This window comes from Streptosporangium sp. NPDC049376 (assembly GCF_044466505.1).
Taxonomy (GTDB): domain Bacteria; phylum Actinomycetota; class Actinomycetes; order Streptosporangiales; family Streptosporangiaceae; genus Streptosporangium.
This window is the reverse complement of the sequence record NZ_JBITMT010000024.1, coordinates 1-109,323: the sequence shown is the minus strand read 5'-3', so window position 1 is coordinate 109,323 and position 109,323 is coordinate 1. Positions and strand designations below refer to the sequence as shown.

100 protein-coding genes, 4 tRNA genes, 1 pseudogene and 1 riboswitch are annotated in these 109,323 nt (G+C 69.7%); of the genes and pseudogenes, 47 read left to right on the top strand and 58 right to left on the bottom strand.

Annotation, left to right across the window (positions count from 1 at the left end):
- Positions 1–278 precede the first annotated feature (278 nt).
- Complete coding sequence (locus tag ACIBVQ_RS35945) at positions 279–2,351, top strand: hypothetical protein (RefSeq protein ID WP_399183102.1); 2,073 nt, start codon at positions 279–281, stop codon at positions 2,349–2,351.
- Positions 2,352–2,577: 226 nt separating this feature from the next.
- Here the strand turns inward: ACIBVQ_RS35945 and ACIBVQ_RS35940 are convergent, their stop codons facing one another.
- Entirely contained in the window at positions 2,578–3,291 is a 714-nt protein-coding gene (locus ACIBVQ_RS35940) for a creatininase family protein (protein ID WP_399183100.1), read from the bottom strand.
- On the bottom strand, positions 3,288–4,619 hold the full coding sequence (locus tag ACIBVQ_RS35935; RefSeq protein WP_399183098.1) for a helix-turn-helix domain-containing protein: 1,332 nt from the start codon (positions 4,617–4,619) through the stop codon (positions 3,288–3,290). Before ACIBVQ_RS35935 ends, ACIBVQ_RS35940 begins: the two co-directional genes overlap by 4 nt.
- Before the next feature lie 313 nt (positions 4,620–4,932).
- Here ACIBVQ_RS35935 and ACIBVQ_RS35930 point away from each other — a divergent pair, with 313 nt between their 5' ends.
- From ACIBVQ_RS35930 to ACIBVQ_RS35890, 9 genes are all read left to right on the top strand, one after another.
- A complete protein-coding gene (locus ACIBVQ_RS35930; RefSeq protein ID WP_399183096.1) occupies positions 4,933–5,304 on the top strand; it encodes a hypothetical protein in 372 nt (123 codons plus the stop codon).
- A gap of 475 nt (positions 5,305–5,779) precedes the next feature.
- Positions 5,780–6,511 (top strand): GntR family transcriptional regulator, encoded by a 732-nt coding sequence (locus ACIBVQ_RS35925; RefSeq protein ID WP_399183094.1) that lies wholly within the window; start codon positions 5,780–5,782, stop codon positions 6,509–6,511.
- 146 nt (positions 6,512–6,657) lie between these two features.
- Positions 6,658–7,125, top strand: coding sequence for a plasmid replication, integration and excision activator (locus ACIBVQ_RS35920; protein ID WP_399183092.1), 468 nt, complete (start codon positions 6,658–6,660; stop codon positions 7,123–7,125).
- Entirely contained in the window at positions 7,122–7,454 is a 333-nt protein-coding gene (locus tag ACIBVQ_RS35915; RefSeq protein WP_399183090.1) for a hypothetical protein, read from the top strand. Before ACIBVQ_RS35920 ends, ACIBVQ_RS35915 begins: the two co-directional genes overlap by 4 nt.
- 87 nt (positions 7,455–7,541) lie before the next feature.
- Entirely contained in the window at positions 7,542–8,981 is a 1,440-nt protein-coding gene (locus tag ACIBVQ_RS35910) for an FtsK/SpoIIIE domain-containing protein (protein WP_399183088.1), read from the top strand.
- Positions 8,981–9,163 carry a hypothetical protein gene (locus ACIBVQ_RS35905; protein WP_399183086.1) on the top strand — a complete coding sequence of 61 codons (183 nt, stop codon included), beginning with the start codon at positions 8,981–8,983 and terminating at the stop codon, positions 9,161–9,163. Before ACIBVQ_RS35910 ends, ACIBVQ_RS35905 begins: the two co-directional genes overlap by 1 nt.
- A gap of 5 nt (positions 9,164–9,168) precedes the next feature.
- Positions 9,169–10,920, top strand: a complete 1,752-nt coding sequence (locus ACIBVQ_RS35900; protein ID WP_399183108.1) for a replication initiator — start codon at positions 9,169–9,171, stop codon at positions 10,918–10,920.
- A gap of 1 nt (position 10,921) precedes the next feature.
- Positions 10,922–11,122, top strand: a complete 201-nt coding sequence (locus ACIBVQ_RS35895; RefSeq protein WP_399183084.1) for a helix-turn-helix domain-containing protein — start codon at positions 10,922–10,924, stop codon at positions 11,120–11,122.
- Positions 11,122–12,477 (top strand): tyrosine-type recombinase/integrase, encoded by a 1,356-nt coding sequence (locus tag ACIBVQ_RS35890; protein ID WP_399183082.1) that lies wholly within the window; start codon positions 11,122–11,124, stop codon positions 12,475–12,477. Before ACIBVQ_RS35895 ends, ACIBVQ_RS35890 begins: the two co-directional genes overlap by 1 nt.
- Positions 12,478–12,553: 76 nt before the next feature.
- On the opposite strand, the gene ACIBVQ_RS35885 is transcribed toward ACIBVQ_RS35890, so the two are convergent.
- A tRNA-Lys gene (locus ACIBVQ_RS35885) sits at positions 12,554–12,626 on the bottom strand.
- Positions 12,627–12,742: 116 nt separating this feature from the next.
- Between ACIBVQ_RS35885 and ACIBVQ_RS35880 the strand changes: the two genes are divergently transcribed.
- On the top strand, positions 12,743–13,384 hold the full coding sequence (locus ACIBVQ_RS35880) for an exonuclease domain-containing protein (RefSeq protein ID WP_399183080.1): 642 nt from the start codon (positions 12,743–12,745) through the stop codon (positions 13,382–13,384).
- On the opposite strand, the gene ACIBVQ_RS35875 is transcribed toward ACIBVQ_RS35880, so the two are convergent.
- A complete protein-coding gene (locus tag ACIBVQ_RS35875) occupies positions 13,375–14,532 on the bottom strand; it encodes an acyl-CoA dehydrogenase family protein (RefSeq protein ID WP_352015303.1) in 1,158 nt (385 codons plus the stop codon). The two genes, ACIBVQ_RS35880 and ACIBVQ_RS35875, sit on opposite strands and share 10 nt — an antisense overlap.
- A 120-nt stretch (positions 14,533–14,652) precedes the next feature.
- Here ACIBVQ_RS35875 and ACIBVQ_RS35870 point away from each other — a divergent pair, with 120 nt between their 5' ends.
- Entirely contained in the window at positions 14,653–15,123 is a 471-nt protein-coding gene (locus ACIBVQ_RS35870; protein ID WP_352015302.1) for a PspC domain-containing protein, read from the top strand.
- A gap of 1 nt (position 15,124) precedes the next feature.
- Here ACIBVQ_RS35870 and ACIBVQ_RS35865 read toward each other — a convergent pair whose 3' ends face one another.
- Together ACIBVQ_RS35865 and ACIBVQ_RS35860 are read right to left on the bottom strand one after the other, a co-directional pair.
- On the bottom strand, positions 15,125–16,360 hold the full coding sequence (locus ACIBVQ_RS35865; RefSeq protein ID WP_352015301.1) for an MFS transporter: 1,236 nt from the start codon (positions 16,358–16,360) through the stop codon (positions 15,125–15,127).
- Between the two features lie 219 nt (positions 16,361–16,579).
- Complete coding sequence (locus ACIBVQ_RS35860) at positions 16,580–16,930, bottom strand: metallopeptidase family protein (RefSeq protein ID WP_386191984.1); 351 nt, start codon at positions 16,928–16,930, stop codon at positions 16,580–16,582.
- A gap of 34 nt (positions 16,931–16,964) precedes the next feature.
- Here ACIBVQ_RS35860 and ACIBVQ_RS35855 point away from each other — a divergent pair, with 34 nt between their 5' ends.
- The 5 genes from ACIBVQ_RS35855 to ACIBVQ_RS35835 all read left to right on the top strand — a co-directional run bounded on the left by ACIBVQ_RS35855 (position 16,965) and on the right by ACIBVQ_RS35835 (position 19,695).
- Positions 16,965–18,485 carry a metallophosphoesterase gene (locus ACIBVQ_RS35855; protein WP_386191778.1) on the top strand — a complete coding sequence of 507 codons (1,521 nt, stop codon included), beginning with the start codon at positions 16,965–16,967 and terminating at the stop codon, positions 18,483–18,485.
- A 92-nt stretch (positions 18,486–18,577) separates the two neighbouring features.
- Positions 18,578–18,650, top strand: a tRNA-Glu gene (locus ACIBVQ_RS35850).
- Between the two features lie 108 nt (positions 18,651–18,758).
- Positions 18,759–18,833, top strand: a tRNA-Asp gene (locus ACIBVQ_RS35845).
- Positions 18,834–18,861: 28 nt separating this feature from the next.
- Positions 18,862–18,935: transfer RNA gene (locus ACIBVQ_RS35840), tRNA-Phe, on the top strand.
- A gap of 385 nt (positions 18,936–19,320) precedes the next feature.
- A complete protein-coding gene (locus ACIBVQ_RS35835) occupies positions 19,321–19,695 on the top strand; it encodes a hypothetical protein (protein WP_399183076.1) in 375 nt (124 codons plus the stop codon).
- Positions 19,696–19,771: 76 nt separating this feature from the next.
- Here the strand turns inward: ACIBVQ_RS35835 and ACIBVQ_RS35830 are convergent, their stop codons facing one another.
- From ACIBVQ_RS35830 to ACIBVQ_RS35795, 8 genes and pseudogenes are all read right to left on the bottom strand, one after another.
- Entirely contained in the window at positions 19,772–20,935 is a 1,164-nt protein-coding gene (locus ACIBVQ_RS35830) for an acyltransferase (protein ID WP_399183074.1), read from the bottom strand.
- Complete coding sequence (locus ACIBVQ_RS35825) at positions 20,928–21,668, bottom strand: alpha/beta hydrolase (protein ID WP_362913788.1); 741 nt, start codon at positions 21,666–21,668, stop codon at positions 20,928–20,930. The genes ACIBVQ_RS35830 and ACIBVQ_RS35825 overlap by 8 nt, the downstream gene beginning before the upstream one ends.
- A 158-nt stretch (positions 21,669–21,826) precedes the next feature.
- A pseudogene (locus ACIBVQ_RS35820) lies at positions 21,827–22,027 on the bottom strand (response regulator transcription factor); the annotation flags it as partial.
- A 109-nt stretch (positions 22,028–22,136) separates the two neighbouring features.
- Positions 22,137–23,465 (bottom strand): sensor histidine kinase, encoded by a 1,329-nt coding sequence (locus ACIBVQ_RS35815; protein ID WP_399183072.1) that lies wholly within the window; start codon positions 23,463–23,465, stop codon positions 22,137–22,139.
- 409 nt (positions 23,466–23,874) lie between these two features.
- On the bottom strand, positions 23,875–24,687 hold the full coding sequence (locus tag ACIBVQ_RS35810; protein ID WP_399183070.1) for an SDR family NAD(P)-dependent oxidoreductase: 813 nt from the start codon (positions 24,685–24,687) through the stop codon (positions 23,875–23,877).
- Between the two features lie 127 nt (positions 24,688–24,814).
- Complete coding sequence (locus tag ACIBVQ_RS35805; protein WP_352015293.1) at positions 24,815–25,153, bottom strand: helix-turn-helix domain-containing protein; 339 nt, start codon at positions 25,151–25,153, stop codon at positions 24,815–24,817.
- Positions 25,150–25,599 carry an SRPBCC domain-containing protein gene (locus ACIBVQ_RS35800; RefSeq protein ID WP_362913798.1) on the bottom strand — a complete coding sequence of 150 codons (450 nt, stop codon included), beginning with the start codon at positions 25,597–25,599 and terminating at the stop codon, positions 25,150–25,152. Before ACIBVQ_RS35800 ends, ACIBVQ_RS35805 begins: the two co-directional genes overlap by 4 nt.
- A gap of 251 nt (positions 25,600–25,850) precedes the next feature.
- Positions 25,851–32,321 carry a metallophosphoesterase gene (locus tag ACIBVQ_RS35795; protein ID WP_399183067.1) on the bottom strand — a complete coding sequence of 2,157 codons (6,471 nt, stop codon included), beginning with the start codon at positions 32,319–32,321 and terminating at the stop codon, positions 25,851–25,853.
- 410 nt (positions 32,322–32,731) lie between these two features.
- Here ACIBVQ_RS35795 and ACIBVQ_RS35790 point away from each other — a divergent pair, with 410 nt between their 5' ends.
- A complete protein-coding gene (locus tag ACIBVQ_RS35790) occupies positions 32,732–33,337 on the top strand; it encodes a DUF1707 domain-containing protein (protein ID WP_399183065.1) in 606 nt (201 codons plus the stop codon).
- Positions 33,338–33,352: 15 nt separating this feature from the next.
- Here ACIBVQ_RS35790 and ACIBVQ_RS35785 read toward each other — a convergent pair whose 3' ends face one another.
- Both ACIBVQ_RS35785 and ACIBVQ_RS35780 read right to left on the bottom strand, forming a co-directional pair.
- The gene (locus ACIBVQ_RS35785) at positions 33,353–34,105 is read right to left on the bottom strand and encodes a glucose 1-dehydrogenase (RefSeq protein ID WP_399183063.1); all 753 of its coding nucleotides are present in this window, start codon (positions 34,103–34,105) and stop codon (positions 33,353–33,355) included.
- A gap of 69 nt (positions 34,106–34,174) precedes the next feature.
- Positions 34,175–35,011, bottom strand: coding sequence for a helix-turn-helix transcriptional regulator (locus ACIBVQ_RS35780; protein WP_399183061.1), 837 nt, complete (start codon positions 35,009–35,011; stop codon positions 34,175–34,177).
- Between the two features lie 40 nt (positions 35,012–35,051).
- Between ACIBVQ_RS35780 and ACIBVQ_RS35775 the strand changes: the two genes are divergently transcribed.
- Positions 35,052–35,693 carry a TetR/AcrR family transcriptional regulator gene (locus tag ACIBVQ_RS35775; protein ID WP_399183059.1) on the top strand — a complete coding sequence of 214 codons (642 nt, stop codon included), beginning with the start codon at positions 35,052–35,054 and terminating at the stop codon, positions 35,691–35,693.
- Here the strand turns inward: ACIBVQ_RS35775 and ACIBVQ_RS35770 are convergent.
- Genes ACIBVQ_RS35770 through ACIBVQ_RS35760 form a run of 3 tightly spaced genes read right to left on the bottom strand, consistent with a single transcriptional unit; the run spans position 35,634 to position 37,958 of the window.
- A complete protein-coding gene (locus tag ACIBVQ_RS35770) occupies positions 35,634–36,284 on the bottom strand; it encodes a response regulator transcription factor (protein WP_352015277.1) in 651 nt (216 codons plus the stop codon). The genes ACIBVQ_RS35775 and ACIBVQ_RS35770 overlap by 60 nt on opposite strands.
- A complete protein-coding gene (locus ACIBVQ_RS35765) occupies positions 36,275–37,357 on the bottom strand; it encodes a sensor histidine kinase (protein WP_399183057.1) in 1,083 nt (360 codons plus the stop codon). The genes ACIBVQ_RS35770 and ACIBVQ_RS35765 overlap by 10 nt, the downstream gene beginning before the upstream one ends.
- Entirely contained in the window at positions 37,341–37,958 is a 618-nt protein-coding gene (locus ACIBVQ_RS35760; protein ID WP_399183055.1) for a DedA family protein, read from the bottom strand. The genes ACIBVQ_RS35765 and ACIBVQ_RS35760 overlap by 17 nt, the downstream gene beginning before the upstream one ends.
- Before the next feature lie 150 nt (positions 37,959–38,108).
- On the opposite strand from ACIBVQ_RS35760, the gene ACIBVQ_RS35755 reads away from it, so the two are divergent.
- The gene (locus ACIBVQ_RS35755) at positions 38,109–40,430 is read left to right on the top strand and encodes a M28 family peptidase (protein ID WP_399183053.1); all 2,322 of its coding nucleotides are present in this window, start codon (positions 38,109–38,111) and stop codon (positions 40,428–40,430) included.
- Here the strand turns inward: ACIBVQ_RS35755 and ACIBVQ_RS35750 are convergent.
- A complete protein-coding gene (locus ACIBVQ_RS35750; protein WP_399183051.1) occupies positions 40,395–41,276 on the bottom strand; it encodes a LysR family transcriptional regulator in 882 nt (293 codons plus the stop codon). The two genes, ACIBVQ_RS35755 and ACIBVQ_RS35750, sit on opposite strands and share 36 nt — an antisense overlap.
- A gap of 101 nt (positions 41,277–41,377) precedes the next feature.
- Between ACIBVQ_RS35750 and ACIBVQ_RS35745 the strand changes: the two genes are divergently transcribed.
- Positions 41,378–42,607 carry an MFS transporter gene (locus tag ACIBVQ_RS35745; RefSeq protein ID WP_399183049.1) on the top strand — a complete coding sequence of 410 codons (1,230 nt, stop codon included), beginning with the start codon at positions 41,378–41,380 and terminating at the stop codon, positions 42,605–42,607.
- Here the strand turns inward: ACIBVQ_RS35745 and ACIBVQ_RS35740 are convergent.
- Positions 42,533–43,939, bottom strand: a complete 1,407-nt coding sequence (locus tag ACIBVQ_RS35740; protein ID WP_399183047.1) for an MFS transporter — start codon at positions 43,937–43,939, stop codon at positions 42,533–42,535. The genes ACIBVQ_RS35745 and ACIBVQ_RS35740 overlap by 75 nt on opposite strands.
- Positions 43,940–44,000: 61 nt before the next feature.
- On the opposite strand from ACIBVQ_RS35740, the gene ACIBVQ_RS35735 reads away from it, so the two are divergent.
- A complete protein-coding gene (locus tag ACIBVQ_RS35735) occupies positions 44,001–44,762 on the top strand; it encodes a helix-turn-helix domain-containing protein (RefSeq protein WP_362778189.1) in 762 nt (253 codons plus the stop codon).
- Positions 44,763–44,814: 52 nt separating this feature from the next.
- Here the strand turns inward: ACIBVQ_RS35735 and ACIBVQ_RS35730 are convergent, their stop codons facing one another.
- The gene (locus tag ACIBVQ_RS35730; protein WP_399183045.1) at positions 44,815–45,555 is read right to left on the bottom strand and encodes an HAD family hydrolase; all 741 of its coding nucleotides are present in this window, start codon (positions 45,553–45,555) and stop codon (positions 44,815–44,817) included.
- 291 nt (positions 45,556–45,846) lie between these two features.
- Between ACIBVQ_RS35730 and ACIBVQ_RS35725 the strand changes: the two genes are divergently transcribed.
- Both ACIBVQ_RS35725 and ACIBVQ_RS35720 read left to right on the top strand, forming a co-directional pair.
- Positions 45,847–46,872 carry a hypothetical protein gene (locus tag ACIBVQ_RS35725; RefSeq protein WP_352015268.1) on the top strand — a complete coding sequence of 342 codons (1,026 nt, stop codon included), beginning with the start codon at positions 45,847–45,849 and terminating at the stop codon, positions 46,870–46,872.
- 83 nt (positions 46,873–46,955) lie between these two features.
- Positions 46,956–48,875, top strand: a complete 1,920-nt coding sequence (locus ACIBVQ_RS35720; RefSeq protein ID WP_399183042.1) for a glycoside hydrolase family 15 protein — start codon at positions 46,956–46,958, stop codon at positions 48,873–48,875.
- Between the two features lie 55 nt (positions 48,876–48,930).
- Here ACIBVQ_RS35720 and ACIBVQ_RS35715 read toward each other — a convergent pair whose 3' ends face one another.
- From ACIBVQ_RS35715 to ACIBVQ_RS35695, 5 genes are all read right to left on the bottom strand, one after another.
- On the bottom strand, positions 48,931–49,776 hold the full coding sequence (locus ACIBVQ_RS35715) for a universal stress protein (RefSeq protein WP_352015266.1): 846 nt from the start codon (positions 49,774–49,776) through the stop codon (positions 48,931–48,933).
- 133 nt (positions 49,777–49,909) lie between these two features.
- A complete protein-coding gene (gene lepB / locus ACIBVQ_RS35710) occupies positions 49,910–50,722 on the bottom strand; it encodes a signal peptidase I (RefSeq protein WP_399183040.1) in 813 nt (270 codons plus the stop codon).
- Positions 50,723–51,107: 385 nt separating this feature from the next.
- Entirely contained in the window at positions 51,108–51,338 is a 231-nt protein-coding gene (locus tag ACIBVQ_RS35705; protein ID WP_352015264.1) for a hypothetical protein, read from the bottom strand.
- A 444-nt stretch (positions 51,339–51,782) separates the two neighbouring features.
- The gene (locus tag ACIBVQ_RS35700) at positions 51,783–52,544 is read right to left on the bottom strand and encodes a phosphatase PAP2 family protein (protein WP_362913823.1); all 762 of its coding nucleotides are present in this window, start codon (positions 52,542–52,544) and stop codon (positions 51,783–51,785) included.
- Between the two features lie 132 nt (positions 52,545–52,676).
- Positions 52,677–53,060, bottom strand: coding sequence for a hypothetical protein (locus ACIBVQ_RS35695; protein WP_352015262.1), 384 nt, complete (start codon positions 53,058–53,060; stop codon positions 52,677–52,679).
- 171 nt (positions 53,061–53,231) lie between these two features.
- On the opposite strand from ACIBVQ_RS35695, the gene ACIBVQ_RS35690 reads away from it, so the two are divergent.
- Positions 53,232–54,299, top strand: a complete 1,068-nt coding sequence (locus ACIBVQ_RS35690; protein WP_352015261.1) for a quinone-dependent dihydroorotate dehydrogenase — start codon at positions 53,232–53,234, stop codon at positions 54,297–54,299.
- Between the two features lie 42 nt (positions 54,300–54,341).
- Entirely contained in the window at positions 54,342–54,545 is a 204-nt protein-coding gene (locus ACIBVQ_RS35685) for a cation transporter (RefSeq protein WP_352015259.1), read from the top strand.
- A 221-nt stretch (positions 54,546–54,766) separates the two neighbouring features.
- Here the strand turns inward: ACIBVQ_RS35685 and ACIBVQ_RS35680 are convergent, their stop codons facing one another.
- The 4 genes from ACIBVQ_RS35680 to ACIBVQ_RS35665 all read right to left on the bottom strand — a co-directional run bounded on the left by ACIBVQ_RS35680 (position 54,767) and on the right by ACIBVQ_RS35665 (position 58,854).
- Positions 54,767–56,425 carry a beta-N-acetylhexosaminidase gene (locus tag ACIBVQ_RS35680; RefSeq protein WP_399183036.1) on the bottom strand — a complete coding sequence of 553 codons (1,659 nt, stop codon included), beginning with the start codon at positions 56,423–56,425 and terminating at the stop codon, positions 54,767–54,769.
- Positions 56,426–56,460: 35 nt separating this feature from the next.
- Entirely contained in the window at positions 56,461–57,324 is an 864-nt protein-coding gene (locus tag ACIBVQ_RS35675; protein WP_362778166.1) for an N-acetylmuramoyl-L-alanine amidase, read from the bottom strand.
- Between the two features lie 77 nt (positions 57,325–57,401).
- Positions 57,402–57,650 carry a hypothetical protein gene (locus ACIBVQ_RS35670; protein WP_352015256.1) on the bottom strand — a complete coding sequence of 83 codons (249 nt, stop codon included), beginning with the start codon at positions 57,648–57,650 and terminating at the stop codon, positions 57,402–57,404.
- A 118-nt stretch (positions 57,651–57,768) separates the two neighbouring features.
- Positions 57,769–58,854: a LacI family DNA-binding transcriptional regulator gene (locus ACIBVQ_RS35665; protein WP_352015255.1), complete on the bottom strand. Its 1,086-nt coding sequence runs from the start codon at positions 58,852–58,854 to the stop codon at positions 57,769–57,771.
- Between the two features lie 200 nt (positions 58,855–59,054).
- Between ACIBVQ_RS35665 and ACIBVQ_RS35660 the strand changes: the two genes are divergently transcribed.
- On the top strand, positions 59,055–59,750 hold the full coding sequence (locus ACIBVQ_RS35660) for a TetR/AcrR family transcriptional regulator (protein ID WP_362778162.1): 696 nt from the start codon (positions 59,055–59,057) through the stop codon (positions 59,748–59,750).
- Between the two features lie 230 nt (positions 59,751–59,980).
- Here the strand turns inward: ACIBVQ_RS35660 and bldC are convergent, their stop codons facing one another.
- Complete coding sequence (bldC, locus tag ACIBVQ_RS35655) at positions 59,981–60,184, bottom strand: developmental transcriptional regulator BldC (RefSeq protein WP_013133571.1); 204 nt, start codon at positions 60,182–60,184, stop codon at positions 59,981–59,983.
- A 322-nt stretch (positions 60,185–60,506) separates the two neighbouring features.
- The gene (locus ACIBVQ_RS35650) at positions 60,507–61,364 is read right to left on the bottom strand and encodes a hypothetical protein (protein ID WP_352015253.1); all 858 of its coding nucleotides are present in this window, start codon (positions 61,362–61,364) and stop codon (positions 60,507–60,509) included.
- A 186-nt stretch (positions 61,365–61,550) separates the two neighbouring features.
- Between ACIBVQ_RS35650 and ACIBVQ_RS35645 the strand changes: the two genes are divergently transcribed.
- Positions 61,551–62,654, top strand: a complete 1,104-nt coding sequence (locus tag ACIBVQ_RS35645) for a Glu/Leu/Phe/Val dehydrogenase dimerization domain-containing protein (RefSeq protein WP_362778160.1) — start codon at positions 61,551–61,553, stop codon at positions 62,652–62,654.
- Between the two features lie 150 nt (positions 62,655–62,804).
- Positions 62,805–63,038: a DUF3073 domain-containing protein gene (locus ACIBVQ_RS35640; protein ID WP_352015251.1), complete on the top strand. Its 234-nt coding sequence runs from the start codon at positions 62,805–62,807 to the stop codon at positions 63,036–63,038.
- Positions 63,039–63,220: 182 nt separating this feature from the next.
- On the opposite strand, the gene purM is transcribed toward ACIBVQ_RS35640, so the two are convergent.
- From purM to ACIBVQ_RS35625, 3 genes are all read right to left on the bottom strand, one after another.
- A complete protein-coding gene (gene purM, locus ACIBVQ_RS35635) occupies positions 63,221–64,246 on the bottom strand; it encodes a phosphoribosylformylglycinamidine cyclo-ligase (RefSeq protein ID WP_352015250.1) in 1,026 nt (341 codons plus the stop codon).
- A gap of 37 nt (positions 64,247–64,283) precedes the next feature.
- A complete protein-coding gene (gene purF / locus ACIBVQ_RS35630; protein ID WP_352015249.1) occupies positions 64,284–65,720 on the bottom strand; it encodes an amidophosphoribosyltransferase in 1,437 nt (478 codons plus the stop codon).
- A 644-nt stretch (positions 65,721–66,364) separates the two neighbouring features.
- Positions 66,365–66,895: a hypothetical protein gene (locus tag ACIBVQ_RS35625; RefSeq protein ID WP_399183032.1), complete on the bottom strand. Its 531-nt coding sequence runs from the start codon at positions 66,893–66,895 to the stop codon at positions 66,365–66,367.
- A gap of 159 nt (positions 66,896–67,054) precedes the next feature.
- On the opposite strand from ACIBVQ_RS35625, the gene ACIBVQ_RS35620 reads away from it, so the two are divergent.
- Entirely contained in the window at positions 67,055–67,345 is a 291-nt protein-coding gene (locus ACIBVQ_RS35620; protein WP_399183030.1) for a hypothetical protein, read from the top strand.
- A 355-nt stretch (positions 67,346–67,700) separates the two neighbouring features.
- Here the strand turns inward: ACIBVQ_RS35620 and ACIBVQ_RS35615 are convergent, their stop codons facing one another.
- Positions 67,701–68,147 carry a sterol carrier family protein gene (locus ACIBVQ_RS35615; RefSeq protein WP_399183028.1) on the bottom strand — a complete coding sequence of 149 codons (447 nt, stop codon included), beginning with the start codon at positions 68,145–68,147 and terminating at the stop codon, positions 67,701–67,703.
- Between the two features lie 136 nt (positions 68,148–68,283).
- Between ACIBVQ_RS35615 and ACIBVQ_RS35610 the strand changes: the two genes are divergently transcribed.
- Positions 68,284–70,389 carry a PhoX family protein gene (locus ACIBVQ_RS35610; protein WP_399183026.1) on the top strand — a complete coding sequence of 702 codons (2,106 nt, stop codon included), beginning with the start codon at positions 68,284–68,286 and terminating at the stop codon, positions 70,387–70,389.
- Between the two features lie 62 nt (positions 70,390–70,451).
- Here ACIBVQ_RS35610 and ACIBVQ_RS35605 read toward each other — a convergent pair whose 3' ends face one another.
- Positions 70,452–71,891: an MFS transporter gene (locus tag ACIBVQ_RS35605; protein ID WP_399183024.1), complete on the bottom strand. Its 1,440-nt coding sequence runs from the start codon at positions 71,889–71,891 to the stop codon at positions 70,452–70,454.
- Between the two features lie 82 nt (positions 71,892–71,973).
- Between ACIBVQ_RS35605 and ACIBVQ_RS35600 the strand changes: the two genes are divergently transcribed.
- On the top strand, positions 71,974–72,642 hold the full coding sequence (locus tag ACIBVQ_RS35600) for a TetR family transcriptional regulator (RefSeq protein WP_399183106.1): 669 nt from the start codon (positions 71,974–71,976) through the stop codon (positions 72,640–72,642).
- A 194-nt stretch (positions 72,643–72,836) separates the two neighbouring features.
- Positions 72,837–73,682: a hypothetical protein gene (locus ACIBVQ_RS35595; protein ID WP_399183021.1), complete on the top strand. Its 846-nt coding sequence runs from the start codon at positions 72,837–72,839 to the stop codon at positions 73,680–73,682.
- Positions 73,683–74,044: 362 nt separating this feature from the next.
- On the opposite strand, the gene ACIBVQ_RS35590 is transcribed toward ACIBVQ_RS35595, so the two are convergent.
- Entirely contained in the window at positions 74,045–74,203 is a 159-nt protein-coding gene (locus ACIBVQ_RS35590; protein ID WP_352015243.1) for a hypothetical protein, read from the bottom strand.
- On the bottom strand, positions 74,200–74,568 hold the full coding sequence (locus ACIBVQ_RS35585) for a hypothetical protein (protein ID WP_399183018.1): 369 nt from the start codon (positions 74,566–74,568) through the stop codon (positions 74,200–74,202). The genes ACIBVQ_RS35590 and ACIBVQ_RS35585 overlap by 4 nt, the downstream gene beginning before the upstream one ends.
- 66 nt (positions 74,569–74,634) lie before the next feature.
- Between ACIBVQ_RS35585 and ACIBVQ_RS35580 the strand changes: the two genes are divergently transcribed.
- Both ACIBVQ_RS35580 and ACIBVQ_RS35575 read left to right on the top strand, forming a co-directional pair.
- Positions 74,635–75,252 carry a TetR family transcriptional regulator C-terminal domain-containing protein gene (locus tag ACIBVQ_RS35580; protein ID WP_362778139.1) on the top strand — a complete coding sequence of 206 codons (618 nt, stop codon included), beginning with the start codon at positions 74,635–74,637 and terminating at the stop codon, positions 75,250–75,252.
- Between the two features lie 105 nt (positions 75,253–75,357).
- Positions 75,358–75,483 carry a hypothetical protein gene (locus ACIBVQ_RS35575; protein ID WP_352015240.1) on the top strand — a complete coding sequence of 42 codons (126 nt, stop codon included), beginning with the start codon at positions 75,358–75,360 and terminating at the stop codon, positions 75,481–75,483.
- 97 nt (positions 75,484–75,580) lie between these two features.
- Here ACIBVQ_RS35575 and purL read toward each other — a convergent pair whose 3' ends face one another.
- The 4 genes from purL to purS all read right to left on the bottom strand — a co-directional run bounded on the left by purL (position 75,581) and on the right by purS (position 80,090).
- A complete protein-coding gene (gene purL, locus ACIBVQ_RS35570; RefSeq protein ID WP_399183104.1) occupies positions 75,581–77,767 on the bottom strand; it encodes a phosphoribosylformylglycinamidine synthase subunit PurL in 2,187 nt (728 codons plus the stop codon).
- 95 nt (positions 77,768–77,862) lie between these two features.
- Positions 77,863–78,546 carry a phosphoribosylformylglycinamidine synthase subunit PurQ gene (gene purQ / locus ACIBVQ_RS35565; RefSeq protein WP_399183017.1) on the bottom strand — a complete coding sequence of 228 codons (684 nt, stop codon included), beginning with the start codon at positions 78,544–78,546 and terminating at the stop codon, positions 77,863–77,865.
- A gap of 173 nt (positions 78,547–78,719) precedes the next feature.
- Positions 78,720–79,238, bottom strand: coding sequence for an ATP-binding protein (locus ACIBVQ_RS35560; RefSeq protein ID WP_352015238.1), 519 nt, complete (start codon positions 79,236–79,238; stop codon positions 78,720–78,722).
- Between the two features lie 606 nt (positions 79,239–79,844).
- Positions 79,845–80,090, bottom strand: a complete 246-nt coding sequence (gene purS, locus ACIBVQ_RS35555; protein ID WP_352015237.1) for a phosphoribosylformylglycinamidine synthase subunit PurS — start codon at positions 80,088–80,090, stop codon at positions 79,845–79,847.
- A gap of 345 nt (positions 80,091–80,435) precedes the next feature.
- Between purS and pdhA the strand changes: the two genes are divergently transcribed.
- The 4 genes from pdhA (at position 80,436) to ACIBVQ_RS35535 (ending at position 86,262) form a co-directional block, all read left to right on the top strand.
- Entirely contained in the window at positions 80,436–81,527 is a 1,092-nt protein-coding gene (gene pdhA / locus ACIBVQ_RS35550) for a pyruvate dehydrogenase (acetyl-transferring) E1 component subunit alpha (RefSeq protein ID WP_399183015.1), read from the top strand.
- Entirely contained in the window at positions 81,524–82,507 is a 984-nt protein-coding gene (locus ACIBVQ_RS35545) for an alpha-ketoacid dehydrogenase subunit beta (RefSeq protein ID WP_352015235.1), read from the top strand. The genes pdhA and ACIBVQ_RS35545 overlap by 4 nt, the downstream gene beginning before the upstream one ends.
- Before the next feature lie 12 nt (positions 82,508–82,519).
- Positions 82,520–83,890, top strand: coding sequence for a dihydrolipoamide acetyltransferase family protein (locus tag ACIBVQ_RS35540; protein WP_399183013.1), 1,371 nt, complete (start codon positions 82,520–82,522; stop codon positions 83,888–83,890).
- Between the two features lie 464 nt (positions 83,891–84,354).
- Positions 84,355–86,262 carry an ABC transporter ATP-binding protein gene (locus ACIBVQ_RS35535; protein ID WP_399183011.1) on the top strand — a complete coding sequence of 636 codons (1,908 nt, stop codon included), beginning with the start codon at positions 84,355–84,357 and terminating at the stop codon, positions 86,260–86,262.
- 110 nt (positions 86,263–86,372) lie between these two features.
- Here the strand turns inward: ACIBVQ_RS35535 and ACIBVQ_RS35530 are convergent, their stop codons facing one another.
- Positions 86,373–86,660, bottom strand: a complete 288-nt coding sequence (locus ACIBVQ_RS35530) for a hypothetical protein (RefSeq protein ID WP_352015232.1) — start codon at positions 86,658–86,660, stop codon at positions 86,373–86,375.
- A gap of 267 nt (positions 86,661–86,927) precedes the next feature.
- Between ACIBVQ_RS35530 and ACIBVQ_RS35525 the strand changes: the two genes are divergently transcribed.
- Complete coding sequence (locus ACIBVQ_RS35525) at positions 86,928–87,221, top strand: Dabb family protein (RefSeq protein WP_362913941.1); 294 nt, start codon at positions 86,928–86,930, stop codon at positions 87,219–87,221.
- Here the strand turns inward: ACIBVQ_RS35525 and ACIBVQ_RS35520 are convergent.
- From ACIBVQ_RS35520 to ACIBVQ_RS35510, 3 genes are all read right to left on the bottom strand, one after another.
- Entirely contained in the window at positions 87,211–88,437 is a 1,227-nt protein-coding gene (locus tag ACIBVQ_RS35520; RefSeq protein ID WP_399183009.1) for an adenylosuccinate synthetase, read from the bottom strand. The genes ACIBVQ_RS35525 and ACIBVQ_RS35520 overlap by 11 nt on opposite strands.
- A gap of 11 nt (positions 88,438–88,448) precedes the next feature.
- The gene (locus ACIBVQ_RS35515; protein WP_399183007.1) at positions 88,449–89,396 is read right to left on the bottom strand and encodes a hypothetical protein; all 948 of its coding nucleotides are present in this window, start codon (positions 89,394–89,396) and stop codon (positions 88,449–88,451) included.
- A 91-nt stretch (positions 89,397–89,487) separates the two neighbouring features.
- Positions 89,488–90,021, bottom strand: a complete 534-nt coding sequence (locus ACIBVQ_RS35510) for a helix-turn-helix domain-containing protein (protein WP_352015228.1) — start codon at positions 90,019–90,021, stop codon at positions 89,488–89,490.
- A 94-nt stretch (positions 90,022–90,115) separates the two neighbouring features.
- On the opposite strand from ACIBVQ_RS35510, the gene ACIBVQ_RS35505 reads away from it, so the two are divergent.
- Positions 90,116–91,012, top strand: a complete 897-nt coding sequence (locus ACIBVQ_RS35505) for an LLM class F420-dependent oxidoreductase (protein ID WP_352015227.1) — start codon at positions 90,116–90,118, stop codon at positions 91,010–91,012.
- A gap of 6 nt (positions 91,013–91,018) precedes the next feature.
- Here the strand turns inward: ACIBVQ_RS35505 and ACIBVQ_RS35500 are convergent, their stop codons facing one another.
- The 3 genes from ACIBVQ_RS35500 to ACIBVQ_RS35490 form a co-directional block, all read right to left on the bottom strand.
- Positions 91,019–91,981: a lipopolysaccharide kinase InaA family protein gene (locus tag ACIBVQ_RS35500; RefSeq protein ID WP_399183004.1), complete on the bottom strand. Its 963-nt coding sequence runs from the start codon at positions 91,979–91,981 to the stop codon at positions 91,019–91,021.
- Complete coding sequence (locus tag ACIBVQ_RS35495; RefSeq protein ID WP_352015225.1) at positions 91,978–92,718, bottom strand: NUDIX domain-containing protein; 741 nt, start codon at positions 92,716–92,718, stop codon at positions 91,978–91,980. Before ACIBVQ_RS35495 ends, ACIBVQ_RS35500 begins: the two co-directional genes overlap by 4 nt.
- A gap of 116 nt (positions 92,719–92,834) precedes the next feature.
- A complete protein-coding gene (locus tag ACIBVQ_RS35490; RefSeq protein ID WP_399183002.1) occupies positions 92,835–94,658 on the bottom strand; it encodes an acyl-CoA dehydrogenase in 1,824 nt (607 codons plus the stop codon).
- Between the two features lie 225 nt (positions 94,659–94,883).
- On the opposite strand from ACIBVQ_RS35490, the gene ACIBVQ_RS35485 reads away from it, so the two are divergent.
- From ACIBVQ_RS35485 to ACIBVQ_RS35475, 3 genes are all read left to right on the top strand, one after another.
- The gene (locus ACIBVQ_RS35485) at positions 94,884–95,699 is read left to right on the top strand and encodes a methyltransferase domain-containing protein (protein WP_352015223.1); all 816 of its coding nucleotides are present in this window, start codon (positions 94,884–94,886) and stop codon (positions 95,697–95,699) included.
- A riboswitch (guanidine-III (ykkC-III) riboswitch) is annotated at positions 95,696–95,762 on the top strand. It overlaps the preceding gene by 4 nt.
- A gap of 11 nt (positions 95,763–95,773) precedes the next feature.
- Complete coding sequence (locus tag ACIBVQ_RS35480; RefSeq protein WP_362913953.1) at positions 95,774–96,097, top strand: multidrug efflux SMR transporter; 324 nt, start codon at positions 95,774–95,776, stop codon at positions 96,095–96,097.
- A 75-nt stretch (positions 96,098–96,172) separates the two neighbouring features.
- Positions 96,173–96,526: a VOC family protein gene (locus tag ACIBVQ_RS35475; protein WP_352015221.1), complete on the top strand. Its 354-nt coding sequence runs from the start codon at positions 96,173–96,175 to the stop codon at positions 96,524–96,526.
- Positions 96,527–96,595: 69 nt separating this feature from the next.
- Here ACIBVQ_RS35475 and ACIBVQ_RS35470 read toward each other — a convergent pair whose 3' ends face one another.
- Positions 96,596–97,066 (bottom strand): hypothetical protein, encoded by a 471-nt coding sequence (locus ACIBVQ_RS35470; protein WP_352015220.1) that lies wholly within the window; start codon positions 97,064–97,066, stop codon positions 96,596–96,598.
- A gap of 193 nt (positions 97,067–97,259) precedes the next feature.
- Here ACIBVQ_RS35470 and ACIBVQ_RS35465 point away from each other — a divergent pair, with 193 nt between their 5' ends.
- Positions 97,260–97,553 carry a hypothetical protein gene (locus ACIBVQ_RS35465; RefSeq protein ID WP_352015219.1) on the top strand — a complete coding sequence of 98 codons (294 nt, stop codon included), beginning with the start codon at positions 97,260–97,262 and terminating at the stop codon, positions 97,551–97,553.
- Positions 97,554–97,682: 129 nt separating this feature from the next.
- Positions 97,683–98,144 (top strand): GNAT family N-acetyltransferase, encoded by a 462-nt coding sequence (locus ACIBVQ_RS35460; RefSeq protein WP_352015218.1) that lies wholly within the window; start codon positions 97,683–97,685, stop codon positions 98,142–98,144.
- 20 nt (positions 98,145–98,164) lie between these two features.
- Here ACIBVQ_RS35460 and ACIBVQ_RS35455 read toward each other — a convergent pair whose 3' ends face one another.
- The 4 genes from ACIBVQ_RS35455 to ACIBVQ_RS35440 all read right to left on the bottom strand — a co-directional run bounded on the left by ACIBVQ_RS35455 (position 98,165) and on the right by ACIBVQ_RS35440 (position 103,376).
- A complete protein-coding gene (locus ACIBVQ_RS35455) occupies positions 98,165–98,887 on the bottom strand; it encodes a PadR family transcriptional regulator (protein WP_399182998.1) in 723 nt (240 codons plus the stop codon).
- 48 nt (positions 98,888–98,935) lie between these two features.
- The gene (locus tag ACIBVQ_RS35450) at positions 98,936–100,966 is read right to left on the bottom strand and encodes a molybdopterin-dependent oxidoreductase (protein WP_399182996.1); all 2,031 of its coding nucleotides are present in this window, start codon (positions 100,964–100,966) and stop codon (positions 98,936–98,938) included.
- A gap of 60 nt (positions 100,967–101,026) precedes the next feature.
- Entirely contained in the window at positions 101,027–102,586 is a 1,560-nt protein-coding gene (locus ACIBVQ_RS35445) for a M28 family peptidase (protein WP_399182994.1), read from the bottom strand.
- A gap of 352 nt (positions 102,587–102,938) precedes the next feature.
- Complete coding sequence (locus ACIBVQ_RS35440; protein WP_362778109.1) at positions 102,939–103,376, bottom strand: RpiB/LacA/LacB family sugar-phosphate isomerase; 438 nt, start codon at positions 103,374–103,376, stop codon at positions 102,939–102,941.
- 73 nt (positions 103,377–103,449) lie between these two features.
- Between ACIBVQ_RS35440 and ACIBVQ_RS35435 the strand changes: the two genes are divergently transcribed.
- Complete coding sequence (locus tag ACIBVQ_RS35435) at positions 103,450–105,876, top strand: lysylphosphatidylglycerol synthase transmembrane domain-containing protein (protein ID WP_362778107.1); 2,427 nt, start codon at positions 103,450–103,452, stop codon at positions 105,874–105,876.
- Positions 105,877–105,880: 4 nt separating this feature from the next.
- On the opposite strand, the gene mgrA is transcribed toward ACIBVQ_RS35435, so the two are convergent.
- A complete protein-coding gene (mgrA, locus tag ACIBVQ_RS35430) occupies positions 105,881–106,909 on the bottom strand; it encodes an L-glyceraldehyde 3-phosphate reductase (protein ID WP_352015212.1) in 1,029 nt (342 codons plus the stop codon).
- The gene (locus ACIBVQ_RS35425; protein WP_352015211.1) at positions 106,906–108,984 is read right to left on the bottom strand and encodes a S9 family peptidase; all 2,079 of its coding nucleotides are present in this window, start codon (positions 108,982–108,984) and stop codon (positions 106,906–106,908) included. Before ACIBVQ_RS35425 ends, mgrA begins: the two co-directional genes overlap by 4 nt.
- Positions 108,985–109,323: the final 339 nt, after the last annotated feature.

Here is a 109,323-nt window from a genome sequence, read left to right as displayed (position 1 = left end):
CCGGATATCTCATAATTCCGGCATACCGAACACGCGGTCATCTAAGGGTCATGAATCACACGCGATGACCTAACTTCCGAGCTTCAACCTCAGTAGCTCTCGTCACCCACACTTTCGCCGTACCCTCCAGTTCTCCGGCGTCCTGAAGGCGGATCCCGCTGACCGGAGGACCTCTAACTCAGGGCCTCCCCCAACGGATACTTGGCTTCGGTTGTGGTTTGAGAGAAGTGCTCCAGAACCTCTGAACAAGAACGCTGACGCTAGCTATGATCCTTCATGTGCTAGAAGAGAGCGTTGCTGAGGCACCTGATAGCGTGTTCCGACCGCTGCCTTGGATCACACGAGCCATGGGACTCCCCCTGTTCCCAGGCACGTATACAGAGTGGCCAGAACTTCTAAGGTCTTTGCTGAAAGCATTCACCCCAGAGACTCTTGCCTCCAATCGAATCATGTGGCCACAGGGCAGTGATTCCCTGACGGCTGGCGAAGCCGCCAAAACCATTCGACGCACCGGTCTGATCACTCTGGATGGGCCTCGTATCCTAGTTACGCCCCTAGGGAGGCGCTGGCAGGCTTCAGGCGACGACGAACTTCTCACCATAATATTTCACTGTAACATTCGATTTATAGGGGAGCTATTATTAGCACTTTCCCAGGAGGGTGCGCTTACCCATAACGAATTAATGGAAATGGCGGATACTCGATATGGTTTACACTGGAAATCGGACACCCAGATCCGTAATCGCACAAATTGGCTTCGAACTTTAGGAATCCTAGACTTCTACAATAAACGCCTACATCTCACAGAAGCGGGGCGTCGCGTTCTCGATAAGATAGAGGTCGCATCCCCACTAGCCGACGCCGAACTTCCTGCTTCGTCGATCAGCGATCCAGCCCCTGCGGTGGCGGAGCTACTTGGGACTTTGGACGCCGCTACGCTCGCCGATAGAGCCCGGGGTGGCATGCTCTATCTACCCAGGGGCAAAAAATACCCGGACAAACTAGAAATTTTGACTGCATTCGCCGAATTGGCAATACCAGCAATCAAAACGACTGATCTGAAAAGTTTCTGTGTCGGAGAGTTTAACATTCAGGACTCCTCGGCGGATTCTGTCATCGGCTCCCTTAAAGCATTGGGAATTATCGAACAAGTCTCATCGGACTCGTGGAGTACAACTGCGCTTGCTAAGTCATGGCTAGAAGGCGAGGATCCCCTAGATCTCGCTCGAATTGCGCATGCGAACGTATGGTATTTCGGCGAGATACTACATGATCTGGATGATCCCAGCATCAGCCACTACCCGAAAGCACTGGTGCAGCGCAGCGCCAACTACCACCCCGAAGGCCGTGGCCTTATAGACACGGCCATTAACAGTCGTGTGAGCATTCTAATAGCTTGCGGGCTGATTGAAAAATTGAGAACTACCGATTATCGCGTCACCTCCTTAGGTCGACTGTTTCGCAGCACAATTCTTTGTCAAGATATCGCCTACCCAAGCGAACCCGGCTCCGAAGTCGACGCTACGCCCCAGACTGCAGCAGATACATCGCCCGGCGCAGCAAGTGACGCTCAGACACTAGCCGACGAGATCGAGGCAGCTAGTATTGATAGCGCAAATCATCAGCGCCTTGAAAGAGCCGCTGTCGCGGCATTCAACTATCTCGGCATGCCCAGCAATCACATCGGAGGGTCCGGTCGGCCCGATGGAACAGTACGAACAGGAATCGGTGTACAGAGCCAACTGCTAACTCTTGAAACAAAGAGTTCTGCAACAGGACGGGTCTCTGAAGAGGCAGCAAACCTTCTTGGTCTACCTGAACATAGAGAAAAGGCTGGCGCAGCGCATACACTGCTAGTTGGACCAGGATTTGACCGGCGACTCCAGCAGGCAGCGGACAAAGACCCGAATATCGCCGTGATTCTTGCTTCGCTTCTTGCCGACACGGTACGCCGACAAGCTATAACTCCTCTCACGGTAATGCAACTAGCCCCTCTTGTGGATCCCGCCCTCAGTTGCGCACAACGCGATGCAACGCTCTCTGAGCTATGGCGCCGAGAGGAGCGCCGCTCCAAGGTGGAACATTCCGTGATAGAGGTTCTTGAGGAAGAAGCCCTCAACCCGCTCCAAGAGGGTGGATGGCTTGACCTTACGAGTATTCGTCGAGAACTTCGCCGCTATGACTTTCTCGCCAGCGAAGAAGAGGTACTAGAAGCATTGAGATTTCTGACCTCTCCAAGAATTGCAGTCGTAGAGGAATCTAAACACGGTTATCGTTCCTCGATGCCGAAAGCAGCGATAGCTCGAAGAATTCGAGCTATCGGCGAACAGTGGCAGCAGACCAGTGGCTAGCGACGAGTTTTCCTGGGCGCACACACTGACGTGAGGGCATCGTCCTGCGTTTCTACTTCACTGCGGGCCGAGCACGGCCGTGCGCGAGAACGGCCCCCAGGCCGCACGCGCAGCGTGCGGCCGAGCGCAGGGCCGCGTCGGCGGCGCGAAGCGCCGCCCTTGATACTCATAAGAACAATTCGGCAGTGTCGGCGCTATGTGATCGTGATCGCGCCACGCATGGTGCTCAGAGCTTGGTGAGCAGGGCTATGACGTCGGCGAAGCTGCTGGTCAAGGAGTCCAGGACGGCCTTGCCTTTTTCGGCAGTGGCCAAGGACGGACGCCCGATGACCCCGGTTTCGGTGTAGGCCCGCATGCCTTCGGTCAGCAGGTGACGGCGGTCATCGGCAATGTGGTCGGCGTCCTCATAGCCGGGGCGGATGACCTCGGGGCAGGCATGCAGCAGGATCGAGGTCTCGATCTCTCCGGCGTGCATGTCCTCGTGCATGGAGCTGACCAGTTCGGCAGCGGCCCGTGCCTCCTGCCAGTCCTCCCGGGTGGGGAACAGCGCCATCGCGCGGCCTGCGGCACTGGCCTCCTGGACGACGTTGCTGAGCACGTAGTTGCCGCCGTGGGCGTTGACCACCACCAGGGCCCGTGGACCGGTGCGGGTGACCGAGTCGTAGACGTCGGTGATGACGGCGTGCAGGGTGCGGGCGGAGATGCTGACGGTGGCGGGCCAGGCGCTGTGCTCGTGGGAGCAGGAGATCGTGATCGGGGGCAGCAGCAGGACGGGGTAGGCGTCGGCGATCTTTCGGCAGATCAGGGTGGCGATGATGGTGTCGGTGCTGAGCGGCAGGTGGTCGCCGTGCTGTTCGAAGCTGCCAACAGGCAGGATCGCGACGGGGGCGTTGCGGTGATGTTCCTCGGTGGTGGTCGCGGTGGGCAGCGCGTTGATCACCGTTCTCCTTCTGGTGGCCGGGGTGCTGGCAGAAAGAAGGACTCGGCGAGGAGGTCGAGTCTGGTGAGCAAGTCTGCCACGGGCCGATCCGTCGACCACCGGGCCAACTGAATTCGGAGGGTGGTGAGCTGGCCGGCTACCCGGCTGGAGCGCAACGCCTGGATGCGCGGGATGGCCTCCTCGGTCACGGTGCAGGCCTGGTCGCGCTCACCTGCCATGGCGTAGGCGGTGGCCATGCGGGTCAAAAACAGGGCGTGGTCGCGGGCCTGGCTGGAGGGTGACCACTGGGAGCGGCTGGCCTCGAAGATCGGAATCGCGGTGGTGGCCTGGCCGAGTAGGAGCCGGGTGGCTCCGGTCTCCATGGCGACGTAGGCGGGCGTGCAGTACGGCGCGCGGTCACTGTCGGTCTGGATCATCCCGGCGGTGGCCTCGATGAGGGCGGTTTCTGAGTCCCGGGCGGAATCCGCGGCCTCCCCGAGGTAGGCGTTGGCGATGGCTCTGGTGCGCAGGATGACGGCCCGCAGGCGGGAGGTGAGGGCGTCGGGGTTGGCCAGGGCGGCGTTGGCCAGGCCGAGGGCATGGCCGTGGTCGCCGGACTCGATGGCGATGGCGCTTTTGCGCATGAGGACGTAGGAGGTGACGCGCTGGTCCCTCAGCTCCATCGCGTAGTCGAGGGCTTTGTTGGTCCACATCGTGGCCTGGGTGAAGTCGCCAAGGTCTTGGTGGAGCCAGCCGCAGAATTCCAGGAGTTCGCTGGCGAAGCTGAGCGCCTCGGCGCGGTCGGCGCCTCGTGTCACCCGGCAGACGTGCCCGATCAGCGGAATCTGGCTGGTGACCGCGTTGATCAGCAGGGGTGGACCCATGATGGCCTCGGCCTGGATATGGCCGGTGAGGACGTGGCGCAGGCCGGAGATCACGGGGCGGCTGGATGCGCCGGTCAAATTGGTCAGATACTTCGTCGGCACATCTGGTTCTAGTGGCGCGAACTGGCCAGATGGTGAATATCCCGGCTCGGCTCTTGGTTTCGGAAACGGGTTTTTGGGGGCCAGGCCGAGGGTCATGCGGGCGGGGTCGGGCATGTTCAAGCCCTCTGCGATGCGTTCGATGACCTCGAACGAGGTGACCTGTACGGCCCCCTTCATGATCTCGCTGATCTTGCCCTGGCTGAGGTTCACCGCGACGCCGATGCGGGTCTGGCTGGCTCCGGTGTGCTGGCGGATGAGCCGGAAGAGTTGCCCGATGTTCCGACTTCGGAGGCTTTCCAGGATTTCGGGACGTTGCCATAGCTCCGGCAGGATAACGACCGGTTCAGTCGCATCTGCGGGCATATGGAATATCTCCTTGAAAGCTCGCCATTCGGGTATTCAACGGTTGCCGTTGGGCGGTTATCCCGTCAAGGGATACAGGTCATTCTGTCCGAGGATTCTGCGCCGGGATGGGAGACATCGGCGCAGGTGAAGACCCTTGACTCATGATTACCGAAGGGGAACCGACGAGCCGGGAGTGTCCGACCTGCCACGGGCGCGGCTGGCGATGGATTCGCCGTAATCGTGCCGAGGTGGCGCTTCAGCTGGACGGGCAGACCGTGAAGCTGGTCCGGGTCGCATGCCTGGACTGCTCGGCGGCGGATGAGGCGGCGTGATGGACATGCGCGATCAGCACGCCGGGCCGGATCATGCCGGGCCGGAGACGGTGGTCGGTGCGGTGGAGGCGGCCGAACGATTGCAGCGGGAGCTGGCCAGCCTGGGGATCGCCTGCGATGTGCACGCCGGGCACTGCTTGGCGTTGGTGTCGGTCTGGTCGGGGCTGGTGGTGTGGACCGACGGGCGGGTGTTCCGCTGGAGGTCCGGCCGGAACGCCTTGGGGCGAGCGGCGCAGGACAGGGCGGGCTGGGACTCCTACGGCCGCACCTGCGATCCGGCGGGGACGGCGCAGAAGGTGGCGGCCCGGTACGCCGAGCTACGCCGGATGACTGCCGCGCCGGTCGAGCCGAGGGGGTGTGCTCCGCAGTGATCGTGGTGGAGGGGTGTCTGAGCCCGCATGTGGCCAAGCCGCAGCCGGATCACATGAGGTTGGTGTGGCGGGCGCCGTGCCAGGCGGAGCGGGTGCGGGTGATCGAGTGGAGCTGTGAGTGTCGCTCCACGGTGTATGAGCTGTGCCATGCCGGTGGACAGGCGTTCATTCGCCGCACACACCGTTTCAACGGTGCCCGGCAGGTGCGTGAGACCTACCGCTGGCCGATCCGTCAGGGCAATGACGTCTGGAGGGCGTTGCTCTGCGGGGAGGCGCGGTAGGACGGCGCGGCGGGATGGGGTCCCCCGTTTCTGGAGGGGTCCGGGGAGTCTCACCTCCATCCCGCCGCGCCCCTTTCCCCGTTCGGCGGTTCGCGGCCGGGCGGTGATGGGTTTGTCTCGGGGAAGGGCTTCGCATCTTTAACCTGCACTGATAGCCTGCTTGGCTAGACAGGCATGTTGAATGCGAGGCTTTAATGTCGTTTGAGTACACGCCTCCCAAGTACGCGCAGTTGATCGCCGAACTGGAACGGCGCATCGACACCGGCGAGTACCCGGCGGGCTCCCTGCTGCCCAGCGAACACACCCTCATGGCCGAGTTCGGCATGGCCCGCCCCACCGTGGTCAAAGCCCTCGGCGTGCTACGCGACCAAGGCTGGATCGTCACCCACCAAGGCAAAGGCCGCTTCGTCCGCGGCCGCCCCGCCATCCCCACCAGCCGGCAACCCCGAACGGGCCGCGAACTCCTCGACCGGGCCGAATCCCAGGCCGCAAGCAAGCTGCTCGCCGCCGGGCCCGTCGAGGCACCCAACCGCATCGCCGCCTACCTCGGCATCGAACCGAACACCTCAGTCGTCGGCCGCAACGTCCTCATCGAACGCGACGGCGAACCGAGCGAGATCACCTCCACCTGGGTCCCGGCCGACGTCGGCACGGGTACGGCCCTGGCCGAGGAGGCCGATCTGCGTCAGGGGGTGCGGCGGTATGTGGAGAGCGCGGCCGACGTGTCGCTGGATCACATCATCGAGCACGTCACCGCCCGCAACCCCACCCCCGAAGAGCGTGACCTGCTCGGGGTGAAGAGCTCGGCCGCGCTGCTGAGTGTCTATGCCGTCGCCTGCGACGCCACGGGCAAGCCCTGGGTGGTCGTGGAGACCGTTCTTCCTGGTGATCGGCATGAACTGGAGGACGCCTACCCGATCCGGTAGCCCCGGTCGATAGGAATCGGTGGCTCCAACTTTTCTCTCGCAGCCCGCTTGGTGCACTTGACTATCCAAGCGGGCTTCGTGCTTAATGATGGAGCAACTTGGTTAGTCAAGGTGGCTGACCGCTCATGATGAGGAAGTGTTGCTCTATGGCCATCCAGGGCCCCATCGACATCGGCTTCGACCAGGTCTTCCCCCACGGCTGCTACCTGGTCGGCGAGGTGCAGCAAGTCAAGGACTTCGACGCATCCACCAATGGACGCACCGTCTACGCCAAGGACAAGACCACCGGCCTACCGGTCTGGCAGGTCTCCGTCGTCGACGCCGACCCCGACGCCAAGGCAAGTCAGAAGTCGGTCACCGTCAAGATCCTCACCGACGTCCAGCCCGTTCCCCCGCCCCCGCTGCCCGGCCTGCCCTTCACCCCGGTCGAGTTCGACGGCATGACCGTCACCCCCTACGTCGGACAGGACACCGGACGGCTGGCCTACTCGCTGCGGGCGCGGGCCATGCGCGCTCCCCGTACGACCATCCCGACCAAGCAGACCACCGCCCCGGCGTCGGCCTCAGCCAAGAACGCCACCACCACCGAAACCAGCAAGGAGATCGCAGCATGAGCGCCCGTAACGACTACCAGCCCTACACCCGCGTCGTCGCCTCCATCCACGACGGCGACACCCGACTCGACGTGGCCTTTCACACCGCTGAGCTGTCGGTCATGGCGATGACCATCCAGGGCATCCGCCCCTACCTGTGCGTCGGCAGCGCCGAAGGCCAGCTGGCGATCACCACCACGGGAGGTGGGCCGGTCACCTCCGCCGATGTGGACCTGGCCCGCGAGATCGCAGACGCCGCCATCCGCTACCGCGACGAGTGCGAGCGGCTCTACGCCGTGCAGGCCATCGTTCCGGCCCCCTCGCCCAACCGGGACGACAACACGGCCTGACACGCAAAACGGGGCCGCTGGAAGTTGCAGCTCCCGGCGGCCCCTCACATCTCCCCAGACTCCACATCAAGGAAGGCCTCTAGCCTAATGTTCAAAAAACTGCCCGGCGACGAGGCACAACGCCTCGTCTCCACCACCCCGGACACCGCCGTCGTCTTCCGGCCCGCCGTGGTCCGCACCCCGGTCATGGCCACCCTGATCGTCCACACCTGGCGCGTACTGGCCGCACTCGTGCGCCTGCTCTGGAACCACCCGATCGCCTCGGCCGTCGCCGCGCTGCCCGGGGTGATCTGGACCGTCTACGGCTGGCCGTACGCCCTCGGCGCCGTCGCCCTGATGCTGGTCGTTCCGTCGCTGTGGGCGTTGATCCACCGCGCCTCGTTCCTGCACTGGATCGGCTGGCGGCTGCTGGCCTTCGGTCGTCTGGTGTGGGTCTACCGGCGGCACTGGCACGCGGTGATGGCCATCTCCGGCCTGGCCCGCCACGTCGGTGGACGCGACTACCTGCCCAGCCTGCTCAGCGTGGCCTGCACCTCGTGGGCCGACCTGGTCACCGTCAAGATCCTCACTGGGCAGGCCGTCACCGACTGGGCCGACCGAACCGAACAACTCGCCCACGGGTTCGGCGCCGCCTCCTGCCGGGTCACCATCGCCCGGTCCGGCCGGCTGCTGCTGACCTTTCCCCGCCGTGACCCGCTGGCCGTTCCGCTGCCTGCCCTGCCGATCCCGTCGTCTGTGTCGGTGGGGCCGGTGGAGATCGGCCGCTGCGAGGACGGCACCCCGTGGCGCCTCAAGGTCCACGGCACTCACGTTCTGGTCGCGGGCGCCACCGGCGCGGGCAAGGGCTCGATCATCTGGTCGACGATCCGCGGGCTGCTGCCCGCCGTCCAGGCCGGACTAGCCGAGATCTGGGCACTGGACCCCAAGCTCATGGAACTGTCCTTCGGCCGCGACCTGTTCGGCGACCACTACGCCGCCAGCCCAGAGGCCTGCGTCGGCCTACTGGAAGCCGCAGTGAAGGTCATGCAAGAACGCGCTGGCCGGTTCGCCGGGGTCCGCCACAACCACATCCCCACGGTGGAGGATCCGTTCGTCCTGGTGGTGGTCGATGAGGTGGCGTTCCTGACCGCCTACCAGCCCGACAAGGGCCTGCGGATCCGCACCATCGCCGCCCTGGCCACCCTCACCACCCAGGGCCGCGCCGTCGGCGTCGGCGTCCTCGCAGCCCTTCAGGACCCGCGCAAGGACGTGCTGACCATCCGCAACCTGTTCCCCGACAAGATCGCCCTACGACTCGACGAATCCGAGCAGGTCGACATGGTGCTCGGCGACGGGGCTCGGGACCGGGGCGCGCTGGCCGACCTGATCTCCCCGCGACCAGAGCAGGGCGCGGGCATCGCCTACGTGCGATTGGAGACCTCACCCGACCCGATCCGGGCCCGCGCCGCCTACGTCTCCGACGACGATATCCGCGCCATGGTCGCGGTGTTCGGCGCCGACACCCTGCCGTTGCCGGAGGTGGCCTGATGAAAATCACCTTCCACGGCTCCTGGACCGAACTGAGCGCCTGCGGCCTGCTCGACCTCACCGACGCCGCCCTTCCGCCGCGCCTGGTGCTGGTCAACCTCCAGCTCTGCAAAGACCCCTACGGCGACGCCTACCGGCTGCACGCCGACGTTCTCGACCCGCACGGAAAGGAGGTCAGGTGACCCACATCGCCCACCCATCCGCCCCCACACCCCCCAACGGAGCCGACCGCACCCTTCCCCGCACCATCCGCGACACCCTGCCCCTGGCCCTGGACGTCGCCGTCGAGGTCGCCAAACTCAACGGCGTCTGCATCCGCCCCATCGAACTCCGCCGCTTCGACACCCACACCGGCCGTAGTGAACCCTTCGACATCCCGTGCGGCACCACCAGCGAGGCCAAGTGCCCGCCCTGCGCTCAGCGCAACAAGCAGCTGCGCAAGGCGCAGTGCCGGGAAGGCTGGCACCTGGACACCGAACCTGTCGCTCAGCCTCACCCCAGTACCGCCGATCAGCGGTGGCTGATCGAGTTCCGTGCCGACGTACAGGCCAGGCGGGATGCGGCCGAGCGTGACGGCCAGGACATCAGCGACTGGGATGAGGCGATCGCGGGTATCGACGCCGAGATCAATGCCGCCGGGATGCGCGGCAATGTCGTCGGTGGCCGGGCCGCGCCCCGCCGTTCTCGCTCCACCCGGCGCCGCCAGGATGCCCCGGACCTGCCTCGGCGGGCCAAGCAGAACACCACCCTCGGGCGGACCTTCGTTGCGCCGGACGGGAAGGTGTTCCGGCCTTCGCTGTTCGTCACCCTCACCCTGCCGTCCTACGGCAAGATCCGTCCCGGACAGGGCGTCCCCGTCGACCCGGCCACCTATGACTACGCCCGCGCCGCTCGCGACGCGCTGCACTTCTCCAAGCTGGTCGACCGGTTCGTGCAGAACCTGCGCCGGGTCGCGGGCTATGACGTGCAGTACTTCGCTACCGTGGAGCCGCAAAAGAGGTTCGCGCCTCACCTGCACATGGCGATCCGCGGGACCCTGCCCCGTGCGGAGATCAAGGCCATCGCGGCAGCCACTTACCACCAAGTGTGGTGGCCGTCCGTCGACGAGGTCCGGTTCCAGGCGGACCATCTGCCCGTCTGGGTGGAGCGGGATGAGCAGGCCGAACCGTACCCGGACGGACAGGCCGGCGACTACCTCGACCCCGCCACGGGGGAACTGCTGCCCACCTGGGAGCAGGCCCTTGACCAGCTCGACGCCGACGAGGAAGCCGAACCGCTGCACGTGATGCGCTTCGGTGCCCAGGTCGACGTGCAGGGCCTGCTGGCCGGGTCGCCAGACGCGCACAAGCGCATCGGGTACCTGACCAAGTACCTCACCAAGAGCCTCGGCGACACCCTCGACCTCGACGAAGACAACCAGGACGACGAGGAGGCGGCCGGTCCGGCGCGTGCGGTGATCAACCAGGCCCGCCGGGACCACGCCGCCCGCCTCGTGGAAGCGCTGCGCTACGAGCCGTGCTCTCCGGCCTGCGCCAACTGGCTCCGGTACGGCATCCAGCCCAAGGGAGCCAAGGCGGGCATGACGCCGGGCCGGTGCAAGAGCAAGGCGCACAAGGCCGAACACCTCGGCTATGCCGGACGCCGCGTCCTGGTCTCCCGCAAGTGGTCCGGCAAGACCCTGCGCGACCACAAGGCCGACCGCCGGGCCTGGGTCCTCGACATGCTCGACCTGCCCGCCGACGACACCACCGCCACCGATCCACACTGCTACGTCTGGCGACCGGTCTCCACCAAGGACCCCACCCGCACCCCACTACCGGTGCGGCTGCTGCGCGGCGTGGCCAACCGGCACCGCACCAAAGCGAGACTCGACGAGCTACGGGCCAGAGCTGACGGCAGACCCATCCCCGACCTTTCGGCAATCGGAGAGGCGGCCTGACATGGAACCCCTGTTCTACCGGCCCAAGGATGCCGCCGCGCTCCTCGGTATCAGCCGTACGGCCGTCTTCCGGTTGATCAAGACCGGCGAACTCAAGTCGATCAAAGACGAGGGATACCGGCTCGTCCCCCGATGGGCACTGCACGAGTTTGCCCGTGCCCTGGAGGCCAGAGCAGGCCTGACACGAGAGGAAGCGGCGTGATGGCCAAGAAACCGGACGGTCGTTCCTCCATCTTTCTCGGCAGTGACGGCCTGTGGCACGGCTGGGTGACCATGGGCGTCAAGGACGACGGCACCCCCGACCGGCGTCACCGCAAGGGCAAGACGGAAACGATCGTCACCGCGAAGGTGCGAGAGCTGGAGAAGAAGCGGGACTCGGGCCAGACCACCAAGCCGGGGAAGGTGCCCACGGTCCGCGAGTGGATGCGGACCTACCTCGACGAGATCGCGCCGATGCGGGTGAGTCAGCTCACCCTCGACAGCACGTACCGGCCGAAGGCGGAGCGGTGGATCATTCCCCGGCTCGGGGCGCATCGGCTCGACCGGCTGCGCCCGGAGCATCTGGACGCCTTCTACGCCGGGCTGGCGAAAGAAGACCTGGCTCCCAACACGATCTTGCAGGTTCACCGCATCCTGTCGCGGGCTCTCAAGATCGCGGTACGGCGTGAGCTGATCGGCCGCAACGTCTGCCAGATGATCGACGCTCCGACCGGCGAGGACGCCGAGATCGAGCCGCTGCTCAGGGAGGAGGCGCACGACATCCTCGACGTGGTCAAGGACCGGCGCAACGGCACGCGCTGGTCGGTGGCGCTGGCGCTGGGACTTCGGCAGTCGGAGTCGCTGGGCACCCGGTGGAAGTACGTGGACCTGGACAGAGGAGCGATCCGCGTCTTCTGGCAGATCAAGCGCATGCGCTACCGGCACGGCTGCCAGGACCCGCACGCCTGCGGTGCTCGCCTGCACCGCTACCCGTGCCCGAAGGACTGCCCCAAAGCCAGGCGCACCTCAGGACGTCGCCACATCTGCCTGAGCGCGTGCCGTAAGAACTGCGTAGAGCATGGGGGCGCGTGTCCGAAGTTCTGCCCTCCTGACTGCACCGGCCACGCGGTGACCTGCCCGGAACGCACCGGCGGCTGGACCTTCACCAAACCGAAGGGCAAGGGGAAGCGGACGATCGCCCTGCCGTCTCCTCTCGTGACCCTCCTGAAGCTCCACCGCGAGGCACAGCGGGCCGAACGCGAGGCGGCGGGGGAGAAGTGGCAGGACTGGGATCTCGTGTGGTGCACGCCTCAGGGCGGCCCGATCGACGCCGGGGACGACTGGGACGAGTGGAAGGAGATCCTGGCCCTGGCCGAGGTCGAGAAGGACGCCCGCGTTCACGACGCGCGTCACACCGCCGCGACTCTCCTGCTGGAACAGGGTGTGGACATCAGAGTTATTCAGGCGGTGCTCGGCCATTCCCAGCTGGCCACGACCAAGCGATATACGCACGTCACGGAGACGCTGGCGATCGAGGCGGCGGGCCGTATGGGGCGGGCGCTTTTCGATGGCCGATAGCGACCGTTGCAACCCCAGATGCAACCCTGGGCAGACTCCCGATCATGGAATAGGGAGTCTGCCCAGTTCGTTGAGGTAGGGCGCCTGGGACTCGAACCCAGAACCTACGGATTAAAAGTCCGCAGCTCTAACCATTGAGCTAACGCCCCGCTTGAGACAGCGTACCGAGGATAGTGTCCACCAACGTCCGTTGCCAGGCCCGGAAGGGGCGGTGGTTGGACGAACCGTGTGTGGACGGGGGTAGATGGATCATACAGTGGCACTCATGAAGAGCTCGGGGCTTGAGTCCGCCGGAGGGGTCCGCGTGTCCTCCCGGCAAGGGTATGTCGTGGTCGACGTGGAGACCACGGGGTTTTCCCCGGCGAAGGGCGACCAGATCTGTGAGATCGCCCTCGTCTCCCTGAGCACCGAGGGCGAGGTCCTCGACGAGTGGCACTCGCTGGTCAACCCACGCAGGACGACCGGGGCCGTGCACGTGCACGGGATCACCGAGGCGATGGTCGCGCGGGCGCCGGTGATCGAGGAGGTGCTCGACGACGTCTGGCAGCGGGTCGCCGGGCGTGTCCTGGTGGCTCACAACACCTCCTTCGACCTCCGGTTCCTCCGGGTTCTGCCGGAAAGTCACTGGCTGACCGAGACCCTGTGCACGCAGAAACTCGCCCCGGACTTCCTCTCCGAGGGGAAGTGGACCCTGGCCGCCTGCTGTGAACGGGCGGGCATACCGCTCTCCGGCGCCCACGCCGCGCTGGCCGACGCCAGGGCCACCGCCGAGCTGCTCCGCTTCTACATGCGCCAGGGCGTCTCCTGGCAGGAGAAACTGGCCAGGGCCGCACGGACTCCCCTCTGGCGCCCCAGCGGCAGGCCGCAACGCCCCGCACTCGGCCGACGACTCCAAGGTCAGCGGTAGGCGGGAATCCCGGTCAGGGCCTCGCCCAGGACGAGGGTGTGGATCTCCTGGGTGCCCTCGTAGGTCAGCACGCTCTCCAAGTTGTTCATGTGCCTGATCACGGGATACTCCAGCGTGATGCCGTTGCCGCCCAGGATCGAGCGCGCCTGACGGGCGATGTCCAGCGCGGCGCGGACGTTGGCGAGCTTGCCGAAGCTGACCTGCCGGGGGGTGAGGGTGCCCGCGTCCTTCAGCCGGCCCAGGTGGAGCGCGGTGAGCTGAGCCTGGCCGAGACCGACGTACATCCAGGCGAGCTTCTCCTGGGTCATCTGGAAGGCCCCGATGGGCTTGCCGAACTGGACACGGGTCTTCGAGTAGTCGACGGCGGCCTCCAGGCAGGCGCGGGCCGCTCCCACGACGCCCCACAGGATGCCGAAACGCGCCTCCGACAGGCACGAAAGCGGCCCCTTCAACCCCCGCACCCCGGGCAGTACGGCTGACGCGGGAAGACGGACGTCGTCGAGATACAGGGAGGAGGTCACCGAGGCCCTCAGGGACATCTTCCTGTGGATCTCAGGGGCGGAGAACCCGGGAGTGCCGGTGGGGACGACGAAGCCGCGGACGCCGTCCTCCGTCTGGGCCCAGACCACCGCGACGTCGGCGACGGAGCCGTTGGTGATCCACATCTTGGAGCCGTTGAGGACCCAGTCGCCCGAAGGGTCCTGCTTGGCATGGGTGCGCATCCCGGCGGGGTCGGAGCCGTGGTCGGGTTCGGTGAGGCCGAAGCAGCCGATCGCCTCGCCGGAGGCCATCCTGGGCAGCCACTCCTCCTTCTGCTCCGCGGAGCCGTACTTCCAGATGGGGAACATGGCCAGCGAGCCCTGCACGGAGACGAACGAGCGCAGCCCCGAGTCTCCCGCCTCAAGCTCCCGGCAGGCGACGCCGTAGGAGACGGCGTCCAGGCCCGCGCAGCCGTACCCGTCCAGGTGCATGCCGAGCAGGCCGAGCGAGCCGAGGAGCGGTGCCAGTTCGCGGGCGGGGAAGACCGCCTCCTCGAACCACTCGCCCACGTGGGGGAGCACCTTGTCCGCGACGAACTCACCGGTGGTGTCACGGATGAGCCGCTGTTCCTCGGAGAATGCGTCGTCGACGCGCAGGAGATCGTCCATGAGGTGTTCCTCTCTCGTCGGCCCCTGTCAGGGTATTGATGGCGTCTCAGGAAGGATGTCAGGGTCCTCCCAGGGGGAATCCCGATGTGAGCGATGTCCCTTCAGGGGCATTCTGAAGACATGAACGAAAACGAGTTCTCAAGCGTCAAGAAGCTCCGCAGGACCAGGAACGGGCGCGTCATCGCGGGTGTGGCCTCCGGGCTCGGACACTACGTCGGAGTCGACCCCAACATCATCCGCGCGGCCCTGGCCGTCGCCTCCTTCTTCGGTGGTCTCGGCGTCGGGATCTACGCGGTCGGCTGGCTGCTGCTGCCCGAGGAGGGCAAGGACTCCTCGATCCTGCAGGACCTGGTCGCCAAGAACAAGGACAACCCGGTGTGGCTGGACGCCAAGGCCAAGGCCGAGCAGGGGTGGGCGAAGGCCGAGAACTGGAGCAGGAACGCCGGTCACAACGGCTCCTACCAGGCTCCGCACCAGCAGGCCCCCTACCAGCAGGCCCCGCAGTACCCCACCCACCAGGACCCGGTCGCTCCCTACCCCACCCCCGGTACGGCCCAGCGAGACAACGGCGGCCCCGCCCCTCAGGCGTGAGTCAGGCGGACGTCTCCGTGCGAGCCATCTCGATGATCTCCTGGCGGGATCGGACCCAGAGCACGGCCAGCGCGGCCGCCAGAAGGAGACCGGCCGCGCCGGCCAGTGCCACCACGACCTCAGGGCCGAGTCTGTCGGCGGCGGCGCCGCCCACCAGGATGCCGACGCCCTGTGACGCGAGCAGGCCCGAGTGCACGAGCCCGAAGGCCAGAGCCCGCCGTTCGGCGGGGACACACTGCACGAACGCGGCGTTCGCCGCGAGCTGGTAGGCCCCGCCGACCCCCGACAGGAACCACAGGACCAGCACCACGACCAGCGGCGGCCGTACGGCACAGGCGATCAGTGGCGCACAGGTCAGCATCGCCAGCCAGCCCATCAGACGCAGCCGGCTCGACGGGGTGACGTATCGGCCGAAGAGGAAGGCGCCGACGACCGTCCCGGTGGGCATCGCGGCCATCAGCAGGCCCGCGACGAAGGAGATCCGTTCCGGATCGTCGGTCAGCGTCGCGGCGTAGGGGGTGGCGATCCCCTCAGGAAGCACGTAGAAGCCACACAACCAGGCGAACATGACGAGCGTACGCAGTCGTCCGTCACCGAAGACGAGTCGGGTGCCCGCACGGGTCATGGTCCACATCGAGGGCGAGGCCGTGTCGTCGCGGACGGGCGCGGGGCGGCGCCGTATGCCGGAGACCAGGATCAACGCCGAGGCCAGATAGGTCGCCGCGTCCAGAGCCAGCGCCCGGTACGGTCCCATACCCATGATCAGGGCGCCGCCGAGGGCGAAGCCCAGCATCTGGGCCCCCTGGTTGGTCATGTTCTGCAGGGCGGAACCCACGACGTAGCGGTCGCCCTCAAGGATCTCGGGTAACAGCGCGGCCCTGGCGGCGGAGAACGGGGCGCTGAGCAGCACCACGCAGAAGACCAGGGCGCACAGCGCCGCGAACGGTGTGCCGGGGATCGCCATGAGCGCGACCAGGAGTGCTCTGAGCAGGTCGCATACGATCATGATGTGTCGCCGGGCGTGCCGGTCGGCGAGTGCCGAGAGCAGCGGCCCGCCGATGATCGGGGGAAGGTAGGTCAGGGCATAGACCGAAGCCGTCGCCAGAGGCGACTCCGTGCGCTGGAAGACCAGCACGGACAACGCGACTCGGGAGAGCTGGTCACCCAGGAGGGAAAGCCCCTGGGCCATCCAGAGCGCGCGAAACTCTCCGATGGCGATTATCTCGCCATATGTCACTTGGGCTTCGGTGGGGCGGCGGTGCCGCCCGGGTAGCCGACCGGGCCGGGTGGCCGCCATATGACTCCGCTGGGCTGCAAGCACATTGACTGTGGGTGGTCAGTATGTAACCTACGGTGCCCGTTGAAGCGCCGTTGCGCAACCGAAAGCGACGAAGCCCATGCACAGCGTGGCGAAATATCATGATATTTCCCTGTATGGGAGGTTGTGTCGTTTCGATCACCAGCCGAGGTCGTGCAGCCTGTCGTCGTCGATACCGAAGTGATGGCCCACCTCATGGAGCACGGTGATGCGGACCTCGTTCACCACGTCACTTTCGGACTTACATATAGAAAGTATGGAGTTACGGTAGATCTCAATGCGGTCGGGTAGTACTCCTGCGTACCAGTCCCCGCGTTCGGTGAGTGGAATCCCGGTGTACAGCCCAAGAAGATCGGGTTCGGGCGGATCGTCCACAACCACCACGACCACGTTGTTCATCACTCTCGTCAGTTCGGGAGGAATCGTGTCCAGAGCCTCGGCCACGAGCTCCTCGAACCTTTCTCGCGAGACTTCGATCACACCCGCCATTGTGCCCCCGGTTTCCGGGTAGAGGGCGGAGCGGATGGATCTCAGCAAGCTCAGAAGCCTCACAAAGCGGACCCAGGGAGGGCTTCGCAGCCTCGCCGTGGGGCGCGTCACGCGCGGCGTGGCGGTCGTCGCGGTGTCCATCGCCTCGGCCTGGCTCGGCATCATGCTCGGTGGCCCCGTACGCGCCAATGTCGGCCCCGTGGAACTCGGTATGACGGCGGAGCCGTCCTGGACGGGGGAGACCGTCCTCGACGCGCATCCGTTCGGCACGCTGCTGTTCGACACCCATGACGCGCCGGTCGGCCTGCGCGTCACCCTGGAGAACATCAACACCAGCAGGGTCGCCATGATCCTGGACAACCCGCGGATGTCCTCCCACCTGCCCAGCATGATGGAGAAGGAGCTACGTGAGGGGGTCAGAACCCTGGTTGTCAGGGCTCTGGTGTGCGGCCTCGCGGGCGGCCTGCTCGGCTCGCTGATCGTCTTCCGCAGGCCGGGCCCCGCGCTGGCGGGCCTGCTGAGCGCCACGGTCGCCATCGCGGGTACGGGCGCAGCCGTCGCGCTGACCTTCCACCCGAGGGCGGTGGTCGAGCCGAAGTACACCGGCCTGCTCGCCGGGGCGCCCTCGCTGGTCGGTGACGCCGAGTCGATCGTGACGCGGTTCGAGTCGTACCGGACCCAGCTCGCCAAGCTGGTCAACAACGTCTCCCAGCTCTACGACACGGTCTCGGCCCTGCCGTTGTACGACTCCGACCCCGCCTCGATCAGGATCCTCCACGTCTCGGACATCCACCTCAACCCGATCGCCTGGAACGTCATCCGCTCGCTCACCGAGCAGTTCAAGATCGACGCGGTCGTGGACACCGGTGACCTGACCGACCACGGGACGGGCCCCGAGGACAAGTTCGCCGAGGAGATCGGCCGGCTCGGCCTGCCGTACGTGTTCGTCAGGGGTAACCACGACTCCGGTTCGACCCAGAAGGCGGTCGCGAAGCAGAAGGGCGCCGTCGTCCTCGACGACAAGGTCAAGACCGTGGCCGGGCTGCGCATCTACGGGCTCGGCGACCCCCGGTTCACCCCGGACAAGTCCGTTTCCGTCGACTCGGACCTGGAGGCGCTTGCGGCCACCGGGCGTGAGCACGCCGCCAGGCTCGCCCTGGAGAGCAAGCCCGTCGACCTCGTCGCCGTGCACGACCCGACGATCGCCAGGCAGTTCTCCGGCCGGACGCCCATGATTCTCGCGGGACACTCCCACGAGAGATCGACCGAACTGCTGCCCTCCGGTACCCGGCTGCTCGTCCAGGGTTCCACGGGCGGGGCGGGTCTACGGGCCCTGGAACACGACGAACCGACCCCCGTCGCGGCCTCGGTGCTGTACTTCGATCGTAAGTCACACCGCCTGCGGGCCTGGGACGACATCACCCTGGGAGGGCTGGGAGAGCAATCCGTCCAGATCGAGCGTCACGTCGAGAGCGCCCCTGGCCGTACAATTTCTCCTGGGCCGACTGTTTCCCCGTCTCCAACGGGGGCGACCGTCGGCGCCACGCCGCCTTAGCCGGAACGCCGCTTTGGCATCGGGGTCAAAAGTCCCCTATGCTTCAGAGGTCTCCAGCGGAAGACGGCAACGGAGCGGGACGCCAGTTCCGAGCCCCCATCGTCTAGTGGCCTAGGACACCGCCCTTTCAAGGCGGCGACACGGGTTCGAATCCCGTTGGGGGCACCTGCTGAGCGAAAGCTCACCGGGGAAACGGCAGGTCGAAGACCTCCGAAGAACTGGTAAGCTAAGCAAGGCAAGAAAGACGGAAGCGAAAACTTCCGACAAAAGCAAGGTCCTGTAGAGCAGTTTGGAGTGCTCGCCACCCTGTCAAGGTGGAGGTCGCGGGTTCAAGTCCCGTCAGGACCGCTCTGGTAGGTGTTCGATCCACCACCGAGGTCAGGTAGCTCAGTTGGTACGAGCGTCCGCCTGAAAAGCGGAAGGTCGGCAGTTCGACCCTGCCCCTGACCACAGCAGCTGAGCAGTAGGGAAGCCCCGAACGATTTTGTTCGGGGCTTTTTTGATCTCGGCGGCAGTAAGTCGCCGCCCTCCGTTTCAGGATCGTCCGTGGCGCGCTGACGTGCGTGTGGTTATTTCCTTGGTCAGAGGCGAAAGGTTCGGGCCAGGGCACGACGTTGCCCAGGACGCTTCGGACGGCTCGCGCCGTTGACGCCGCGCGGGACTTCCATGTGCGATCCCGTGATCACCGGCATGACCACGGTTGCGGTCACCCGCGCTGCGTTGAGGAGCGTGAAGGTCGCTGTGCCTGCCACACGTTCTCGGAAGACACACGGACAGCGCGTGACCGGCCCGCCGAATTGGAACGTGGTTCGGCGCAGGAGGCCGTCAGGGCTTGATGGCCAAGGGGTTCGTGGAGATTCGTGCCGTCAGCCACCTGGCGGAGCGCGCGTTGGCCGATGGGGAGACCGATACGGCGCTGAGGCACCTGGAACACATGCGCGTGATCGCTGACGTGTGTCACAACCTGCCGGGCGATTTTCTGCCCAAGAGGCGCGAGGTCCGCGAGCGGAAGGCCGTCAAGAGCCTCCGATTCCACTTCTGGGAACTCGATCCCGGCGATCGTGTGCCCAGTGGGTCGCGGGGCACCTGGAAAGCCAGAGGTTCGACCACGTTCGCGTTCTCCGCGATCGGATCAAATGGAGGCATGCTCGGTATACGAGCGCCGACAGGTCCTCAAGAACGTCCATCAAGACGGCTGTGCAAGCCCTGATGCTTCTACCGAACTGGGGCGACTCCAGCCGCAGGGGCCTTTCGTGGCACAGCGTCACAAACATGCGAAGACCGCGTCAAGCTGATCGCGACACTCTGGCATTTAACCGCTTCGCCGCTGCCCCCGCCAGGGCGAGCAGCCCTCCGAACACCGGCAGCCAGCCCAGGCGCTCCGGCAGCCAGGAGAGGTGGGCGGGCGGGGTGAGCAGTCCCGGGACGGCGCCGAAGCGGAGTGCGGCCAGGGCGGTCACGGCAGCCACCGTCAGGTGCCAGAGGAAGATCGTCATAGCGGACAGGTTGAGCAGCGCCACCGCGGCCCAGAGCCGGGGCCTGCGCATCAGCCGCCCCAGCGGCCCGTGCGCCAGCAGCGCCAGCCCCACCTGGGCGAGCCCGAAGGCGACGGCGGCGAGCGTGGGCGGGCTGAGGTTCGAGACCCTTGCCCCCGGCACGCCCACCATGCTCGCGGGATAGCCGAACCCGGCCACCAGGACCGCCGCCCCGGCCGCCCCTCCGGCCAGCAGCGCCACCGCCGTCCGCCGGGAGGCGAGCCCGCCGCCCGCCCAGCCCACCCCCAGCATGTACGGCACCAGCCACCCGGCCGCGAGGTTCACCCACCCCAGCCAGGCCGGCCCGCCCAGGCCGAACCTGACCGCGTCCACCACGAGCACCACCGCGGCCGCCGAGACGGCGGTGACGCCCGGCCGCAGCCTCAGCAGCAGGGGAGTGGCGGCGGTGAGCGCCGCGAAGACCGCCAGGAACCAGATCGGCCCGAGCGCCGGGAGCGCCAGCGCCCTGACCGTCGCGTACGGCGCGCCGTGCAGCGCCAGCCCCGCCGCGATCCCTGCCCAGACCAGCAGGAGCGGGCCCACCGGCCGCAGCAGCCGCCCCATCCTGGCCCGCACCCACGCCGGACCCACCGCCCGCGCCGGACCCGCCGTCTCCGCCCACGCCCGATCACCCGCAGTCCGCAGGCTCCGTGCCGCGGCGTACCCGCCCACGAAGAAGAACACCGCCAGCGTCTGCAGCACCCACGACAGCGGCGCGAGCTCCGGCATGAACGCGAGCGGGCTGGAGACGGCGACCGTCCCCCGGGGCCCGGGCACCCACGCCGTGACGAGCCAGTGCCCCAGCACCACCCCGGCGATCGCCAGCGCCCGCAGCGCGTCCACCCCCCGGTCCCGCCCCGGCGGCGTCATCGCCTCGACCCGCGCCGCCGTACGGCGCCCGGCCGGGTCACGCATGGGACACCTCGGCGGTCCGCCCGAGGGCGATCAGGGTGAGGTTGCGCAGGGACTCGCCGCCGGGGGCGAGGTAGTCGCTGTGCCCGGCGGCGCCGGCCGCGAACACCCGGGAACCGTAGCCGGGCTCGGCGGGATCGCGGCCGAAGCCCAGCGGGCCGATCTTGATCTTGGGGATGTCGCGCGTCCAGTCCTCCGTGCCGCTGCCCGCCCAGAGGGGAACCCCGCCCAGCTCGGCCGCCGAGGAGACGCCGAGCCCGGGGCTGCCGAACACGGCCAGGTTGTCCGCCCGGATCCCCGGCGCGGCCTTGGCGCACACCACCGACCCGTAGCTGTGGCACAGCAGGCTGACCCGCTTGCCGCGGAGCGTCTCGTTCACGTAGCGCCGCAGCGCCGGGGCGCCCTTCTCCGCGGCCCAGCCGGTGGCGGACCCCAGGCTGACGGTCGCCGGGCTGTCGTACCCGAGCCAGGCGACCACGGCCAGCCGGGCTGCCGGATCCAGTTCCCGCGCCTGGGCGAGCACCGCCCGCGCCCCGCCTCCGGGGGTGCTGTACGGCTTGGCCCGCCCGCCGTCGAAGGTGGCGGGCGTGGTGTCGGCGCCGGGGACGATGACGGCCACGTGCTCCGCCGTACTGAGATCGCCGTAGACCTGGATGATCCGGTCACCCTGCGGCGAGGGGACGGCCAGGTAGGTGAGCGCTGCGGCGGTGGCGACGGCGAGAGAGGAGCGGAGCACGGAGGCCTCCTGTCCGGTTCGGGGGAACGAGACAGGACGCTACGAATCAAGATCGGTAACTCGCGTCACACCGCGGTGCTCACCTTCACATCACCCCCCGGAGGGAGGAAGGCGGCGCCGTCCCGGGGAGCGGGGAGTGGGACGGTCCCCTGGGGATCTCACTCGCCGGGGCGGACCGGTCCGGACTCGCAGGCGTACACGATCGCCTGGGCCCGGTCGCGCAGGTTCAGCTTGGTCAGGATCCGGCCGATGTGGGTCTTGACCGTCTGCTCCGAGAGTACGAGCTCCTCGGCGATCTCCTGGTTGGAGCGGCTCCTGGCGATGGGGACGAGTACCTCGGTCTCGTGTTCGGTGATGCGCTCGACAGCCTCCCGCCCGTTCACCGCCTCGATGCCGGACCGGGCGTCCAGGAACACGGTGAAGCCGGTTCTGACCATGCCCTGGTCTCGGTGATGAGCACCCTGATCGTCATGTTTCCTCAGTGATCGGAAGTATCGCGGTGACCGCGAAGCCCTTTCCCGTCGGCCCCGCCCACACGCTCCCGCCGAGCATGGCGGCCCGTTCCCGCATCCCGATCAGGCCGTGTCCCGTGTGCTTCTCGCGCCCCGCCTTCGCCGCCTCCGCGGCGGCGCGGTCCCCGCCGTCGTCCGCCACGTGGATGTTCAGCTCGTCGCCCGAGCGGTAGATCCTCACCGTGACGGCCGAGCCGGGCGCGTGCCGCATGGCGTTGCTGAGCGACTCCTGCACGATCCGGTAGGCCGACAGATTCACCGCGGTGGGCAGGTCGAGCAGGTCGCCGCCCAGCTTGAGCTCCACGGAGAGCCCTGCGGAGCGCGCGGTGGCGGCGAGCTCCTCCAGGCGGCCCAGGCCCGGCTGCGGCGCGGTGTCCGTACGCCCGTCCCCGTCGCGTAGCACGCCCAGCACGCGGCGCATCTCGGTCATGGCGGCCAGCGAGAGCGCGCGGATCTCGCCGAGCCCCTCCTCCAGCAGCCGCGCGTCCTCCCGCGCCTGCAGCGGTATGGCCTCCGCCTGGATGGCGATCACCGACATGTGGTGCGCCACCACGTCGTGCAGCTCCCGGGCGATCCTGGCCCGTTCCTCCAGGACGGCCTGCCCGGCCAGCGCCTGCTCGCTGCGCCGTTCCTCCTCGGCCAGCCGCCCGGCGGCCGTCCTCCTGGCCTGGACGTTGTAGCCGAACAGGACGGTGACGGTCACCATGGCGATGCCGATGAACGTCACGCCGGGCAGGCTGGGGTCGGATTGGATGCCGAAGATCCACAGGGCGGCAGCCGAGATCATCCACACACCGATGATGACGTGCCGCTCGCAGCGGACCGCGACCGCGTAGACCACCAGCAGGTACATGATCACGGCGTCGGCGGAGAAGGCCGCCTCCAGGTCCTGGCCGCGGGTGACGATCCCCCAGGGAATCAGCACCACCGCGAGCCGCCAGGCCATCAGCGGCCAGCGGTCGCGCAGCGCCAGCGGCAGCGAGGAGGTCAGGGCGATGAACGCGATCTCTCCCCCGTCCAGAGGCGTCGCCATATACAGCGACTCGTGCCTCATGAGCGCCTGCACGGCGCGGAACAGGATGAAGGCCAGTACGAGATCGGCGACGAGGACCAGGTTGATCGTGCGGAACGGCAGCAGACTCAGAAACCCCGGCACGCGGGGGGTCAGCCACCGGGGGCGGGGGTGTGACGGACCGGCCCTGCCGGTCCACACGGCTGCGGTGAGCGCGCGGCCCAGCCGGGCGACGGGCCGCAGCCGCGCCCGCTGGGCGGGGGGAGAAGCCATCCGGCCAGTCTATGGAGACCGCCAATCACCCAGATCACACCATGGAGGGATCTTTCGCCTCACCCCGGTGAGCCGGATCACGCCAGTTGGAACCGGCGGAGCGTTGCGACCTGGCGGGCAAGGTTCCTCGGACCAAGCTTGTCGGCACCAGCCGAGGAACTCCCATGCCGGACGTCTGGGGCGTTGAGCTGTTCAACCGCCGCTTGCGCTCTGAGATGGGTAAGTGCGTGCGCCTACCGAGCGCCGCCGGCGTTCAAGACGGTTGGACGGCGGTGATCCGGACGCCTGACCGCCCGTAGGGGCAGGTCACGACCACCGGGAAGCCCGCGTCGGCGACGGCCTGGGCGTTGGGCGGAACGCCCAGGAGGTGCGGGGAACGAAGTCGTCGGGTTGATCGGATGCGGCGGTCTCAGTCGACAAGTGCGCCGGCGGTCAGGTTGGCGATCGTTCCGGTCATGGCTCCGGCTCGGTCCGAAGCCAGGAACGCGGCCGTCTCCGCGATCTCGGAGAGCGTGGGCAGTCTCTTCAGAAGCGTTCCCTGCGCCATCGCTCCGCTTTCGAGCAGCTCCTGGACCGACTGCCCGGCCGCCGTCGCGGCTTGCTCGAAGAGGTCCTTGGTGTGGGAACCCGCCGCGGGCGCGTCGACGGCGGCGTGTGGACGGATGCCGATCACCCGGACGTTGCCGGGTGCCAGTTCCGCGGCCAGAACCCGGGAGAAGGCCTCCTTGCCCGCCGCGCTCACAGCATGCCCCAGGATGCCGCTCACAGCCAGCTTGGAGCCCGGCTCGGACAGCGTCAGGATGACGCCGGGCCGTTCGCGACCCATGTGTCGTGCCACAGCCTTGCTCGTGATGAACAGCGCCCGCAGATAGCCGTCGATCGGCCGCATGAACTCCTCCAGCGAGAGGTCCGCCAGCGAGGTCCCCTGGTCGTGCGGGACACTCACGGCGTTGACGGCGATGTCGATGCCACCGGCCGTCGCCGTGACCGTGTCGGCGTGCTTCTCGACCGCCTGTTGGTCGAGAACGTCGACCTGCGCGGTCTCGACCGCTCCGCCCGTGGCGGCGATGTCACGTGCCACGGCGTCGAGCCTCTCCTGTGTCCGTCCGGCGATGAACACCCTCGCGCCTTCCCGGGCGAACACCCGGGCGATCGCGCCACCGATGGCGCCCCCGCCCCCATAGATGACAGCGTTCCTGCCGCCGAGCAGCGATCCACTCATGTTTGTCCCCCAAAGGTGGTTGATTCTTCGGACGGTTACACGGGCTCGATGGCACACCGGCACCGTCGGTTCAGGCGTCCGGGACGGAGATCACCGCCACCGGCACACGGGTACGTCGATCTGTTGGTCAGTCGTTTTTCTGACGCTGGATCTGTTCCGCGATGCGCTTGATGCGGTTCAGCCGTACATCCCAGGTTCTGCCGACCTCGTTCAGCTGCCGTACGGCACGGGCGAGCTGTGCCTCGTCGACTTCGTAGCGTCGCTCGCGGCCCATCGGTGTCGCGCGCACGAGGCCCGCGCGATCGAGGACGTTCAGATGCTTGGTGACCGCCTGGCGCGAGATCGGGAGACGATCGCTCAGGCTGGTCGGCGTACCGACGCCTTCCGCGAGCAGCAGGTCGAGCAGACGGCGCCTGATCGGGTCGCCGATCGCCGACCAGAGTTCGTCGTCGACGGCGACGGTCATCGCGCCACCACGGAAGAGGCGTAGCTCCGCAGGAGGGGAAGGAAGGTGTCCCAGCCGTGCTCGTGTTCGTGGAAGGCCTTCTCAAGCACGGCGGCCTCCCAGCCCTTCTCCCGCCAGCCGCTCTCGGTCAGGTGCAGAATCGTGCCGTCGCCGGAGGGTTCGAGCTCGAAGGTGATCAGAAGGGAGTTGCCCGCATCGGGTAGCTGTCCGTCAGGGGCGACCCAGCGCATCGCGAACCTGCGGGGCGGGTCCACGTCGACCACCGTGATCGACTCGACCACGCCGGGGACGTCCCACACCAGTTCACCGACGGCGCCTGGCTCGGGCTCGAACGACGCGTCGTCGGACCACCACATCTTGATGTGCTCGGGACGACTCACCACATCGAACACGACCTCCGGCGCCGCGTCGATGTGGATCTCACGCTCCAGCTTTCCGAACTCCACCACGGACCTCCAATAGGCAACCATCGGTTGCGCATTAACCTAGCGGCCGCATCAGTGATGCGCAACCTTGTGTTGCGTGTAGACCGTGGGGTTGGGCGAAGAGGGCGTTATGGGCACGGCCGGTCAGGGCGCGGCCCATGCCCGTACGGGGAGGTCTGGTAGCGGCGTCGCCCTGATGCGCCATGGCGCCCGCAGCCGAGAAGGCTGCGGGCGCCATGGGCTTTCGGGTCGTCGGAGAGGCCGGGGCCTCCTTACGGGTTGACCTTCACCTGGACCGCCGGGGCCGTGCCGATCCGGACGTCCAGGACGATCGGCTTGCCGTCGCGGAGGGCGGCGCGGGCCTCGTCGCGGAGGTTGAGCTTCAGGTCCCGGGTCTTGCCGGGCTGGAGCGTGACCTTCTTGTCGTCGACAGGACGGCCGCCGTGGGAGACGGTGACATCCTCCTGGCACTTGCCCTTGCCCGTGCAGATCAGGGTGATCGTCACCTGGGCGGGGGCGTTCCCCTGCGTCTTGACCGTGGCGGTGACGGTGTCGTGGAGCACCCTCATCCCCGTGGGCTCGGGTACCCGGGACAGGAGCGGGGCGACGTAACGCTTCGTGTCACCGGAGGTGTTGAGCGCGAGAGTCGTCCCGTCCGGCTGGTTCAGGAGCACGGTCAGCGTCGCGTTGCCCTGCTCGTCGAGGCGGGCCTCCCCGAGATAGGCGATGTCGCCTCCGGCCGGAGCCGACGCGGGGGCGCCGGCCTTCAGCAGGAGGAACGACAGCTGCTTGGCCGCCGTGGCGGCCCCCGCTGACACCGTCACCGTGACGGTGCCGTTGTCGTTCACGACCGCCTGGTGGCGGATGCCGTCGGTCTCGGTGGCCTTGGCCGCCGCCGCTGGGACCACGGTGGTGAACGCGACGGTCCGCGCCGAGGCCGCGGACTCCGCCGAAGCCGCCGCGGCAGGCGTCGCGGTCTCCTCCGTGGCGGGGTTCTCGGCGGCAGGGCTCGCAGGTTCCGGCGCGGTGGCGGGTGCCGTCAGGGCGGTGCGCAGGACCGGTCGGCCGAGGCCGGTGTCCCACCGCCAGACCTTCTCCAGGTCCCATCCGATCGACGCGTAGGTGGCCGGGTCGGCGGCCTGCGCGACGGTGACGGTGGTGCCGTTGAAGCTCTCCGGTGCGGTGGAGCCGATGCTCTGCACCGACGCGACCAGGGTCTCGACGGCGAGGTTGTGCTCGACGGTCGGCGCGCCCCCGTTCAGGGTGCGGGCGACGATCCGGTGGGCCCATCCGGTCGCGGTCACCGTCGGGTTGAGCGCGACGTTGTTCCGGATGGTGGTGCCGGTGTAGGCGTAGCCGCTGATGCCGGCCGCGGCCTCGCTCTTCGGTACGGTCACCGCGCCGGTGGCGTAGTTCCGCTCGGTGAGGCTGCCGCCGCTCGCGGAGCACTGGGTGGCGCCGCCGGCGATGCCGACGAGTCCGCCCGCGTACTTGCCGCCGGTCGTCGAGACGGTCGTCGCCGACCACGAGTCGCGCAGCACGCCGCAGCTGTAGCCGACGATGCCGCCGACCGTGGTGGCGCCGACGATCGAGCCGCTGGTGGCGACCCGCTCAACGGTGCCGTCGAGACGGTCGGCCAGCGGGCCCACGTTCCCCGTGGTGGCGTTCACCGAGGCCCCGGCGAGGGTCAGGTCGTGCACCTTGCCGGTGACGGAGGCGAACAGGCCGCCGACGGAGGAGGTGTAACCGCTCAGGGTGTGTCCCGCCCCGTCCAGTTCGCCGGTGAACGCGGGGGCGATCGGGGCGACGCCGGTCAGGTCGAGGTCCGCGGCGAGCCGGAACCTCTCCGCCGGGTGGGCGGTGATCTGACCCAGGTCGGCCGCCTGCCGTACGAGGTAGAAGCCGTCGGTGTCCCGCGCCAGAGCCGGGCCCGTGGGCTCGGGCTCGGAGACGGCGGGGACGTCCTCGGGTACGGCGCGCAGTACGGGCCGCCTGCCGTCCTCGTCCCACTTCCAGACCGTGGTGAGGTCGAAGCCGAGCTTGCCGGTCCAGAAGTCCTGGCTGCGGGCCTCGTCCCTGGTCGCGGTGGCGCCGTTGAGCGTCGCCGGACCGATCGTGGTCTCCTGCTGCGTGGTGGCCTGGAGGGTCTCGACCGCCCAGTTCCCCTCAAGCGTGGCGACGTTGTTCGCCAGCACCCGGCCCAGGAAGCGGTGCGCCCAGGACGGCGCGGTGACGGTCGGGTTGAGCGCGATCGAGTTCCTGATCGTGGTGCCGGTGTAGCCGTACCCGGCCACGCCTCCGTCGTTGCGGCCGTCGGCGAGGACGGCACCCGTGGCGAAGGCCCGCTCGGTGAGCGATCCCGCCAGCGCGACGCCGATGACCCCGCCCGCCTCGGTGGACAGCGCGTGCACGTCCGCCGTGGAGTAGACGTCACGGACGACGCCCTGGGAGTCGCCGAGCAGACCGCCGACCCGCGAGGCCCCGGTCACCGAGCCGGAGACCCACACACGCTCGACGGTGCCGGTGCTCGCGCCCGCCAGGATGCCCGCGCGCGCGGTGGTCCCGGTCACCTTGGCGCCGACGATCGCGAGGTCGTGGACGTTTCCGGACACCTGCGTGAACAGGCCGCCGGTCGAGGTCAGGCCCTTGATCGTGTGGCCCGCGCCGTCCAGCTCACCGGTGAACGCGCCCGGCAGGGTGGTGAACGGTTTTCCGCTCAGGTCGATGTCGGCGCCGAGCACGTAGTCATACGAGAGGTGCGTACCGATCTGGGCGAGGTCGTCGGCGCTCTTGACGATGTGGAAGCCCCTGTCGTCCTTCGGCAGCTGGGGCGCCTCGCCGGCCTGCAGCGTCTCGGGCGCCACCTTCAGGGTCGGCCGCGCGCCGGTCTCGTTCCACTGCCAGACGTTGGTGAAGTCCCAGCCGAGCGCCTCGTAGAAGGACTGCTTGCGGAGCTCGGCGGGGGGGACGACGTTGCCCCTCTGGTTGCCCGCCGCGGGCGGGTCGGTCAGCGTCTGCCCACTGATCGGTACGGCCCGGCTGACGTGGTTGTCCTCCAGCGAGGCCGTCTGCCCGGCGAGCACGCGGCCGAGGATGGCGTGCGCGTAGCTGGTGCCGGAGACGTTCGAGTTCAGCGCGACCGAGTGGCTGACCTCGGTCGCGTCGTACCCGTAGGCCGCGATGCCGCCCGCCGACGCCCCGGCCGAGGTGACCGAGCCGGTGGCCAGCACGTTCTGGGTGACGGAGCCGCCCATGGCGACGCCGACGACGCCGCCGACGTACTGGGCCGTGGCCTTGACGTTCACCGTCGAGACGCTGTCGCGGACGATGCCGAACTGGTGGCCGGTGATGCCGCCGACATAGCTCGCGGCGGTCAGCGACCCGTCGGCACGGACCCGCTCGATCGTGCCGTGGTTGATGTCGGCGACGAGACCGGCCGGGGTGCGGTCGGTGGTCGCCTCGCCGTTGACGACCAGGTTCACGATCGTGCCGTGGTTGTCGGCGAACAGGCCGGGCCCCTGGCCGGGGATCGCGGACAGGCCGGAGACGGTGTGCCCGGCGCCGTCGAACACGCCGGTGAAGGCGATCGTGCGGCCGATCTGGGAACGGCCGAGGCCGCTCAGGTTCAGGTCGCCGGCGAGCCTGTAGTGCCCGGCCGGATCGTTGTCGATCTTCGCCAGGTCGTCGGCGGAGTCGATCAGGTAGGGGGTCTGGGCGGTGCCGTCACCGGCCAGGCCCTCGCGCAGGGTCACGGCGGGCCGCAGCGGTTTGCCGGACCTCAGCGAGTCCCAGACGAACAGCCTGACGGTCGAGCTCGGCGCGACCGCGAGCGGCTTGTCGAAACTGATGTACTGCTCACGGCCGGTGTGGTTGAGCGTGACGTCGGCCGAGCGCACGTCGATCATCTTCTGCTGCGAGGCGTCGTACGCCGCGGCCATGACGGTCAGCCTGTCGAGGCTGCCCGGGGAGGAGATGAGTCCGACGCCGTCCAGCTCACGATTCTTGATCTCGGCGGAGGAGACCTTCCAGGTGCCCTGCGGCTTGGTGACGGTGAAGTCGTCGACCACCCGGCCGTCGATCTTGTACGCCGTCAGTCGCAGGCCCGCGTCGGTGGCCGTCAGGACACCGCCCATCTGGACGTCCTCGTCGTCGACCTTGTCGTCCCACCAGTGCTTCGCGTTCTCGTAGAACTTGGGGCCGGAGGAGCCCATCGTCACGAAGGTGGTGCCCTCGGCCGTCTCCTCCGGCGTCCGGGCCAGCCGGCCCTCGTAGATCGTCGAGCGCTTGTAGACGTGGTCGTGGGCGCCGATGTACATGTCGACGCCAAGCTGGTCGAGGACGCGCGTGACCTTCTCGCGGTCGATGTCCATGCCCGCGTCGGCCCCGTGGCGGCCGCCGTAGTAGGAGAAGTGCCCGAGAGCGACGTTCCACTTCTTGTCCGAGGCCCGGACGTCCTTCACCAGCCAGGCGAGCTGGTCGTCGAGACGGGCGGTGGAGCTGAGGACGGAGAAGTGGATCTGCCCGCGGTCGAACGAGTAGTTGGCCTCGCCCACGGCGCCGTTCTTGGGCAGCGCGAACATGTTGGTGAAGACCGAGGCGGGCTCGACGGCGACCGAGTTGTAGTCGGGGTCCTCGTAGGTCTCGTGGTTGCCCTTGACGGCCGCGTACTGCGTGTCGAGGCCGGACAGGAGCGCGTCGTTGATCTCGCTCCACATCCTGGTGCGGCCGCCGTCCTCGACGAGGTCGCCGAGCTGCATGACGGTGCCGCCGCCGGGAGCCTTGGCCTTCAGCTGGTCGAGGACCTTGCCCGGCAGCTTGAGGCTGTCGGCGTTGCTGTCGGGGACCTGGACGTCGCCGAGGATGTAGACGGGCTCGCTGTCGGTCCCGCCCGCGAGGAACCGGCCCTTGACGTCCGTCCAGGCGGCCGTGTCGGCGGCCTTCGGGGCGGCGCCGTTCCTGGTGACGCCGAGGCGGTACCGGTAGGACGTGCCGACCTTCAGGCCGGTGAGCCGGAACTCGTGGGAGCGCAGCGTCTGGCCCGTGACGGAGTGCTGGAACTTGGGCTCGTCGTTGCCGACGGTCGACGTCTCGTACGGGCTGTCGCCGGTCGAGGTGAGGACCTGGGCCCTGGACCAGTCGTCGCCGCCCTCCGGCAGGATCTGCGCGTAGACGCGCTGGATGTCCCGGTCGGTCGTGACGGCGATGCCCGCCGTGCCGGGCTCGGCGCCCACGGCCACGTTGTTGGTGAAGCGGAACACGCCCGCCGGGTCCTGCGTCCGCTGGTCGATCTGGATCCGGCGCAGCTCGGCGTTGGTGTTGCCCTTGTCGTCGGTCGCCTTCACGACGACGAACGTGTCGTCGTAGGAGCGGATCTGGAAGGCGCCGTCCTTGACCGGGACCTGGCCCGCGGAGTCCCACACCTCAAGGGCGGTGGTCGGCTGCCCGCCGGAGTCGTCGGTCGCGCTCACCTGCGGCAGCGTGACCGCCTGGCCGTACCGGGCGGTGGCGGGCACGTCGGCGACGGTGATCTGCGGGGCGTAGTTCGCGCCGCTCGTCGTCTCGCCGATCCAGATCGGGGCGGAGACCAGGAAGTTGCCGTCGGCCTGGTCGGCGCGGACGTAGTAGAAGTCGCCGTTCTTGACGTCCAGTTTCTTCCTCAGCGTCAGGTCGTTGCCGCTCAGCCTGCCGAAGTCGTGGGCGACCTTCCCGCCGTTGGTGATCAGCTGCGCGCCGGTGAAGGAGTCCTTGGCGTCGGGGTCCCTCAGCTGGAGCTCGGCGTCCAGGGTGGTGGTGCCCGCGGGCAGGATCGAGCCCATCAGCTTGCCGTTGCCGCCGAAGGCGAGGACGGCGTTGACGTCTCCGGTGGAGTACGTGCTGCGGTCGCGCATCGCCGCGTAGAGGTCGTCCAGGCTCCTGCCCCTGGCCCAGATGCCGGTGATCGACGGGTTGCTCGTGACCCAGGTGGCGGAGTGCTCGTCGCCGTTCCAGACCGGGGACAGGTGCCAGCCCGCGTCAAGGGCCTTCTGGAACTCCCTGGCCTGGTCCGGGGACTTGACCTCGATCAGCTCCATGCGTTCGTCGGCGGTCCTGTCCAGGCCCTTGAAGCCGAAGAACTCGCCCTTGCCCGTGGGTGAGGGGTGGTTGAACTGGCCGATCGCGTTCGGGTCCTGCTTGAGGCGGGCGAGGTAGGTGAAGTAGTCGTACTTCATGTCGCCGACGCCGAAGCCGTTGGCGAACCCGTCGACGGTGCCCTTCTCCGTGGCCCTGGCCGTCGCGTGCCAGCTGGTGTTGAAGAGGTTGATGTGGCCGGTGCCGTCGTACCAGGTGTTCTCGATGGCGGGGGCCACGGTGAGCTCGGTCTGGGACGCGTTGAACTTGTCCGCCAGCTCGTGCAGGGCGCGCCACTCGTCCGAGTCGGCGTCCCGCCAGTCCTTGATGAAGTCGTCGCCGTTGCGGATGTCCCACATCACGTCGTGCTCGGTGAGGGCGAAGAAGTCCGCGTCCGTCTTGTCGCGTACGTAGGTGAACGCCGCGCTCGGGTTCTCGGCTCCGTCGCTCATCCCGGTGTGCGCGTGGAACTCACCGGTGTACAGGGACTTGCCGAGGTAGGTCGGCCGGTTCTCGGTCGCCGAGGCCGCCGAGGCCGGGGAGGCCGGCGCGACGACGAGTGCGCCGGCCGCGAGTGCGATCGCGGTGATCGCACCGGGCCAGGCAGGGGGTCGTGGTGCGCTGCTGCGCGTCATGTTTCTGCCGTTTCAGGTGATTCGAGTGTGCTGATCACAGAAATCACGGCGGGTGGAACGGCTCACTGCGCGTGCGTGTAGTGAAGGTGAACGATCAACAAATCCCGACAATGATCACATTTTGGATCTATCAGACAAGGCGCCCAACGGGCTTGTTCGGTGATCAGACGGGCGGCACCCCGGTCGCGTCCGGTCGACGGCCGCGCGCGGAGACCGCCATGACCGACCGGCCCGCGGCGGCGCACGCGCACCGCCTCCCGAGTGCCGTGAACGGCAGGCCGGACCGGTCCGGTGACCTGCGCCGTAAGCCTCGGCCGCCGGGCTCGGGGTGGCGGGGTGCGCGCCGGTACGGAGACTCGGCCCCTTTTGCGCGCTCTCTGTCGTGATAAATGAGAACTATCGTGACTTTCATGGAAAACTTCCCTCAGCGCAGGGACCCCCAGACGTCGAACCTGCGCGCCTCGGACAGCAACAGGGAGCAGGTCTCCGCCCTGCTCGGTGAGGCCCTGAGCACCGGTCAGCTGGCCTACGAGGAGTACTCCGAACGCCTGGACAGGCTCTACCAGGCCAAGACGGTTGGGGAACTTGAGGTTCTCACCAGCGATCTGCAGGTCGAGCGGCACCGTCCGGCCACGAGCCCGGTGTCCTACGTCCCGGGCACGAACTCAGAACCCGAGAACGTCATCGCCATCTTCGGCGGCGCCGACCGCAAGGGCCGCTGGCGGGTACGGCGGCGCATCAGGGGTCTGGCCCTTTTCGGCGGGATGCGGTTCGACATGACCGACGCCGAGTTCGAGGCGAAGGAGATCGAGATCACGATCAACGCCGTCTTCGGCGGGGCCGAGATCATCGTGCCCGAGGGGGTGGAGGTGCGCTGCCAGGGTGTGGGCATCTTCGGCGGCTTCGACGTGCACGGCGGCCCGGACATCGACCCGTCGGCGCCGGTGATCGTGGTGAAGGGCCTGGCGCTGTTCGGCGGCGTGAGCGGCAAGGCCAAGCGCAGGAAGGACCGCTGAGCCCGGGAGCGGGACTCACAGCACCGGTGCGGGGGTGGAGTTGACGAGGCCGCCGTCGACGAGGATGTCCTGGCCGTTGACGTAGGACGCCTCGCCGGAGGTGAGGAAGGCGACCACGGCGGCGACCTCCTCGGCGGTGCCGACGCGTCCGGCGGCGATGGAGGCCGCGAGGGAGGCCCGGGCCTCGGCGGAGACCTCGGTGCGGAACGCCGGGGTGTCGATGGTGCCCGGGCTCACGGAGTTGACCCGGATGCGCCGTGGCGCCAGCTCGGCCGCGAGGGTCCGGGTCAGATTGTGCGCCGCGGCCTTGGCCGCCGAGTAGAGGGCCGTGCCGGGCGTTCCACGGTGCAGGGCGAACGACGCGTTGATCACGACCGATCCCCCGTCGGACAGCAGGGGAAGCGTCTTCTGGACGGTGAAGAACACCGCCTTGAGGTTGATGTCCACGACGCGGTGGAACTCGGCCTCGGTGACGTCGCCGAAGGGCTGGAAGGCGCCGACGCCCGCGTTGGCGAACACCACGTCCAGCCCGCCGTACCGGTCGTGGACGGTCGAGGCCAGTGTGTCCAGGTCGGCGAGGTTCGCCGCGTCGCCGGCCACCCCGAACGCCCGGTCGCCGAGGCTCGCCACGGCGGCGTCCAGCCGTACCCTGTCACGGCCTGTGACGACGACCCGGGCTCCTTCGGCGAGCAGCCGGTGCGCGGTGGCCAGGCCCATGCCGCTGGTACCGCCGGTGATCAGTGCGACTTTTCCCGAGAACCGTGTCATGGGTCCAGCGTGCCGGTACGGCGCGCGGGCATACAGTGCGCGCCTGTCGTGGGTGTGGCACCACCAGGTTCAGGCCGTGCGGGTCAGGGCGGCGAGACGCTCGACGGTGCCGGGGCGGGGGTCGTACAGCACGAGGTTCAGGCCGGGGCGGTCGGCGACCGTCAGGGTCGTCGCGTCGAAGAACAGCTCACCGGCCCGGGGGTGGCGCAGGGCGTTGACGGCCTGGGCCGGGACGCCCACCTCGTGGCGTTCCCACAGTTCGGCGAAGTCGGGGCTGACGACGCCGAGGTCGGCGACCACCCGCTCGAATCCGGCGTCGCCGGGGAAACGCGCCCAGTCGGCGCGGTAGGCGGCCACGACGGCGGGGGCGGCCGAGACCCACGTCTCGCGCATGGCGAGATAGCGGGGGCTGGTGAAGAAGGTGACCAGGCAGTTGTGGGCGGTCCCCTCGGCGAAGCCGAACACGCTCCGCGCCGTCTCGTTGAACGCCAGCACGTCCCAGTTCCTGTCGCGCAGCACCGCGGGCCGTCCCTCCCACCCGTCGAGCAGGCGCCGCAGCTCGGGGGTGACCTCGTTCGCGGGCGTCCGCCCGGCGGGCGGCGGGTTGAGACCGGCCAGGGAGTAGAGGTGGGCTCGTTCGGGTTCGCCCAGGCGCAGTGCCCCGGCGATCGCGTCGAGCACGCCGGTCGAGACGGTGATGTCGCGGCCCTGTTCGAGCCAGGTGTACCAGGAGACCCCGACCCCGGCCAGCAGCGCCACCTCCTCGCGCCGCAGCCCCGGGGTCCGGCGCCGTCCGGCCGTGGGGATGCCGACGTCGCCGGGGGTGAGCCGGGCCCGGCGGGCGCGCAGGAAGTCACGGAGCCGTTCGCGCCGCCGGGTGGAGTCGCCGATCGCCTCGATGGTCATGTCCCCACGATAGCCACAGGGATCGACTATTGTTAGTCAGGTGGCTGACTCAAAGAAATCGGCGGGCAAGCGGCGGCAGCTGATGGTCGCCGCCGCCCAGGTCCTGCACCGGCAGGGCGTGGAGCGCACCACCATCGCCGACATCGCCAACGCCGCCGACGTCCCCGTCGGGAACGTGTACTACTACTTCAAGACCAAGGACGCGCTGGTCCAGGCGGCCCTGGCCGAGCACGCCGGGCACCTGGCGGGCCTCACCGACGAACTCGACAGGCTCCCCGACCCGCGCGAACGCCTCAAGGCCCTGGTCGGCGGCTGGATCGGCCAGCGCGACGTCGCGGCCCGCTACGGCTGCCCGACCGGGACCCTGGCCGTCGAGCTGGACAAACGCGAGGACGGGGGCATGGACGTCGAGGCGGGCAGGGCCATCCGGCTGCTGCTCGACTGGGCCGAGCGGCAGTTCCGCGAACTGGGCGCCCCCGATCCGGACGGCCTGGCGCTCACGCTCGTCGGCGCCTACCAGGGCATGTCGCTGCTGACCAACGCCCTGCGCGACCCGGAGATCATGGTCCGCGAGGGGAACCGCCTCCTGGACTGGCTCGACTCCCTGCCCGGCGGGCGCTCCTCAGGAGCCGAGATAGCGCAGCACGGCCAGGACCCGTCGGCTGTAACCGGTGGTGTGTGACAGCTCAAGCTTGTCGAACAGGGCGTTGACGTGCTTCTCGACCGCGCTCTGCGACACGTGCAGCGTCTGCGCGATCGAGGCGTTGGTCAGCCCCTGCGCCATCAGCTCGACCACCTGCCGCTCCCGGGCGGTCAGCCGGGTCAGCGGGTCGGCGTGGCTGGTGCGGGCGAGCAACTGCCGTACCACCTCGGGGTCGAAGGCCGTCCCCCCGGCTCCGACCCGGTCGAGTGCCTCAAGGAAGTCGCTCACCTGGGCCACCCGGTCCTTGAGCAGGTAGCCGACCCCGGAGATGTCGCCGCTCATCAGCTCGGTCGCGTACTTCTTCTCCACGTACTGCGACAGCACCAGCACCCTGACGTCCGGCCGGAGCCGCCTGATCTCCAGGGCCGCGCGCAGGCCCTCGTCGGTGTGCGTCGGCGGCATCCGGACGTCGGCCACCACCACGTCGAGCTCCGCTCCGGCCTCGGAGACGGCCTCGACCAGGGCCTCGCCGTCGCCCACGGCGGCGAGCACCTCGTGCCCCTCCTCGGCCAGCAGCCGGACCAGGCCCTCCCTGAGCAGGGTCGAGTCCTCGGCCAGGATCACCCGCATGGCAGCTCCGCCGTGATCACGGTCGGCCCGCCGTCCGGGCTGGTCACGGTGAGGCGGCCGTCGAGCGCGGCCACCCGGCCCGCCAGTCCGGACAGACCGTCCCCCGTCGCGTCGGCGCCACCGGCGCCGTTGTCCTCCACACGCACGAGGACCATCGTGCCCTGTTCGCGGACCTCGACGGTGACCAGGTCCGCCCCCGAGTGCTTGTCGGCGTTGGTCACCGCCTCGCTGACCACGAAGTAGGCCGCCGTCTCGACCGTCCTGGGCAGCCGTTCCGGCGGCGCTCCGACGACCTTGACCGGGACCCCGGCGCGTTCGGCGACCCCGGCCAGCGCCTCGGCGAACCCCAGCGAGTCGAGTGCCGAAGGATAGACCCGCCAGGCCACCTCGCGAAGCTCGGTCAGCGCCTGCTGGGCCTGCTCGTGCAGCTGTTCGAGCAGCTCGGGCCGTCCCCTGCGGGCCCGTCCGGCCAGCATCGACAGCGCGACCAGCCGCTGCTGCACCCCGTCGTGCAGGTCACGTTCGATCCTGCGCCGCTCGGAGTCGACCGCCGCCAGCGCCCCCGCCCTGCTCTCGGTCAGCTCGGTGATCCTGCGCCGCAGCGCCTCGGTCGGGTCGGGGGCGAGCATCCGTATGGCCAGCCGCCGTTCGAGCACGTCCGCCCCCACCAGGCCGGACAGGTGCAGGAAGAGCAGGAAGACCCCCGCCAGGCCGATGTAGGCGACCAGCGGAGGGGTCGGCGGCATGCCGTCGAACGGCAGGCCCCTGCCCCACGTCCAGGCCAGGACGGCGGCCGTGACCGTGCCGTACCCGAGCAGGAGGACCACCAGGCCGCCGAGCACGCCGACCGGCACCCTCGCCGCGAGGTAGCCCAGCTCACCCCCGCCCTGGGGGGAGAGGTCGAGACCGAGCCGCCGGACTTCGAGTACGGCCAGCCGCCGGGCCGCCGCCCGCGCCCAGGGGCGCCCCGCGAGCGGCAGCGCCACCAGGACGAAGACCAGGCCGAGCAGGGCGGTGAACGCGCCGAGGGTCACCGCCCCGAGCAACCGCAGCCCCCTAACGACGGCTCGCATGCCGCCCCTTGTACCGTTCGTTCAGCCTGAGGCCCACGAAGACGACCACGGCCAGCGCGACCACGGCGATCACCACGTTGGTGCCCACGCCGACGTAGGCCTCGACCAGGGACCAGTTCTCCCCGAGGAGGTAGCCGGCCAGCACGAAGATGGTGTTCCAGATGAGGCTGCCCGCGGTGGTCAGCGCCGTGAAGACACCCAGCGGCATGCGTTCGACCCCGGCCGGGATCGAGATCATGCTGCGGAAGATCGGGATCATTCTGCCGAAGAACACGGTCTTGCGGCCGTGCTTGAGGAACCACGCCTCGGTCTTGTCGATGTCGGAGACCTTCAGCAGCGGGATGCGGGCGGCCAGGGCCAGGGTGCGTTCCCGGCCGAGCAGCGCGCCGATCCAGTACAGCGCCAGCGCGCCGACCACCGAGCCCGTCGTGGTCCACAGCAGTACGGCCGGCAGACTCATCTCCCCCTGGGAGGAGGCGAAGCCCGCCAGCGGCAGGATCACCTCGCTCGGGATGGGAGGAAAGAGGTTCTCCATCGCCACCGCGAACCCGGCCCCCGGGGCGCCGAGGCTTTCCATCAGTGCTACCAGCCAATCCGTCATGCCCAGAAGGTTACGAAGGTCGAGATATGGCCACCATGAGGTGCGTGACCGTTTCCGGTTGTGGAAAACCACACCTGCGGAAAACCACAGCGAGGTTCGGGCAGGCGCCTCATGTCGCGGAGCCGTCGGCCGTACCTATCGTCGCCGACCGTGTTCAAGAAGATGTTCAAGAAGACGGCGTTCACGGGGCCGGCGGCACTCGTCGTCCTGGTGGCGGTGGTCGTGCTGTCCGCGATGGCCGACAGCACCATGCAGCCCCTGCCCGCCTCCGCCCCCGCCGGGGAGTTCAGCGCGCGGCGCGCCCTGGACCACCTGAGGGAGTTCGCCGCCGAGCCACGGCCCATCGGAAGTCCGGCGGGTGACCGGGCCAGGGACTACCTGGTGGGACGGCTGCGGGCCGAGGGTCTCCAGGTCGAGGTGCAGCGGGCCGTCGGAGCCCGCCCGGCCTCCGGGCTGGCGACGTTCGGCCAGGTCGACAACATCGTGGGCAGGCTTCCCGGGACCGACCCGACAGGTACGGTGCTCATCGCCGCCCACTACGACTCGGCGGCGATGGGCCCCGGCGCCTCCGACGACGGCGCGGCGGTGGCCGCGATGATCGAGACGGTCAGGGCACTACGCACGGGAACCGGCCTCCGCAACGACGTCGTGCTGCTGATGTCGGACGGTGAGGAGGACGGCGTTCTCGGCGCCGAGGCGTTCGTCAGGCGGCATTCGCTCGGCCGTGCGGGCGGGGTGCTGCTGAACTGGGAGGCCAGGGGAGTGCGCGGCCCCTCACTGATGTTCGAGACCTCACGGAACAACGCCCGGCTGGTCGAGACGTTCGCCGACGCCGTCCCCGCCCCGCGCGGTGACTCCTCCATGGTCGAGATGTACCGGCTGCTGCCCAACAACACCGACTTCACCCCGCTGACCGGGGCCGGGTTCACCGGCATGAACTTCGCCTACATCAGGGGCTCCTCGCTCTACCACACCGCGGCGGACTCCGTCGCGAACCTCGACCCCGGCAGCCTGCAGCACCACGGCTCCACCATGCTGGCGCTGACCCGCGCCCTGGGCGGCGCCGACCTGCGGACGCTGACCTCCGACCACGACGTCACCTACTTCCGCGCCCTCGGCGTCATGATCACCTACCCGGGCACGGCCGTCCCGCCCCTGGCGGCGCTGGCCGTACTGGCGGTCGCGGGCCTGGTGGTCCTCGGCCGGGTACGGCGGCTGCTCACCCTTCCCAGACTGGCGGTCGCGACGGTCTCGGCGGTCCTGCCGCTGCTCGCCTCGGTCGCCATGGCCCAGGGGCTGTGGGAACTGCTGGTCGGCCTGCGGCCCGAGTACGACACGATGGGCGGACTTCTGCACCGCCCGCAGGCCTTCGAGGCGGCGATCGCGGTCATGTCCGCGCTGGCGGTGCTCTGCTGGTACCTGCCGCTGCGCCGCAGGCTCGGCCCGGCCGCGCTGTCGGCGGCCGTGCTGGTCTGGTCGGCCGGGCTGGGCGCGCTGTGTGCCTGGTTCGCCCCGGGAGCGGCCTTCCTGTTCACCCTGCCCGCGCTGCTGGGCGCGCTCGGCGCGCTGGCGGCGTCCGTGACCGGCGTGCCGGCCTGGGTACGGGCGGTCGCGACGACGCTGGGGCCGGTCACGGCCGCCGCGGTGCTGCCCTCCCTGGCCTGGAACGCCTTCGACGGGATGGGCCTGGCGCTCGGCGGGGTGGGCGCCCTGGCGCTGGCGCTGTTCTGGCTGGGCGTCGCGCCGCTCGTCGAACTGTTCCGGCTCGGGCGCGCCGTACCTTTGACGGCGGCCGGGCTGGCTCTCGCCCTGGTCGGCGCGGGGCTGGCCGTGGACGGGTTCGACGCCGAGCGGCCACGCCGTACGCACCTGGCCTACGTCATGGACGCCGACACCCGCGTCGCGCACTGGGCCAGCGCGGACCCCGAACCCGCCGGGTGGACCAGGCGGTACGTCTCGGCGCGTGCCGTTGACGGGCTGCCGCCCGGCTACGCGCGGGGGTCGCTGTGGACGGGCACCGCCCCGGCGATCAGGGCCGACGGCCCGAGGGTCGTCGTGTCCTCCTACGACGGCGGCACACTCACGATGCGCGTGACAGCGGGCCGGGGAGCCCGTTCGGTGACGCTGCGGCTGGACCGGCCGATCACCTGGGCGGGTGTGTCCGCGGGCCGGTTCGGCCAGGCGGGCGTCCAGGTCACCGGTACGCGCACCGGCACCTGGCCGAGTGAGATCCGCTTCCGCGGCATCCCCTCCCAGGGAGTCAGGGTCACCGTACGGCTGTCGCCCGCCGAGCGGGTCCGTGTCATCGCGATCTCCGAGAGCGACGGCCTGTCCGCGGTGCCCGGCTTCGTGCCCCGGCCCCCGGGACTGGTCGCGGCGACCAGGGAGGACGGTGACCTCGTCGCGGTCACCCGGGGGTACACGCTGCGCCGCGGCTCACACGGCGAGGGCGTCGCCGAGGGCGCGCAGTGAGGCGGTCTCGTTGTCGCGGTGCCGGACGAACGTCAGTGCGGAGTCCGGCAGGCCGGTGACGGGGACGAAGGCGATGTCGGGGCGGCCGTGGTAGCGGGCGCTCGGCGCGCAGAGCAGCATCGCCCCCCGGCCGGCGGCGATCAGCGTCAGCGCCTCCTGCAGGGTGCTGACCCCGGGCCCTCGGGGCACGGGCCTGCCGCCGGGGGTGACGGCGGGAACCTGCAGGTCGCGCCAGTAGCGCGGGGCGGGTTCCGCGATGTCGACGAGCACGCAGTCGGCGAGTTCCTCGGCGGAGACCGACTCCCGGCCCGCGAAGGGGTGGCGGCCGGAGACCACCAGGGTCATCGGCTCTTTGGAGAAGAGCGGCCCCGCGACCAGGTCGGGCTCCCTGACCGGGGCCGGGACGACGGCCGCGTCGACCTCGCCCCGGCGCACGCCGCCGAACGGGTCGGCCAGCGGGTACTCCACGGTCTCGACCTCGCAGGCGGGGTGCCGGTCCTCGAAGGCCCTGATCGCCGTCATGACCTGCTCGTTCAGGAAGCCGGAGAAGCCGATCCGCACGACCCCCTCGACGCCGCGCGCCCCGGTCCTGGCGCGTTCGACGCTCTGCCGCAGGGCGTCGTAGGCCGGACGCAGGTCCGTCAGGAAACGCTCGCCGAGCGGGGTGAGCCGTACCCGGCGGCTGGTGCGTTCGAGGAGGCGGGCGCCGATCCTGCGCTCCAGCGAACGCAGGAGCTGGCTGACCCGTCCCTGGGAGACGCGCAGCCGTTCCGCGGCGTGCCCGAAGTGCAGCTCCTCACTCAGCGTGAGGAAGCACTCAAGCTCTCTCATCTCCAGCTCAGGCACCGCGCGTCCCCAAATCGATTAGCCCGGTTAATGTAAGGATGCGATCTTCGTCGTTGTTCCCGGCCCGGCGGCGGCACAGGCTTGGCGGCATGTTCACAACGATGCGAACCCCGGTGAGGACCGGGAACTGGACCGCCGTCGTCGCCGTCGCCCTGGGCACCTTCTCCGTCGTCACGACCGAGATGCTGCCGGTCGGGCTGCTCACCGCGATGAGCGCGGAACTCGGCGTCTCCGCGGGTACGGCGGGCCTGGTGGTGACGGTCCCCGGCCTCGTCGGGGCGATCGTGGCACCGGTGCTCGTGGTGGCCGTCGGCGGGCTCGACCGGCGGCGGGTGCTGGTCGCGCTGGCGGCGCTGCTGGCCGTGGCCAACCTGCTCTCGGCGCTGGCCCCGGTGTTCGCCGTCATGCTGGCCGCCCGCGTCCTGGTGGGGCTGTCCATCGGCGGCTTCTGGGCGGTCGCGGCGGGGCTGGGGGCACGGCTGGCGCCGGAGCGGGCGGGGACGGCCACCTCGCTGATCTTCAGCGGGGTCTCCCTGGCCTCCGTGCTCGGGGTGCCCTCGGGGACGTTCGCCGGTGAGCTCGTGGGCTGGCGCCCGGCGTTCGCCGCGCTCGGGGTGCTCGCGCTGGTCCTGCTGGTCGCGCTGGTCCTGACGCTGCCGCCGCTGCCCGCCCTCGGGACGGTCAGGGCGCGGGAACTGCCCGGCCTGCTCCGCAACGCCCGGCTACGGCTCGGCCTGGTCGTCGTCCTGCTGATGGTGACCGGCCACTTCGCGGCCTACACCTACGTCAGGCCCGTCCTTGAGCAGGTCTCCGGCGTCGGCCCCGGCCTCGTCGGCACCCTGCTCCTGGTGTACGGCCTGGCCGGGGTGATGGGGAACTTCGTCGCCGGGGCCGTCGTCGTGCGGGCCCGGTACGGCACGGTCCTGGCCGTGGCCGGGCTGCTCGGCGTCTGCATGTTCGCGCTTCCGCTCGCCGGTGAGACGCGGGCCGCGGTCGTGGTCTCGCTTGCGGCGTGGGGGCTGGCCTACGGAGGGGTCTCGGTCAGCATGCAGACGTGGGTGCTCACGGCGGCGCCGAAGACCCCGGAGGCGGGGTCGGCGCTGTTCGTCGCCGTCTTCAACGCGGCCATCTCCCTGGGCGCGTTGCTCGGCGGCCGGGTCGTCGACACCGTCGCGGTCTCCGGCGTCATGTGGGCAGGGGGAGCGCTCGCGCTCCTGGCCGTGCCGGTGGTGGTGCTCGCCGTACGGCGCCGCGGTTCACAGGGGGACCGGGACGCGGTTGGCGCGCCAGGACACCAGGGTGAGGAACGCCCCGGCGAAGAAGGCGCCTGAGGCGATCAGGGCGGCGGTGTGGAGGCCGGGGACCAGCGGCGCGGACGTCGCGGTGAGGGTGCTGAACAGGGCGACGCCGACGGAGTTGCCGATCTGCCTGGCGACGTTGAACACCGCCGAGGCGACACCCGCGTTGGCGTCCGGCGCGGCCTGCACGATCGCGGCGGTCGCGGCCGGGACGGTGGTCGGGGTGGCCAGCCCCGTGGCGACCAGGGCGAAGAGTAACTGCCAGTAGGGGGTGTCGGGACCGGCGACCAGCCAGCCGAGGAAGCCGAACGCGCCGAGCAGCAGCGCCCCGGCCATCGGGGAGTGGGGGCCGTGGCGCGCGGTGAGGCGGCCGGAGAGCGGGGCGGCGAACACCGCCATGCACACGGTCGGCAGCAGCGCGATCCCGGTGCCGAGGGCGCCGTAGCCGCGCTCGTTCTGGAAGTACAGCGTGGACAGGTAGAGCATCCCGTAGTAGCCGAGGTTGAGCAGCACCCCGACCGCCGCGGCCGGGGAGAAACCGGGGGAGCGGAAGAGCGAGGGCGGCAGCAGGGGGGTGGAGCCGGGGGTGGCCTCAAGACGCCGTTCGACCAGGACGAACAGGACGAGCGCCACGATCCCCACCCCGCAGGCCGCGAGCACGGTCGGTGACGTCCAGCCCTGGGTACCGGCCTCGTTGAGCATGCCCGCGAGCGCCGTCAGGCCGACGACGCCCAGGACCTGACCGACGGGGTCGAGTCCACGACCCGAGGCGCGGGCGGCCGGGGCCGGGACGTGCCTCAGGGTGAGCCACACGGCGAGCAGCGCGACCGGCACGTTGACCCAGAACGCGGCCTGCCAGTTCAGCCCGGCCACGAGGAGACCGCCGACCAGGGGGCCGGCGGCGAAGGCGACCCCGGCGACGCCGGCCCACACCCCCAGGGCTCTGGCCCGGGTCGCCCGCCCGGGGTAGGCGGCGGCCAGCAGCGCCAGCGACGTCGGCACCAGCAGCGCCCCGCCGACGCCCTGGAGCATCCTCGACGCGATCAGCGTCACGGAGGTCGTGGCGAACCCGCAGCCGAGGGAGGCGACGGTGAAGACGCCGAGGCCGGTCAGGAAGACCCCGCGGTGCCCGAGCCGGTCACCGAGGCCGCCGCCGAGGAGCAGCAGGCCCGCGAAGACCGTGCTGTAGCCGTCCACGACCCAGGCCGTGGCCGAGGCGTCGGCGTGCACGGACTCCCTGATGGTGGGAACCGCGACGGTGACGACGGTGACGTCGAGCATGACCAGGAAGTAGCCGAGGCTCAGCGCGATGAGCGGGGGCCAGACCAGCCGCTCGACAGGGGCCCGGCGGTCGGTTGCACGCATGACCGCATGGTCGTCCCGGGTCGCTTAGTCATCCGTCTAACCGTTGGTGTACGTTCGCGCCGTGGAGCACCCACGACGTGACCCGGACATCGCCCGCGCGGCGCGCCTGATCGCCAGCGCCTCCCGCGCCCACATGCTCAAGGCGCTCTCCGGCGGCCGTCCGCTGGCCGCGAGCGTCCTGGCCGAGGAGGCCGGGGTCACCCCGGCCACCGCGAGCGTGCACCTGCGGCGGCTCACCGAGGCCGGTCTGGTCGTCGGCGAGCAGCGCGGGCGGCATCACTACTACCGCCTGGCGAGCGCCGAGGTCTCCACGGCGCTTGAGGCGCTGGCGGTCATCGCCCCGGCCGTCCCGGCCCCCGTCGCCTCGCTGCGGGTCAGCAGCAGGGAGAACGCCCTGCGCAGGTCGCGCACCTGCTACGACCACCTCGCCGGGTCGCTCGGTGTCGGGCTCATGGAGACCTTCGTCAGCCAGGGGCTGCTCACCGGGACGCCGAAGGCCGAGGAGGACGGCCGGGGGCCCGACCTGCCCGCCGCCTACGGTCGGGCCCTGGAGTACCACCTGACCGGGAAGGGAGGGGAGGTCTTCGGCCGTTTCGGCGTCGACGTCGCCCGCCTGAGCACCAGGCGGCGCCCGGTCGTGCGCTACTGCGTCGACTGGAGCGAGCGGCGCCACCACCTCGCGGGAGGGCTGGGGGCGGCGCTCACCGGCCGCTTCTTCACCCTTGACTGGCTGCGTTACGGCGTCTCGCCCCGGGTCGTCCACCTCACCGAGACGGGCAGGCGGGGGCTGGCGGACACCTTCTCCTTCGAGGCGCCCGCCTGAGGCGCTGGAGATCGCCGCGAGGAACGGCTCCGCCGAGCCGGCCCCTGACCCGTCACCCGGCCGCGCCGCCGTACGGCTGACCGAACCCGAGCAGGGCGGGCAGCTCCTCCAGGGACCGTACGGCGGGCAGCCCGGCGGGCACCGGGGCGCCCGCCCGGTTCAGCCAGACGCCGTACAGCCCGGCGGCGTTCGCCGCGGCGGCGTCCACGTCGTGCCTGTCACCGACGTAGGCCACCCGCCCGGGCGGCAGCCCGAGCACCGCGCAGGCCGCGTGGAAGATCTCCGCACGTGGCTTGGCGACGCCGACCTCGCTCGACGCGACCAGCACGGGCAGCGCCGTACCCAGCCCGATCCTGCGGAGCTTGTCACGCTGCTGGGCGGCGTCCCCGTTGGTCAGGACCCCGAGCCGCGGCCGGACGGCCTCCCCGGCCAGTACGGCCAGGCAGGGCGCGACGTCGGGGAAGGCACGCCAGGCGGCCTCGTAGTGCCGCAGGTAGCCCGCGAACCAGGTGTCCGCCTCGGTGTCGTCCCAGGACCCCAGGTCGAGCTCGGCGAAGAGAGTGGTCACGCGCAGGCGGCGCTGTCCGGTGAAGGTGAGCTCACCGGCGAGGTAACGGTCCATGGCGTGGTGTTCGAGCTCCGACCAGCGCCGCCGCGCCGCCTCGTGGTCGACGTCCGCCCCCGCGACCCCTGTGAGAGCCGCGGTGAAGGCCGTGGTCGCGGCTGTGTCGTGGTCGAGCAGCGTGCCGTCGAGGTCGAACAGGAGTCCCTCGACGTTCCGGTTCCGTGTCACGTGGCCGCACCGTATCCGATCATCCACGGCCGTGCACGGGGCGGTCATCCCGAATCACCCGTGGTGAACACGCCAGGTCCCGAAGGCATGTGCTTTCGCTTTCCGCGCCGTCACTTTTCCCTCAGACCGTTTTCCCCGCGTGGTACGCCGGATCCCTCGATTACCCGGCCCGGATTCTCCAACGAATCTCTCCATAAAGTCATATTTCTGGTATGTCATATGGACCGTTGATCACGACTTTTGTGTTTTTCGATCACGTTGGCAATCGTGAAGTGCTAAAAAGGGCCTTCTATGAGAATCTTCCGGCGCCGGAAAGGCGGACGATCTGCCGGAGACGCCTTCGTCGTCGGGCGTCTCTGGAACGACATCGCCCTTGACGCCGCCGTCGAGGCGGTCGAGGAAGGCTATCTGAACGCGGGACTCGTCCTCCTCGGGGAGACCCACGGTGACCCGGAGTTACGTTCCCTGCGGCTCGACGCGCTCAGCCGCGCCGCGGTCGGCAGGAGCCAGGGCATCGCCGAACTGCTCGCCGGGTCCCGTGACCGGGCCGACATCCTGCTCTGGCTCGGCCGTACGGTCATCGACGAGGCGTGGGTCATCCGGGGCGGAGGCTTCTCCGGGGAGGCGGGTGAGGACCGGTTCAAGATGTTCTTCGCCACCCTGTCCGGCGCCCACGAACCGCTCATGGAGGCGGCGAGACTGCGTCCGTACGACCCCGTGCCGTGGGAGTCCATGATCTGGTTCGCCCTGGGCATGCAGTTCGACCGGGCCGAGGAGGACGAGATCTGGGAGGAGACCGTCTCCCGTTCCGCCACGCTCTTCTCCGCCCACTGGGCCCGGATTCAGGCGCTTTCCGAGAAGTGGGGCGGTTCCCACGAGGAGATGTTCTCCCACGCCCGGGAAGCGGCGGCGTTCGCGCCCCGGGGAAATCCGCTCACCGCGATGCTGGCACTGGCGCACCTGGAGTATCTACGCGCCGAGGAACGCCGTCTCGTGGTCGAGAACAAGATGATGGCCTACATGAAGTTCAGCATGCGGTATTTCTCCGAGCGGGTCGTCGGAGAACTGAAGGACGCCGAACGCCGCTGGACGGCCTACGCCACCGCGCACCCCCGCGACTTCGAGGCCCACCATCTGTTCGGGGCCGTCTTCGTCCGTGAGGCGAGCACCCACGACCTCGCGGCCAGACACCTCAGGCAGGTCGGCAACCGGGTCGGGCGCGGCGCCCCGTGGAGCTACCTCGGCGACCCCGCCGAGGAGTTCGCCGCCGCGCTGCGCAGGCTCAGGATCTCCCTGCCCGGACCCCGCGACGACTGAGGGGCGACCTTTCTCACCTGCGGTTTCGTGCCTAGAGTGGAAGGAGACGACCGGCTCGCGGCAGGTCGGGAAGGCGGGATCCGATGACGGTGAACCCCCTGACAGGTGTGCTCCGCGACTGCTCTCCGTTCCCGCCGATCGCGGACTACGCGTTCCTGTCCGACTGCGAGACGACCGCCCTGGTCGCGCCGAGCGGGAACGTCGAATGGCTGTGCCTGCCACGGATCGACTCGCCCAGCGTGTTCGCCGCCATCCTGGACCGGGACGCCGGGGGCTTCCGCCTCGGCCCCGCCGACATCAGGGTCCCCGCGGCACGCCGCTACCTGCCGGGAACCATGGTCCTGGAGACGAGCTGGGGCACCCCGACCGGCTGGATCGTCGTGCGCGACCTGCTGGTCGTCGGCCCGTGGCACCACGACGACGAGCTGTCCCACACCCACCGCAGGGCGCCGACCGACTACGACGCCAGCCACGTCCTGCTGCGCACGGTGCGCTGCGTCAGCGGGGAGGCGCAGGTCACCCTGGACTGCGAACCCATGTTCGGCTACGGCCGCACCCCCGGCCGCTGGTCCTACACCGACCGGGGCTACCACCAGGGCGTCGCCAGGGCCGAGGGGGAGTCCCTCGAACTGAGGCTCACCACCGACATGCGGCTGGGCTTCGAGGCGACGCGGGCCACGGCGCGCACCCTCCTGAAGGAGGGCGACACCCGCTTCTGCGCGCTGACCTGGACCGCCCACGAGCCGCCCTACACCTTCGACGAGGCGTACGGCAGGCTCGTGTGGACCGCGCACCACTGGCAGCACTGGCTGGCCAGGGGAGACTTCCCCGACCACCCGTGGCGGAGCTTCCTCGAACGCAGCGCCCTCACCCTCAAGGGCCTGACCTTCGCCCCGAGCGGCGCCCTGGTCGCGGCGGCGACCACCTCCCTGCCGGAGACACCCGGCGGCGACCGCAACTGGGACTACCGCTACAGCTGGATCAGGGACTCGACCTTCGCCCTGTGGGGCCTGTACACGCTGGGCTTCGACTGGGAGGCCGACGACTTCTTCTGGTTCATCGCCGACGTCGCCGAACGCGGCGAGGAACTGCAGGTCATGTACGGCGTCGACGGAGAACGCGTCCTCACCGAGCACGTCCTGGACGACCTTGAGGGCTACGAGGGCTCCCGGCCGGTCCGGGTCGGCAACGCCGCCTACGACCACCGGCAGAACGACGTCTGGGGAGCCGTCCTCGACTCCTTCTACATCCACACCCGCTCCAGGGATCGCCTCGACGAGCGGATCTGGCCGGTGCTGCGGCGGCAGGTCGAGTCCGCGATCAGATACTGGCGCGAGCCCGACCGGGGCATCTGGGAGGTACGCGGCGAGCCACGGCACTTCACCAGCTCGAAGGTCATGTGCTGGGTCGCCGTGGACAGGGGGGTACGGCTGGCCAGGCTCCGCCAGGACACGGCCCTGGTCGCCCGCTGGAGGCGGATCGCCGACGAGATCCACGCCGACGTGTGCGCCAACGGCGTCAGCGAGCGGGGGGTCTTCAGGCAGCACTACGACTCCGACACCCTGGACGCCTCACTCCTGCTCATCCCGCTGGTCGGCTTCCTGCCGCCGGACGACCCCAGGGTCCGCGACACGGTGCTCGCCATCGCCGACGAGCTGACCGTGGACGACCTGGTGCTGCGTTACCTGCCCAAGGAGACCGACGACGGCCTCACCGGTGAGGAGGGGACCTTCACGATCTGCTCGTTCTGGCTGGTCTCGGCCCTGACCGAGATCGGGGAGCACCGCAGGGCGCGCAGGCTCTGCGAGAAGGTGCTCTCCTTCGCCAGCCCGCTCGGCCTCTACGCCGAGGAGATCGACCCGCTCAGCGGACGTCACCTGGGGAACTTCCCCCAGGCCTTCACCCACCTGGCCCTCATCAACGCGGTCATCCACATCATCAGGGCGGAACGCGGCAGGTTCGGCGGCCGTACGTGGCGCAACCCGGCGACCGACCCCCTGTGAACCCGGCCGCCGGGCCGTGCTCGGAACGCCGGGGAGACGCCGGGCGGGCCCGGCGCTACCGCGAGGCGCTGAGCGGCCGGTGGGAGGGGGCCACGACGACCGGGCAGGGCGCCCCGCGCAGCAACGCCTGGCAGAGCACGCCGAGCGGCAGTTCGGCCGGGTCGTCCCAGCCACGGTCCCCGACGACCACCAGGTCCGCGTCCTGGGCCGCCCGCTGGAGGGCCGCGACATGGGCGTCGTCCACGACGGTCGTCTCCACGTTCACCTGGCCGTATCTCTCCTCAAGGATCGAGACGGCCCGCCGGAAGCCGACCATGTACTCCCGGGTGTCCCGCGCCTCCTCGGGGATCAGGCAGATCGCCCGCAGCGACGCCTTGCGCAGCCACGCCTGTTCGAACGCCAGCCGCAGCTCCAGCCGCTCAAGGGCGGTCGCGTCGACCCCGACGACCACCAGGTTCGTCGGAGGGCCGGGCCGTTCCCCGACGACGGCGACCGGGCAGTAGGCGTGCGCGGCGAGCTGTACGGCCGTCGAGCCGATCCGCAGCTCCGCGAAGCCGCCTGAGCCACGCCTGCCGACCACCAGCAGGTCGGCGGCGCCGGACTCGCTCATCAGGACGACGGACGGCGACCCCAGGTCGAGTGAGGTCCTGACCTCGATCCGGGGAGCCAGCCGCCGCGCCAGGTCGACGCCCTTGTCGAGCACCTGACTGCCGAGGCGTTGCACCGTCTCCATGCTGGCCAGCGGCACCGGAGTTCCCTGAGACCACTGCCAGGCGTGGCAGACGACCAACGGGGCGAAACGCAGCCGGGCCTCCTCGGCGGCCCACCTGAGCGCCCGTTCACTCGCCTCGGAACCGTCGTATCCGGCGACCACAGGCCGCTGGTCGGCGTTGTACTGCATCGCGCTGCCTCCCCCATGTCCCCTGTTTCCATCCTTGTCGTACTTCGCTGACCAGGGGGAACACCACGCCGTAAAACCTCCCCCACGGCCTGGCGGGGGAATCGGGGGTTACCGGAGGGGCCTACCGGGGGAGTCAGCGGCGGCGGCGCAGCCGTCTGCGGGTGCGCAGGCGGACGAGGGGCACCGCGACCGCGGCGCCGAGCAGCAGCGGAGCCCCGGAACCGAGGGCGGCCGTCGCCTTCAGCGCGGACTGGGAGAAGGTGTCGGGGATGGAGATGACGTCGGCGTGCGAGAACGGCCAGACGATCACGAAGGCGCGGCCGATCACATGGTCGATCGGGATGGCGCCGCCACCGGGGTCACCCTGGTGGGCGCGCGAGTCGGACGAGACCATCCGGTGGTCGCCCATCACCCACAGCCGCCCGGGCGGGACGGTGATCTCGAACGGCGTCACCGAGGGCTTGTTGCCCGGGAACAGGTAGGCCTTCTCGTCGAGGGGGACACCGTTGACCGTGACGCGGTCCTGGCCGTCACAGCACTTCACCTTGTCACCGGGGACGCCGATGACCCGCTTGATGAAGTCCTTCTCCGTGGGGACCAGGCCGAAGAGGGAGCCGACCCAGTTGAGGGCGCCGGTGACCGGGTTCGAGGGCTCCTCGAACTCGACCTCGTCCGGCCAGGAGTCGACGCCGCCGGAGAAGACCACCACGTCACCGCGCTCGATGTCACGCACCCGGTAGACGAGCTTGTTGACCAGGACACGGTCGTTGATCTGGAGCGTGTTCTCCATCGATCCGGACGGGATGTAGAACGCCTGGACGATGAAGGTCTTGATCAGCAGGGCCAGCAGAAGGGCGACCACGATCATGATGGGCAACTCCCGCCAGAGAGAGCCCTTCTTCTTGTCGCTGCCCCTGGCCGGCTGTTCCACGTCCTCCGCGACCACGTGCACCCCGTCCCGGCCGCCCGGCCTTCAATGGTTTCTCGCTGATGAGCCTAGATCATGCCTACTTCCGACGCTTCGCGTCGAGGCGATCCCGCCTCTGAGTACCCAGGAGAGGCGCTCCCGACACCGTCCGTGAAGTGAGGAACGCCCACGTGTGACGCCGGTCAGGGTCTCTCCCACGAGGAACCGGACCACCGCCGTCCCCGTGTTCTGGCCGGGACGGGCGGTCTGGCCGTGTGTACGGCCGGGAGCACCACCGAAGCGCTACCGGGGTGTTCCAGGGCACTGCTGAAACACCGCGGGGCACCGTGGGGGCACTACCGAAGCACTACCGGGGCCGGCACGTCACGGCCGCCAGGCCGTACGAGGCGTTCGAGCACGCGGCTCAGGCGCTCGCCATCGCCGTCTCGGGCACCGGGCGCTGCGCGACAGGCTCGGGAGCGGGGGCGGCGGGCAGGGTGGCCGAGGTGACCACGGGGGCGGCCTTCTGCGCGGCCGGGCAGGAGCAGTAACCGTTGGTGACGATCAGGCGTCCCCGCTGCGGGGTGTAGTCACGGGAGTCCGTGGTGAGAAGAACACCCGTGCAGGTATTGCAGACAATCGGCTGACGATCCATGGGACGGCTTCCTTTCCGAGGGTTAGCCGTCGAACCCTAGATGTCCGGCCGGCTGCTGGTTCCTTGCTGGAAAATACTTAATCTTCCATTAAGGATTTCTATCCTACTTCGTAGCTTAAAGTAGCCCAATGTGCACAGATCGTGATATTGGGTGATTTTTCTTGATCTTATCCATGTATCACGAACCCTGCGATGGCCATTGTGGGCTTTCGAAGGACCAGTGTGGGGGATCGAGCGGTGTGACTCTGGCAACAAACCTTTTTGCCTTCATCATCCATGTCGCCCCCCGGCTTTGAGCGGAAAATTCAGTAAACGGTGGCATATCACTAGATTGACGGCACCCATTGCTGATCTTTGTCAGAATCTGTGGCGACGTTTCCTCAGGTGAGAGCCATCGGAAGAAGATCACGACATTCGAACCCGGGGCCGGCACCACCGTGACGGTTACTCGCGGTCACCCCGGGAGAACGCCTCCGGCTCGACCCCCTCGACGTACGGCTCCGCGGGCCTGCGCCCCTCCTCCCGCCGCCACCGCTCGAACCCCGCCGTCGTCCCCGCGGTCACCACGACCCCCAGCGCGAGCCCCGCGACCACGTCGCTGAACCAGTGGACGCCGAGGGCGACCCGCGTGTACGCCACGAAGACCGCCGGCACCGCCGCGAGGGTCCAGGCGGCGGCCCTGGACGCCGGTCCCCTCAGCCGGGGCAGCAGCATCAGCACGAGCACGCTCGCCCCCGTGGCCGCCGCCATCGCGTGCCCGGAGGGGAACGACCACCCCGGCGCCCAGGAGACGGGGTCCGGCAGGACGGGCCTGGCCCGGTTGACGATCTCCTTGATCAACACGTTCAGCACACCGCTGGCCGCGATCGTGACGACCGCCCAGACCGCCGGGCGGCGCGCTCCCCGGTACCACGCCCAGGCCGCGGCGGCGACCACGAGCACGCGCCAGGTGTTGGGGCCCAGGATGTCGGTCCACGCCCCGAGAAGACGCGCGTAGCCGGGGTCGGCCAGCACATAGGCGTGCAATCCGGTGGCGATCGCCTCGTCGAGGTCGTTCAGCGGCTCGAAGGAGATCAGCACGAGCACGAGCAACAGGACGAACGGCACCGAGAACAGTGCCACGGCCCCGACCGCGAACGTCAGCCGCATCCCCAGGCGGCGGTCGGAATCCTGACGGCTGCGCTCTCCGAGTGTCCTGGCCATCATCCATCGCTACCCGAAAGGGGACGGATATGCCAGGGATTCGACCGGCACGGGGCGGGAACGGCGTGTCACCGGCGCTACGGGGCCCGGCCGTCCCGATCAGAGATCCTCAGACAGGGACTCCCGGAACGCTCTTCAAGCGGCGTTCCTGCTCTCCCGCCGGGTGGTCCAGCGCAGCACGTCACAGTGCCGCCGCTCGGCCTCGGCCAGGGCCGACTCGTCGAGGTAGGAGTCGAGCACCGCGCGTAACTGCGGCATCTGCTCGGCCACGTCGGCCCACGCCTGGGCGGGCTCGTCCCAGCCGAGTTCGATCAGCGCGTCCAGGTGCGCGGCGTAGGCCGTCCACCACTGGCGGCTCAGCTCGGCCAGGAACCCGCTCAGGCCACCGAACTCTTGCTCGATGTCCGCCTCCCACCACGGAGGGACCGTGGTGTCACCGGTCTCCGCCATGTCCCTGAGCACGATGTGCACCAGGGCGCGGCGCCTGCGGATGATGGTCGAACGTGACAGGATGCTCATGTCCACACCCTGCCGCCCCCAGTTTGCCGAACGCTTAACGATCTGTTGACGGCAATATACGGTGCCCGCGGAGCCCGCGACGCGGGAGCATCCTCGCCTGAGGACGACTCCGACCCCGTACGGCATGGCCGGGGCGGGCCGCGTCCCGCCGGGGGACTACCCTGATCGGTGATGTATCGAATCGTGTTCACGCAGGTCCTCAGCCGCATCGACCCGGAGGACATCCACCACCTGACGGTCGGCGGGTTGCGCCTGCTGTCGGCGGCCCCCGTGGTCAAGCGGCTCGTCCACCGCAGGCTCGCCCCACGCGACCCCGCCCTGCGGGTGCAGGCCTTCGGCGTGCACTTCCCCAGCCCCTTCGGGCTGGCGGCGGGGTTCGACAAGGACGCCAGGTGCGTCGAGGCCATGTCCGCGCTCGGCTTCGGCCACGTCGAGGTCGGTACGATCACCGCGCACGCCCAGCCGGGCAACGCCAGGCCCAGGCTGTTCCGCCTGGTCAGGGAGCGGGCGATCATCAACAGGATGGGCTTCAACAACGCCGGTGCCGCCGCCGCGGCCAAGGCCCTCGGCAGGACCCGCGGGGTCCCCGTCGTGGTCGGCGTCAACATCGGCAAGACCAAGGTCGTGCCCGAGTCCCAGGCCGCGGACGACTACGTGTCCAGCGCCAAGGAGCTCGCCCCGCTGGCCGACTACCTGGTGGTCAACGTCAGTTCGCCCAACACCCCGGGCCTGCGTGACCTGCAGGCCGTCGAACTGCTGCGCCCCCTGCTGCGGGCGGTCAAGGAGGTCGCCGACGGCACGCCGAGGCGCACCCCGCTGCTCGTCAAGATCGCACCGGACCTGGCCGACGAGGACGTGGACGCCGTCGCCGACCTGGCCCTCGAACTCGGGCTCGACGGCGTCATCGCCACCAACACCACGATCAGCCGCCAGGGCGTGAGCAGCACCGAGACGGGCGGCCTCTCCGGACGTCCGCTGCGGGCCCGTTCGCTTGAGGTGCTGCGCAGGCTCAGGGCGCGGGTCGGCGATCGCCTGGTGCTGGTCTCCGTCGGCGGCGTCGAGGGCGTCGACGACGTCTGGGAGCGCCTGCTGGCAGGGGCGACCCTGGTGCAGGGCTACACCGGAATGATCTACGAGGGGCCGCTGTGGGCCTGGCGGATCAACCGCGACCTGTCCCGGCGCCTGCGGAGGCACGGTGTCACGGATGTGCGCCAGATCATCGGCCGCACCGCGGGCTGAGGTAATACCCTGGGAGGGTAAACCTCGACACCTGGAGGCGTGATGAGCCTGAGCACATACACCGTCACCGGCATGACCTGCGGCCACTGCGTGAGTTCGGTCAAGGAGGAGGTCGGTGAGGTCCCCGGCGTGACCGGCGTCGAGGTCGACCTGGCCAGCGGCCGGGTCGACGTCTCCGGTGAGACCCTCGACGACGCCGCCATCCGCGCCGCCATCGAGGAGGCCGGCTACAAGGTGGCGGGCTGACCGCCCGCCCGTTTCTCGTACGGCACGCCCCCCGGCGCCACCCGCCGACCCCGGCGCGCCCCGCACCCCACGCCCCCCGGCCGTCCGGCCCTCCCGCCGCGACGTCCACGACCACCCCCGGGGAGCCCGCGACCCCGGCCGCCACGGGAGACGATCTCCCGCGAGGGCCGTGACCCTCACACCGGGGACCAGACCGTGGTCCCCGGCGCGGGGCCGTACCGTCACATGCTCGGCCGGGTCGAGTCGGCGTCGTGGGTCATGCCCTCAAGGCGCTTCATGACGTCCTCGGCGTTGACGAAGCCGGGGCGGTGGCGGCGCGGACCGGCGCCGCCGAGCTGCCACGGGCGCGGCCCGGACAGGGGGCGATACTCGACGCCGAGCGCGTCCAGCCTGCGCAGGTGCCGTTCGAGCCGCGCGTCGAAGTCGGCCCCGGGAGTGCCCGACCAGGCGACCTCGGCCAGCGCGCAACCCCTGGGCCACGCCCGGTAGTCGAGCGCTCTGGCGTCGGGCAGCCGCTCGCTCCACAGCTGGAACTGCGCCCCGATCACGTGCTCCCGCTGCGCGTCCGTCCACGACGACGGCACCGGCTCGTAGGCCACGACGTCGCCGACGGTGATGGTCTCGCCGATGGCCAGCGGCTCCTCCTCGGAGGCCGCCTCCGCGTAGTCGAAGTACAGCGGGAAGACCGAGGTCTGCACCACGTCGTGCCCGGCCTGCGCGGCCCGCTGCGCCACGCCGGGGCCACGCCAGGGCATCACGATCGTGTCGGGCCGCAGCATGCCGCTGACGAAGGCCTCGTCCCACACCACGGCCCTGCTGCCCCGCTCGGCCAGCACGTCCGCGAGCCTGCGCAGGAACCACGCGTGCAGGTCGCCCACGTTCTCCAGGCCGAGCTCCGCCTGGAAGGCGGCGATCTCGGGGGAGGCGGCCCAGTCGTCGAGCACGCACTCGTCCCCGCCGATGTGCACGTACGGTGTCTCGCCGAGTGCCCCCAGGATCTCGTCGATGACGACGGTCAGGAAGTCGACGGTCGACGGCAGCGGGGACAGGATGGCGGTCGAGATGCCCCAGCGGTCGAGCACGGTGAACGGCTCGGGGGTCCTGCCACCGGTCGCCCGCGCGTCGAGCTCGGGGTAGGCCGCCAGGATCGCGCAGGCGTGCCCCGGCACGTCGATCTCGGGCACGACCGTCACGGCCCGCGCGCGGGCGTACCCGGAGATCTCCGCGAGGTCGTCCAGCGTGTAGTACCCGCCGTGCGGCACCTCGTCGTAGACCGGGGCGTCCTCGTGGTGCCCGACGATCGTACGCGGCCGGTGCGAGCCGACCTCGTGCAGCCGGGGGTAGGCCCGGCTCTCGACCCGCCACCCCTGGTCGTCGACCAGGTGCAGGTGGAGCCGGTTCAGCTTGTGGACCGCCATGAGGTCGATCATCCTGAGCACCTCCCGCTTGGGCAGGAAGTGCCGCGCGAGGTCCAGGTGCGCCCCGCGCCACGCCAGGCGCGGCGCGTCCCGCACGGTGACACCGGGAACGGTCCAGCCCTCACCCCCGGCCTCAACGGGAGCCGCGCGGAAGGCCGCGTCGGGCAGCAGCTGCCGCAGCGTCTGGCCCGCGTAGAACGCCCCCTGGCGGTCGCCGGCCGCGATCCGCACCCCCCGGCCCGTCACCTCAAGCGTGTAGGCCTCGTGGCCGAGCGCGGCGTCGTGCTCGACCGTGACCGCCCCGGCCTCTCCCGCCCCCGCGGGCCTCAGGTCGAGCACGGACAGTGCCAGCCGTACGGCCCCGGCCAGGTCGGTGGGGCCCGCGACGGGAGCCCCCGGGGAGAGCTCGAACGAGTCGGTGGAGGTTTCGAAGGCGACAGGACGTGGCAACGGCGCATTCATGCTTCAGATCATGTCAAATCGAACATGATCGCGCATTACTTGAGATAGTTCTGCAGCCCGTTGGCAAGGGCGAGGGCGGCCTTCTGGCGGAACGCCGGGCTCTGGAGATTCGCCGCGTCCCCCGCGTTGCGCATGTTGCCGCACTCGATGAAGATCTTCGGCACCGTGGAGAGGTTCAGGCCGCCCAGGTCGTTGCGGAAGTCGAGGGCCTTGCTACCGATGTAGGTGGAGTAGGGCGTCCCGGTGCCCGCCTTGTAGGCGTTCCGTACGTCGATGCCGAGCTTCCTGGACGCCCCGACCACCGGGTCGACCGGTCCGTTGATCTTCTTCGGCATGATGATGTGGAAGCCGTGGTCGCCCGCGGACGCCCCGTCGGCGTGGATGGAGATCGCCGCGTCGGCGTGGGCCTTGTTGCCGACCGCGGCCCGCTCGGTGATGCACGGTCCGAAGCCCGAGTTGTTCTGCCGGGTGAGCTTGACCGTCGCGCCCCTGCTCTTGAGGATCTTGGCCAGCCGCTGGGAGACGTCCCAGGTGAAGGCCGCCTCGGTGTAACCGTTGTTGGTCTCGGTGCCGGTGGTGTCGCAGGCCTTCTTCTGGGTCAGAACGTCGACCTGCTTGTTGATCTCCGCAGGGTGCCGGTAGTTCTGCCCGTTGTGGCCGGGGTCGATGACCACGACCTTGCCCTTCAGCGGGTCCGCGGGAACGCTCCCGCCCGTCGCCGGGGTCTCAGGAGCCGGGGTCGCCGTCCGCTCCGACAGCGCGGAGGCGGGTGAGGCCGTACCGGAGGCGGGGCCGCCGTTCTGCGCCGGGGCCGCGCCGGTGCCGCCCGTGGTGCCGCCACAGGCGGCGACGCCAAGGCCGCACAGAGCAAGAGTGGCCACGAGTGCTTTGCTGGTCACGCTCATCCTCCTCGAAGGAACCGTCAACCACCCAACCTACGTGGCCCGGGACCGTTACCTCGCCGAGACCCCGGCGGTCACCAGACCCGCTCTCCCGTCTCCTGCCTCTGCAGCAGCGCGGCGAGTTCTCTGGCGTCGTCCGCGTCCAGTCCGAGGACCACACGCGGACGGCCCCATGGATGGTCGATCGAATGGGCCACGTAGCTCGCGACGGACTCGGCGCCCGTGTCCTCGCCGCGCCCTCTGGTGGCCCGCCAGTGCGCCCATGCCCGCTCAAGCTCGGCGGCCGCCCGTTGGGCACACGAAATCAGCTCAGGATCACGCATTGCTACCCCCTCGTCACATCGCAGTCAACACCCGCGTGTCTTCGCGACATCGAGGGTTGACCTGCTTTTGACGGGGACTTGGGGCCTGCCTGGACCTGTAACGCTCCAGGCAGGCTCCCTACGGCAGCGCGGGGCCCGTGCTGCGCCGTACGACGAGCTTGGGAGTGATCTCGCGCAGCCGCGCGACCTTGCCCGGGTCGCCGATCCGGTCGCTCAGCAGCGCCGCCGCGGAGCGCCCCATCGCCCTGCGGGGCTGGTCGACGGTCGTCAGCGAGATCGGCTGGGTCCCGGCGAGGTGGACATTGTCGTATCCCACGACCGACAGGTCCTCGGGCACCCGCAGGCCGAGCTCGGCGGCGGCGGCGAGTACCCCGATCGCCACCGTGTCGTTCGCGGCGAAGATCGCGGTGGGACGGGGGTCGCGGGTCAGCAGCCTGCGCGCCGCCTCCGCCCCGCCCTCCTCGGTGCACTCGCCCTGCTCGACCATGATGTACGGCGCCAGCGCGTGCCTGCGCATCGCGACCAGGTAGCCCTCGCACCGGAAGCGGCCCGAGGAGAACCGGGTGCCCTCGATGTGGGCGATCCTGCGGTGGCCGAGTTCCACGAGGTGGTCGATGGCCAGCCGCGCCCCGAGCTGGTCGTCGTCCACGACGATGTCCACACCGCCCAGCTCGATGTCACGTTCGCCGACCACGACCGTCGGCGTGTAACCGGTGGCCTCGACGAGCGTCTCGCTGGTCGGCGCGATGCCGAGCAGGACGAGGCCGTCGACGCGCAGTTCGAGGAACGCCTCGACCGCCTCGTCCTCGAAGGCCGGGTCCCACTGGCTGTTGCCGATGAGCAGCCGCAGGCCGTCGCCGTGCAGGCTCTCCTGCAGGCCGTCGAGGAACTCGGCGTAGAAGGGGTTGTGCAGGTCGGCGACGAGCGCCCCGACCAGGTGGGTGCGGCCCTCGACGAGGCTGCGGGCGACCGCGTTCGGCCGGTATCCGAGCTCTCTGGCCGCCTGGAGCACCGCCTGCCTCCGGTGCTCGCTGACGTGCGGCGATCCGCGCAGCACGAGCGAGACCAGTGATTTGGAGACACCGGCGCGCTCGGCCACGTTGCGGATCGTGGGCCGTGGACGCGGCCCCGCGCCGTCCTGTAGGACGGGGTCGGCGAACTCGCGCGCTCGGGTGACGGTGGTGTTGACCGGTGGTCCTGACATGGCTCTCCCCCGGGAAGTGGTGGATGGGCACCTGTCACTCAAAACGATCGAGTTACGAATCGGGTACGGCCTGAAGGCTGTTTCCTGGATCTTTCCCCCCACTCCGGTCACCCAGATGGCGGCTCACCACGGCGAAAGCCCAGAAAACGACTCTTGTTTCTCCCCGCCACCCCTTGATCGGCTCGGCTAGTGTGCGGGACGTGGGTTCGATATCCGGGGCCGAGGAACGGGAACGGGACAGACCCGCGGGGCGGGGCGCGCGTCCCGCACGGCGCAGGCTCAGCGTCGACCGGCGGCGTGAGGAACTCGTGGCGGCGGCCCTTGAGCTGTTCGGCGCGCGCGACGCGGAGGACGTCTCCATCGACGACGTCGCCTCGGCCGCCGGCACGTCGCGGGCGCTGGTCTACCACTACTTCGGCGGCAAACAGGAGCTCTACGTGGCCGCGCTGCGCAGCGCGGCGGACCAACTTGAGGCGCGGCTGCAGCCGAGCGAGAACGGCGGCCCGGTCGAGCGGCTCGCCGTGGGGCTGGAACGCTACTTCGACTTCGTCGAGGAACGCGCCGCAGGCTTCGCGGCGCTGGTCAGAGGCGGCCCCGCCAACCGCAGCGGCGAGGTCGGCGAGATCGTCGACGGGGTACGGCACCGCCTGCTGGGCCTGGTGATGAGGCTGTTGCGGGTCGAGGAACCCGGACCCGTCCTGCGGGTCACGCTGCGTTCGTGGATCGCCTCGGTCGAGACGGCGGCCCTCGACTGGCTGGAGTACCGCGACGTCGACCGGCGGGTGGTCGAGCGCATACTGGTCGACCACATGGTGGCCACGCTCGGCGTGGCGGCCGGTCACGACCCGAGGGTCGTGCCGTTGCTGGAGAACCTGGTCTCCGAACACGCACCGTGACCGGCTCGGAAGATCACCGGGCGGGCCGTGGGTTGCGGAGCGTGCGGACGGAGTGTGGGGGCCGGGGCAGGGGTGGGACCAGGCTTCGGGGCCGCGTGGCCGTATGGGACGATGTGGGGCGGCGCCGGGCGGGCGACGCCGCATCCCACATAACCCGTTTGGCCTCACGCGCTCACGAATCCGACGTGAGCGCGCGCTGGATCCCCCCTAGGTCCGTGACGGCCCCCGTCTTACTCCGAGCGCTGTTGCGGAATCCCCGCCAGCAGCGCGCGAACCTCGGTTTCCCGGTAGCGGCGGTGTCCGCCGAGTGTGCGAATGGACGTTAGCTTCCCGGCCTTCGCCCACCGGGTGACGGTCTTGGGATCGACCCGGAACATGGTTGCGACCTCCGCCGGGGTGAGCAGCGGCTCTGCCTCGGGTGTACGAGCTGACATTTGTGCGGCCTCTCCTCCATGTGGACCGGCGACAGCGATCCTGCGACTTGACGCTTGTCACGGATGTTGTCCCCCTATGGCCCCTTGCGTGCGGCTGTTCGGGCCATATGCGGCATCACCCGATGTGACCATACAGCCACGTAGAGCGATTGGCGAGCCTTTGAGTGGCTCATCTCTCTTGTGCACCTGTTGTTGTCACGCTCGGTGATTCTAGCGACACGTTTCGTGGTATCGCAGTGAAAACGGCAAACTACTCAGTTCGTAGACGTGTCACCGGTCATCGACGAACCTACTTATGCAGGTCAGAGGGATGATTTGCGACTCAGTTTGCTGATTCGAGAAGTTGTATTGATCTCCAGCGGAGGATCACACGCTGGTACATGGCGTAGGCCAACTCTTCCTCGCCGTTCTCCAGACCTGTCAGCGCGGCGGCGATCTCCGCGACCGACTGGTCGGCCTGGAGCTTGTCGTCGCCCATCAGGTGGACGATGCCGCCGTAGTCGAGTTCCACGAGCGAGTGCGGGTGGAACTCCTCAAGCCAGCGGGCGATCTCCTCGACCTCGGCGGCGACCGCGACCTCGCCGACCTGCCTGCGGATGATCTGCAGGGCGCGGGCGCAGCGCCGTCTGGCGTGGGCCATGGACGTCACGTAGATGAGGTTCCTCGTGGTGGTCGTGCCCTCGGGGTCTCCCTCTCCTTCGAGCACGAGCCAGCGCTCGTTGCCGTCGAAGGGGACGAACCACGACGTGGGAACGTGCCAGGTCGAGGTACGGATATGGGTGCGCAACGCGGCGGCCCCGCCACGGCGCTTGAACTTGTCGAAGTCGTCGGCCGTCTGCTCGGCGACGGAGATCGGTACGAACCGCTCCATCAGCCTCACGGGGGTCGAACCACGGAAGCGGGAGAAGGCCAGCCACGATCTCAGCCGGCTCTGCCACGGGCAGACGTAGAGGACGTCCTCGACACGCCTGAGGTAGGCGTTGGGGCTCTCCTGGGCGGGAGCGGGGGACGGGGGCACCCCCAGGAGACGCCGTACGGCCTCGCCGTGCTCGGCGTGGAGCGCGCCCGCGCGGCGAGGCCGGTCGGTGGCCTCGGCGTAGGCGGCCCAGGATGAGCGTTCCGGCGGGGCGAACGCGGTCAGCGGTTCGTAGACACGGAGGTACGCGGCATAGGGCAGCACGTCCGCATCGTGTCACGAAGGGCAGGCCGTTGTCCGGTGCCGCCGTCGTGAGGAGTTCCGTCGTCCATGGTGTCTCGGCTGGTGAGACCCAGGGGGCGCGATCGCGGCTCGTTACATGGTTCTGGCTACGCTGAGGGTGATCTCCGCCGCAACGGAGCGGCGGACGGACGACCGGGAGCCACCACCGTGACCGACGTCTTCGGGCTGTCCCACAAGGACACCAGCCCAGCGAACAGCCAGGCCAGGCACGAGCAGGTCGTGTTCTGCTCCGACGAGCGCAGCGGCCTGCGAGCCATCATCGCCATCCACAACACCGCCCTCGGTCCCGCCCTGGGCGGCACCAGGTTCTACCCCTACGACAGCGAGCAGGCGGCCCTGACCGACGTGCTCAACCTCTCCCGGGCGATGGCCTACAAGAACGCCCTGGCCGGTCTCGACCTCGGCGGCGGCAAGGCCGTCATCATCGGAGACCCCGCCGTCGACAAGAACGAGGCCATGCTGCGCGCCTACGGCAGGTTCGTGCAGTCCCTCGGCGGCCGTTACTTCACGGCCTGCGACGTCGGCACCTACAGCGAGGACATGGACCTCGTGGCCCGCGAGAGCTCCTACGTGACCGGCCGCACACTGGCCAACGGCGGGGCGGGCGACTCCTCGATCCTGACCGCCTACGGCGTGTTCCAGGGCATGCGGGCCGCCGTCGAGCACGTCCACGGCACGTCGGAACTGCGTGGCAGGAGGGTCGGTGTCGAGGGCGTCGGCAAGGTCGGCCACCGCCTGGTCGACCACCTCGTCGAGGCCGGGGCCGAGGTCGTGGTCTGCGACGTCAGCGAGCGGGCCGTCGAGCGGGTCCGCGCCAGGCACCCGCAGGTCGAGGTGGTCGCCGACCAGGTCGCGCTGACCGGTGCGGACATCGACGTCTACGCGCCGTGCGCCCTGGGCGGGGCACTCGACGACGAGACGGTGGCCAGGCTGCGAGCCAAGATCGTGTGCGGCGGGGCGAACAACCAGCTCGCGCACCCGGGGGTGGAGAAGGAGCTCGCCGACCGCGGCATCCTCTACGCGCCCGACTACGTGGTCAACTCCGGCGGCGTCATCCAGGTGGCCGACGAGATCCACGGGTTCGACATGGGCCGCGCGAAGGCAAAGGCCACCCAGATCTTCGACACGACTCTCAAGATCTTCGTGACGGCGGACGAGGATGGCGTCCCTCCGGCGGTCGCAGCCGATAGGCTAGCGGAGCGCAGAATGTCGGAAGTCGGGCGAATTAGGGGCATTTGGCTGGGCCGCTAGCCCATCACGCCCATACGGCGTACCGAGCCGGGCGTAAAACGGGTACGGTTGTAGTCGAACGAGAGCTGACGCCTCAAGTCAGGTGGCGTCAGTGCGTGGTGCGTTAGCGACGAGGGGTCGGGCACGACCCCACACGAGGGGGTCGAGCCAATGGGGCGCGGCCGAGCAAAGGCCAAGCAGGTCAAGGTTGCTCGCCAGCTGAAGTACAACAGCGGTGGCACTGATCTTGAGCGTCTTCGCGACGAGCTCGGAGTCAGAGACGACTCCAACCACAATGACGACGCCAACGACTCCTATGACGAACTGGCTGAGCGGTACGCCGATTACGCCGATGACTACGGCTCCGGAGACGACCGTGAAGACGGGACGTCCGGCCGGCGTTAGGCGGCTTCACTTCGAATACGAGTGAGAGACACCCGGGGGCCGAAAGACCACCGGGTGTTCTCTCCCTGTGTCTTTTCCCGACAGCGCTCCGGCTCCCGGAGCGCTGTTCGGCGTTTTCACGGAGGCGTTCCGGACGCCGAGACGCCCCGGGTGGCCATCCACCCGGGGCTCGCCGTACACGGCTAGCGGTAACGCGCGACACCCGTGCCGGGGACGACCTCGCCGAGCACCCAGGCGGGCAGGCCGCGCGCCTTGAGCAGCGCCAGGGCCGGATCAACGGCCTCCGGCGCGACGATCGCGGCCATGCCGACCCCGAGGTTGAAGGTGCGGTCCATGTCGGCCTGCGCGATCTTCCCGTGCCCGGCGAGCAGCCCGAAGACCGCGGGCGGGGTCCAGGAGGAGCGGTCGAGCAGGGCGTCGAGCGTCGGCGGCAGGGAACGGGACAGGTTGCCCTCAAGGCCGCCGCCGGTGATGTGCGCGTAGGCGTGGACCTCCGTCGCACGGGTCAGCTCAAGGCAGTCCAGGGCGTAGATCCTGGTCGGCTCCAGCAGTTCCTCACCGAGCGTGCGGCCGAGCTCGGCGAACTGGTCGTCGAGCGAAAGACCGGCCTGCGCGATGACGTGCCGTACCAGGGAGTAGCCGTTGGAGTGCACGCCGGAGGAGGCCAGCGCCAGCACCACGTCACCCTCGCGGACCCGGTCACGGCCGAGCAACTCGTCGCCCTCGACCACACCGGTCGCCGCGCCCGCCAGGTCGTACTCGTCGGCGCCCATGGCGCCCGGGTGCTCGGCCGTCTCACCGCCGACGAGGGCACAGCCCGCCAGGCGGCAACCCTCCGCGACACCGCCGACGATCTCGGCGATCCGCTCGGGGACGACCTTGCCGCAGGCGATGTAGTCGGTCATGAAGAGCGGCTCCGCACCGCAGACCACCAGGTCGTCCACGACCATGCCGACCAGGTCGATGCCGATCGTGTCGTGCTTGCCGAGGCGCTGGGCCAACATGACCTTGGTGCCGACCCCGTCGGTCGAGGTGGTCAGCAGCGGACGCCGGTAACCGAGCAGCGCCGAGGCGTCGAACAGACCGGCGAAGCCGCTGGCGTCGTCGACCACCTCGGGCCGTCGCGCCCGCGCGACCTTCGCCTTCATCAGCTCGACGGCGCGTTCGCCCGCGTCGATGTCCACACCGGCGGCGGCGTAACTGGTCATGCGGTCTCCGAGGTGTTCTGCGGGATCACAGACAGGATCACAGCTTGGCTTCCAGGACGTACTTGCCGACGTTGTCCTGGTCGATGGCGATGGGATAGACGCCGTCGAAACAGGCCCGGCAGAGCCGTTCAGCGGGGATCGTGGTCGCCTCGGTCAGCCCCTCGATCGAGATGTAACCGAGGGAGTCGGCGCCCAGGGAGGCACGGATCTCCTCGACGCTGAGCGAACCGGCGATCAGCTCGGCCCGCGTCGCGAAGTCGATGCCGTAGAAGCACGGCCAGGCGACCGGCGGGGAGGAGATGCGGACGTGGACCTCCCTGGCCCCCGCCTCGCGCAGCATCTTGACGATCGCCCGCTGGGTGTTGCCGCGCACGATGGAGTCGTCGACCACGACCAGACGCTTGCCCGCGACGACCTCCTTCAGCGGGTTGAGCTTCAGCCGGATGCCGAGCTGGCGGATCGTCTGGGACGGCTGGATGAACGTGCGGCCGACGTAGGAGTTCTTGACCAGGCCCTGGCCGTACGGGATGCCGCTCGCCTCGGCGTAGCCGACGGCGGCGGGGGTGCCGGACTCGGGCGTCGGGATGACCAGGTCGGCCTCGACGGGGTGCTCACGGGCCAGCACCCGGCCGACCTCGACGCGGGTGCTCTGCACGCTGCGCCCGGCGATCGTGGTGTCGGGACGGGCCAGGTAGACGTACTCGAACAGGCAGCCCTTGGGCTCGGGGAGCGCGAACTTGCGCGAACGCACACCCCGCTCGTCGATGGTGATCAGCTCGCCCGGCTCGATCTCGCGGACGAAGGTCGCGCCCACGATGTCCAGCGCGGCGGTCTCCGAGGCGACGACCCAGCCGCGTTCGAGACGGCCGAGCACCAGCGGGCGGATGCCCTGCGGGTCACGGGCGGCGTAGAGGGTGCGCTCGTCCATGAAGACGAGCGAGTATGCCCCCTTGACCTGCGGGAACAGTTCCGCGGCGGCGTCCTCGATGGGCTGGCTGCGGTCCTGGGCGAGCAGTGAGGCGAGCACCTCGGTGTCGGTCGTCGCCCTGGTCGAGCCGGGGGCGAGCCGCTGGGAGAGCTCGGGGGTGTTGATCAGGTTTCCGTTGTGGGCGAGCGCGAGGCCGCCCTCCTCGGTCGAGCTCAGCGTCGGCTGGGCGTTCTCCCAGACGCTCGACCCGGTGGTCGAGTAGCGGCAGTGCCCGATCGCCAGGTGGCCGCGGAGGGTGCCCAGGATCGACTCGTCGAAGACCTGGGCGACAAGGCCCATGTCCTTGTAGACGAGGATGCGGCTTCCCTCACTGACCGCGATGCCCGCGGACTCCTGCCCGCGGTGCTGCAGCGCGTACAGCCCGTAGTAGGTGAGTTTGGAGACTTCCTCCCCGGGTGCCCAGACGCCGAAGACGCCGCACGCGTCTTTCGGAGGCCGGTCACGGGGGTCAAGGTCATGGCTCAGCTGGCCGTCGCCCTTCAGCACATGCTTCAGTCTAGGTCGGCTTCCTCGTTGCTCGAACCCGGGGGCCTTCTCCGCCGTCTGCCGCACCGTTGCCGAACAATCGTCAGTGTTTTGCCGTGTCGGCCTGTTTCACGGCAAAGAGCCGGGGGAGTGTGGGGTATCCGGCATCCCTACACGTCGGGAGAGTGGACGTGACAACACCTGAGGACCCGAACCAGCCTGATCCGCGGCGGGAACAGCGGGACCGGTGGCCAGACGGGGAGCCCGAGGAGGCGTCGGGCCGGGAGCACCCGACGGCCCCGGGAGAGGAGGAACCGGAGCCGCGTTCTCCCGAGCCCAGGCGGCCGATCCCCGAGGAGCCGGAGCCGTGGTCTCCAGAACCGCGCGGGCCGGTGCCCCGGGAGCCGGGAGCCCCGGAACCGGGGCTGCCCGGTCCTGGAGTGCCCAGTCCGGGAACGCCGGGACCCGGTCCTGGAGTGCCGAGCCCGGGAACGCCGGGAGTGCCCGGTCCTGGAGTGCCGGGGGCGCCGGAACCCGGGGCGCCGGGGCGATGGGAGAGGCCGCCGGGGGAGCCGATCTCCACGCCGGACGAACCGGTGACACCGCGTCATCCCGACCTGCCGATCGCTCCCGAGGTCCCGGAACCCCTCCAGACCGACCCCGGCTCAGACAGAGGCCCAGACAGAGGCCCAGGCAGAGGCCCAGACAGAGGCCCAGACAGGGGTTCGGACAGGGGCTCGGACGCCACCGAGGTGTTCCAGTATCCCGAGCCCGGCCGGTACGGAGGCATCCCCGGCGCCAGTCCCTACGGAGGTCAGGGCGCCCAGGGCCAGGGTGCTCCGTACGGCGGAGCGAGCGGAGGGGCATCGCCGTACGGCCAGCAGGCCGCCGGCCACCGGGGAGGCCAGGAGGGACCGTACGGCGAGGAACACCGGGAAAGCGGTCAGGCGGGACCGTACGGACAGGGGTACCCAGGAGCCGGTCAGGAAGGGCCGTCCGGACAGGATCGTCCAGGAGGCGGGCAGGAGGGACCGTATAGCCAGCACCCGGGGACCGGCCAGGGAGGGTCGTACGGCCAGGAACGCCCGGTAGGCGGGGAAGGGCCGTACGGACAGGAGTACCCGGGAGCCGGACAAGAGAGACCGTACGGACAGGAACGCCCGGGAGCCGGACAGGAAGGGCCGTACGGGCAGCATCCGGGGGCCGGTCGGGAAGGGGCGTACGGGCAGGAGCAGCCCTACCAGCCGCCGCTCACGCCGGGGGGACCGGGTTATCCGGGGGCGCCGCCGTACCAGGGGGGTTACCAGAGCCCCTACCAGAAGCCGCAGGGCGGCGGGCTCGGCACGGCGTCGCTCGTGCTGGGCATCGCGAGCATCTTCCTGCTCGTGGTGTGCGGCCTCGGCGTGCTGACGGCCATCGCCGGACTGGTCATCGGCATCGTCGCCTTCGTGAAGGACTCCAACCGGGGGCGCGCCGTCGGGGGCATCGTGCTGAGCGTGTTGGCGCTGATCATCGCGGTGGTGTTCCTGACGTGGTTCTACAGCACGGTCGGTGACTGCATGGACCTGCCGCCCGGCCTGCAGCAGCGCTGTGTCGAGGAGCGGCTGGGCGTACAGGTCCAGAGCGCGCCACAGTGGCGGTCGTAGGTGATGGCCGCAGCGGCTCCACAGTTGGCCCCACGGCCCCGCAGTGACTCCACAGAGGTCCCACTGTGATCCCGCTGTGGCCCAATGTGGCCCACAGCGGTCCCACTGTGACCCCGCAATGACACCCACTGTGACTCCCGCAGCGGCCTCGCGATGGCCCCGCTGCGACCACGGTGGCCTCACGGTGGCCGACCGTAGTGGTGGCCCGCGGTGGTGGGTGGGCACGGGGGCGGTCGTGAGGGGCTCCGGGTGGTTCTACGGTGTGGCGGGCGACGAGAAGGAGACGACCTCGGTCAGCCGCGCGTCGTGCTCCGGGTGGTTCTACGGTGTGGCGGGCGAGGCCTTCGGGTGGTGTCTAGGCGACGGGCAGGTGGGTGGAGAGGTCGGCCCGGCTTCCACTCGCCGTGACCCTGCCCTCCTCCTCGGCCCGCTCCCAGGTCAGCCGCCCGGTGGCCAGTTCGAGCCAGGTGAGCGCGTCGGTCTCGATCACGTTCGGCGGGGTGCCCCGGGTGTGCCGGGGCCCCTCGACGCACTGCACCGCGGCGTACGGCGGGACCCGCACCTCGACGGTCCGTCCCGGAGCCGCCGTGGCCAGCCGGTCGAGCAGGTGCCGTACGGCGAAGCGGGCGGCCTCCCGCTCGGGGCGCAGGCCCAGGTCGTAGGCCCGCAGCACCACGGCGACGCAGGCCCGCAGCAACTCGGCGGTCGTCTCCCCGCCGTCGTAGGCGGGCTCGCCGAGCGCGACGAGCTGGGCGTCGAGGGCGGCGTGGACCTTGGCGGGATCCGGCTTGTGAGGAGGCACGTTCCCATCATCCCCCGGCTCGGGGTGGGGATCGCGACACACGCTTCACCGGGTGGGCAGACGTCGTTCACTCCGGATTCCCCCGGCCCTCGTAACGTCCAGCCGAACCGGTCGCACCACAACCTTGGAGGCCCCCGTGGCGAACGTGTCACCGCGCAGAGCGCTCCCCCTGCTGGCCAACCCTCACGGGGGTGGACGCAGCGCGCTGACCTGCTGGTTCCGCTGCGGCAACCAGTGCGCTCACGACGTCCAGAACACCAGCGAGAACACCTACTTCGGTGACGTGGTCGCCGAGGTCGTCTCCCGCCGCGGGGTGCTGCGCGCGGGCACCCTCGGCGCGCTCGCGATCGGCGCCGTCGCGACGGGCGCGGCCCCGGCCCTGGCCGCTCCCGGCCCCGACGACGCGGCGCAGGCCTTCGGTCCCGGCCACGGCGGCCCGGGAGGCCACGGGGGTCACGGTGGCGGCAGGCTCACCTTCACCGCGGTCCCGCCGAACACCGACGACAGGGTGACGGTTCCCGAGGGCTACGAGACGGCGCCGGTGGTGCGCTGGGGTGACCCGGTGCTGCCCGACGCGCCCGCCTTCGACTTCGAGAACCAGAGCGCGGACGCGCAGGCCAAGCAGTTCGGCTACAACAACGACTTCGTCACCTTCTTCCCGCTGGGCGGCCACCGTGGCCTGCTCTGGGTCAACCACGAGTACACCGACGAGAACCTGATGTTCCGCGGTTACACCAACGGTGACGCCGCGACCGAGGAGCAGATCAGGATCGCGCTGGCCGCGCACGGCGGCTCGGTGGTCGAGATCGAGCGGGTCGGCGGGACCGGACAGTGGCGGCTCGTCACCCGGGGACGCCGCCGCTACAACCGCCGGATCACCGCGCTGACCCCGATGCGCTTCACCGGTCCCGCCGCGGGCGGCGACCTGCTGAAGACCGCGGCCGACCCGGCGGGCACCACCCCGGTCGGCACGCTCAACAACTGCGCCGGCGGCACGACCCCGTGGGGGACGGTGCTGAGCGGCGAGGAGAACTTCAACCAGTACTTCGTCAACGGCAACGGCGTCCCCGAGGCCCAGAAGCCCTACCTCTCCCGGTACGGCGTGAGCCCCACGACCGGCGTCCCGGCGGGCAACCGCAGGTTCGACCGGGTCGAGGAGCGTTTCGACCTGGCCAAGCACCCCAACGAGGTCAACAGGTTCGGGTGGATCGTGGAGATCGACCCGTTCGACCCCACCTCGACCCCGATCAAGCGCACCGCCCTGGGCAGGCTCGCCCACGAGGGCGCGACGACCACCCTGGCCAGGGACGGCCGGGTCGTGGCCTACATGGGGGACGACTCCCGGTTCGAGTACGTCTACAAGTTCGTCTCGAAGAGGCGCTACATCCCCGGCTTCGACCGGCACAACCGGACGCTGCTCGACGAGGGCACGCTGTACGTCGCGAAGTTCACCGGGGACAGCCCGGCCAAGGAGATCGACGGCAGCGGCAAGCTGCCCTCAGACGGGAGCTTCGACGGCTCCGGGCAGTGGATTCCGCTGGTGACCGGCGGCATCTCGCACGTGCCCGGCATGACGGCCCAGGAGGTCCTCGTCTACACCCGGTCCGCGGCGGACAAGGTCGGCGCGACCAAGATGGACCGTCCCGAGGACGTGGAGCGCAACCCGGTCACCGGTGGCGTCTACGTGGCGCTGACCAACAACGCCAACCGGACCCCCGCGCAGGTGGACGAGGCCAACCCGCGTCCGGCCAACAAGCACGGCCACATCCTGGAGATCACGGAGCGGCGCGACGACGCGGGCGCCACGACCTTCTCCTGGTCGCTGCCGCTGGTCTGCGGCGACCCGAACGACCCGGCGACCTACTTCGCCGGGTTCGACAAGACGAAGGTCTCGCCGATCTCCTGCCCGGACAACGTCGCCTTCGACGGCGACGGCAACCTGTGGATCTCCACCGACGGCAACCAGCTCGGCGCCCACGACGGCCTGTTCGTCATGCCGGTCCGCGGTCCCGAGCGCGGCCACCTCAAGCAGTTCCTGAGCGTCCCGGTCGGCGCGGAGACCTGTGGCCCCCTGGTCAGCCCCGACCAGCGCAGTGTCTTCACGGCCGTCCAGCACCCCGGGGAGACCAACGGCGCCACCCCGGAGGCGCCGAGCAGCCACTGGCCGGACGGGGGCACCAGCCAGCCCCGCCCCGCCGTGGTGGTCACCTGGCACAAGAGGGGCGGGAAGATCGGCTCCTGACCCGATGATCCCGGTGCCGCCCGCGCCCATCTGGGCGGGGCCGCGGGCGGCACCGTACTTCCTCATCCCTGCGCCATCGCCGGTACGGCCTCCGCGGGCCTGTCCCCGTCCCGCCCCGAGCGGGACCGGCGCAGGGAGAACAGGCTGACCGGCACCCCGACCAGCACGATGAGCGCCGCGATCACCAGGGTCGTCCGGTAGGCGTCGAGGAAGGCCGTCAGCGGGCCCGCGCCGTCCGCGAGGAACGCCGTCTGCCTGCCGTTCAGGATGGCCCCGAGGATCGTGACGCCGAGCAGGCCGAAGACCTCCCGGGAGACGTTCAGCACGCCCGCGGCGATTCCGGCGCGGTCCGCGGGGAGCATGCCCAGGACGACCGTGGTGACCGGGACGAGCAGGCCGCCGCCGAGGCCGTACAGCAGGAACCACGGCAGCAGGTCGCCGAAGGTGCCTCCCTCGCCGACGAAGGAGATCCCGAAGATCGCCCCGGCCATCACGAGGAGTCCGGCCGCCACGGTCGACGCGGTGCCGATCATCTGGCTGATCCGGGCGGACAGGGCGGCGGACACCGCCATCACCAGGGCCATCGGCACGAAGGAGGCCCCGGCCTCAAGGGGGGAGAAGCCCAGCGCGTTCTGCAGGTAGAGCGCGGTGAAGAAGTAGATCCCGAACACGCCGAACGCCCACAGCCCGATCGAGAGCATGCCGCCGCTGACCACCCGTGACCTGAACACCGACAGGTCGATCATCGGCTCCTGGCTCCGGCGCTCGATGACGACGAACGCGATCGCGAAGGCGACGGCCAGCCCGAACGCGCCGAGGATCTCCGGTGAGGTCCAACCGGCCCGGCCGCCCTCGATGAGTCCGTAGGTCAGGGCGAACATCGCCAGGCTCGACGTGACCAGGCCGGGGATGTCCAGGCTGTGCCGTACACGGCCGTCGGGGGTGTCCCTGATCGCCCAGAGGGTCAGGCCGACGGTCACCAGCCCGACGGGCACGTTGATCAGGTAGATCCAGCCCCACCGCCAGTTCTCACTGATGAAACCGCCGGTCAACGGCCCGAGGGCCAGGGCGAGCGCGCCGACGGAGCTCCACAGGCCGATGGCGGTCGCACGTTCCCTGGCGTCGGGGAAGACCGACCTGATCAGGGCGAGCGCGGTCGGGGTCAGCAGGGCGGCGCCGACGCCCTGGGCCGCCCTGGCGGCGATCAGGAGGCCGCCGGTGGTGGCCAGCCCGGCGGCGAGGGAGGCCAGGGTGAAGACGCTCAGCCCGAGCACGAAGATCCTTCGTCGGCCGAGGATGTCGGCCAGCCGCCCTCCGGCCAGCATCAGTCCGGCGAACACCAGGATGTAGCTGCTGACGATCCACTCAAGTCCGGACAGGCTCAGCCCGAGGTCCCGCTGGATCGTCGGCAGCGCGACGTTCACCACGTTGTTGTCGAGGTAGGTCATGAACGTCCCGAGCGAGATCGCTCCCAACGCCCACCACCGGCGGTCAGTCGTCACGTCAACTCCTATACGGCGTACTTATACGTTGTACATGTACATCGCATAGTTGAGCTTGTACGGCGTATAGTTGTCAACCGTGATGGGAAAACTGACCCGGGACGCCGTCATCGACCAGGCGCTGCGCATCGGTGACGCCGAAGGACTCCAGGCGGTCACGATCAGGCGGCTCGCCCAGGACCTGGGTGTCACTCCCATGGCCCTGTACTGGCATTTCAAGAACAAGGAGCAGTTGACCGTCGGCATGGGCGACCACCTGATGCGCGGCTTCGCGACCCAGGAGGACGCCACGGGGCCGTGGAACGAGCGGCTGCGCGGCCTCGTCGCGGACCTGGTCGGCGTCCTGCGACGGCACACGTGCGCCGCCTCCGTGCTTGAGGAGGTGGACCAGATGGAGGTGCCGAGCTTCCTGCGGGTGTGGGACACCGCGCTCGGCCTGATCAACCAGGCCGGGTTCACCTACGAGGAGAGCTGCCTGGTCGCCAGATACCTCCTGAAGGGCGCGATCGCCCTCGCCGGAGGGGAGGCGCGCGACCGGCGCCGTCCGTCGGACCACGAGGCGGCCGAGGCCAAGCGGATCAAACGGCTCAATCTGCAGTCGCTGCCCCGCGCGTCCTACCCGCACCTCGTGGAGATGGCCACCCCGCTCGTCGACGGCTGTTCGGCCGAGGTCTACGACACCTTCGGGGTCGACCTGCTGATCGGCGGCGTCGAGGTCATGGCGGCTCGCCGTGCGGCACGCCCGTTGTGAGATGCCTCCGCACCCCTGACCTGGCGTTCGGTACGGCGAAGCGGGAGTGATGCGAAAACGTGATGATTGGCGTGACAACGAATGGAACGGTCTAAGCGTGTCCTAAATGACCCCTTCCAACACACCAGTAACTGGTGTAGCAGAGAGGAAGCCCTGTGGCTTTCAAGGTGCCGGGCGCCCGCACGCTTAGTGTCGTGGCCGTCGGAGTGCTGGCCGGAACCATGCTCACCGTGGGCGGCAGCGCCGTCGCAGCGACGGCCGGTTCCGAGATTCACGCCTGTGTGAACAAGAAGACGCGTTACGCGCGCATCGTGAACCCGTCCGCCGTGTGCAGGCCCACCGAGATCCGAGTGACCTGGGGCGACGGCAACAACGTCAGCCAGGGCATCGCCAGCTCCGGCCCTCGTGGCGCGCAGGGCGCCCCGGGCAAGGACGGCGCCCAGGGCCCGGCCGGTCCGCAGGGCCCCAAGGGCGAGCAGGGCCTGCCGGGCAAGCAGGGCCCGGCGGGTCCGCAGGGCCCCAAGGGCGCTGAGGGTCCGCAGGGTGCTCCCGGCAAGGATGGCAAGGACGGCGCGGACGGCAAGCCGGGCGAGGACGGCAAGCCCGGTGCCCAGGGCCCCAAGGGAGACCAGGGTCCGGCAGGCCCTCAGGGCAAGCAGGGTCCGCAGGGCCCGGCCGGTGAGGACGGCAGGCCCGGTGCCAAGGGTGAGAAGGGTGACCAGGGTCCTCAGGGCCCCGCGGGCCCGCAGGGTCCCCAGGGCCAGAAGGGTGAGAAGGGTGAGCCCGGTTCCGGCGGCGCCGGCACCCTGAACACCTACACCGCCCAGTTCAGCTTCGGCGGTGGCGGCTATGGCAGCAACTCCAAGACCGTGACCTGCGACTCGGGCAAGGCCACCGGCGGCGGCTACAGCCTCGGGAGCGGAAGCGGCTCGGCTCAGATCTACGCGAGCGCTCCCAACGCCGGCAGCGGCGCCCCGACCGGCTGGACCGTGTCCGGCAAGAACGCCAGCGGCACCATCTATGTGATCTGCCTCTCCTGATCCAGGAGAGCTCGACGGGAAGGGCTCCGCGTAGCGGATGCGGAAGGCCCTTCCTCGGCCCCCGCCGTACGAATGGCAGGGCCAGGTGGGTCGCGTGAGGACGGAGTCGGGACACCCGGCCTCACGCGACTCACGGACAGAAGGGGCGCGACCCGCGCCCCACGCAGGACCAGGAAGGCTCCTCCCCGGCCGCACTCCGGGAGGGGCCTTTCTCGTTCCCGCCTTGGACGGCTCCCACGCCTGGGCCTTCACGCCGGAAAGCCCCGCGCCTGGGAAACCCCCGTGTCCGGAAACGCTCCGCGCTCGGCAGGCCTCGGCTCCCGGAAGGCCCCACGCTCGCGAGTGCCCCCGTGCCTCGCGTGTCATCGGTCGCGGTCGCGGGGGCCGCTCCGCCCGGCCATCCGCCAGATGATCACCATGCCCACCGCGAGGACGACCAGGGCGACGGCCACGATGATCCCCTTGACGATGAAGTCGTGCAGCAGGTGGTCGAGCAGTTCCGAGCCCCCGTCTCCGCTCACCGGTCGTCCCTCCCGTGCCGCTCGTCCCCGAGGCGCCGACTGTCCTCGGAGGGCCGGTCATCCCGAAGGCGTTGGTCGTCCTCGAAGGACCGGTCGTTCCTGGGGCGTTGCCCGTCATCCAGGTACCGGGCCGCGAACCGGACCGCCTCACCGGCGAGCCGTCCACGGGAACCTCCCCGCCCGGGCCGTGCGGTGGCACGGGTTTCGAGGTAGCCGGCGGCGGCCTCGGCGTATCGGCGGACCTGGGCACCCCTGCCCCGGCGCTTGAGCGTGACGGCGACGCCGAACGCGATCAGGGCGACCACCACGAGCCCTCCCACGATCAGGCCGAATCTGACGAGCATCAGGGTCAGCACCGTTTGCACGGCTCCTCCTTCGATTTATCACAGGTGTGATAAATCGAAGGTATCACAGGTGTGATAAAAAGAAGTGTGCCCAAGCAGGTCGATCCGGTCGCCCGTCGCGCCGACGTCGTGGACGCGCTGTTCAGAGTCGTCTTCAGGGACGGCCTGCAGGCGGCCTCCCTGCGCGCGGTCGCGGACGAGGCCGGGCTGAACATCGGCTCCCTGCGGCACTACTTCGCCAACCAGCAGGAGCTGATGGGCTTCGCCATGCGGTCCATGCTCGACCGGGTCGAGGGGCGGCTGCTGCGCCGCATCGACGAGGTGGGGGACCTGGAGGCTCTCACCGGAGAGCAGCGGCGCCGGCTCTCCCTGAACCTGTTCGCCGAACTGCTGCCCCTCGACGAGGCCCGCCGCGCCGAGGCCGCGGTCTTCGTCGACTTCGTCACCGCGGCCAGGACCCATCCCGCGATCGACGCCGATCTCGCCCGTGAGGCCGCGGCGGGGATGCGGGCCCTCGTCCGGCGCGTTCTCCGGCGCGCGATCGACACCGGGACCCTGCGGCCCGGCCTGGACCTCGACATCGAGATCGAGCGGCTGAGCTCCCTGCTCGACGGCCTCAGCCTGAACACCGTCCTGTATCCCGACCTGCTCTCGCCCGAGCTCTGCCTCGACGTTCTGCGGGCACACCTGGACAGCCTCGCCTGACGGTGGCCGGTAGGGGAGCCGATTGTCTCTCCCCGGACACGAGGAGCGAGGTTACAGTCACGGTGAGTACGTCATGCCGGGAGCCCCGCGAGAAGGGAAACCTCCATGGGAAAGCACGAGGGCAAGCCCGTCGAGGAGAAGGACTTCGTACCGTCGCTGACCAGGCAGCAGGCAGAGACCCGGACCAGACCGGGCAGGCACGAGAGGCCGGAACCGGAGCAGGAGCGGTGACCGGCACGGCGGGTCCCCGGCCACGGGGGCGCGGGGGACCGTGAGAAACGCCGTCGGGGGGCACGGCCCGCGAGCCGTACCCCCCGACGGGGATGGATCAGCCGAAGATGGCCGGGAGGGTCGAGGTGTGGGTCTCCCGCAGCTCGGTGGCCGGGATCTCCAGGACGTTCTCCACGACCAGCGCGTCACCGCCGGTGAGGCCCAGGCACTGACAGGGCACGTCGTTGGCGGCGCACAGCTCGGCGAAGGCCTCGAACGACTCCGGGGCGACCGTCACCAGCGCGCGGGCCGACGACTCGCTGAACAGGGCGACGAAGGAGTCGTCGTCCGGCAGGGTGACCGTCGCGCCGATCCCCTGGGCGAGGACCGACTCGGCCAGGGCGATCGCAAGACCGCCGTCGGACAGGTCGTGGGAGCCGGTCAGCAGGCCGCGTGAGGCGGCCTCGGTGAGGACCAGGGCGAGGGCGCGCTCGGCCTCCAGGTCGGCCTTCGGCGGCAGGCCGCCCAGGTGACCGTGGACCACGTGCGCCCACTCGGAGCCGCCGAACTCCTCCTCGGTCTCGCCGAGCAGCAGGACCTTCTGGCCGGGGGCGGTGAAGCCGCTACGGACCCGGTTCGCCACGTCGTCGATCACACCGAGCACGCCGACGACCGGGGTCGGGTGGATCGCGGTGGAGCCCGTCTGGTTGTAGAAGGAGACGTTTCCGCCGGTCACCGGCACCCCGAGGGCCTTGCAGGCGTCGGCGAGCCCCCGGGTGGCCTCGGCGAACTGCCACATGACCTCGGGGTCCTCGGGGGAGCCGAAGTTGAGGCAGTTGGTCACCGCGAGCGGGGTCGCCCCGGTCACCGCGACGTTGCGGTAGGCCTCGGCCAGTGCGAGCTGCGCGCCCGCGTACGGGTCGAGCCTGGCGTAGCGGCCGTTGCCGTCCGTGGCGAGCGCGATGCCCCTGGTCGTCTCCTCGGCGCCGGGCATGACCTCGCTGATGCGCAGCACCCCGGCGTCGGCGGGCTGGGCCAGCACGGTGTTGCCCCGGACGTAGCGGTCGTACTGGGAGGTGACCCACTCCTTCGAGGCCAGGTTCGGCGAGCCGAGCAGCCGCAGCAGCGCGGCGCGCAGGTCCTCGGAGCGGGCCAGGCGGGAGGGCACGTCGGCGTTCAGGGCGGCCTGCCCGGCGGGCTCGTGGAAGGGCCGCTCGTAGACGGGGCCCTCGTCGGCCGCGGTGCCCGGCGGGATGTCCACGATGGTCTCGCCGCGCCAGGTCATCACCAGGCGTCCGCCGTCGGTGACCTCGCCGATCACGGTCGCCGGGATGTCCCACTTGGCGCAGATCGCCATGAAGGCATCGATGTCGTCGGGGGTGACGACCGCCATCATGCGTTCCTGCGACTCGCTCATCAGGATCTCCTCGGGCCGCAGCGACGGATCGCGCAGCGGGACGAGGTCCAGCTTGACGTCCATACCGCCGGTGCCCTTGGCCGCGAGCTCGGTGGTCGCGCACGAGACACCGGCCGCGCCGAGGTCCTGGATGCCCACGACGACGTCCGCCTGGTACAGCTCAAGGCAGCACTCGATCAGGAGCTTCTCCATGAACGGGTCGCCGACCTGGACGCTGGGACGCTTGGCCTGCGACTCGTCCTCGAAGGTGGCCGAGGCCAGGACGGAGGCGCCGCCGATGCCGTCGGGGCCGGTCAGCGCGCCGAAGAGCACGACCTTGTTGCCCGGCCCGGGAGCGGTGGCCAGCTTGATCTGGTCCTTGCGGAGCAGGCCGACGCACAGCGCGTTGACCAGCGGGTTGCCGATGTAGCAGGGGTCGAAGACGACCTCGCCGCCGATGTTGGGCAGCCCGAGGCAGTTGCCGTAGTGGCTGATGCCCTCGACCACGCCGGGCAGCACCCGCCGCGTGTCGTGGGCGTCGGCGCCGCCGAAGCGCAGGGCGTCCATGACCGCGATCGGCCTGGCGCCCATCGACATGATGTCGCGCACGATGCCGCCGACACCGGTCGCCGCGCCCTGATGCGGTTCGACGTAGGACGGGTGGTTGTGCGACTCGATCTTGAAGGTGGCCGCCCAGCCGTCGCCGACGTCCACGACGCCGGCGTTCTCCCCCATGCCGACCAGCAGGGCCTCCGACTTGGGGGCCTTGGTGCCGAACTGGCGCAGGTGCACCTTGGAGGACTTGTAGGAGCAGTGCTCGCTCCACATGACGCTGTAGATGGCCAGCTCGGAGCTGGTCGGCCTGCGGCCGAGGATCTCGCGGACCCGGTCGTACTCGTCGAGCTTCATGCCCAGTTCGGCGTACGGCTGCCGCTCGTCGGGGGTGTCCTGGGCCCGCTTGACGGTGTCCAGAACCGCCTCGGGGCGCGGGGTCTCGTGCTCGCTCACAGGTTCACCAGCTTCTTCAGGATGGAGGTGAAGAAGCCCCGGCCGTCGGTGCTCGGGGCTCCGGTGAGGTCTTCGACCGCGTGCTCGGGGTGCGGCATGAGGCCGACGACGTTGCCCGCCTCGTTCCTGATGCCCGCGATGTCGTTCAGCGAGCCGTTCGGGTTGCCCCCGACGTAGCGGAAGACGACCTGCCCGTTGGCCTCAAGGGCACCGAGGGTCTCCTGGTCGGCCACGTAACGGCCCTCGCCGTGCTTGATCGGCAGCACGATCTCCTGGCCCTCGGTGAAGTCGGAGGTCCAGGGGGTCGCGGTGCTCTCGACCCTGATGCCCTGGTCGCGGCAGATGTAGTGCAGCCCCGCGTTGCGCATCAGCGCGCCGGGCAGCAGGTGGGCCTCGCAGAGGATCTGGAAGCCGTTGCAGGTGCCCAGAACAGGAAGCCCGGCCCTGGCCGCCGGGATCAGCTCCTCCATCAGGGGCGCGAACCTGGAGATGGCTCCGCACCGGAGGTAGTCCCCGTAGGAGAACCCACCGGGCAGGAAGACCGCGTCCACTTCCTTGAGATCAGGGTCGGCGTGCCACAGCGGAACGGCCTCGCCGCCCGCGTGACGTACGGCACGCGCCGCGTCCTGATCGTCAAGAGTCCCGGGAAAAGTGACGACGCCCACGCGGGCAGCACTCATGACAGCGTTCCCCTCCACAAACGAGCGCCGCGCCGGCGTCTCTCACGGTGGACAGCGGTCTGCGGCGGTGCGCCCAGGCTATCCGTTCCCGACAAGCGGGTCACACGCGCAGGTCGCCGGGCCGTACGGCAAGGCCTTCTCAGTCATGTGACCTGGTGAAACTGTGGGGTCTCTCACACCGCGGCGAGGACGCGGTCCTCGCGGGGCAGCCCGACGCGCACGCGGTTGTCACACATGAGCCCCTCGCGCACGAGGCCCTCGCAGGCGAGGCTCTCGCGCAGCAGGAGGGCGTCGTCGTCCCAGTCGAGGTGCTTGCGCAGGTGCACGGTCGTGCCCCGGCCCGGCGTGACGCCGAAGGAGATCTCGTCGACCACGGCCTGCATGATCAGGATGCCCCGGCCGTTCTCCGTGTCGCCCGGAGGGTAGTGCTCGGGAAGCCGGGCCAGGCCCTGCCCCCTGTCGATGATCTGGACGTCACAACGGCCGTAGCCGATCGCGACCTCGACCTCGTAGCGGTTGGCGGGGCCCCCGTGGCGTACGGCGTTGGCGCACGCCTCGGTGACCGCGAGCAGGATGTCGGACACGCAGCTTTCGGTGACGCCGAGTGAGCGAAGCGAGTCGCCAAGGGCTCTGCGGACCATCGGTATGCCGACGGCCTCTCTCGGCAGAGCCAGCGAGAACTCGATATCCACCGGACCCCCTTCCCGGGCCAGACGTCACCCTGTCAAGGTTTCCCCGCGGAATCCGGGCTAACCGCAAAATAACCTTAATGTTATTTAGTGTTGGTCAAGCTGTGGGATTACGGCAGGTCCAGAAAGTGATCTACCTGGGCGTAAGGGATCTACCCCTGAGATAAGGGGCGTTCCGGGATCTGTGTGGATCTTCGCCGTGTAGGCCGCAGTCCAGGATCACTGCTTCGACGCCCGGTGACAGCCACCCCGAACCCACGACGCCAAAAGGTACGGGTTACCGGCGCCGTGTGCGAGGAGTTCCGGCTTGGGCGCGTCGGTGTCTGGACCGAGGAACGCAGGAGCGCAGCGACGGAGAGACGAGGGAAGACACCGACCTGAGGCGCCCAAGCCCCGCGCCGCCGCCAGGCGGCGCAAAAAGGCACTGCCCGCGCCGCCGCCAGGCGGCGCAAAGAACCCGGCTTGGGCGCGCCGACGCTTGGACCGAGGAGCGAAGGAGCGAAGCGGATGAGCGACGAGGGAAAGCGTTGGCTCGAAGCGCCCAAGCCCGCGCCGCCGCGAGGCGGCGCAAAAAGGCACTGCCCGTGGTGCCGAAGGCGCCGCAAAAACTCACGCCTCGGCGGTGACCGTGTAGTCCTCGATGACGGTGTTGGCCAGCAGGGTCTCGGCCATCTTCCTGACCTCGGCCAGGGCGGCCTCGTCGGCGGGGCCGTCGATCTCGACCTCGAACCGCTTGCCCTGCCGTACCGCGGAGACGCCGGAGAAGCCGAGCCGCGGCAGCGCGCGGGCGATGGCCTGGCCCTGCGCGTCGAGAATCTCGGGCTTCAGCATGACGTCGACGATGACGCGCGCCACGGTGTTCCTCCTGGTCGCTGCGGGGACGGTTAGGCGCCTCAAGAGTAACGGGCTCCGCCGGACGTTTGGTCCCGGGGCCCGGGTGGCCGCGAGACGGGCACGTTCCACACGACGAACCGGTCCGTGCGCCGAGGGAGCGGTCCATGCGAGGGTGAGAGGGGTGATCCGGCGGGAACAAGGGGCGAGATGGATGTCGGGGCAGGTCTTGCGCACAGGTATGTGACCTCTGCCACGATGTCCACAAACGCATACGAACCACCACCAGTCGGATCGGATGCGCTGCTAACCGGCCGGACAGCGGTGGTGAACCCACCTCCCAAGGCCCTGAGCACACAGGAGTGGCACGTGACAGCCGAGGCCCCTCGTGGTGCGCAAGCACCTGCGGAGCTCGTCCAGTTGCTGACCCCGGAGGGGGAACGGGTCGAGCATCCCGACTACGACATCGACCTGACCCCGGAGGAGATCCGCGGTCTCTACCGGGACCTGGTCCTGGTGCGCCGCGTCGACCTGGAAGCGGTCGCCCTGCAGCGCCAGGGCGAACTCGGCCTGTGGGCCTCCCTGCTCGGTCAGGAGGCCGCGCAGATCGGCTCCGGACGGGCGCTCGCCGCGACGGACATGGTCTTCCCCACCTACCGTGAGCACGGCGTCGCCTGGTGCCGGGGGGTCGACCCGGTCAACCTCCTGGGCATGTTCCGCGGGGTCAACCACGGCGGCTGGGACCCGGCTGAGCACAACTTCCACCTCTACACGATCGTCATCGGCAGCCAGACCCTGCACGCCGTCGGCTACGCCATGGGTGTGCAGCGCGACGGCGCGGAGAACGCGACGCTGGTCTACTTCGGCGACGGCGCCACCTCCCAGGGCGACGTGAACGAGTCGTTCATCTGGGCGTCGGTCTTCAACGCCCCCGTGGTCTTCTTCTGCCAGAACAACCAGTGGGCCATCTCGGAGCCGCTGGAGAAGCAGACCCGCATCCCGCTGTACCGCAGGGCCAGCGGCTTCGGCTTCCCCGGTGTCCGGGTGGACGGCAACGACGTCTTCGCCTGCCTGGCGGTCACCCGCAAGGCCCTGGCCGACGTGCGTTCCGGCCAGGGACCCACCCTCATCGAGGCCTTCACCTACCGGATGGGTGCCCACACCACCTCCGACGACCCGACCCGCTACCGCGTGGCCAGCGAGCTTGAGGCGTGGAAGCTCAAGGACCCGATCGAGCGGGTCCGCGCCTACATGTTCAAGAACGAGATCGCCGACCAGGACTTCTTCGACGCGATCGACGCCGAGGCCGACGAGCTGGGCAAGGACGTCCGCAGGCGTTGTCTGGCCCTGCCGGACCCCGAGCCACTGGCGATCTTCGACCACGTGTACGCGGAGCCGCACCGGCTGATGGAGGAGGAGCGCGCGGAGTTCGCCGCCTACCTGGAGGGGTTCGAGGGATGACGAGTCTCACGCTGGCCAAGGCCCTCAACGAGGGCATGCGCAAGGCCATGGAGGACGACCCCAAGGTTCTGATCATGGGTGAGGACGTCGGCAAGCTCGGCGGTGTCTTCCGCGTCACGGACGGCCTGCAGAAGGACTTCGGCGAGCAGCGGGTCATCGACACCCCGCTGGCCGAGTCCGGCATCATCGGCACGGCGATCGGACTCGCGCTCAGGGGCTACCGCCCGGTCTGCGAGATCCAGTTCGACGGTTTCGTCTTCCCGGCGGCCGACCAGATCATCACCCAGCTCGCCAAGATGCCGCTGCGCTCGCTGGGCAAGCTGAAGCTGCCCGTCGTGGTGCGCATCCCCTGTGGCGGCGGCATCGGCGCGGTCGAGCACCACAGCGAGTCGCCGGAGGCCTACTTCACCCACACCGGTGGCCTGCGGGTCGTGGCCTGCTCCAACCCCGTCGACGGCTACACCATGATCCAGCAGGCGATCAGGAGCGACGACCCGGTCGTCTTCTTCGAGCCCAAGCGGCGCTACTGGGAGAAGGCCGAGGTGGACACCGCCTCCTCCGCCGCCGACTGGACCCCCTTCGACCAGGCCAGGATCGTACGGCAGGGCGGCGACGTGACGCTGCTGGCCTACGGCCCGATGGTGAAGACCTGCCTTGAGGTCGCGACGGCGGCCGAGGAGGACGGCAGGTCCGTCGAGGTGGTCGACCTGCGCTCGCTCAACCCGCTCGACGTGGACCGGGTCGTGGAGTCGGTGCGCCGTACCGGGCGGTGCGTCGTGGTCCATGAGGCGCCCGTCTACAACGGGTTCGGCGCCGAGATCGCCGCCAGGGTCACCGAGAGGTGCTTCTACAACCTGGAGGCCCCGGTGCTGCGCGTCGGCGGGCCCTCGACCCCCTACCCGCCCTCAAGGCTGGAGGACCACTACCTCCCGGATCTGGACCGGGTCCTCGAAGCCGTCGACCGCGTGTTCGCGTTCTAGAGGGGAGACGACGTGAAGGAGTTCAAGCTCCCCGACGTGGGGGAGGGCCTGCTTGAGGCCGAGATCGTCCGCTGGCACGTCAAGCCCGGCGACCCGGTCAAGGTCAACCAGATCATCGTGGAGATCGAGACGGCCAAGGCCATCGTCGAGCTGCCCTCGCCGTACGAGGGGGTGATCGCCGCGCTGCTGGCCGAGGAGGGGCAGACCGTCGACGTCGGCAAGCCGATCATCACCGTCGACGACGGCTCGGGTCCTCCGGAGACACCGGCCGGGACCCCCGCCGAGGACATGGTCCCCACGATCCCCAAGCCGGAGCGGCAGCCCGTGCTGGTCGGCTACGGCGTCAAGCCGGGTACGGCCAAGCGCAGGCCCCGCAAGTCCGCCGCTCCGGCGGCCACCGCCCCGGTTCCCGCTCCGGCGGCCGTCGAGGCTCCGGCTCCGGCGGCTCCGGTACGGCAGGCTGAGCCCGCTGCCGCGCCCGCTGGGCCTGCCGCGCCCGCCGGGTCCGGTGCCGCGCGGGGCGCGGTGCTGGCCAAGCCCCCGGTGCGCAAGCTCGCCAAGGACCTCGGTGTCGACCTGGGCACGCTCACCGGGACGGGCCCGAACGGGAGCATCACCCGGGAGGACGTCCACGCCGCGGTCGCCGCGCCCGGGCGCGGCGCGACGGCCGTGGCGCAGGGACCCGACGAGGAGCGCATCCCCATCAAGGGAGTGCGCAGGGCGACCGCGCAGGCCATGGTGTCCTCGGCGTTCACCGCGCCGCACGTCACCGAGTTCCTCCAGGTGGACGTGACCGGGACGATGGAGGCCGTCAGGCGGCTGCGGCTGCTCGACGACTTCGCCGAGGTCAAGGTCTCGCCGCTGCTGCTGGTGGCCAAGGCGATGCTGGTCGCGGCCCGTCGCTACCCGATGGTCAACTCCTCCTGGGACGAGGCGAACCAGGAGATCGTGGTCAAGCACCGGGTGAACCTGGGCATCGCCGCGGCGACCCCGCGCGGCCTGATCGTGCCCAACGTCAAGGACGCCCACGCGCTGTCGCTGCCCGACCTCGCCCGCGCCCTGGGGGCGCTGGTCGAGACCGCGCGGGCGGGCCGTACCCAGCCCGCCGACATGTCGGGCGGCACGATCACGATCACGAACGTGGGCGTGTTCGGGGTGGACGCCGGGACCCCGATCCTCAACCCGGGCGAGTCGGCGATCCTGGCCTTCGGGCAGATCAGGGACCTGCCCTGGGTGGTCGACGGGCAGATCGTGCCCAGGAAGGTGTGCACGCTCGCGCTGTCGTTCGACCACCGGATCGTGGACGGCGAACTGGGCTCGCTCTTCCTGCGCGACGTGGGCGCCATGCTGGAGGACCCGCTGCGCATGCTCGCCTGGGGCTGAGCCCCCGCACCGGCCCGACGGGCCCGTCCCCTCACGGGGGCGGGCCCGTCCCCTTTTACCCGGCGTTTGCGGCGCCGCCGTTTCCGTGGCCTTTCCCGGGGCGTTTCGATTGACGCGTGAAGCCCGCGGACCGGTCCGCGGCGACCGGGCTCCCGTGCGGGTCGATGACCTTTCTGTGAATCCGGTGTTCCGCTTCTCCCTGATTTCGGGGAAGGGGCTTTGCCGTACGGCGTGCTCCGTGGGGTCGGTTTGACCTGCGGTGATGTTCCCCTTGGGGTGGCCGGTGGCGCGTCGGAGGATGTCATGACATATCCGGTTAAAACGTTATCCATTCATCGGGGATTTAGTGGTTAATGCATATATCGGTGCTAGTGTCGTGATTTGGAGATTCACGAAAGGTTCCACCAGAAGGGAAAGCCAATGAGACTCGAAAAGCTCTTCCCGGCCGGCGGTGCCCCGCTCGCGTGGGGCGGCTGCCGACGCCGTCGCTGCGGATGCGGTGGCCGGGGCTGGCGCCGTGGTGGCTGGGGCTGGGGCGGCTGGTGGTGGTAGTTCCCTCAGCGACGAACCGGCGGGTAACCCGCCGGTTCTCCTTTTCCACCCCCGCACGTCCTCCGGACGACCCCCCACCGGCCCCTCTCGTCTCCATCAGGGAGGCCTTCGGGCGGTTCTGGCCGCACACTCGGGGGGTCCGCAGGTTGTTCGTGGCCGGGGTGCTGCTGGCGATCGTGGCGGCCCTCTGTGAGATCGGGGCGATCCGGCTCTTCGGCCGCATCACCGACGAGGTCCTCGCGGGACAGAACCTGGACGCCTTCTGGGAGCCCGCCTTCGTCTGGCTCGGCCTGATGGTCGTCGCCGGGCTGGCCTCCTTCCTCGGTTCCTACGCCACCGCCGTCGGCGGCGAGCGCTTCCTGCTGCGCCTGCGGGACCGGGTGTTCGCGCACATGCAGTCCCTGACCCCCGGCTTCTTCGACCGGCGCAGGCTCGGCGACCTGATGGCCAGGCTCACCGACGACGTCGAGGCCATCGAGGAACTGGTCGGCTCCGGTGTGGTCAGGATTCTCACGACGACCGTCAGCGTGTTCTTCTTCGCCGGGGCCGCCCTGCTGACCCGCTGGGACCTGGCGCTGGTGACGTTCGCGATGGTCCCGGCGTTCCTGGTCGTCTCCAAGCTCTTCGCCTCGCGCCTCAGGACGGCCGCCGCGCGTGAGCGGCTCAGCAACGGCGTCATGAACGGCGTCATCGAGGAGGGCCTGGCCAACCAGGCGCTGGTGCAGGCCTTCAACCGGCAGGGCACCGAGGCGCGGCGGCTGCACACCCAGGGGCGCGCCTGGATGAGGGCCAACGTGACCCAGGCCAGGCTCTCCGCGCTGTACGGGCCGGTCGTCCAGATCATCGAGACCGTCTGCCTGCTCGTCGTCATCGGGGTCGGCGCGTGGGAGATCATGGCGGGCCGCCTCACGATCGGCGGGCTGCTCGCCTTCGCGGCCTACCTCGCCTACCTCTACCCGGCGGTCCAGGGGCTCGGGCAACTCGCGCTGACCGTCTCCCAGGCCGCGGCGGGCTCCGACCGGGTGATCGAGATCCTGCGGATCCGGCCCCGGGTCACCGATTCCGCCGGGGCCGTACCGCCCGCCGCGCCGCCACGGGGACGGATCGACTTCGCCGACGTCGGCTTCACCTATCCGGGCAGGTCGACTCCCACGCTGCGGCACCTGACCTTCCACGCGGAACCGGGCGAACTGGTCGTGTGCGTCGGCCCGAGCGGCGCGGGCAAGTCGACCGTGGCCAAACTCCTGCTGCGCTTCCACGACCCGGCCGAGGGGCGTGTCCTGCTCGACGGCGTGGACATCAGGGACATTCCTCGTACGGCGCTGCGTGAGGCCGTGACCGTTCTGCAGCAGGAGAACCTGCTCTTCTCCGGCACCGTACGCGACAACATCGCCTACGGCCGTCCCGGCTGTGGGATGGACGAGATCGTCAGGGCCGCCGTCATGGCCGGGGCGCACGAGTTCGTCGAGCGGCTCCCGGCGAGGTACGACACCCAGGTCGGGCAGCGAGGCAGGCTGCTGTCCGGTGGCCAGCGCCAGCGCCTGGCCATCGCCAGGGCGATCCTGCGTGACGCCCCGGTGCTCGTCCTCGACGAGCCGATGACCGGCCTGGACCCGGAGACCGCCGCCCGGGTCATGGAGCCGCTCGGCCGTCTCATGGCGGGCCGTACGACCATCCTGCTCACCCATGACCTGCGGTTCGTCCCCGGGACGGCCCGCACGGTCGTGCTCGGTGCCGCTCCGGGGCGGACGCGGACCAGGTTCGGTCGTACGGCATGGCGAACCCGCCCCCGGATGGGGACGGGTCCACTCAGGGGCTGACCGGTCCTCTCATTCCCGAATTCCGGCGAGGCCGAGGGAAGTCACCGATTCACGCGAGGCGTTTCCCGATGGGTTTCCCTAAGCCGGAACGGGATGAAACGCGACCGCCGTCACCATCCCCAGTCGTCGTCCCATCCCCAGTTGCTCCACCGCCAGCCGCCGCGCCAGCCGCAACCGCCTCGCCAGCCACAGCGACTCCGCCACCCGCAGCCGCACCGGCAGCAGCGCCGCCGGCAGCAGCCCGCGGTGAGGAATCCGGCCGAGACGGACGTCTGGACGGCCGGGACCGCCGCTGTGGGCGTGGTCGTGGCCTCCGCCGGGCCGGCGATGAGGACTCCGGCGAGGAGCCCCGCGCCCATGGTGCTCGCGAAGAGCGAGGCAGCAGTCTTCGATCCCATGCGATCCTCCGGTTTCACGGGAAGACGATTTCGCCTTCCTGGGCTCGAACACCCCAAACATCGCAGGAGACGCACCTACCACGACACCGCAAAGCACTTATAGTTTGGCAAAGGCGCACAGATCTGTATAAATAATAAATAAATGGCATATATCGGAGCATTTCGGGCGAGGGGGAGTCGCCGCGCCGAATACCGCGGGACGCCCCGCGCTCGTCCCGCGTAAAGGGCGGCCGTACGCTTACTGGGCATCCGACCGAAGGGGAGATCATGTTCCGTCATGTCGTGCTGTTCACCTGGGCCGAGGGGACGACCGAGGAGCAGAAGGCGACGGTCAAGACCGAGCTTCTCAGGCTGACGGAGATCATCCCGGAGATCCGCGCCTACACGCTGGGGGCCGACGCGGGTGTGAACCCCGGCAACCACGAGTTCGCCATCGTCGCGGACTTCGACAACGCCGACGACTTCCTGGTCTACCGGGACCACCCGGAGCACCAGGCGGTGATCGCCAAGCACATCAAGCCCATCGTGGCCTCCCGCGCCGCCGTACAGTTCACGATCTGACCCACGCGCGTTTGTCGGCCGAGGTCGGGCCCCAGGAGCCGAGCCACACCGGCGCTCCGAGGGCCTCCTCGACCGCCCCCGGCCAGTCGTCGACACCGTCCACGTAGTGGGGACGGGCCCGCAGCAGCCGTTCCGTCAGCCTCGCCTGCCCGTCGAGGTCGCCCGCCGTACCCACGGGTGGCTCGCCGATGTCGTAGGAGACGCACATCCGCGAGACCGGCACGTCCAGGTGGGTGAGCGCGAGCGCGTCCGCCCCGCCGGTGACCGCCAGCGCGTAGCGGTGCGCGACCGCGTCGAAGTGCCCGACCCTGAACGGCCCCTGCCACGGCCCCGTCCCGTTGTGCCGCTCGGGCACCCGCAGCGTCCGGTCCTCGGTGACCAGGGGCCCGGGACCGTGCCTGGGCGTGTGGGAACGCAGCACCCCGAGCCGTACGGCACCCGCCCCGCCGAGCAGTTCGAGGGCGTTCGCGAAGGTCGTCGTGCTCCAGGTCGTGTACGGGTGGAAGCCGTGCCACTCGTCGAGCAGCACGCCCTGGGCCCCCTCGAAGACGACCGGTCCCTCGCGCAGCAGGGCCGCGAGCCGCGCGGGGCCGGTGAGGGTCACCCGCTCGGCGAACGCCCGGTAGGCCGCGACGCAGTCCTCGACCGGGGGAAGCTCCGTCGCCACCGGCCCGGCCACCCACCAGGTCTCCTCGACCTCCCGGCGCAGCGCGCGCAGCTTGCGGGCCAGCCGTACCGGGGCGGCGCAGTCACCCACGGTCGGCGCGAGGCCCGGATGCGCCAGGGCGTAGGAGACGGTCTCCCCGACGCCCATCCCGCACGACCCGTGCCGGTCCTCGCCGCGCGCCAGCTCCCTGGCCCGCCCGGCCGCCACGTGGTACGGCGTCGCGAGCAGGGCGTCCCGGTCCACGGTGAGCAGCCCGAACGGGTCGGGCACCCCGAGGCGGGCCAGGTTCGCCGCCTCGGAGGCCAGGGCGAGCGGGTCCACGATCGTGAAGCGTGACAGGTGGGTCGGCACGCCCCGGAACGTCCCCGCCCCGAACTGGGCGAAGGTGTGGTGCCGCCCGTCGGGCAGGACGACGTTGTGCGCCGCCTGCCCGCCACCGTTGAAGCGGACGACCGCCCGCACCGGCTCCTGTGAGCAGAGCCAGTCCACGACGGTCCCCTTGCCCGCGTCGCCGTACCCGAGGTCGGCGACGATCACGTGTTCGCGCACGCCCGTACCCCTCACAGCCGGATCACGCCGCTGGCGCCCGGCTCCTCGGGCACCGCGAGCGTCCGCCGGTCGAGACGGGCCAGCGCCCTGCCCACGGCCTGGCCGGCCTCCGAGCCCATCTCGTCGAGGTCGTCCAGCCCCTCGTCCAGGTCGATGGCGTCCTCGCCGAGGCCGACGGTGAGCGCGATGGTCTCGCAGACCGCGTCCAGGTCGTCCAGTTCGAGGACGTTCTGACCGAGCAGGTCGCGCCAGGCGGCCAGCACCTGGCCGTCCCCGGCGTAGCTCGCCCCGGCGGGCAGGATGTAGTAGACGTGGTAGGCCCTGGTCAGCTCGGTGACGATGTCCTTCGTCGTGATGTCCCGCAGCGGGGAGTCGCCGATCACCTGGCGGACCTGACGGCGGCTGACCTTCGGGTAGGGCAGTTCGTCGCCGATGATGAACAGGTAGCCCTTGCGCCCGCGCCTCTCGAAGCAGTCGATCGAGGTGTGCCTGGCCATGAAGTACATCGCCAGCTCGTAGGACTCGGTCTTCTGGCCGCCGCCCCCGCCTTCGAGCAGGATCTTGCCGAGGTCCTCGTCCATCCGGTTGTCGGACTCGAACTGGCCGATCTGGAGCGGGGCGCGGTCGCAGGTCGCGTCGCCGATCGCGCCGAAGAGGATCTGCGGGTCGGTGGCGTAGCCCTTGCGCATCAGCAGGCCCAGCAGGTCGGGCAGCTTGGTCTGGAGCGTACGGGGGACCCCGCCCATCGAGCCGGTCACGTCGAACAGGACGGCGATGGCGAGGCTGTCGGGGTGCTCGTCGGAGTCACGGCTCTCACGGGTGGCGACGCCGTACGGGTCGAGGTCCTCGTGCGTGGCGCGCGCGCCGCTGTCGCTGTAGGCGAAGGCGCTGGTGCCCTTGGCGGCGCGGTAGCTCGCGGCGGCGGAGTAGACGTCGGTCGACCAGATTCCGCTTCCCATGTGGGTCCCCTTGGTTGTTCTCAGGTTGAGTTAATCTCATTATGAGAATAACGATGGGCCGCGTCAACCCGCGAGGTCCGTCACGGGAGGGTCAGCGTCTGAGGCCGTCGAGGATGACGGTGGTGAGGTGGTCGTCCGCGCGGGCGCCGGGGCGGCAGACGGCCACGTTGAGCAGGCCGACGACCTCGCCGGGCGGGATGTCGCCGCGCAGTGTCCCCTCCTCCTGGGCGCCCCTGGCCAGCCGTTCGAGCAGGGCGTTGAGGTCGCGTTCGAGCCGCGCCAGCTCGGGGTTGGCGGTCGTCTCGGGCGACAGGGCCTTGATCAGCGCCAGGGGGAGCCCGGCGCAGTGCTCGACGACCAGGCGCAGGGACTGCCAGCACGGCCTGTCGCCGGTCATGCCCTCGGCGGTCACGGTCTCGCCGAAGGTCATGAGACGGCGCAGCGCGTCAAGGGCGATGTCCTCGACCAGGGCCTGCCGGTCGGGGAAGTGGCGGTAGAGGGTGCCGACCCCCAGTCCCGCCGCACGGGCGATCTCCTCCATCGAGACGGCGGCACCGCGTTCGGCGAACAGGCCGAGCGCGGTCGTGACGATGAGTTCGCGGTTGCGTCGCGCGTCGGCTCGCACGGCCCGTCCTTCCTGAGTTAACCGGAATTCCGGCCTCAGGTTAATGTACCGTGGTCTTTCGGAACCGGAAGATCCGCTTCACTTTGGGGGATTCGTGCGAAGAGGCCTCTACATCAGCGGCATCGGGCTGAGCCTGGACGCGATGATCGGACAGGTGCGGGAGGCGGCCGACGCCGGACTCGACAGCGCCTTCCTCAGCCAGCTCACCTCGTGGGACGCGCTCGCCGTCCTGGCGATCGCCGCGCGTGAGGTGCCCGGCGTCGACCTGGGAACGGCGGTCGTGCAGACCTACCCCAGGCATCCGCTCGCACTGGCCGGACAGGCGCTCACCGTGCAGGCCGCCGGCGGCGACCGCCTCACCCTCGGTGTCGGGCCGAGCCACCGGCAGATCATCGAGGGACAGTTCGGCTACTCCTACGACAGGCCCGCCCGGCACATCAGGGAGTACCTGTCGGTGCTGCGGCCGTTGCTGCGCGGGGAGGCCGTCGACCACCACGGGGAGACCGTCTCCGCCTCGGGGCGGGTGGACGTGCCCGGCGCGAAGGCGCCCTCGGTGCTGCTTTCGGCGCTCGGCCCGGTCATGCTGCGCGTCGCCGGAGAGCTCGCGGACGGCACGGTGACCGTGTGGACGGGGCCCGAGGCGATCGCCGACCACGTCAGGCCCGCGATCACCCGCGCGGCCGAGGAGGCGGGACGGCCCGCCCCCAGGGTCGTGGCCGCGGTGATGGCGAGCGTCACCGCCGACCCCGAGGGGATCAGGCGCGGGGTGGCCGAGCGGGTCGGGTTCGCCGCCCAACTCCCCAGCTACCGGGCCATGCTCGATCGGCAGGGCAAGTCGGGCGTCCACGAGACGGTCCTGGCGGGCGACGAGGAGAGCGTGGCGCGGGCCGTACGGCGATACGCCGACGCCGGGACGACGGAGCTGCTGGTGAACCCGCTCGGCGACGAGCGCGAACGGGCCAGGACCGTCGAACTGTTCGCCTCGGTCTGAGGGACCTCAGAGGTTCAGCGGACGGTAGGTCCTGGGACCGTAGAGATCGTCGAGCAACTCGTCGAGCTCACCCAGCAGCCGCCAGGCGTCCCGGGGCGGCGCGACCAGGCTGCCCCGCACGAAACGGCCGATCGCACCGGGCACCCGGTCCCCCATGAGGGCGGCGACGCAGCGGGTGGCGAGCCTGATGTCCAGGGTCTCGGTCGCGGGCGCCCCGGTGAGGACCTCCGGCGGGTAGTCGTCACGGTGCCTGGCGACCAGGGCCGTCAACGGGCTGCCGAGCGGGACCGACTGGCTCCAGTCGACGAGCACCAGACCGTGGTCGATCGGGTGGACCAGGACGTGGTGGCCGAACACCGCGCCGTGCACCACCCCGGCGCGGTGCGCCGCCCCGATCGCGACCAGCAGCCGCCGCCAGATCCACGCCGCGTCCCTCGGGTCGAGTACCGGCCGCCGCCGCGCGATCTCCGCCAGGCTCACGAACCCGTCGGGGACCCGGCTGATCACGTTCGCCCGCCGCCGCGCGTCGCCGGAGCCGTGCCGGAGGGAGTCGACCAGCCGGGGCACGTACGGCAGCAGCGTCGGATCGCCCTCCCGTTCAATCGTCCTGAGCGCCTGCGCCTCGCGCCGCATGAGGTCGTTGTCCGCGGGACCGCGCGGGATCTTGAGCAGGGCGCCGGGGGCGCAGTCGTACAGCAGGGCGGTCGCGCCCTCGTGGAGCAGCCGCCCGACGTGGCGGGTTCCGACCACCGTTCCGGCCAGGTCGTCCGTGGGGGTGTGTCCGGTGTGCTCGGCCCACAGGCTCGCCAGCCTGGCGAACGCCCCGGCGGCCTCGGCACCCGGCGTCAGGTCGGGGTGCAGCAGCCGGGCCAGTCTCCGGTACGTCCGCCGTGGTGTCGGCCCGCCGAACAGGTCCGCGGGGACGCGGGCGGCGGAGACCAGTGCGATCGCCTCGGCCGGGGTGGTCATCGGGTGCCCTCCTGCTCGGCGGGCCGCAGCAGGGCGGGGTGCAGCAGGCGGGCGTCCCCGGCGCGGTAGAGCTTGGCACGTGGCCCGCCCCGGGAGCCGCCGCTCACCGTGCTGTGCCCGGTGGCCTCGACGAACCCGGGCACGGAGAGGACCTTGCGGTGGAAGTTGCCCGCGTGCAGCGGGACGCCCCACACCGTCTCGTAGACGCCGCGCAACTCGGAGATCGTGAACGTCTCCCCGGTGAACGTCGTGGCCAGCGGCGTGTACTCCAGCTTGGCCCGCGCCCGTTCGAGGCCGTCGGCGAGGACGCGCGCGTGGTCGAAGGCCAGCTCCGGCGGGCGCGAGACCGGGTGCCAGGCGGCGGAGGCCGCGTCGGAGCCCGCCCTGGGGTCGGGCAGATCGGGGGCGAAGGCGAGGTAGGAGATCGAGACGACCCGCATCCTCGGGTCCCGGTCCGGGCTTCCGTAGCTGGCCAGCTGTTCGATGTGGACGCGGGGGGCGAGCCCGGTCTCCTCGGCCAGTTCCCGCCTGGCCGCCTCGGGCAGGTCCTCGCCCGGCCTGATGAACCCTCCCGGCAGCGCCCAGCGTCCCTGCTGGGGAGGGCGGCCCCGCTCGACCAGCAGCACGTGCAGCACACCCGCGCGGATGGTCAGCGCGACCACGTCCACCGTCACGGCGACCGGGGGATAGTCCCTGGGGTCGTACTCCGCCAGGAACGCCGATTCCTTCTCGTCCACGACACGCCCTTCCCGGGTCAAGATAATCTCATAATGAGAATAACTCGATTCCGGGGTGATCGCACACACGGAAGAGGGCCGTCCCGGAAACGGGACGACCCTCCACGGCCGGGTGGTCAGAACGCCTCTTCGGACAGCTCCATCAGGCTCTGGTCGGTTTCGCTCAGCACGCGGCGCTCGGCGGCCAGCCGGGGCAGGACGGTCTTGGCGAAGAACGACGCCGCGGCCACCTTGCCCTCGTAGAACGCCTGGTCCCTGCCGGGGGAGCCGAGCGCGGCCAGGGCCACCTCGGCCTGGCGCAGCAGCAGCCAGCCGATCACCAGGTCACCCAGGGAGAGCAGGAACCGGGTGCTGTTGAGACCGACCTTGTAGACCTCCTCGGGGGTCTCCAGCGAGGAGATCGCCCAGCCGGCCATCGTGTCGGCCATGGCCTTGACCTCGTCGGCGGCCTCGTCGAGCAGTCCGCGCTCCTCCTTGAGGCGGCCGTTGCCCGCCTGGGAGGCGGCGAAGGCCTTGATGTCGCCGTACAGCGCGCCGAGCGCGGCCCCCTGGTTGCGCAGGACCTTGCGGAAGAACAGGTCCATGCCCTGGATCGCGGTCGTGCCCTCGTAGAGGGAGTCGATCTTGGCGTCCCTGATGTACTGCTCGAACGGGTAGTCCTGCAGGTAGCCGGAGCCGCCCAGGGTCTGCAGCGAGCGGGAGAGCAGCTCGTAGGACCGCTCGGACCCGACCCCCTTGACCAGCGGCAGCAGCAGGTCGTTCATCGCCTCGGCGTGCCGGTCCTCACGGCCCTCGAAGCGGGCGGCCTGCACCGCGTCCTGGTAGGTGGCCGTCAGCATCACCAGCGCCCGCATGCCCTCGGCGTACGACTTCTGGAGCATGAGCTCGCGGCGCACGTCGGGGTGGTGGACGATGGTCACGCGCGGGGCGGCCTTGTCGGTCATCTGGGTGAGGTCGGCGCCCTGCACCCTGGCCCTGGCGTATTCGAGGGCGTTCAGGTAACCGGTCGACAGGGTGGCGATGGCCTTGGTCCCCACCATCATCCGGGCGTGCTCGATGATCATGAACATCTGCTTGATGCCCTCGTGCACGTCGCCGATCAGCGTCCCGACGGCCGGGTGCCGCTCGCCGAAGGTGAGCTCGCAGGTCGTGGAGACCTTCAGGCCCATCTTCTTCTCGACGTTGGTGACGTAGACGCCGTTGCGCTCGCCCAGCTCACCGGTCTCCAGGTCCACGTGGTACTTCGGGACCAGGAACATCGACAGGCCCTTGGTGCCGACGCCGTGCCCCTCGGGGCGGGCAAGCACGAGGTGGAAGATGTTGTCGGCCAGGTCGTGCTCGGCGCTGGTGATGAAGCGCTTGACACCCTCGATGTGCCAGGTGCCGTCGGGCTGCCTGATCGCCTTCGTACGGCCCGCGCCCACGTCGGAGCCCGCGTCGGGCTCGGTGAGGACCATGGTCGCGCCCCAGGTCCGCTCGATGGCCAGTTCGGCGAAGCGCTTCTGGTCCTCGGTGCCGATGAGGTGCATCACGTAGGCGAAGGCGGGTCCGCTGGCGTACATCCAGACGGCCGGGTTCGCGCCGAGGATCATCTCGGCGAGCGCCCAGTTGACGCTGGGCGGCAGGCCGGGGCCACCCAGTTCGGCGGGCAGGCCGATGTTGGTCCAGCCGCCCTCGCGGTAGGCGGCGAAGGACCGCTTGAAGCCCTCCGGCATCGTCACCGCGCCGGTCTCCGGGTCCAGGACGGGCGGCGTGCGGTCGCCCTCCTCGAAGGAGTCGGCCAGAACCCCCGTCGCCAGGCGGTTGACCTCGTCGAGGACGCTGCGCACGACGTCCTCGTCCATGTCCGCGTAGAGGCCGGTACCCAGGATGTCCCCGCGGCCGAACACCTCGAAGAGATTGAACTCCAGATCGCGGAGGTTGCTCTTGTAGTGGCCCATGGGATCTGCTCCTTGAAACCGGGGGACCGGGCTTTTTCTCTACTCATCAGTAACCTTACCCCTGATGCTACCCGCCAGTAACCCCTAAAAACTGGAGCGGTAAGGACGTTTGTCACATTCCTCGGGGAAAGGGAGCTGTACCGGCCCGCTCGGACGAGGCCGCGCCCCCGGGCCGACACGCGGCCTTGACAGGGACGGTCGTCACCCCCGGGTTAGGCTCCTGCCATGGACGAGCGGTGGCGTGCGGACCTCGCGCTGTGGGCGATCCCCGACGAGATCGCGGCGAAGGCGCGGACCGACCCCTGGGGGCACTCGCCCGCGCGGTTCGCCGAGCGGACGGAGCGGGCGCTCGCCGAACCGCAGGGACCGACCCTGGACCGGGTCGCCGAGGCGCTGCCGCCCGGGGGCGTCCTGCTCGACGTCGGCGCGGGCACCGGGGCGGCCGGTCTCCCGCTGGCCGGGCGGATGGGAGAGCTGGTCGCGGTCGACACCTCGCCCGGCATGCTCGCCGAACTGGAGTCACGGGCCGCCGCGCTCGGAGTGCCGCTCAGGATCGTCACCGGCCGCTGGCCCGACGTCGCGCCGGTGACCCCGGTCGCCGACGTGGCGGTCTGCGCCCACGTCGTCTACAACGTGCCCGACCTGGCCGCCTTCCTCACCGAACTGTCCGGTCACGCCCGCCTCAGAGTCGTCGTCGAACTCACCGAACGCCACCCGATGACCTGGCTCAACCCCCTGTGGGCCCACTTCCACGGGATCGTCCGCCCGGACCGGCCCACGGTCCACGACGTGATCGCGGTCGCCGAGGCGCTCGGTCACCGGGTGCGGCACGAGGCGCGCCTGGCCCCGCTGTCCCGCTTCGCGACACCGGAGGGCCTGGCGGAGAGCGCCTGCAGAAGACTCTGCCTCGACCCGGGGCGGGCGGACGAGGTCGTCGCGGCGGCGATCCGGCTCGACATGTGGCCGCTTCCCCGCGAGCGGTGGTTCACCCTGTGGTGGGACACGGGAATCGGGCCGACATCGGAGGCGTTGCCCGGATAGAGCTCTCAGTCGAGACGCTCCCGGACGAGACGCGCCGTACCCGGTCCGAAAAGACGACGCTTCAGGGAGTCGTCATGGCTTGGATCCTCATTGTCGTCGCCGGTCTGTTCGAGATCGCGATGGCCTACTCGCTCAAGCTGAGCAACGGGTTCTCCTCGCTGCTGCCGAGTGTCGGAGTCGTCGTCTTCGGGGTGCTCAGCTTCGGTCTGCTCTCACTGGCCCTCAAGAGCCTGGAGGTCGGTACGGCCTACGCCGTCTGGACCGGCATCGGCGCCGTGGGCACCGCCGCCCTGGGCATCGTCCTCCTGGGCGAGGACGCCTCGGCCCTGAAGATCATCTCCATCGTCCTCATCCTCGCGGGCGTCATCGGGCTCAACCTCGCGGGGGGCGGCCACTGACCGCCCCTAGGGGAAACCGGTTTGACGCGATAGACGGTGTCGCGATTGGCTGAGGGCATGATTAACGTGCACTATGTGACATTCGACTGTGCCCGGCCGCACGAGCTGGCGGCCTTCTGGAGCCAGGCGACCGGCTGGGAGATCCACCCGGAGACGGAACCCGACGGCGACGAGGTCCTCGTCTGCGGGGAGCCGAACCTGCTGTTCATCAGGGTTCCCGAGGGCAAGTCGGTCAAGAACCGCGTCCACCTCGACGTCACGGGCTCCGACGGCACCACCCGCGACCAGGAGGTCGAGAGGCTGGCCGGGCTCGGCGCCACGGTCCACGACGACCGGCGCAACCCCGACGGCACCGGCTGGGTGACCATGCTGGACCCCGAGGGCAACGAGTTCTGCGTCTGCCGCGCCGACTACGAGAAGCAGTCGTGAGATCCCTGTGACGAGCGGGGCCTCCCGGGGCCTTCCACCGGTCCCGGGACGTTCCGCCGAGCCGTCCGGTCAGTGCCCGTGGGGCAGCGAGGGGCGCTCGCCGCGTCCCCTGAGCGTCAGGGCCAGGAACGCGGTGATCAGATACACCACGACGCCGCCCTGCAGCGCGTCGAACGCGGCGCCGAACACGCCCTGGTCGTCCACGATGAGCTGCACCGGATACATGAGCGCCGCCGCGCCGAGCGCGGGGTAGAGCGAGAACCGCCACGGCCTGCGCAGCGCCCACAGCCTGGCCTGCCGCGTCACCCGGTCACCCGAGCCCGGCCTGCCGACCGATCCGATCGCCGCGACCAGGGTGAACAGCGTGATCCCCAGGCAGAGCGCCCAGGTGAGGTCCGCGGCCCCCGGCAGGATCACCCCCAGGCCGAAGCTGACGGCCGCCGTCGCGCCCCCGGTCACCGCCGCCGCCCTCCAGGGGGCTCCCCGCAGGGCCGCGCCGGCGAGGGACATCTCGTCACGTCGAGTGAGTTCGTCGTTCATGTTCCCAAGACTGCCCCGTCGGCCCCCTTCTTCGCATCGGGGAGCAACCCTGATCCGTCCCCTACCCGCCGGGCGGGGCGACGCGGCGAATGTTGAACGTTTGTTGACTGCCCCTAAGTCCCGATTTAGGATTCAATTAGGAAACTTTCCTAAAGGAAAGCTTTCTAGCCCCCCACCTTCTAGGAGATTCGTCGTGAGCTTTCGTCGTCGCGCGGTGACCCTCGCCAGTTCTGCCGCCCTCTGCCTGGGCGTTCTGGCCCTCACCCCCACCTCGGCCATGGCCGCCCCCTCCGGCTGCACCGTGCAGCAGGGATCGAACTGGGCGTCCAGCCTCTGCACCTCCGGCACGGGCCGGCACCTGGTGGTCGTGCGTGCGCAGCACTACACCGGCAACATCCTGATCACCGGCCCCTGCGTGGCCATCGGCCAGGTCTCGAAGACGACGGTCAACTGGCCGGTCACGTACGTCGGCTCGGCCGGCTGCTGAGAGCCCGCTCGGCCACTTGGCCCACGTCGGGCCGTCGACTCGAACGCCGCTCACGTCGAGGCCCGCATGTCCGTGTTGACGCCTGCCGAGGCCCGGCCCCTGAGGACCGGGCCTCGGTAGGCTCACGGCATGCCGGTGAACCCTTATCTGACCTTTCGCGTCGCGACCCTTGAGGACGTCCCGACGGTTCTGGCCCTGCTGGCCGACGACTCGACCTCCGGCGCCCAACAGGGGGAGTACGGCGAGGCCCACCGGGCGGCCTTCGAGGCCATCGACGCCGACCCGGGCAACGAGCTGATCGTCGCCGAACTGGACGGCGAGGTCGTCGGCACCATGCAGCTCACCTACATCCCGGGGATCTCCCGTGGGGGAGCGCTCAGGATGCAGATCGAGGCCGTCAGGATCGCCTCCGGCCTGCGCGGCAGAGGACTGGGCGGGCAGATGCTGCGCTGGGCCGTCGAGCGGGGCCGGGCCAGGGGGTGCGCCCTGGTCCAGCTCACCACGAACAAGGCGCGCAAGGACGCGCACCGCTTCTACGACTCCCTCGGCTTCGTCGCCTCACACGAGGGATACAAGCTCGCGCTGAGCTGAGAGGCGGGACCCACAGCGGGTCACGGACTCACCCCGAACTGCGCGCCCACGTCGAACTGCGCGCCGACCCCGAACTCCGCGCCCATGTCGAAGCGCGGGATCGCACCGAAGCGCGGGCTCACGTCGAACGAGGGCACCGGCGGAGCGGGGACAACCGCAACAGCCGCCGGGGCCGGGGTCTTGCGGAGGCGTGACGTGCGCGCGGAACGCGCGCGGAGCTGGTCGATCATCCAGCGGCACCAGGCGATGCGGTGGTTCTCGTAGCTGATGCCGTACCACAGGGTGGCGTAGTCGCCGAAGCGGCGGCTCTCGCGGCCGGGCGCGCTGGAGAAGGCCGAGCGCTCGTCCTCGTAGGTCGCCAGCCGCCGTTCGTGCTCCTCAAGCTGGATCTGGAAGAGCTTGATCAGTTCGGCCGGGTCGGCGAGCCAGGCGGCGTAGGACTTCAGCAGCAGTTCGTCACGCTCGGGACGGGACTGCGGGGGCTCGATGACCCACTCGCGCAGCTCCCTCGTCCCCAGCCGGGTGATGGAGTAGATCTTCTTGCGCTGCGGGCCGGGACCCGGGACCTGCTCGAAGGTGACCAGTTCCGCCGCGACCAGCCGTTGCAGCTCAGGGTGGATCTGGCTGTGCCGGGCCGTCCAGAAACATCCCAGCGGATGTCCCATGGCGGTGGCCAGCTCGTATCCGGACCTCGGTCGGCGGGCCAGCGCTGTGAGGATCGCGTATCCGAGAGTTGAGGTCACCGCGGAAGGATCTCACGGGGCACCCCTAATGCGGCACCGTAGCTTTACCTATGTCGTCTCAGACATAACGGGCATCACCTCGACCGGATTGTCGTGATAGACGGCCCCCCTGCCCAGGTCGGCGTCGTACTCCTCGACAACCGCGTTGACCGTCGAACCCCCCGGGCTCAGCTTGCGCCAGTGCCCCTTCGTCGAGGCCACGACGCCGGGCCGTACCCGGTCGCTGATCTCGACCACGGCCTCGAAGCCGCCGACCGCGTTGAACACCCGGGCCCGCTGCCCGTCGCGCAGCCCCCTGGACGCGGCGTCCTCGGGGTTGACCACCACCCGGGGCCCCTTCGAACGGCGCAGCAGCTCGGGGTTGTTGCCGAAGGTGGTGTTGAGGAAGGTGTGCGGCGCGGGCGTGACCAGGGCCAGCGGATAGGGACCGCCCGCGGCCGAGGCCGTACGCGGCGGCACGTAGGCGGGACCGGAACCGAACTCCAGCCTCCCCGAGGCCGTGGGGAAGCCGTCGGCGAACGGGACGAACGGCCGGGGCACGTTGAGCCTGACCCAGCCCTCCTTGCGCAGCCGGTCGACCGTGATCCCGTCGAGGGAGGGATGCCCGGAGGCGAGCAGCTGCTCGGCCAGTTCGAGGTCGGAGTCGTACAGCGACGGCTCGGTGAGCCCCATGTGCCCGGCCAGGCGGCGGAACGTCTCCGTCGTCGACAGGCACTCACCCGGCGGCTCGACCGCGGGCTCGTTCCACACGAGATACATGTGTCCGTATCCCGCGTGCAGGTCGGTGTGCTCGATCTGCATCGTCGCCGGAAGCACGATGTCGGCGTAGTCGACGGTGTCGGTGGGGAACTGCTCCATCACGACGGTGAACAGGTCCTCACGCGCCAGCCTCTCGCGGACACGGTTCTGGTCGGGGGTCGAGCCGACCGGGTTGGCGGCGTAGACCCACAGGCACTTGACCGACTCGTCGAGCCCGTCGGCCAGCCTGGTCATCGTGAGCCGCCTGACCGGCGCCGCCAGCAGGTCGTCACGGGTGTCGATGTTCAGGTGGATGTGGCCGCTGGTCGAGTAGGCGACCCCGCCGCCGGGATGGCGCCAGTCGCCCGTCACCGCCGGGATGGCCGCGATCGTCCGCATCGCCGTACCGCCGCCCGCGTGCCGCTGGACGCCCATCGTGGCCCTGATGCCGGTCGGCCGGGTGTGCGCGAGCCGTACGCCGAGGGAGCGGATGTCGGCCTCGGGCAGGCCGGTGATCTCCGCGACGAGGGCGGGCGGGTGACGCAGGATCTCCGCCCGGAAGTCCTCCCAGCCGTTGGTGTGCTCGGCCAGGAAGGCGTCGTCCTGCGCACCCTCGGACAACACCACGTTCAGCAGCCCGAGCGCCAGGGCGGCGTCCGTGCCCGGCCTGATCGGCAGGTGGAGGTCGGCCTGCTCGGCGGTCCTGGTGCGGATCGGGTCGATCGCCACGACGTACGCCCCGGCCGCCCTCGCCTCCTGGATGAACCGCCACAGATGGTGGCCGCTGGTGAGGGTGTTCGTGCCCCACAGCAGGATGAGCCGCGACAGGGCGAAGGTCTCGGGGTCCATCCCGCCCGGGGTGCCGTTGGTCAGCCGCAGACCGGCGTTGCCCGCGGTCGAGCAGATGTTCAGGAAGTGCCGGGAGGCGCCCAGGACGTTCCAGAACCGGCGGCCCGCGACCCCCTCACAGCCCTGGATGTGGCCGAGCGTCCCGGTGCCGAGGTAGGGCCAGATCGCCTCGCCGCCGTGCTCGTCCACGATCGCGCGCAGCCGTACGGAGATCTCGTCGAGAGCCTCGTCCCAGCTGATCCGCTCGAAACGGCCCGAACCCTTGGGGCCGACCCGGCGCATGGGGTAAAGGATGCGGTCGGAGGCCCCGGCGTGTTCGAGATAGCGGTTGACCTTCACACAGAGCGCGCCGCGCGTGTAGGGCTGCTCCGGGTTGCCGCGCATCCCGACCGCCTTGCCGTCCCTGACGGTCACCACCCACGAACAGGTGTCCGGGCAGTCCAGCGGACAGGCCCCCAGGACACGCAGCTCCCCCCGCTCACCCACTGCCATGCCCAGACTCTAGCCAGGGGGGTACGGCTCGCCGGCCGTACCCCCCTTGAGGTCAGCCCGTCACCGCGACACCGCGTCCCGCCACGCCGGGGCCACGTTCATCCTGCCCGGCGCCGCTGAGGCGGTGCCGCCCGGCAGGATCGGGCTGCGGGCGTAGACGGCCGCGGCCGTCGCGATGGCACCGCTGTTCACCGCCAAAGCCCTGTCGTCGATGTTGGCCAGGGTGTCGCAGGCCTGGTGGTAACACCGGTCGTAGGCGACCCCCGCCTCACCGCCGAACGTGGCGGCCTCCTCGGCGGTCTTGATCCCCTCGGCGCCGGTGAACAACCCGCCCGCCGGGATGCCGACCGCGATGAAGGGCCCGTAGTCGGACCGCCCGGTGAAGTCGGTCCCCTTGTACGGCTGGCCGACCGAGGCGTAGTACGTCTCGAACAGCTTCTCGATCTCACCCGATCCGGCGGGACCGGCCCCGGCGCCCGTGTGGTCGGAGTCGTCACCGTCGTAGATGCCGTAGACGAAGTTCGGCGAGGCGATCATGTCGAAGTTGAGGTACAGCCTGATCCTGGCCCTCTCCCCGGGGGAGAGCGCGGCCACGTAGTGCTGGGAGCCGAGCAGCCCCAGCTCCTCCGCCCCCCAGAAGGCGAACCTGAGCCTGTTCCTGGTCGGCGTGCCGCCCGCCCGCAGGGCCGTCTCCAGCACGGCCGCGCTGCCCGAGCCGTTGTCGTTGACGCCGGGTCCCGTCGGCACGCTGTCCAGGTGGCCGCCCAGCATGACGACCCTGCGGGAGTCGCCCCAGGGGCTCTCGGCTATCACGTTGCGGGTCTTCCTGTGCGGGTCGCCCTCGGCGGTGACGGAGAGTGTGGCCCGGGACCCCGGCGTGGCCAGCTCCTGGCCGACGGCGAAGGTGGTGCCCACGACGGGGACACGCGTGGTCGTGTCGCCGAGCGAGCCGTTCAGCGGTCCCCGCCGGTCGGCGGCCCCCTCACCGGCCTGACCCTCGTTGAAGATGATCACACCGGAGGCGCCCGCGGCCTCCGCCAGCTCGGCCTTGACCCGGAAGCCGCACGTGCCACGCTGCACCAACGCGATGTTGCCCCGGACGAACCCCGCGAAGTCGGCGGCCTCGCACCCGGAGGTCGAACCGGGTGCCGCACTCGGCGGCAGCACCAGATCGACGGGCTGCACGGCGGCTGTGACGTTCCCCGAGCCGGAGTACGCCATGGGGACGAAGTCGGTCTGCGGCGCGTAGGACCTCGCCCCGGGGGAGACCCAGGCGAGCTTGGGCGTGCCGATGACACGGAAGAACGGGAACTCGAACTCCTGCTCGGTCACCCTGTACCCCGCGGCCCGCAGCCTGCCCGCCACGTAGTCGGCCGACTCGTCGTATCCGCGGGTTCCCGCGGCCCGGGTGCCGCCGTTGGCCGCGGCGATCCGCTGGAACGCCTCCAGGTGCCGCTTCACGGAGAGCACGTTCACAGGCGGCGACCCGACGGATGTGACGGACGCGACGGTGACCTCGGGAGCCGGTGAGGTCACGGCGGTCGCCTGGGCGCCGGGCAGGGTCACGGCCGAGGCTGTGGTGATCGCGGCCAGCAGGCCCTGGTACGCGCGTACGCGCATGCGAAACTCCTCTGACGAGAGTTGACGGAAGCGGAGCGGGGAATCCCCGTGATCGCGGCGAACAAAAAGATCTCCGGTAACCGGATTAACCAAATTTGACAATCTTCGTCAGATCGACGGACGGGGTGGTCCCCGGCGTCACCCGGCGGTCACGACGTCACCCGGGTAACGGCACCCGGCCGTGCGCCGTGACACGTCGCACCACGACCATCCGCTTCGCACCCTTCCACGGCGCCACGCGGTCGCCAGAAGTGGCTAGGGTCGGGTGCGAAGGAAAAACGGGGCTGCGACGCATGATGATCAGCTTTTCAGGCCGGTGCCGGCCCGGCCGTCATCGCCGCATTCCAGCAGGTCAATTCTCAATCTCGGATAGGTACGCGATGTTCGCCACATCGGTCTCCTCCGGGCTGACGCTCCCGGCGAACCAGGCATCCAGGATCTCCCCCAGCAACGGCGCCGAGGTCAGCCTGAGACTCAACGCCAGCACGTTGGCGTCGTTCCAGCGTCTGGCCCCCTCGGCCGTCGCCGCGTCCACACACAGGGCGGCTCGCACCCCGCGCACCTTGTTGGCCGCGATCGACGCCCCCGTGCCGGTCCAGCAGCACACGATCGCCTGGTCGGCCACCCCGGAGACGACGTCCCGCGCGGCCTGTGAGCAACACCACGCCCAGTCCGAGGGGCCTTCGGCGACGGCGCCGTGCGCGATCACCGTGTGTCCTCTCGCCTCTATCTCCGACACCAGGATGGGAGCCACCCCGTCAAGACTGTCCGAGGCCAATGAGATACGCATGCCTTCGATTGTGGACACTGGAAGAGAAGATCGGTGACGCACCTGTAATGCGGAACGTGCAGAATCGCTGGCGGTGACGGAAATCAGAGAGCACGAAGAAGCGGCGCCCGTCGAAGGCACAGAGCCCGAGACGGAGCGCGATTCCGGCGTGCTCGTCGTCGAACCGCTCCTGCCGCAGCGCATCCGCAGACCATCCGATCTGCTGCGCTTCCTGGCGACCCTGCTGGGGCTCGTGGCCGTGGTCCTGCTCGCCCTCGTCGCGAAGAAGACCCTCAACGGCCTCGAAGGCGACGTCATCGATGGAACGAACCGGGCGCCCTTCCTCCTCAGCGGCCTCGTCGGCGTGCTCAGCGGCGCCACCATGCTGGGCGTGCCGACCGCCTACGCCATCGAACGCGTCCTGCACCGCGACGGCCTGCGCGTCGCGGAGGGGCTCTTCGCCGCCATCGCGGGCATGGTCCTGTCCTTCGCCCTCGGCGAGTGGATCGTCGGCGCGGGCCCGGAAGACCTGTGGCTCCTGCTGACCGGGGGCAGGCAGGGAGTCGAGCCGCTCAACACGCTGCTCACCTCGGTCATCGCCTACGTCACCGCGGTGCGCATCTCCCGAAGACCCACCTGGCGGGCGGCCCTGTGGAGCGCCGTCGCGCTCAACGCCGTCGCGCTGTTCGCCGCGACCGCGGCCACCATCCTCGGCATCGTCGTCTCCATCCTGGTCGGCCTCGCCGTCGGTTACGCCACCCTGTACGGCATCGGCAGCCCCAACACCAGGCCGCCCGGCAGCACGATCGTGGCCACCCTCGCCAAACTCGGCTTCGCCCCCGTCAGGGCGCACCGCCTCGACGACGACCACCAGAGCAGCAGGCGCTACGCCGTCGGCCTCAAGGACGGCACCCGCCTCGACGTCACCGTCCTCGACCGCGACCGCCAGGTCGCCGGGGTGCTCTACCGCATCTGGCGCCGCATCCGGCTCAACACCGAGACCCGCCGCAGGGCCATCCGCTCCCTGCGCGCCGAGCTGGAACGCGAGGCCCTGATGGCCTACGCCGCCCAGGCCGCGGGCGCCAGCATCCCCAGGCTCGTCGGCACCAGCGAGATCGGCACCGAGGCCGCACTGCTCGCCTACGAGCACATCGAGACCCGGCCGCTCGACGACGTCCCCGACGAGGAGATCGACGACAACCTGCTCGCCCAGATCTGGGAGCAGGTCCTGCTCCTGCAGGTCCAGCGGCTGGCCCACCGGCGGCTGACCGGCGACAGCATCCACGTCGACAACGAGGGCAGGGTCGTCCTCATGGACGCCCGCAGTGGCGAGATCGCCGCCGGAGACCTCCTGCTCCGCCTCGACATCGCCCAGCTGCTCACCTACCTCAGCCTCCGCGTCGGAGCCGACCGCGCCGTCGCCGCGGGCGCGGCCGTCGCGGGCCCCGACGTGCTGGCCGGCGCCCTGCCGCTGCTGCAACGGATCGCGCTCACCCGCGAGACCAGGGCCGCGCTCACCAAGAACAAGGAGCTGCTGACCGCGATCCGCGAACGGATCGTCGCCCTCGAACCCCAGGTCGAGGCCGACGAGGTCCGCCTGGAGCGCTTCCGCCCCAGAACCCTCATCACGATCATCGCCAGCGCCTTCGCCGCCTACTTCCTGGTCTACTACCTGACGCAGATCAACCTCAACATGATCACCTCCGCCAAGTGGGGCTGGACCGGGGTCGCCTTCGTCGCGGCGATGATGAGCTACGTCGCCGCCGCGCTGATGCTGCGGGGCTTCGTGCCGGAACGGCTGCCGCTCGGCCGTACGGTGCTGGTGCAGTTCGCGGGCTCCTTCGTGAAGCTGGTCGCCCCGGCGGCGGTGAGCGGCGTCGCCATCAACACCCGCTACCTGCAAAAGCGCGGCATCCCCCCGGGCCAGGCCGTCGCCAGCGTCGGAGCCTCCCAGCTCATCGGCCTGGCCTCGCACATCACACTGCTGCTGCTGTTCGCCTACATCACCGGGTCGAGCGCCGCCACGTCGTTCACCCCGTCGCGCACGCTGGTGTTCGTCCTGCTCGCCATCGCGGTCGCGGTCCTGTTCATCGTGAGCGTCCCCCGCCTGCGCAGGCTGATCACCGTACGGCTGCGCGCCCTGTTCTCCGGGGTCATCCCCCGCCTGCTGGACGTGCTCCAGTCCCCCCGGAAGATCATCGAAGGCTGCTCGGGCACCCTCCTACTGACGATCTTCTTCGTGGCCTGTCTCGACGCCTCGGTGCGGGCCTTCGGCGGATCACTCGACTTCGCGGCCGTGGCCATCGTCTTCCTCGCGGGCAACGCCATCGGCTCGGCGGCGCCGACCCCCGGAGGACTCGGCGCCGTCGAGGCCTCCCTGTCCGTCGGCCTGACCCTCTCCGGCCTGCCCGGCGAGGTCGCGACCTCGGCCGTGCTGCTGTTCAGGCTGCTGACGTTCTGGCTGCCCGTGCTTCCCGGGTGGGCCTCGTTCACCTACCTGCAGCGACACGAGGCCCTGTGACCTCTCAGGTCTCGCTGGAACGGGCCCAGCGGTTGACCCCCGACTCGACCGCGTGCCCGTCGATCGCCGCGAGCTCCTGCTCGGTGAACGACAGGTTCTCCACCGCCCGCACGTTGTCCTCAAGCTGCCTGACGCTGCTCGCGCCGACCAGCACCGAGGTGACACGCCGGTCGCGCAGCGCCCACGCCAGGGCCATCTGCGCCAGGGACTGACCGCGCGAGGCCGCGATCTCGTGCAACGTGCGGACACGTCGCATGGTCTCCTCGGTCAGCATCTCCGGGGTGAGGAAACGCCGCTGCGAGGCACGCGACCCCTCGGGGACACCGCCGAGATAGCGGTCGGTCAACATGCCCTGAGCCAGCGGGGAGAACGCGATGCAGCCGACCCCCTCCTGCTCAAGGACGTCGAGCAGCCCGTCCTCGATCCACCGGTTGAGCATCGAGTACGACGGCTGGTGGATCAGCAGCGGGGTGCCCATCTCCCGCAGGATCCGCGCCGCCCGCTCGGTCTGCTCGGGGGAGTAGGACGAGATGCCGGCATACAGCGCCCTGCCGGACCTGACCGCCTGGTCGAGCGCGCCCATCGTCTCCTCAAGAGGAGTCTCCGGGTCGAACCTGTGGCTGTAGAAGATGTCGACGTAGTCGAGTCCCATCCGCTCCAGCGACCTGTCCAGGCTGGACAGCAGATACTTCCGCGACCCCCACTCGCCGTAGGGGCCGGGCCACATGTCGTACCCGGCCTTGGTGGAGATGACCATCTCGTCCCGGTATCCAGAGAAGTCCTCCCTGAGATGCCTGCCGAAGTTGGTCTCCGCGGCGCCGTACGGCGGGCCATAGTTGTTGGCCAGGTCGAAGTGGGTCACCCCCAGGTCGAACGCCCGCCGCAGGATGGCCCGCTGGGTCCCGAACGACTTGTCGTCGCCGAAGTTGTGCCAGAGCCCCAGCGACACCGCGGGCAGCCTCAACCCGCTCCTGCCCACCCTGTTGTACGGCTGCCGCCCGTCGTACCGATCCGCGTCGGCCACGTAGGTCATCGCTCGACCCTGGCGGTGCCCTCGACCTTGGCGGTGTCGAGGATCCAGGCCAGGACGAAGGCCTCCTCCCGCCAGGAGTCGTACCTGCCGCTGCGACCGCCGTGCCCGGCCTCCATCTCCGTCTTCAGCAGGAAGGGACCGCCCCTGCCCACCTCACGGAGCCGCGCGACCCACTTGGCGGGCTCGTGGTAGTAGACGCGGGTGTCGTTGAGACTGGTGATCGCGAGAATCGGAGGATAGATCTGGCCGCTCACGTTCTCGTACGGGGTGTACGACTTCATGTACTCGTACACCTCGGCGTTGTGCAGCGGGTCTCCCCACTCGTCCCACTCGATGATGGTCAGCGGCAACGACGGGTCGAGGATCGTGTTCAACGCGTCCACGAACGGCACCTCGGCCACCACACCCGCGAACGTCTCCGGCGACAGGTTGGCGATCGCACCCATGAGCAGCCCGCCGGCGGAACCGCCCCTGGCGATGATCGCGCTCGACCAGTTCTCCGCGGCGAGGTGCTTGGCGGCGGCGACGAAGTCGGTGAAGGTGTTCTTCTTCCGCTGGAACTTGCCGTCCTCGTACCAGTGACGGCCCATCTCACCGCCGCCCCTGATGTGCGCGACGGCGAAGACGAACCCCCTGTCCAGCAGGCTGAGCCTGGCAACGGAGAACGACGGGTCGATCGAGATCTCGTAGCTGCCGTAGCCGTACAGCACGGTCGGAGCGGGCCGCTCGACGCCCTTCCTGGCCACGATCGAGATGGGGACGCGGGTGCCGTCCTCGGCGGTCGCCCACTCACGGAACTGCTCGTAGTCGGCCGGGTCGTACCCACCGAGCACGGTCTTGCGCTTCAGCAGGATCAGTTCACGCGCCCGCAGGTCGTAGTCGTAGACCGAGGGCGGAGTGATCATGCTGGTGTAGCCGAGCCGCAACCGCTCGGTGACGAACTCCGGATTCCCCGAGGGCGCCACGTCGTAGATCGGCTCAGGGAAGGAGATCTCGTACGGCTCCGCCCCCTCGGGCAGGACGCGGATGCCGGTCAGCCCGTCACGGCGCAGGTGCACGACCGTGTATCCCTGGAAGGCCTCGACGTTCAGCAGCCGGGTGTCGGCGCGGTGCTCGATCAACGGGGTCCAGTCAGCGGGGGAGTCGATCGGCGCGGTGGCCAGCTCGAAGTTCTCCGCGTTCTGGTTGTGCAGGATCAGGAAGTGGTCCCCCGCGTGGTCGAGGCCGTACTCGACACCGGTCTCCCTGGCTCTGACGAGCCGGAACTCACCGGTCGGGTTGTCGGCCTCCAGGATGTGGACCTCGCTGGTGATCTTGCTTCCCGCCGAGAGCACGAGGTAGCGCTCGCTGCGGGTCAGGCCGACGCCGATCCAGAACCGCTCGTCGTCCTCCTGGTGGACGAGCACGTCCTCCTCGGTCGAGGTGCCGATCATGTGCCGGTGGATCTGGTTGGGCCGCCAGGCGTCGTCGACGGTCGTGTAGAAGAAGGCCCTGCCGTCCGCGGACCAGGCACCGCCGTAGAAGATGCCGCTGACCTCGTCGTCGAGGAGTTCGCCCGTGGTGAGGTCCTTCACCCGCAGGGTGAACCGCTCGTCGCCGGTGAAGTTGACCGAATAGGCCAGCAGGGTCCCGTCGGGACTGACCGAACTGGCGCCGAGGGAGAAGAAGTCGCTGTCGCCGGCCAGCTCGTTGCCGTCGAGCAGGACCTGCTCACCGGGCAGCGCCTCGCCCGCCTTCAGCTCGGGAGGAGCGTCGCCGTCCGCGGCGACCCGGCACTGGATGCCGTACTGCTTGCCCTCCTCCGTCCTGGAGTAGTACCACCAGCCCTTCTTCCTGGTGGGGACGGACAGGTCCGTCTCCAGCGTCCGGCCCTTGATCTCCTGGAAGATCGTTTCCTGGAGCCCTTCGAGATGGGCGGTCGCCTGCCGGGTGTAGGCGTTCTCCGCTTCGAGGTAGGCGATCGTCTCGGGGTCGTCCTTGACCGTCAGCCACGCGTAGTCGTCGACCACGGTGTCCCCGTGGTGCACGCGCTCGCTGGGAACCTTCTTCGCCGTAGGCGGTGTCTGGCTGCTCACCCCGTCGAGTCTATGTTTTCCGTGCCAGACGTCCCGGATCAAGCCACGGGGTTCGTCGTTACGTCCCGAGCGGTCTGCGGGGACTGCTAATGTTCTGGCGTCGGCAAGGTTCGGCGCAAACCACTCCACTCACTCCGGTGATCCGGTGTGGCTTGTTCTGTGTCCGCTGACAACCCCCTCAAACCAACGGTTCCAATGATCGGTTCGCGTCGATTCGCAGAGCCACTCAGGTGCTGGTAAGTTTGAAGGGTTGCTCCGGAGACGGGGCGGTCTGAAATTCCTCGGACAGGCTTTATCGAAGAAAATGCGATCCGGTCGGATCGGTTTGACACGAAAAAG

Excerpts from the sequence above, each read along its gene's own strand:
- ACIBVQ_RS35935 (WP_399183098.1), bottom strand. The coding sequence starts at position 4,619 with ATGCCCGCAGATGCGACTGAACCGGTCGTTATCCTGCCGGAGCTATGG.
- ACIBVQ_RS35930 (WP_399183096.1), top strand. The coding sequence starts at position 4,933 with ATGGACATGCGCGATCAGCACGCCGGGCCGGATCATGCCGGGCCGGAG.
- ACIBVQ_RS35925 (WP_399183094.1), top strand. The coding sequence starts at position 5,780 with ATGTCGTTTGAGTACACGCCTCCCAAGTACGCGCAGTTGATCGCCGAA.
- ACIBVQ_RS35920 (WP_399183092.1), top strand. The coding sequence starts at position 6,658 with ATGGCCATCCAGGGCCCCATCGACATCGGCTTCGACCAGGTCTTCCCC.
- ACIBVQ_RS35915 (WP_399183090.1), top strand. The coding sequence starts at position 7,122 with ATGAGCGCCCGTAACGACTACCAGCCCTACACCCGCGTCGTCGCCTCC.
- ACIBVQ_RS35910 (WP_399183088.1), top strand. The coding sequence starts at position 7,542 with ATGTTCAAAAAACTGCCCGGCGACGAGGCACAACGCCTCGTCTCCACC.
- ACIBVQ_RS35905 (WP_399183086.1), top strand. The coding sequence starts at position 8,981 with ATGAAAATCACCTTCCACGGCTCCTGGACCGAACTGAGCGCCTGCGGC.
- ACIBVQ_RS35895 (WP_399183084.1), top strand. The coding sequence starts at position 10,922 with ATGGAACCCCTGTTCTACCGGCCCAAGGATGCCGCCGCGCTCCTCGGT.
- ACIBVQ_RS35890 (WP_399183082.1), top strand. The coding sequence starts at position 11,122 with ATGGCCAAGAAACCGGACGGTCGTTCCTCCATCTTTCTCGGCAGTGAC.
- ACIBVQ_RS35880 (WP_399183080.1), top strand. The coding sequence starts at position 12,743 with ATGAAGAGCTCGGGGCTTGAGTCCGCCGGAGGGGTCCGCGTGTCCTCC.
- ACIBVQ_RS35875 (WP_352015303.1), bottom strand. The coding sequence starts at position 14,532 with ATGGACGATCTCCTGCGCGTCGACGACGCATTCTCCGAGGAACAGCGG.
- ACIBVQ_RS35870 (WP_352015302.1), top strand. The coding sequence starts at position 14,653 with ATGAACGAAAACGAGTTCTCAAGCGTCAAGAAGCTCCGCAGGACCAGG.
- ACIBVQ_RS35860 (WP_386191984.1), bottom strand. The coding sequence starts at position 16,930 with ATGGCGGGTGTGATCGAAGTCTCGCGAGAAAGGTTCGAGGAGCTCGTG.
- ACIBVQ_RS35855 (WP_386191778.1), top strand. The coding sequence starts at position 16,965 with ATGGATCTCAGCAAGCTCAGAAGCCTCACAAAGCGGACCCAGGGAGGG.
- ACIBVQ_RS35835 (WP_399183076.1), top strand. The coding sequence starts at position 19,321 with ATGGCCAAGGGGTTCGTGGAGATTCGTGCCGTCAGCCACCTGGCGGAG.
- ACIBVQ_RS35830 (WP_399183074.1), bottom strand. The coding sequence starts at position 20,935 with ATGCGTGACCCGGCCGGGCGCCGTACGGCGGCGCGGGTCGAGGCGATG.
- ACIBVQ_RS35815 (WP_399183072.1), bottom strand. The coding sequence starts at position 23,465 with ATGGCTTCTCCCCCCGCCCAGCGGGCGCGGCTGCGGCCCGTCGCCCGG.
- ACIBVQ_RS35810 (WP_399183070.1), bottom strand. The coding sequence starts at position 24,687 with ATGAGTGGATCGCTGCTCGGCGGCAGGAACGCTGTCATCTATGGGGGC.
- ACIBVQ_RS35805 (WP_352015293.1), bottom strand. The coding sequence starts at position 25,153 with ATGACCGTCGCCGTCGACGACGAACTCTGGTCGGCGATCGGCGACCCG.
- ACIBVQ_RS35795 (WP_399183067.1), bottom strand. The coding sequence starts at position 32,321 with ATGACGCGCAGCAGCGCACCACGACCCCCTGCCTGGCCCGGTGCGATC.
- ACIBVQ_RS35790 (WP_399183065.1), top strand. The coding sequence starts at position 32,732 with ATGGAAAACTTCCCTCAGCGCAGGGACCCCCAGACGTCGAACCTGCGC.
- ACIBVQ_RS35785 (WP_399183063.1), bottom strand. The coding sequence starts at position 34,105 with ATGACACGGTTCTCGGGAAAAGTCGCACTGATCACCGGCGGTACCAGC.
- ACIBVQ_RS35780 (WP_399183061.1), bottom strand. The coding sequence starts at position 35,011 with ATGACCATCGAGGCGATCGGCGACTCCACCCGGCGGCGCGAACGGCTC.
- ACIBVQ_RS35770 (WP_352015277.1), bottom strand. The coding sequence starts at position 36,284 with ATGCGGGTGATCCTGGCCGAGGACTCGACCCTGCTCAGGGAGGGCCTG.
- ACIBVQ_RS35765 (WP_399183057.1), bottom strand. The coding sequence starts at position 37,357 with ATGCGAGCCGTCGTTAGGGGGCTGCGGTTGCTCGGGGCGGTGACCCTC.
- ACIBVQ_RS35760 (WP_399183055.1), bottom strand. The coding sequence starts at position 37,958 with ATGACGGATTGGCTGGTAGCACTGATGGAAAGCCTCGGCGCCCCGGGG.
- ACIBVQ_RS35745 (WP_399183049.1), top strand. The coding sequence starts at position 41,378 with ATGCGAACCCCGGTGAGGACCGGGAACTGGACCGCCGTCGTCGCCGTC.
- ACIBVQ_RS35740 (WP_399183047.1), bottom strand. The coding sequence starts at position 43,939 with ATGCGTGCAACCGACCGCCGGGCCCCTGTCGAGCGGCTGGTCTGGCCC.
- ACIBVQ_RS35725 (WP_352015268.1), top strand. The coding sequence starts at position 45,847 with ATGAGAATCTTCCGGCGCCGGAAAGGCGGACGATCTGCCGGAGACGCC.
- ACIBVQ_RS35720 (WP_399183042.1), top strand. The coding sequence starts at position 46,956 with ATGACGGTGAACCCCCTGACAGGTGTGCTCCGCGACTGCTCTCCGTTC.
- ACIBVQ_RS35715 (WP_352015266.1), bottom strand. The coding sequence starts at position 49,776 with ATGCAGTACAACGCCGACCAGCGGCCTGTGGTCGCCGGATACGACGGT.
- ACIBVQ_RS35705 (WP_352015264.1), bottom strand. The coding sequence starts at position 51,338 with ATGGATCGTCAGCCGATTGTCTGCAATACCTGCACGGGTGTTCTTCTC.
- ACIBVQ_RS35700 (WP_362913823.1), bottom strand. The coding sequence starts at position 52,544 with ATGATGGCCAGGACACTCGGAGAGCGCAGCCGTCAGGATTCCGACCGC.
- ACIBVQ_RS35695 (WP_352015262.1), bottom strand. The coding sequence starts at position 53,060 with ATGAGCATCCTGTCACGTTCGACCATCATCCGCAGGCGCCGCGCCCTG.
- ACIBVQ_RS35690 (WP_352015261.1), top strand. The coding sequence starts at position 53,232 with ATGTATCGAATCGTGTTCACGCAGGTCCTCAGCCGCATCGACCCGGAG.
- ACIBVQ_RS35685 (WP_352015259.1), top strand. The coding sequence starts at position 54,342 with ATGAGCCTGAGCACATACACCGTCACCGGCATGACCTGCGGCCACTGC.
- ACIBVQ_RS35680 (WP_399183036.1), bottom strand. The coding sequence starts at position 56,425 with ATGAATGCGCCGTTGCCACGTCCTGTCGCCTTCGAAACCTCCACCGAC.
- ACIBVQ_RS35670 (WP_352015256.1), bottom strand. The coding sequence starts at position 57,650 with ATGCGTGATCCTGAGCTGATTTCGTGTGCCCAACGGGCGGCCGCCGAG.
- ACIBVQ_RS35665 (WP_352015255.1), bottom strand. The coding sequence starts at position 58,854 with ATGTCAGGACCACCGGTCAACACCACCGTCACCCGAGCGCGCGAGTTC.
- bldC (WP_013133571.1), bottom strand. The coding sequence starts at position 60,184 with ATGTCAGCTCGTACACCCGAGGCAGAGCCGCTGCTCACCCCGGCGGAG.
- ACIBVQ_RS35640 (WP_352015251.1), top strand. The coding sequence starts at position 62,805 with ATGGGGCGCGGCCGAGCAAAGGCCAAGCAGGTCAAGGTTGCTCGCCAG.
- purM (WP_352015250.1), bottom strand. The coding sequence starts at position 64,246 with ATGACCAGTTACGCCGCCGCCGGTGTGGACATCGACGCGGGCGAACGC.
- ACIBVQ_RS35625 (WP_399183032.1), bottom strand. The coding sequence starts at position 66,895 with ATGCTGCCCGTACGGCCCTTCCTGTCCGGCTCCCGGGCGTTCCTGTCC.
- ACIBVQ_RS35600 (WP_399183106.1), top strand. The coding sequence starts at position 71,974 with ATGGGAAAACTGACCCGGGACGCCGTCATCGACCAGGCGCTGCGCATC.
- ACIBVQ_RS35575 (WP_352015240.1), top strand. The coding sequence starts at position 75,358 with ATGGGAAAGCACGAGGGCAAGCCCGTCGAGGAGAAGGACTTCGTACCG.
- purL (WP_399183104.1), bottom strand. The coding sequence starts at position 77,767 with ATGAAGCTCGACGAGTACGACCGGGTCCGCGAGATCCTCGGCCGCAGG.
- purQ (WP_399183017.1), bottom strand. The coding sequence starts at position 78,546 with ATGAGTGCTGCCCGCGTGGGCGTCGTCACTTTTCCCGGGACTCTTGAC.
- ACIBVQ_RS35545 (WP_352015235.1), top strand. The coding sequence starts at position 81,524 with ATGACGAGTCTCACGCTGGCCAAGGCCCTCAACGAGGGCATGCGCAAG.
- ACIBVQ_RS35530 (WP_352015232.1), bottom strand. The coding sequence starts at position 86,660 with ATGGGATCGAAGACTGCTGCCTCGCTCTTCGCGAGCACCATGGGCGCG.
- ACIBVQ_RS35525 (WP_362913941.1), top strand. The coding sequence starts at position 86,928 with ATGTTCCGTCATGTCGTGCTGTTCACCTGGGCCGAGGGGACGACCGAG.
- ACIBVQ_RS35515 (WP_399183007.1), bottom strand. The coding sequence starts at position 89,396 with ATGGGAAGCGGAATCTGGTCGACCGACGTCTACTCCGCCGCCGCGAGC.
- ACIBVQ_RS35500 (WP_399183004.1), bottom strand. The coding sequence starts at position 91,981 with ATGACCACCCCGGCCGAGGCGATCGCACTGGTCTCCGCCGCCCGCGTC.
- ACIBVQ_RS35490 (WP_399183002.1), bottom strand. The coding sequence starts at position 94,658 with ATGGGCCACTACAAGAGCAACCTCCGCGATCTGGAGTTCAATCTCTTC.
- ACIBVQ_RS35485 (WP_352015223.1), top strand. The coding sequence starts at position 94,884 with ATGGACGAGCGGTGGCGTGCGGACCTCGCGCTGTGGGCGATCCCCGAC.
- ACIBVQ_RS35480 (WP_362913953.1), top strand. The coding sequence starts at position 95,774 with ATGGCTTGGATCCTCATTGTCGTCGCCGGTCTGTTCGAGATCGCGATG.
- ACIBVQ_RS35470 (WP_352015220.1), bottom strand. The coding sequence starts at position 97,066 with ATGAACGACGAACTCACTCGACGTGACGAGATGTCCCTCGCCGGCGCG.
- ACIBVQ_RS35460 (WP_352015218.1), top strand. The coding sequence starts at position 97,683 with ATGCCGGTGAACCCTTATCTGACCTTTCGCGTCGCGACCCTTGAGGAC.
- ACIBVQ_RS35450 (WP_399182996.1), bottom strand. The coding sequence starts at position 100,966 with ATGGCAGTGGGTGAGCGGGGGGAGCTGCGTGTCCTGGGGGCCTGTCCG.
- ACIBVQ_RS35445 (WP_399182994.1), bottom strand. The coding sequence starts at position 102,586 with ATGCGCGTACGCGCGTACCAGGGCCTGCTGGCCGCGATCACCACAGCC.
- ACIBVQ_RS35440 (WP_362778109.1), bottom strand. The coding sequence starts at position 103,376 with ATGCGTATCTCATTGGCCTCGGACAGTCTTGACGGGGTGGCTCCCATC.
- mgrA (WP_352015212.1), bottom strand. The coding sequence starts at position 106,909 with ATGACCTACGTGGCCGACGCGGATCGGTACGACGGGCGGCAGCCGTAC.